96 protein-coding genes and 2 pseudogenes (1 of these 98 only partly in view) are annotated in these 115343 nt (G+C 41.3%); 41 read left to right on the forward strand and 57 right to left on the reverse strand.

Features of this window, described 5'->3' with window-relative positions; translation table 11 throughout:
- From A7985_RS09130 to A7985_RS26230, 3 genes and pseudogenes are all read left to right on the forward strand, one after another.
- Nucleotides 1-1048 carry the 3' portion of a phage head morphogenesis protein gene (locus tag A7985_RS09130; RefSeq protein ID WP_065790167.1) on the forward strand. It extends 95 nt beyond the left edge of the window, so 1048 of the gene's 1143 nt are visible here — the last part of the coding sequence; its start codon lies off the left edge, out of view; its stop codon occupies nucleotides 1046-1048.
- Nucleotides 1049-1437: 389 nt separating this feature from the next.
- Nucleotides 1438-1791 (forward strand): hypothetical protein, encoded by a 354-nt coding sequence (locus A7985_RS09140; protein ID WP_065790169.1) that lies wholly within the window; start codon nucleotides 1438-1440, stop codon nucleotides 1789-1791.
- A 73-nt stretch (nucleotides 1792-1864) separates the two neighbouring features.
- Nucleotides 1865-2035 (forward strand): annotated as a pseudogene (locus A7985_RS26230) (transposase); the annotation flags it as partial.
- 62 nt (nucleotides 2036-2097) lie between these two features.
- Here the strand turns inward: A7985_RS26230 and A7985_RS09145 are convergent.
- Nucleotides 2098-2301 carry a hypothetical protein gene (locus A7985_RS09145; RefSeq protein ID WP_065790170.1) on the reverse strand — a complete coding sequence of 68 codons (204 nt, stop codon included), beginning with the start codon at nucleotides 2299-2301 and terminating at the stop codon, nucleotides 2098-2100.
- A 1004-nt stretch (nucleotides 2302-3305) separates the two neighbouring features.
- Here A7985_RS09145 and A7985_RS09150 point away from each other — a divergent pair.
- The gene (locus A7985_RS09150) at nucleotides 3306-4574 is read left to right on the forward strand and encodes a hypothetical protein (protein WP_065790171.1); all 1269 of its coding nucleotides are present in this window, start codon (nucleotides 3306-3308) and stop codon (nucleotides 4572-4574) included.
- A gap of 476 nt (nucleotides 4575-5050) precedes the next feature.
- Here the strand turns inward: A7985_RS09150 and A7985_RS09155 are convergent, their stop codons facing one another.
- The 3 genes from A7985_RS09155 to A7985_RS09165 all read right to left on the reverse strand — a co-directional run bounded on the left by A7985_RS09155 (nucleotide 5051) and on the right by A7985_RS09165 (nucleotide 11841).
- Nucleotides 5051-7129 carry a hypothetical protein gene (locus A7985_RS09155; protein WP_065790172.1) on the reverse strand — a complete coding sequence of 693 codons (2079 nt, stop codon included), beginning with the start codon at nucleotides 7127-7129 and terminating at the stop codon, nucleotides 5051-5053.
- A gap of 327 nt (nucleotides 7130-7456) precedes the next feature.
- Nucleotides 7457-8641, reverse strand: coding sequence for an aromatic ring-hydroxylating oxygenase subunit alpha (locus A7985_RS09160; RefSeq protein ID WP_065790173.1), 1185 nt, complete (start codon nucleotides 8639-8641; stop codon nucleotides 7457-7459).
- Nucleotides 8642-8718: 77 nt separating this feature from the next.
- On the reverse strand, nucleotides 8719-11841 hold the full coding sequence (locus A7985_RS09165) for a hypothetical protein (protein ID WP_218061289.1): 3123 nt from the start codon (nucleotides 11839-11841) through the stop codon (nucleotides 8719-8721).
- Nucleotides 11842-12863: 1022 nt separating this feature from the next.
- Between A7985_RS09165 and A7985_RS09170 the strand changes: the two genes are divergently transcribed.
- A complete protein-coding gene (locus A7985_RS09170; protein WP_065790174.1) occupies nucleotides 12864-13289 on the forward strand; it encodes a hypothetical protein in 426 nt (141 codons plus the stop codon).
- Nucleotides 13290-13343: 54 nt separating this feature from the next.
- On the opposite strand, the gene asd is transcribed toward A7985_RS09170, so the two are convergent.
- From asd to A7985_RS09235, 13 genes are all read right to left on the reverse strand, one after another.
- The gene (gene asd / locus A7985_RS09175) at nucleotides 13344-14453 is read right to left on the reverse strand and encodes an aspartate-semialdehyde dehydrogenase (RefSeq protein ID WP_065790175.1); all 1110 of its coding nucleotides are present in this window, start codon (nucleotides 14451-14453) and stop codon (nucleotides 13344-13346) included.
- Between the two features lie 877 nt (nucleotides 14454-15330).
- Nucleotides 15331-18045, reverse strand: a complete 2715-nt coding sequence (locus A7985_RS09180) for a TonB-dependent receptor plug domain-containing protein (RefSeq protein ID WP_065790176.1) — start codon at nucleotides 18043-18045, stop codon at nucleotides 15331-15333.
- Nucleotides 18046-18126: 81 nt separating this feature from the next.
- Entirely contained in the window at nucleotides 18127-19743 is a 1617-nt protein-coding gene (locus tag A7985_RS09185) for a hypothetical protein (RefSeq protein WP_065790177.1), read from the reverse strand.
- A gap of 196 nt (nucleotides 19744-19939) precedes the next feature.
- Nucleotides 19940-21244: a tetratricopeptide repeat protein gene (locus A7985_RS09190; protein ID WP_065790178.1), complete on the reverse strand. Its 1305-nt coding sequence runs from the start codon at nucleotides 21242-21244 to the stop codon at nucleotides 19940-19942.
- 21 nt (nucleotides 21245-21265) lie between these two features.
- A complete protein-coding gene (locus tag A7985_RS09195; RefSeq protein ID WP_065790179.1) occupies nucleotides 21266-21871 on the reverse strand; it encodes an energy transducer TonB in 606 nt (201 codons plus the stop codon).
- A 9-nt stretch (nucleotides 21872-21880) separates the two neighbouring features.
- The gene (locus tag A7985_RS09200) at nucleotides 21881-22291 is read right to left on the reverse strand and encodes an ExbD/TolR family protein (RefSeq protein ID WP_039610430.1); all 411 of its coding nucleotides are present in this window, start codon (nucleotides 22289-22291) and stop codon (nucleotides 21881-21883) included.
- A gap of 16 nt (nucleotides 22292-22307) precedes the next feature.
- Complete coding sequence (locus A7985_RS09205; protein ID WP_065790180.1) at nucleotides 22308-22835, reverse strand: MotA/TolQ/ExbB proton channel family protein; 528 nt, start codon at nucleotides 22833-22835, stop codon at nucleotides 22308-22310.
- Nucleotides 22836-22838: 3 nt separating this feature from the next.
- Nucleotides 22839-24206 carry a MotA/TolQ/ExbB proton channel family protein gene (locus A7985_RS09210; protein ID WP_065790181.1) on the reverse strand — a complete coding sequence of 456 codons (1368 nt, stop codon included), beginning with the start codon at nucleotides 24204-24206 and terminating at the stop codon, nucleotides 22839-22841.
- 12 nt (nucleotides 24207-24218) lie between these two features.
- Nucleotides 24219-24971 (reverse strand): DUF3450 domain-containing protein, encoded by a 753-nt coding sequence (locus A7985_RS09215; RefSeq protein ID WP_065790182.1) that lies wholly within the window; start codon nucleotides 24969-24971, stop codon nucleotides 24219-24221.
- A gap of 186 nt (nucleotides 24972-25157) precedes the next feature.
- Complete coding sequence (locus A7985_RS09220; RefSeq protein WP_065790183.1) at nucleotides 25158-27047, reverse strand: methyl-accepting chemotaxis protein; 1890 nt, start codon at nucleotides 27045-27047, stop codon at nucleotides 25158-25160.
- A gap of 173 nt (nucleotides 27048-27220) precedes the next feature.
- On the reverse strand, nucleotides 27221-27985 hold the full coding sequence (locus tag A7985_RS09225) for a basic secretory protein-like protein (RefSeq protein WP_065790184.1): 765 nt from the start codon (nucleotides 27983-27985) through the stop codon (nucleotides 27221-27223).
- Between the two features lies 1 nt (nucleotide 27986).
- On the reverse strand, nucleotides 27987-30341 hold the full coding sequence (locus A7985_RS09230) for a GH92 family glycosyl hydrolase (RefSeq protein ID WP_065790185.1): 2355 nt from the start codon (nucleotides 30339-30341) through the stop codon (nucleotides 27987-27989).
- 160 nt (nucleotides 30342-30501) lie between these two features.
- On the reverse strand, nucleotides 30502-31773 hold the full coding sequence (locus tag A7985_RS09235) for a sugar MFS transporter (protein WP_065790186.1): 1272 nt from the start codon (nucleotides 31771-31773) through the stop codon (nucleotides 30502-30504).
- A gap of 227 nt (nucleotides 31774-32000) precedes the next feature.
- Between A7985_RS09235 and A7985_RS09240 the strand changes: the two genes are divergently transcribed.
- Nucleotides 32001-33191 (forward strand): AGE family epimerase/isomerase, encoded by a 1191-nt coding sequence (locus A7985_RS09240; protein WP_065790187.1) that lies wholly within the window; start codon nucleotides 32001-32003, stop codon nucleotides 33189-33191.
- Entirely contained in the window at nucleotides 33191-34141 is a 951-nt protein-coding gene (locus A7985_RS09245; protein WP_065790188.1) for a carbohydrate kinase family protein, read from the forward strand. The genes A7985_RS09240 and A7985_RS09245 overlap by 1 nt, the downstream gene beginning before the upstream one ends.
- Before the next feature lie 52 nt (nucleotides 34142-34193).
- On the opposite strand, the gene A7985_RS09250 is transcribed toward A7985_RS09245, so the two are convergent.
- A complete protein-coding gene (locus A7985_RS09250) occupies nucleotides 34194-34448 on the reverse strand; it encodes a hypothetical protein (RefSeq protein ID WP_065790189.1) in 255 nt (84 codons plus the stop codon).
- Between the two features lie 79 nt (nucleotides 34449-34527).
- Between A7985_RS09250 and A7985_RS09255 the strand changes: the two are divergent.
- Nucleotides 34528-35618: pseudogene (locus A7985_RS09255) on the forward strand (MBL fold metallo-hydrolase).
- Nucleotides 35619-35676: 58 nt separating this feature from the next.
- On the opposite strand, the gene rnd reads toward A7985_RS09255, so the two are convergent.
- From rnd to A7985_RS09270, 3 genes are all read right to left on the reverse strand, one after another.
- A complete protein-coding gene (gene rnd / locus A7985_RS09260) occupies nucleotides 35677-36810 on the reverse strand; it encodes a ribonuclease D (RefSeq protein WP_065790190.1) in 1134 nt (377 codons plus the stop codon).
- A 49-nt stretch (nucleotides 36811-36859) separates the two neighbouring features.
- Nucleotides 36860-38509, reverse strand: a complete 1650-nt coding sequence (fadD, locus tag A7985_RS09265) for a long-chain-fatty-acid--CoA ligase FadD (protein WP_065790191.1) — start codon at nucleotides 38507-38509, stop codon at nucleotides 36860-36862.
- A 118-nt stretch (nucleotides 38510-38627) separates the two neighbouring features.
- On the reverse strand, nucleotides 38628-39503 hold the full coding sequence (locus tag A7985_RS09270) for an alpha/beta fold hydrolase (protein ID WP_081310489.1): 876 nt from the start codon (nucleotides 39501-39503) through the stop codon (nucleotides 38628-38630).
- Nucleotides 39504-39689: 186 nt separating this feature from the next.
- Here A7985_RS09270 and A7985_RS09275 point away from each other — a divergent pair, with 186 nt between their 5' ends.
- Complete coding sequence (locus tag A7985_RS09275; RefSeq protein WP_065790192.1) at nucleotides 39690-40979, forward strand: alkaline phosphatase; 1290 nt, start codon at nucleotides 39690-39692, stop codon at nucleotides 40977-40979.
- Nucleotides 40980-41541: 562 nt separating this feature from the next.
- A complete protein-coding gene (locus tag A7985_RS09280) occupies nucleotides 41542-42540 on the forward strand; it encodes a hypothetical protein (protein ID WP_065790193.1) in 999 nt (332 codons plus the stop codon).
- A 389-nt stretch (nucleotides 42541-42929) separates the two neighbouring features.
- Here A7985_RS09280 and A7985_RS09285 read toward each other — a convergent pair whose 3' ends face one another.
- The 5 genes from A7985_RS09285 to A7985_RS09305 all read right to left on the reverse strand — a co-directional run bounded on the left by A7985_RS09285 (nucleotide 42930) and on the right by A7985_RS09305 (nucleotide 48408).
- On the reverse strand, nucleotides 42930-45008 hold the full coding sequence (locus tag A7985_RS09285; RefSeq protein ID WP_256096677.1) for an EAL domain-containing protein: 2079 nt from the start codon (nucleotides 45006-45008) through the stop codon (nucleotides 42930-42932).
- A gap of 86 nt (nucleotides 45009-45094) precedes the next feature.
- Nucleotides 45095-45382, reverse strand: a complete 288-nt coding sequence (locus tag A7985_RS09290; RefSeq protein WP_065790194.1) for a hypothetical protein — start codon at nucleotides 45380-45382, stop codon at nucleotides 45095-45097.
- Between the two features lie 40 nt (nucleotides 45383-45422).
- Nucleotides 45423-46109, reverse strand: coding sequence for a tRNA (adenosine(37)-N6)-threonylcarbamoyltransferase complex dimerization subunit type 1 TsaB (gene tsaB, locus A7985_RS09295; protein ID WP_065790195.1), 687 nt, complete (start codon nucleotides 46107-46109; stop codon nucleotides 45423-45425).
- Entirely contained in the window at nucleotides 46099-48021 is a 1923-nt protein-coding gene (locus A7985_RS09300; protein WP_065790196.1) for an ATP-dependent DNA helicase, read from the reverse strand. Before A7985_RS09300 ends, tsaB begins: the two co-directional genes overlap by 11 nt.
- A gap of 159 nt (nucleotides 48022-48180) precedes the next feature.
- Nucleotides 48181-48408, reverse strand: coding sequence for a hypothetical protein (locus A7985_RS09305; RefSeq protein ID WP_065790197.1), 228 nt, complete (start codon nucleotides 48406-48408; stop codon nucleotides 48181-48183).
- A 347-nt stretch (nucleotides 48409-48755) separates the two neighbouring features.
- On the opposite strand from A7985_RS09305, the gene hisG reads away from it, so the two are divergent.
- The 11 genes from hisG to A7985_RS09360 all read left to right on the forward strand — a co-directional run bounded on the left by hisG (nucleotide 48756) and on the right by A7985_RS09360 (nucleotide 58031).
- Nucleotides 48756-49655 carry an ATP phosphoribosyltransferase gene (gene hisG, locus A7985_RS09310; protein WP_065790198.1) on the forward strand — a complete coding sequence of 300 codons (900 nt, stop codon included), beginning with the start codon at nucleotides 48756-48758 and terminating at the stop codon, nucleotides 49653-49655.
- Nucleotides 49656-49658: 3 nt separating this feature from the next.
- On the forward strand, nucleotides 49659-50954 hold the full coding sequence (gene hisD / locus A7985_RS09315) for a histidinol dehydrogenase (protein WP_065790199.1): 1296 nt from the start codon (nucleotides 49659-49661) through the stop codon (nucleotides 50952-50954).
- Entirely contained in the window at nucleotides 50954-52003 is a 1050-nt protein-coding gene (gene hisC, locus A7985_RS09320; protein ID WP_065790200.1) for a histidinol-phosphate transaminase, read from the forward strand. The genes hisD and hisC overlap by 1 nt, the downstream gene beginning before the upstream one ends.
- A 13-nt stretch (nucleotides 52004-52016) precedes the next feature.
- Nucleotides 52017-53078, forward strand: a complete 1062-nt coding sequence (gene hisB / locus A7985_RS09325; protein ID WP_065790201.1) for a bifunctional histidinol-phosphatase/imidazoleglycerol-phosphate dehydratase HisB — start codon at nucleotides 52017-52019, stop codon at nucleotides 53076-53078.
- A complete protein-coding gene (gene hisH / locus A7985_RS09330) occupies nucleotides 53075-53665 on the forward strand; it encodes an imidazole glycerol phosphate synthase subunit HisH (protein WP_065790202.1) in 591 nt (196 codons plus the stop codon). Before hisB ends, hisH begins: the two co-directional genes overlap by 4 nt.
- 11 nt (nucleotides 53666-53676) lie before the next feature.
- On the forward strand, nucleotides 53677-54411 hold the full coding sequence (locus A7985_RS09335) for a 1-(5-phosphoribosyl)-5-[(5-phosphoribosylamino)methylideneamino] imidazole-4-carboxamide isomerase (RefSeq protein ID WP_065790482.1): 735 nt from the start codon (nucleotides 53677-53679) through the stop codon (nucleotides 54409-54411).
- A complete protein-coding gene (gene hisF, locus A7985_RS09340) occupies nucleotides 54393-55172 on the forward strand; it encodes an imidazole glycerol phosphate synthase subunit HisF (RefSeq protein ID WP_065790203.1) in 780 nt (259 codons plus the stop codon). The genes A7985_RS09335 and hisF overlap by 19 nt, the downstream gene beginning before the upstream one ends.
- On the forward strand, nucleotides 55163-55774 hold the full coding sequence (gene hisIE / locus A7985_RS09345) for a bifunctional phosphoribosyl-AMP cyclohydrolase/phosphoribosyl-ATP diphosphatase HisIE (RefSeq protein WP_065790204.1): 612 nt from the start codon (nucleotides 55163-55165) through the stop codon (nucleotides 55772-55774). Before hisF ends, hisIE begins: the two co-directional genes overlap by 10 nt.
- Nucleotides 55775-55832: 58 nt before the next feature.
- Entirely contained in the window at nucleotides 55833-56330 is a 498-nt protein-coding gene (locus tag A7985_RS09350) for a hypothetical protein (RefSeq protein WP_065790205.1), read from the forward strand.
- 1 nt (nucleotide 56331) lies between these two features.
- Entirely contained in the window at nucleotides 56332-57096 is a 765-nt protein-coding gene (locus A7985_RS09355; protein WP_065790206.1) for a glycosyltransferase family 25 protein, read from the forward strand.
- A gap of 383 nt (nucleotides 57097-57479) precedes the next feature.
- Nucleotides 57480-58031 carry a YkvA family protein gene (locus tag A7985_RS09360; protein WP_063371028.1) on the forward strand — a complete coding sequence of 184 codons (552 nt, stop codon included), beginning with the start codon at nucleotides 57480-57482 and terminating at the stop codon, nucleotides 58029-58031.
- A 73-nt stretch (nucleotides 58032-58104) separates the two neighbouring features.
- Here A7985_RS09360 and A7985_RS09365 read toward each other — a convergent pair whose 3' ends face one another.
- Entirely contained in the window at nucleotides 58105-59886 is a 1782-nt protein-coding gene (locus A7985_RS09365) for a M61 family metallopeptidase (protein ID WP_065790207.1), read from the reverse strand.
- Nucleotides 59887-60062: 176 nt separating this feature from the next.
- Here A7985_RS09365 and A7985_RS09370 point away from each other — a divergent pair, with 176 nt between their 5' ends.
- The 8 genes from A7985_RS09370 to ilvN all read left to right on the forward strand — a co-directional run bounded on the left by A7985_RS09370 (nucleotide 60063) and on the right by ilvN (nucleotide 69910).
- Nucleotides 60063-61595 (forward strand): GGDEF domain-containing protein, encoded by a 1533-nt coding sequence (locus tag A7985_RS09370; RefSeq protein WP_065790208.1) that lies wholly within the window; start codon nucleotides 60063-60065, stop codon nucleotides 61593-61595.
- A 15-nt stretch (nucleotides 61596-61610) separates the two neighbouring features.
- On the forward strand, nucleotides 61611-62954 hold the full coding sequence (ppnN, locus tag A7985_RS09375; RefSeq protein WP_065790209.1) for a nucleotide 5'-monophosphate nucleosidase PpnN: 1344 nt from the start codon (nucleotides 61611-61613) through the stop codon (nucleotides 62952-62954).
- Nucleotides 62955-63081: 127 nt separating this feature from the next.
- Nucleotides 63082-63852: a flap endonuclease Xni gene (gene xni / locus A7985_RS09380; RefSeq protein ID WP_065790210.1), complete on the forward strand. Its 771-nt coding sequence runs from the start codon at nucleotides 63082-63084 to the stop codon at nucleotides 63850-63852.
- A 75-nt stretch (nucleotides 63853-63927) separates the two neighbouring features.
- Nucleotides 63928-64326, forward strand: coding sequence for a DUF3192 domain-containing protein (locus tag A7985_RS09385; protein WP_065790211.1), 399 nt, complete (start codon nucleotides 63928-63930; stop codon nucleotides 64324-64326).
- A complete protein-coding gene (locus tag A7985_RS09390) occupies nucleotides 64313-66001 on the forward strand; it encodes a hypothetical protein (protein WP_065790212.1) in 1689 nt (562 codons plus the stop codon). The genes A7985_RS09385 and A7985_RS09390 overlap by 14 nt, the downstream gene beginning before the upstream one ends.
- Nucleotides 66002-66202: 201 nt before the next feature.
- A complete protein-coding gene (locus A7985_RS09395; RefSeq protein ID WP_065790213.1) occupies nucleotides 66203-67210 on the forward strand; it encodes an isocitrate dehydrogenase in 1008 nt (335 codons plus the stop codon).
- Nucleotides 67211-67691: 481 nt separating this feature from the next.
- Complete coding sequence (locus A7985_RS09400; RefSeq protein WP_065790214.1) at nucleotides 67692-69413, forward strand: acetolactate synthase 3 large subunit; 1722 nt, start codon at nucleotides 67692-67694, stop codon at nucleotides 69411-69413.
- Nucleotides 69413-69910: an acetolactate synthase small subunit gene (gene ilvN / locus A7985_RS09405; protein WP_065790215.1), complete on the forward strand. Its 498-nt coding sequence runs from the start codon at nucleotides 69413-69415 to the stop codon at nucleotides 69908-69910. Before A7985_RS09400 ends, ilvN begins: the two co-directional genes overlap by 1 nt.
- A 77-nt stretch (nucleotides 69911-69987) precedes the next feature.
- On the opposite strand, the gene hupB is transcribed toward ilvN, so the two are convergent.
- The 14 genes from hupB to A7985_RS09475 form a co-directional block, all read right to left on the reverse strand.
- Nucleotides 69988-70263 carry a nucleoid-associated protein HU-beta gene (gene hupB, locus A7985_RS09410; protein ID WP_065790216.1) on the reverse strand — a complete coding sequence of 92 codons (276 nt, stop codon included), beginning with the start codon at nucleotides 70261-70263 and terminating at the stop codon, nucleotides 69988-69990.
- 138 nt (nucleotides 70264-70401) lie between these two features.
- Nucleotides 70402-70929 (reverse strand): DUF2878 domain-containing protein, encoded by a 528-nt coding sequence (locus A7985_RS09415; protein ID WP_065790217.1) that lies wholly within the window; start codon nucleotides 70927-70929, stop codon nucleotides 70402-70404.
- The gene (locus tag A7985_RS09420) at nucleotides 70904-72166 is read right to left on the reverse strand and encodes an SAM-dependent methyltransferase (protein WP_065790218.1); all 1263 of its coding nucleotides are present in this window, start codon (nucleotides 72164-72166) and stop codon (nucleotides 70904-70906) included. The genes A7985_RS09415 and A7985_RS09420 overlap by 26 nt, the downstream gene beginning before the upstream one ends.
- Before the next feature lies 1 nt (nucleotide 72167).
- Nucleotides 72168-72893, reverse strand: coding sequence for a DUF1365 domain-containing protein (locus A7985_RS09425; RefSeq protein ID WP_081310490.1), 726 nt, complete (start codon nucleotides 72891-72893; stop codon nucleotides 72168-72170).
- The gene (locus tag A7985_RS09430) at nucleotides 72890-74143 is read right to left on the reverse strand and encodes an NAD(P)/FAD-dependent oxidoreductase (protein ID WP_065790220.1); all 1254 of its coding nucleotides are present in this window, start codon (nucleotides 74141-74143) and stop codon (nucleotides 72890-72892) included. The genes A7985_RS09425 and A7985_RS09430 overlap by 4 nt, the downstream gene beginning before the upstream one ends.
- Nucleotides 74140-74862: an SDR family NAD(P)-dependent oxidoreductase gene (locus A7985_RS09435; protein WP_065790221.1), complete on the reverse strand. Its 723-nt coding sequence runs from the start codon at nucleotides 74860-74862 to the stop codon at nucleotides 74140-74142. Before A7985_RS09435 ends, A7985_RS09430 begins: the two co-directional genes overlap by 4 nt.
- On the reverse strand, nucleotides 74859-75284 hold the full coding sequence (locus A7985_RS09440; protein ID WP_065790222.1) for a nuclear transport factor 2 family protein: 426 nt from the start codon (nucleotides 75282-75284) through the stop codon (nucleotides 74859-74861). The genes A7985_RS09435 and A7985_RS09440 overlap by 4 nt, the downstream gene beginning before the upstream one ends.
- A 3-nt stretch (nucleotides 75285-75287) precedes the next feature.
- Complete coding sequence (phrB, locus tag A7985_RS09445) at nucleotides 75288-76670, reverse strand: deoxyribodipyrimidine photo-lyase (RefSeq protein WP_065790223.1); 1383 nt, start codon at nucleotides 76668-76670, stop codon at nucleotides 75288-75290.
- Complete coding sequence (locus A7985_RS09450) at nucleotides 76667-77638, reverse strand: YbgA family protein (protein WP_065790224.1); 972 nt, start codon at nucleotides 77636-77638, stop codon at nucleotides 76667-76669. Before A7985_RS09450 ends, phrB begins: the two co-directional genes overlap by 4 nt.
- Nucleotides 77638-78288, reverse strand: a complete 651-nt coding sequence (locus A7985_RS09455) for a ChrR family anti-sigma-E factor (protein ID WP_065790225.1) — start codon at nucleotides 78286-78288, stop codon at nucleotides 77638-77640. The genes A7985_RS09450 and A7985_RS09455 overlap by 1 nt, the downstream gene beginning before the upstream one ends.
- Nucleotides 78281-78904, reverse strand: coding sequence for a sigma-70 family RNA polymerase sigma factor (locus A7985_RS09460; RefSeq protein ID WP_065790483.1), 624 nt, complete (start codon nucleotides 78902-78904; stop codon nucleotides 78281-78283). The genes A7985_RS09455 and A7985_RS09460 overlap by 8 nt, the downstream gene beginning before the upstream one ends.
- 59 nt (nucleotides 78905-78963) lie before the next feature.
- Entirely contained in the window at nucleotides 78964-79539 is a 576-nt protein-coding gene (locus A7985_RS09465; protein ID WP_065790226.1) for an LON peptidase substrate-binding domain-containing protein, read from the reverse strand.
- A 118-nt stretch (nucleotides 79540-79657) separates the two neighbouring features.
- Nucleotides 79658-79963: an MGMT family protein gene (locus tag A7985_RS09470; RefSeq protein WP_081310491.1), complete on the reverse strand. Its 306-nt coding sequence runs from the start codon at nucleotides 79961-79963 to the stop codon at nucleotides 79658-79660.
- The gene (locus tag A7985_RS09475; RefSeq protein WP_065790228.1) at nucleotides 79947-80846 is read right to left on the reverse strand and encodes a LysR family transcriptional regulator; all 900 of its coding nucleotides are present in this window, start codon (nucleotides 80844-80846) and stop codon (nucleotides 79947-79949) included. The genes A7985_RS09470 and A7985_RS09475 overlap by 17 nt, the downstream gene beginning before the upstream one ends.
- A gap of 107 nt (nucleotides 80847-80953) precedes the next feature.
- Between A7985_RS09475 and A7985_RS09480 the strand changes: the two genes are divergently transcribed.
- Both A7985_RS09480 and A7985_RS09485 read left to right on the forward strand, forming a co-directional pair.
- Nucleotides 80954-82033, forward strand: coding sequence for an efflux RND transporter periplasmic adaptor subunit (locus A7985_RS09480; RefSeq protein ID WP_065790229.1), 1080 nt, complete (start codon nucleotides 80954-80956; stop codon nucleotides 82031-82033).
- A 1-nt stretch (nucleotide 82034) separates the two neighbouring features.
- Complete coding sequence (locus A7985_RS09485; protein ID WP_065790230.1) at nucleotides 82035-85100, forward strand: efflux RND transporter permease subunit; 3066 nt, start codon at nucleotides 82035-82037, stop codon at nucleotides 85098-85100.
- 20 nt (nucleotides 85101-85120) lie between these two features.
- Here the strand turns inward: A7985_RS09485 and rluF are convergent, their stop codons facing one another.
- The 11 genes from rluF to A7985_RS09540 all read right to left on the reverse strand — a co-directional run bounded on the left by rluF (nucleotide 85121) and on the right by A7985_RS09540 (nucleotide 101624).
- Nucleotides 85121-86014, reverse strand: coding sequence for a 23S rRNA pseudouridine(2604) synthase RluF (gene rluF / locus A7985_RS09490; RefSeq protein ID WP_065790231.1), 894 nt, complete (start codon nucleotides 86012-86014; stop codon nucleotides 85121-85123).
- Between the two features lie 105 nt (nucleotides 86015-86119).
- Nucleotides 86120-87223, reverse strand: a complete 1104-nt coding sequence (locus A7985_RS09495) for an ABC transporter substrate-binding protein (RefSeq protein WP_065790232.1) — start codon at nucleotides 87221-87223, stop codon at nucleotides 86120-86122.
- Nucleotides 87220-88323 carry a DUF418 domain-containing protein gene (locus tag A7985_RS09500; RefSeq protein ID WP_065790233.1) on the reverse strand — a complete coding sequence of 368 codons (1104 nt, stop codon included), beginning with the start codon at nucleotides 88321-88323 and terminating at the stop codon, nucleotides 87220-87222. The genes A7985_RS09495 and A7985_RS09500 overlap by 4 nt, the downstream gene beginning before the upstream one ends.
- Nucleotides 88323-89540, reverse strand: a complete 1218-nt coding sequence (locus A7985_RS09505) for an EAL and HDOD domain-containing protein (RefSeq protein ID WP_065790234.1) — start codon at nucleotides 89538-89540, stop codon at nucleotides 88323-88325. Before A7985_RS09505 ends, A7985_RS09500 begins: the two co-directional genes overlap by 1 nt.
- Nucleotides 89541-89692: 152 nt before the next feature.
- Nucleotides 89693-91222, reverse strand: coding sequence for a glycogen synthase (locus A7985_RS09510; RefSeq protein ID WP_065790235.1), 1530 nt, complete (start codon nucleotides 91220-91222; stop codon nucleotides 89693-89695).
- A gap of 9 nt (nucleotides 91223-91231) precedes the next feature.
- Nucleotides 91232-92530, reverse strand: coding sequence for a glucose-1-phosphate adenylyltransferase (gene glgC / locus A7985_RS09515; RefSeq protein WP_065790236.1), 1299 nt, complete (start codon nucleotides 92528-92530; stop codon nucleotides 91232-91234).
- 30 nt (nucleotides 92531-92560) lie between these two features.
- A complete protein-coding gene (locus A7985_RS09520) occupies nucleotides 92561-95044 on the reverse strand; it encodes a glycogen/starch/alpha-glucan phosphorylase (protein ID WP_065790237.1) in 2484 nt (827 codons plus the stop codon).
- Nucleotides 95025-97088: a glycogen debranching protein GlgX gene (gene glgX / locus A7985_RS09525; RefSeq protein WP_065790238.1), complete on the reverse strand. Its 2064-nt coding sequence runs from the start codon at nucleotides 97086-97088 to the stop codon at nucleotides 95025-95027. Before glgX ends, A7985_RS09520 begins: the two co-directional genes overlap by 20 nt.
- A gap of 1 nt (nucleotide 97089) precedes the next feature.
- On the reverse strand, nucleotides 97090-99327 hold the full coding sequence (gene glgB / locus A7985_RS09530; protein WP_065790239.1) for a 1,4-alpha-glucan branching protein GlgB: 2238 nt from the start codon (nucleotides 99325-99327) through the stop codon (nucleotides 97090-97092).
- A complete protein-coding gene (gene malQ, locus A7985_RS09535) occupies nucleotides 99327-101315 on the reverse strand; it encodes a 4-alpha-glucanotransferase (RefSeq protein WP_065790240.1) in 1989 nt (662 codons plus the stop codon). Before malQ ends, glgB begins: the two co-directional genes overlap by 1 nt.
- A 6-nt stretch (nucleotides 101316-101321) precedes the next feature.
- The gene (locus tag A7985_RS09540; protein ID WP_065790241.1) at nucleotides 101322-101624 is read right to left on the reverse strand and encodes an isoamylase early set domain-containing protein; all 303 of its coding nucleotides are present in this window, start codon (nucleotides 101622-101624) and stop codon (nucleotides 101322-101324) included.
- 446 nt (nucleotides 101625-102070) lie between these two features.
- Between A7985_RS09540 and A7985_RS09545 the strand changes: the two genes are divergently transcribed.
- Nucleotides 102071-103984: a putative bifunctional diguanylate cyclase/phosphodiesterase gene (locus A7985_RS09545; protein ID WP_065790242.1), complete on the forward strand. Its 1914-nt coding sequence runs from the start codon at nucleotides 102071-102073 to the stop codon at nucleotides 103982-103984.
- Nucleotides 103985-103997: 13 nt separating this feature from the next.
- Here the strand turns inward: A7985_RS09545 and A7985_RS09550 are convergent, their stop codons facing one another.
- Nucleotides 103998-104468, reverse strand: coding sequence for an Lrp/AsnC family transcriptional regulator (locus A7985_RS09550; RefSeq protein ID WP_441843877.1), 471 nt, complete (start codon nucleotides 104466-104468; stop codon nucleotides 103998-104000).
- Nucleotides 104469-104581: 113 nt separating this feature from the next.
- On the opposite strand from A7985_RS09550, the gene A7985_RS09555 reads away from it, so the two are divergent.
- The 6 genes from A7985_RS09555 to A7985_RS09580 all read left to right on the forward strand — a co-directional run bounded on the left by A7985_RS09555 (nucleotide 104582) and on the right by A7985_RS09580 (nucleotide 110801).
- Entirely contained in the window at nucleotides 104582-105787 is a 1206-nt protein-coding gene (locus A7985_RS09555; protein ID WP_065790243.1) for an aspartate aminotransferase family protein, read from the forward strand.
- Between the two features lie 37 nt (nucleotides 105788-105824).
- Nucleotides 105825-106862, forward strand: a complete 1038-nt coding sequence (gene astA / locus A7985_RS09560) for an arginine N-succinyltransferase (protein ID WP_065790244.1) — start codon at nucleotides 105825-105827, stop codon at nucleotides 106860-106862.
- A gap of 70 nt (nucleotides 106863-106932) precedes the next feature.
- Nucleotides 106933-107736, forward strand: coding sequence for a DUF1338 domain-containing protein (locus tag A7985_RS09565; protein ID WP_065790245.1), 804 nt, complete (start codon nucleotides 106933-106935; stop codon nucleotides 107734-107736).
- 166 nt (nucleotides 107737-107902) lie between these two features.
- Nucleotides 107903-108673 carry a helix-turn-helix domain-containing protein gene (locus tag A7985_RS09570; RefSeq protein WP_065790246.1) on the forward strand — a complete coding sequence of 257 codons (771 nt, stop codon included), beginning with the start codon at nucleotides 107903-107905 and terminating at the stop codon, nucleotides 108671-108673.
- 44 nt (nucleotides 108674-108717) lie between these two features.
- Entirely contained in the window at nucleotides 108718-109500 is a 783-nt protein-coding gene (locus tag A7985_RS09575; RefSeq protein ID WP_065790485.1) for a polyphosphate kinase 2 family protein, read from the forward strand.
- Between the two features lie 2 nt (nucleotides 109501-109502).
- Complete coding sequence (locus A7985_RS09580) at nucleotides 109503-110801, forward strand: DUF2252 family protein (RefSeq protein WP_065790247.1); 1299 nt, start codon at nucleotides 109503-109505, stop codon at nucleotides 110799-110801.
- Here A7985_RS09580 and A7985_RS09585 read toward each other — a convergent pair.
- Entirely contained in the window at nucleotides 110787-111728 is a 942-nt protein-coding gene (locus tag A7985_RS09585) for a ribonuclease Z (RefSeq protein WP_176716719.1), read from the reverse strand. The genes A7985_RS09580 and A7985_RS09585 overlap by 15 nt on opposite strands.
- 77 nt (nucleotides 111729-111805) lie before the next feature.
- On the opposite strand from A7985_RS09585, the gene A7985_RS09590 reads away from it, so the two are divergent.
- The 3 genes from A7985_RS09590 to A7985_RS09600 are packed head-to-tail and all read left to right on the forward strand — an operon-like array spanning nucleotide 111806 to nucleotide 112962.
- Complete coding sequence (locus A7985_RS09590) at nucleotides 111806-112342, forward strand: isochorismatase family protein (protein ID WP_065790249.1); 537 nt, start codon at nucleotides 111806-111808, stop codon at nucleotides 112340-112342.
- 46 nt (nucleotides 112343-112388) lie between these two features.
- Complete coding sequence (locus A7985_RS09595; protein WP_065790250.1) at nucleotides 112389-112652, forward strand: DUF3081 domain-containing protein; 264 nt, start codon at nucleotides 112389-112391, stop codon at nucleotides 112650-112652.
- Complete coding sequence (locus tag A7985_RS09600) at nucleotides 112645-112962, forward strand: hypothetical protein (RefSeq protein ID WP_256096683.1); 318 nt, start codon at nucleotides 112645-112647, stop codon at nucleotides 112960-112962. Before A7985_RS09595 ends, A7985_RS09600 begins: the two co-directional genes overlap by 8 nt.
- A 189-nt stretch (nucleotides 112963-113151) precedes the next feature.
- Here the strand turns inward: A7985_RS09600 and A7985_RS09605 are convergent, their stop codons facing one another.
- The 3 genes from A7985_RS09605 to A7985_RS09615 all read right to left on the reverse strand — a co-directional run bounded on the left by A7985_RS09605 (nucleotide 113152) and on the right by A7985_RS09615 (nucleotide 115273).
- The gene (locus A7985_RS09605) at nucleotides 113152-113847 is read right to left on the reverse strand and encodes a sel1 repeat family protein (RefSeq protein ID WP_065790251.1); all 696 of its coding nucleotides are present in this window, start codon (nucleotides 113845-113847) and stop codon (nucleotides 113152-113154) included.
- Between the two features lie 377 nt (nucleotides 113848-114224).
- A complete protein-coding gene (locus A7985_RS09610; protein ID WP_065790252.1) occupies nucleotides 114225-114533 on the reverse strand; it encodes a hypothetical protein in 309 nt (102 codons plus the stop codon).
- Nucleotides 114534-115075: 542 nt separating this feature from the next.
- On the reverse strand, nucleotides 115076-115273 hold the full coding sequence (locus A7985_RS09615) for a hypothetical protein (RefSeq protein ID WP_065790253.1): 198 nt from the start codon (nucleotides 115271-115273) through the stop codon (nucleotides 115076-115078).
- Between the last annotated feature and the right edge of the window lie 70 nt (nucleotides 115274-115343).

Consider the following 115343-nt stretch of genomic DNA (forward strand, 5'->3'; position numbering starts at 1 on the left):
TAAAGATTTACTAGGCCACATTCATGCCCGTGCATTTACCGTTGCCGGTGCTACCAAAACGGAATTGTTAAACGATTTATATAAAGCCGTACTTGCTGCAATTGAAAATGGCGAGACGATCACAGACTTTAGAGCGCACTTTGATAAAGCGGTTTCAAAACATGGTTGGTCTTACAATGGAAGACGCGGTTGGCGTACGCAGGTTATTTATCAAAACAATAAAAACACGGCACGGGCAGCTGGCCGATGGCAACAGCAAGAACGAGTAAAACATCGCAGGCCATATCTTTTATATTTAACTGCAGGAGATTCGCGAGTAAGACCGCAACATAGTGCTTGGAATTATATACTTTTACCAATTGAACATAATTTCTGGCACACGCATTATCCGCCGAACGGCTGGAACTGCAGGTGTAAAGTCGTGAGCTTGAGTGATGCCGATATTAAACGCATGGGGTTAACTGTTACACCAGATTCAGCGCTTAAGAATTATCAAAAACCATTTACCGAAGTTGACCCAACAACAGGTGAAGAACTGGAGCGATTACCTGGTATTGATATCGGTTGGGATTACAATCCAGGTCTTGCATGGTTGGGCTCTGACAAAGCAACGGGCCAGATGTTAGCGAAACTCGATCACCAAATTAGAGAAGTTGCCACGCCGATTTTTAATAACGCCATTAATGAAGGGCAAAGTTATTTTAAATCTCAAGTTGCGACGATTGCAGCTAAGCAGTCACTTGGTAAACCAGAGTCTGGAACAAAATTGACGCTAGGGCACTTGCATCCAAATTTATTTAAAGCCGTTTTGGATATCGCGCCCGAAATTAAAAGCACTTTGGTGGTCATTGATGAAGCCATGATAAAAACGGCGATTCAGTTAATCGGGTTTGAGCAAACCACACAGTTAATGAAGCTAGTTCAAACAGAAGCCGATTCCACATTTAACCAAAGTGTTTTGCAGTTTGTGGTAAATGGAATTTTGCTTACCGTTGAGGTTGGCCCAGACATGAATCGAGTTGTCGCTGTTAAACAAATTGATGTTTAAAGCGTATTTAAAGTCTATTTAAAGGGCGTTTAAACGTTTTTAAAAATGGCGATTATTAGTCTAATTCTAAACGTATTGTGAGCAGGAATGAGCGCAGAATGATATGGAATGAGCGGGTTTTGTCTAAAAACAAATGTATTTTTGGTTTTTGTGATTTTGGCTCGAAAATTTATGACGTCCAGTATATATGGGGCTTTCAGAGGAATCGAAAGTTGGATTTCAGAGTTTGGTTAATTCTAGAAATGAACGACCCCTTACACTTACACAGATATATTTGAAGGTATTTTAAGTATGGCCCCCAAAAAATGGTGGCCATTTGGTGGCGTCGAAATGCCTTTCTTTAATCGATATTATATTCATGATAACTTTAAGAAAACGGTAACTTACAAATGATAACCATTAAGAAAACACTTGGTTTTTTTATACTTTTAATCTTATCAGGGTGTATAGATCCGAAACCTCAGCTTCTTATAAATGGGTATCATTTATCCTCTACTAATGCTAGTAATACATATGTAACGAAAGGTTATGAAGTTATTATACATTCTGATGTTCTTCATGTTGAAGTAGTTGAGCATTTCATAATAGGTAAAAGGCAATTACCAGAACATCCCGACCATAATGAACTAGATGTTGCTGAAGGGTATTTTATTATTGACACAAAAAATGGCGAAGTCAGCTTAGGTGTAGACAAAAGTACGATATTGAAAAGCACTAATGGGAAATACAAAATTGATTGGTAAAGCTGTTTAGAGCGATAAATATGGTCGTATTTGTATTTATGAAGACTCCTATCTTAAATTTTTATGCGGAGAGGATGAAGCAACGCTGGCAGCGTGTTTAGCGTATGTGGATTTAAACCCAGTAAGAACAAAAGTGGCGGAGACGCCCGAAGAGTCATGCCACACCAGCATTAAAAAACGTATTGAAACAGTAAAAGCGGGTACACAACCTAAGTCACTTATGCGTTTTGCAGGTAACCAAAAGCCGACCTTTTCACCATTGTAAAACATGCAAGGTTGAGTATTTTCAATTCCAGTTGAAGCAATTTAAATATAGCCGAAGAATTTATTACCTTTAGCGTCGGAAAACTGTGCTTTAACAAGTAAGTCAGAGTTAGGATCAAACGCATCAGATTCAGAAGCAGGACTTATAACAGTTTCATCGACTGTGTCATCTTTCCAATTTGGAAATTGCCAAATGGTATGTTCGAGTAGATCTTGAGCTGTTATTTCCCAAATAAATTTACTCACGGCTCTCCTTATACTGCTAACGCCTATCATAAGCGGTGGATAATACTTGGCTAAAATTGGCGACGAAGGAGCGCAAGCCTGCTGTTTTGCGTCCTTTGGTTAGGAATTTGCTATGTGATGACTAATGCTGATTAGTCTGGAACTGAACTAATTTTGACTACGCTAGCGCAACTAACAACCCAAGCTCTGGAAAGAAAGCATTTAAGTATGCTGATGCATGGAGCAAGCAAGTGAATAAGCTTCCTTATGTTGCGTTAGAGTCAGGAGTGCAGGCTGCCGCGAAATGGAACATGTATTTAAAAACCAAAAAATATAGAAAACTAGCTGAAAAAGAACGATCTAGAATTGACAGCATGTAACACGCGCATTTTCCCGGACTGTCAGAAGCTACATAATTCAGCTAACCGACATGACAGTCCAATCTCAAACAAATTTAGATTATGTTAAATAAATCAAATTTCAACGTTGTTTGGAATTCCCGAGTATCTAACTCAACTTAACTTTCCCTTTATATATCAAGAATCACATCTTACCCACCCAAACACTTCAACCGTTTGTGCAGTAACAAACACAACCGTTTTTCCGCTCGTATCTAGCAAACCGTTTGCAACAGGTATATTACATGAGCATGAGTGGGGCGGAGGGTTATCTAAAAACAGGTTTGGGCTCGAAAATTAGTAGGCCGAGCATTTATAGGGCTTACAGAGGAATCTAAAGTTGAATTTCGTGGTTTTGTTAAATCCAACAATGAACAATTCCTTACGATAGCTGAGTAGCAATCCAAATTTTGGTTTTAAAGGCCAATACATTGGTAAAATGTGTGGTAAAAATTACCCCAAAACTAACCTTGAATTTGTGTCGAGCACATCTTACGCTACTGAATATTCAATCGGCTTTACTTATCATTCGTTACCTTATAAAACCGCTTTTGTAAACCTGATTGAGGGAGTAATTATTTGGAAACTACCTTACGCTCATAGATTTATGTCAACAAGGAGACGTACATGAAATTTAAACTATATGCAGCGATAGTCGCAGTATTTCCTGCAATCTGTCATTCAAATAGTCCAACAGAGCCCACTTTAAATGCTCTGAATGAGTATTATTCATCAGCATCAAGAATAGACCAACGAGTAGCCAAAGCACTGGTGTATTTTCAAGGTGGGCTAGATGAGTGCTCTTTAGAAGTGCCTCAAGTAGACGGTAGTACACTTTTGGATGTCTGCCCATTAGCAAATGCTTACGGCGTAGACAATGTTATTAGACTGGGTGAGGGGCAGTATCAAATAAATTTGAGTACTGAGTTAGAAAATAATCAGTACATTGCTCAAGTAACAGGTACAAATACGCTGCGGGAAGATGGTTTGTTCAATGCTGACCTAAGGCCAGGAAGCAGAACGCGGCGTTCATTAATTGTTGAGTGTAAAACAGCAGATACGTCAGTGCCGGTCGACTGTGACGGTAATGTGGAAGTGTATGGACAATTGAGCGCCCACGAATATCAAAGTGAGTTAAACAGAAAACTACAGGCCGCACATGATCTATTATCTAGTATATTAAACAGCGTTTCTGTGATTGAAGGGCCGCCGGGCCGAGATGGTGTCGATGGGTTAAATGCCCAAGCAATCAGCGTTAAAGACAATGGTGACGGGACTATCACCCTTGAGAATGTAGAACAAGGAAGCATAACAATTAACCTCCCTAAAGGTCTGGATGGTCTCAATGGCAGAGATGGAACAGACGGCACCAATGGCGTGTCACTATCACATTCTTGGAGCGGTACAACATTGTCAATTACCAGCGCATCAGGGACATCTTCTGCTGATTTGAAAGGAGAAGCAGCGAGTTTACCTCCCGGTGGCAAACCGGGCCAAGTTTTGAGTATAGGTCAACAAGGTCAATATACTTGGGTAGATCAACCCAAAACAATGGGAGCGACAGCCATTGTAAGGTTTAAAGGTGGTATTAGCGATTGCCCAGTGAATACCGATTGCCCAATAATAGGCGAGTACAACGTCGCTAGAGTGCATCATTATAAAAACTATTTCTACCGCATTTACTTTAAAACCCCAATGAGCAATGATAATTATGCGTTTAATTCAAGAGGTGGTGCATGGTGGGGATCAAATCAAAGTGGTAGTGAACTAGTCGAAGAAAAAAACCATACAACTCGTACAAAGCAATACATAGAAATTGTTGGGACAGACTACGTGAATGCATATGAATATGCTTATCGAGGTCAAGTATTTATCTATGACTTAAAAAACGAATAGTTCTGAGCCGGTATTTTATTATTTAAAGCATAACCAAGACGCTCAGCAGGCACACTGTCTTTGTTCTTAAAACCACATTAAGTCCGATACTGATTAGTATCGGATATAGTAAACACCTAATAAGAGACTTTATTTCAAAAGGTTAGTCCTTTCCATCTTAATAGTATCGGAAATTACCAATTTAACATAACGTAAATTATGGGATATATTGTACTCGATTATTGAGGACTCAATGGAATGTCTCTCTATTATAAAAATACGCCAATTTGTAGTACTTGCTTGTTAGTCTCGCATCTCGCTTTGCAACTCGTACAAAATAGTCTCAACATCCCATAGTTATTAGCATGTCAATTATTCAGGCTTAAAACTTGCGCTAAGTTATCCCAATTTAATTTCACGTTCTTTATGACTACATTAAAGCTACACATAAGAGTTAAAGTGAATGGCACTTAAAGTACCAATCACCTCCAATTCAATTAGTTAATTCGATAAATTTCCAAATCATCAAAATGGAGCTCACTGTCGACTTGCCATTTTGTTGAATACAAATAGACTTGTAAAACATGTCCAGCAGTATTTGGCGCTGTAAACTCCATCGTTAACGGCGACCAATCTCTGTTTGTTGTCGTCATTTGCGCAAGTGACTTTTTGCTTGTTGCGTCATAAATCATAACTCGGCCGCCAGCATCACCAGAAAATACACGTACCATGGTTTCTAGTCGATACGTCGCACTCGGTTCATAATCAAAAACCTTTTGTGCAACTTGCCAACCATATGTCGGTTTATTTTTAACCGTTAACCCTTGCGACCCACTAAAAGCACTATTGGGGCTTAAAAATACGGTATCAGGCGTTGACTGCCAATGCCGCCAACCTTCAGGTAATGCATTTGCTAATGCAACATCAAATGGTTGCTCATACACTTGATAACCTTTTATAAGCTGTGCAATTGCCCCCATGTAATATCGCTGCCCAACACCCTGTATTGCATCATACATTTGATTTAACTTAGCTTCAGAATCATGATAAATACTGGGCTTGAACTCTGCCAACTGCATCCACCATCTAAGAGAAGTAAGCGACTCTGAGGCATAGCACTTATTTACATGCATACTAAAGTTATCGCAGTGCGAAATCATAAAATCTGCGGTATTTGCAAAGTTAGTCATTTCCGCTTTGTTAAAACCCAGCCCTGCTTTATAACTACTCACCGTTGCGGCAACATCGAGATTACCGTGGCTGGTATCTTCTGTACCGGTCCAATTTAAACCATCACTAATTGTGTCTCTGTCAGTCAGGATGCTCCAGTAGCTCCATTCATATTTATTTGCTGGCACGCCAGAATTAGCTTGAAAGCGCCCTAGTGTTAAACTACTTTTAAACGCTTCAATTAGTGCTTGCGCCATATATTTATGATGCGGATCGCCGCTTTCTATCTGAGCAAGCTCTGCGTAGGTGCGCTGCAGAGCAAGATATTGATTATGAGGTAAAGATTGACCCGGCTTTCGGCTAGAGGAATCGTCTGGAAATAAATAAACAAGGTGACCACCTAGCGTACTGTACAGATCTTTCTCCCATTTAGGGAATGTATGATTGACCAAAAAGTCATAGTAGTTGTCTGCTACGTGACTAAAACGTGAATCTAACCGCCCTGTCTTCGCCAGTTTTATAAATTTGGCCATGGGCGCTGTGATCATGCCATCGTGTACTAGATATTCTCGCCATGACTTAACACGAATGTTGTCAAAGTGAACAGTACAATTTTTGCGATAGTCTGAGGCGTAGAGTCGCACTTGCACGTCGTTCCTTGGGTCTGAAGGTGTAATAAAGTCTGCAATGTGATACTGGTAAGTCTGCGAGTCAATATAAGTGTTCATAAGCACTTTTCTTTCAGTAAAGTCATAGACTTGCACTAGGCCTCGTACACCAGCGTCACAGTTTTCAATCTTCGCATGAAAATTAATTTGATATTTGCTGTTGGGGTCAAAGTGCGAGTTGGATTTATGTGGGTTTCTTAAAGGCGTTTGCAGAACGTGCCAACGATTTGTGTCTGGTGCAGTTTTAACTGTAAAAGCAGCTAAACTCTTTCCATCTTCAAATTTATCAATAGTATTTCGATACGCAGTTTCAGGAGTTGACTGCCATCGCGACCAATTTGCTGGCAAAGTGCTGTCTTGTTTATCAATGGCTTCAGCGCCATAGTTTTGAATAGCGTCTATGGAGTACACCCACTCACCCCACCCGTCATATCCATCTGTGCCCATGCCCGTATCATCCCTTGCAAGGGCCAGCGCTTTATCAGCCCGTGATATGAACACGTCCAAATACTTGGTATCTTTTGTTCCCAAGTACATTTCAAGCAAAGCATCCAAATAATAAGCTTCAGCCCAAGCCAAATTACTTGAGCGGCTGAAACTATCTGGGTACTGTGCCTGATATTGCGCGCTGATTAAATCAAATTTTTCGGTCCATTCACTCTGAGTGTGCTCGGCGCTTACACCACATGCTGCCAGTAGCAAAATCGAGAGTGAGACCTTTTTAACTATCTTCTTCATAAAGCATCCTTTTTAAGATAAGTTCATTCGAAGCGATTATATTGCCCTAAAGTTTTTACTTTAAAAGTCGCATGCCAATGGCACTTTCTCGCTTTAATTTTGAATATATCGACTTTTCATTATGAAGGGTGGCAATGACTATCACGTATAACGAAGATAGGTTACAAAGGTTACTGCAAGGCTAAGAGTTCATATCCGATGTGCTTAAGGACAGTGCCCAATAGCTCTATACTGCTGGGCATCATTAAGCTTAAGTTCTCAACTATAAAAGTGTGATAAAGCCATAAGCTTGCCTAAGTTACATCGTGCACTTTCACCAAGCTTAAGTTACTTCTCATCTCCACTTTCACTTAAAAATAATTTTGCTTTAGGTGCTTCGTAAAAACCACTGGTAGGCGTGTTGAACAAACGGCTTCCTAAAAACTGATGAAAGTCGGCAACGACTTTTTCCATTGTTACTAGCTTTCCACCTCGGGCAAGGGTTGACCCCATGCCTTTTTGTACACGCTCACAAATCTCTTTATCCTCAGCAAAAAATGCATCAACAAATGCTTTTTCTGCTTTATCTTCTGCGCTAACTTTCACATTTGAAATGCCGGCCGAACGGACAATACACTGCTCGCTACCTTGAGGTAACACTTGAACCCAAGAGAGGCTCTCTGAGGTCAGTATCCCCACAAACGAGGGTGGAATAGATATAAGTACATAGTTATCAAATACCTTTGGATAACTTCCTCTAAACCACTTAGCAAGTTTACTTGCGGTATCTTTCATCTCGCCACCTGTTAAAGTCCATTCTGAATAACCAGCAATATCAAAAGCCTGCCGAGTGGGTGTTACAGTTTCTAGGGTCGTTTTATGCACTTTAAACAAATGATAACTTTCCATGGCGTTTTCCATGGCGAGCTTCCAATTCGCATTCCATAGTTCCGCTTTGTCTGAACGGTAGCCATGTTTAAATTCAGGTAAACCGAAGTGATACAAGTAGTCGTCAATGCCTGCAAGGCGCTTACTGAGTGAATCGATAGGCTCACCAAGATGCACGAATAACATGCCATGCCAGCTTTCAAGGGAGAATTGCAATAAACAATGCGCCTTTTTATCTATATTGACGTTACCCGTAAAAGGTGCGCCTTTAAAATCACCATCGTCTGAGTAAGTCCACGCATGATATGGACAAACGATATTTTTTTCTACGTTACCAAACCCTTCATCAAGTAAGATCGTCCCTCGATGTCGACACAGATTTGATAGCGCCCTCACAGTCCCATCTTGGCCTCGGATAATTACGATAGGCTCATCTGCCAATGTAAAAGCAAAATAATCTCCTGCTTGATTTAGCTCTTGTTCACTCACAATAAAGACCCATTCGTTTTTAAATATTTTCTCCATTTCTAGGACGTATGTGTCTTGGTGTTTATAAACAGCAAAAGGCAGTGAGTAGGCCTCCTCAATAGGTGCCTGAGCTATTTGCGCATAATCTGCCAAAAGTTGCGATGAATAATTGCTCATATCTTTACCTGTTAGTTGGCTCAAATGTTCGAAAATACTTTGTCTTTTGTGCGAGTAATAACGACTTCAGAAGACGTTTAAATTTCATCGCCATTTAACATTCCATCCAAATCGAAATCCAATGCGGCTTGCCAGCCCTTACCTGGAATAGTGCAAGTAAAAGTTAAGCTATTCCCTTCCTCTGCACCGATATCTAATAACTGTGCAATCGTCAGGCGACTTTCAAACGCTCGATCACTTCTATAGTTGTTTTGTGCATGGTCAAAAAGGAAACCCCGCGGTTCGTTATCTACAACACCCAATACTATCAGATCACATTCAGTCACCTGCCCACCCAAAAGTTTCGATACAAAAGGGGTACTCGCTCGTTGCTCAAAGAGTGAAACTCTTGATTTAACTGCTTCTAATGTATTTTGAGTAACGGTAATTTGTTGGCCAACAATTGGCGCTAGATCATTATCAAACTCCATCATGTAATCAACTAACCCCTGCCGAGTCTTTTCGTCGGGAATACCTATTGCACCGACATTAAAGTGACAGCCATACCGTTCATCCGCCCCTTCAGGACAACCTTTCTCACCATTGTCAAAAACCCCACCTTTAAGGAAGTTTAGCAGTTGATCCGTCGCACCATCGTGCAAAAAGCCAAAGCCCCGAATTTGGTCTCCTTGGTGTTCTTTAGTATGAGAAGGTAAAAAGCCTTGGCGGTCCGGTAAGCCAAACATACCAACACGTGTATATAAGTTTCTTAATTGCGGAACCTTCAAAATTTGGATTTCTCCTCCATGCGCTATTTCACCACGGCTACCATAGAACCCTTTCGAAGGATCTACACCATGACAGCCCTCGCAATTTACTCCGTCGACGTTATCACCATTTAATGGCGTATCTTGTGCTGCACCATCAGCGCGTCGCTCGCCATGAAAGAACTGTTCGCCTATATGCGCGGAAGATGATAAGGAGTTGTCCAAATTTCTGATTGGGTTGGGCGGTAGAGCAACTTTAAGCATAAAATCAGCAAACTTATCCATGTCTTGTTCAAGCTGTTGAACTTCTGCCGTTTTATTATTTGCATCTACTGTTTCAGGAAGTGAGATATCAAGACCCATCAATCCTTCAAAAGCAACAATGAAATTTTTAAAAGAAGTACGCTCGTCTAAAGTTTGCTTAACATCATTGCCGAAGTAGCCCACAGAGCGATCACCACGCCAATGCATATGACCATGATGCTGCATCCCCCTCAGCGTTTGCGTGCCCATTGGCCCCTTCATAGCCGCGAAACTACGTTCATCACCATTGCCATTGATGATCTCTAGGAGTTGACAGCTTTCATCCTCAGGACCCACTAACAAACACCCTAACTCCGATAAATTTTGAGTAGGAAATGGCTGTGGGTTCTTTTCATTTTTGGCGTCGGGGTTTCCTAAATTCCAACTTAGATGATCCGTATCACCAAAGATATGGCAACTAGCACAAGAAGACTCTCCATTGGAAGAGGAACGATTTGCATCATAAAGCATATGCCTTCCTGCCATGTAGTCTTTAGGCTCGAGCGTAGGCATAGTAAGCCGTTGAAGCTCGGCACCAGTTGTTGTGTTGATGTGGACGAGACTGTTATCAAATCGTGTGAAGACATATAAGGATTCTTGTTCTTCATGCAGCAAAAGCCCAACAGGCCCACCCGCCACAGACAAGTATTGCGCGCTGGCTGTTTTCGGATCGAACTCTTCTCCTTTGTTGTCCCAGTATCGATCATTGCTCAATGTGCTTGTTGAGAATATCGCGACTTTATTGGACCCGATGACTGCACTGTATATAAGCTTGCCATCTGCGCTCACCGCAAGTTGTAAAGGTGTGGACAAACTATACTGTTTGATTGAAGCGTTACCTTTCAAGTCGTCGTAATCTAGGTGCCTATTTAGATGCCTAGGGCGTACATTGCCCGTTGACGGGTTGATAACCGTAATACGGCTTTTGGCAATATTTCCTTGTACGGTTGAGCCTGCAAAATTTCCAGCCCCTTCGAATCGAGTTGCATTGTTTGCGTCAGTATTGGACACGAACAATTCGCCAGTTTTTGGGCTGACGGCAATGTTAAACAGGGTCGTGCCAACATGATTAAAACTAGAAGTCTTCTTATGTGTGTCTGAGCTAATTGCGAAAACATCATGATCTGGCAAACGAAAACGAATGCCGTTAGAGAAGTTGCGCCCTTTCGTATCTTGCCACTGCCCAGAGCTACGATCATATTGCACAATCATGCTCGTCCAAGGTTGATACTCTCCCTCAGAGTTTACGCCAGGCGCCGTTCTCCCTCCCGGTAGGTAACCATCGTTCAGCCCATTTGGAGAGCTAACTTCATCTAATACTTTACAAGGCACGGCCCCGTACTCATCGTCCTCAAACCCAGGGCACATAACCGCCTCATGAACAGCTGTCGTTTGATTACCTGAGTTCAGTACCGCAGCGTACACGGTTTCTTCATCTAACGAGACAGCAAGCCCTCTTAATGTATCCCCAAACATTGATGCAATTTCTACGGGCTTTCCACCTATATTTTTGCCCAAATTCTCTGTGTCGAATATCCATATATCCGCGCGCCCTACCCCTGAGGTATGTAATTTAGGGTCTCCAGCTCCTTTAACATTTTCCAAAGCTGGGGCAAACCTTTGCTGGCCTCGATGCGCGGTTGTGATAAATGCCTTATTCTTAGCAAAAACAATATCTCTTGGCTCATCCCCAACCAATAACGTACGAACAACCCGCGCTGGTGAACGCGACAAATCGACGATACTCACTGAATCAGATAAGTGATTAACAACCCATGCTTGGTTATTTTTTATCGCGACAGAGACTGGCTCTAATCCGACATGTACGCTTTGCAAAAAGGAAACTTCACCGCCATTTCCAATAGAATATATCTCAAGGGTATTGTTGGACGTATTCGTTAGAAGTAATCGCTTGCCATCTACTGTTTTCGCTAACGGCCTTACTGGCGCAGACTCAAAGCCGATATAGTCAGATTTAGCGTCAGGAGGGGCGACTTTCACTGGTATTGCCGGTGCTACTGGCGTTTCTGGCACAGTAGGTGTTACTGGGGTCTTAGACTCAGGGTTGGCTGCTTCACCACTACCGCCACACCCGGTCAAAAGCATCAGATATAGAATACTAATGAGTTTCTTGTTCTTAATTCTATCCACTTTAACTTCCATACATTTTCACATTGACAATTTACAGATTAGATCAGCGCACAATAAATTGTCAATATGGAAATATATTGGATGGAGCGCTTTTCGGAGCGCGATGATTTAAGAGTGTTTTGTATAAGATATGCTGAAATTTACTATGACCACATTGCCAAAGAGCAATGATAAAAGGTGATGAGTGCCTTCTAGCAAATTGGGGGACAGAATATCACACAATAAATTGTCTAATTGACAATTTATTTTATAGATCATGTTTAGTGTCACAGATTATTCAGCGTGACTGTGTCATTGATAAGTTATTTAGCTGCGCTCAATGTTACTCACTTAGAATATCTAGGCAGTTTAACAACCAGTTGTTGTCGCTTTAGGCCATTTCATATGCAAACATGACGGTGTTATTAAGCATGAAAACTTACTTAAAACTATATTGGTGCTTTGCAATCTTGATAGATCAGTGATCCTCAATTAGCTGACTAATATGACTAAAATCTCATTATTTATTAATTTGAATTAATGGGTGGTTATTTATAATAAGCACACTCTTAAGATAACTTTTAATATAAGTACTAAAATACGCTTTAAAATTTTACAACAACTTTATAGCTATCAGTTAAAATGAAATCGAATTAAAACTGTATACTTTTTATTACAAAAAGCATTTCGTACCTGTTTTAGTTCTAAACATTGGCCGGAAATATAGCGTATTTAAACGCTGCTAAGCTGTGCCTCAAAGGATCTATATTAGAAATATTTCCTATATCAGGTAAGGTAATGAAAGCGTGATACCCATGTTTTCTCCTTTTAGCTCACGCCTTATAACTTGGGTAAAACGACAACATAACGGCATGTTGAGTCATATATAGTTCCTTTACCCCCGCTCATATATAAATATGTACAAACGTAAAAAAGTAAATAAATTGTAACATAAAGTGGGTATTTTTTTGCTCATTTGATTGTTATACATAGAGTCAGTTATGTGGAAGTTCGTTTATTCAATAAAAAATAAGGAGTTAGTTATGAAGAATACACTTTTAGCAAGTACGCTCTTAGTTGGCATGATGAGCTTCGGTGCGTTAGCGTCCGAGCAAACTACACAATCTACAGATGGAGTACTCAAGTACTCTTACAATTTTGTCTATTTAAAATGTGAATCCACGTCTTGCAATGGACTTATCACACGCTGGTATCCCATGAAAGTTTACTATAAGTCTATCCCTGGTATCCCACCTTACTCGGAAGCAAGACTTTACTGGAATCAGAATGTGCCAGCAGATATTCCCGCAGGAAAAAGAATTGCTCACACGATAGGAGCTGAATGTCCAGATGGTTCTAAAATGACTGCTAAGTGGTTCTTAGATAGCAAATTCAAACCAGTCTCTGCTTTAGCGACTGATTGTAGTGGTATTGAACATACTTACAGCGTGCATGAGTTTCATTTTTAACCACACACGCCAGCTCTAAAAAAGCGCCTAGTTTTCGCAACTAGGCGTATTCTATCAACCAGTGATAATACGGAGCATTCTGCGTAAAGGCTCTGCAGCTCCCCATAACAGCTGATCACCAACGGTGAACGCACTGATATATTTATCACCCATCGAAAGCTTTCTGATCCTGCCGATAGGGATATGTAAAGAACCTGTCACGTTAACTGGTGATAACTCCTGCTCTGTAATGGATCTTTCATTAGGGATGACTTTAACCCATTCATTGTGATCATCAAGTATCTTCTCAATATCGCTGATCTCTACGTTTTCACGAAGTTTTATCGTCAAAGCTTGAGAGTGACAGCGCATTGCTCCGACCCTTACACAAAGTCCATCCACTGGTATTGGCTGCTTTACAGAGCCTAGGATTTTGTTTGCCTCGACCTCAGCTTTCCACTCTTCTTTACTTTGGCCAGATTCCATTGGAACATCAATCCATGGGACCAAGCTCCCAGCAAGCGGCACACCAAATTGATCTTTGGGCAATGAATCGGACTTGAGTTTGTCAGCAACTAACTTGTCAATTTCAAGGATAGCTGAAGACGGGCTCTCCAATTGAGATTTAACACTCTCATGAATGTCGCCCATTTGTGAAATCAGCTCTCTCATGTTGCGCGCTCCAGCACCTGAAGCAGCTTGATATGTCATTGGGCTTATCCATTCGATTAAGTCTTTTTCAAACAAACCGCCCAAGGCCAACAACATCAAAGAAACGGTGCAGTTTCCACCCACAAAAGTTTTAACGCCTTGCTCTAGCCCTTGCTGAATCACATCGTTATTGACTGGATCTAAAACAATAATACTATCAGCGGACATCCGAAGCGCTGAAGCGGCATCAATCCAATATCCTTCCCATCCAGCATCACGCAATGGCTGATACACTTCCTTTGTATAATCTCCCCCTTGACAGGACACGATGATGTCCATTTTTTGTAAAGAAGGAATGTCAAAGGCATTATTGAGTGGTTTAGCCTCGCCACCGTACGTAGGGCCAGGTTGCCCAGCCTGTGACGTCGTGAAGAAGTGCGCACTAAGATGAGAGAAATCACCTTCAGCTACCATACGCTCCATTAGAACAGAGCCAACCATGCCGCGCCAGCCAATAAATCCAACATTATTCATTACATTACCCTTATTTTGTTTAAATTTCTCATTGCGTGAGGGGTACGTCTAGACGTCTAAAGTAGCAAAATAATTCCACCAGCTCTAGTACTTTCTTTTGCGAATTTTAAATCTATGAGTTACGTGTGGATCTATGTATTGAGAAGAACGCGACAGAGTCCGTTTTGACCATTGTTTTAACTTGATGATAGGCGCGTAAAACGCCCAAATTCTGGGTTCCGGCGATGAACTGAGTATTTTGAATGAAACGTTGAAGTCTGAAGATGAAGGACTTATCAGGCAAAAGTTAATCTTGTGCTCGTAAAGGCGTTTAATTCTTATAAAAACACAATGGCATTACTTTGACACGATCATACTGTCTCTTTTTATGGAGATATAACTTTGCGCTGAAGCTGTTATTTCAAAGAGCAATTAAAAAACCCCGCAATTAGCGGGGTTTGGATACAACATGTAAAGGTTGCGTCCGAGCTCAATGCTGCGCATCAAACTAGAACTCTGTGCAGAAGAGATGTTTAAATAGTGTTAACACCTATTCTAAAATCGGTAAGGATATGCGATAACCCTTTTGTGTTAGCTATTATGAGTCACTTTAATACTATTTTCAAGTAAAATTCTTTCATAAAATTGATCTAGGTTATAAAAAAAATCTAAATTTAATATATGTTTACGCTTACGTAAATGTCATATTTTTCACGTGAAAGTCTTTCTATTTATTAGATTTTATTTTTACCTTTTTTAATGACGAGAAAAAACCCTATATATTTATAGAATTTTTAAATGAGTATATTAAACACAATTGTGAATAATTAATTAATAATACCAATTAAATAAAAAAGCCGCTATAAAGCGGCCTTTTGTTAGCTGATATATTCAACAATTAGAATTCTATTGCAAAGTCTAGGCTAACCTGTTGCGCAGTCTCTTTTTGACGAATCAGCACATCGTTTTGCTCAACTTCAAAATCTTGATCTAGCAGATTTTTCACTTTGAATGTAACTGTTGTGCTAAACGTTGGGTAGTAGCTGTATACCAAATCCAGTGAGTTGATAGGTTGCTCGTAAGCATCATCAAACCCATTAACACCCGCAGCTAGGATACGATCACCAAAGACATTGTAGATAACAGACGCTTGGTGGTTCCCATCATGAGAATCGTAGTTTAACTGCAAGTTAGCAACGTATTCAGAATGACCTGTCATGCGGCGCTTAAGGTTTGTTAAATCACCACGTGCACTCTCCAAAATCTCAACCTCTGAATCACTCAAAGTTAAGTTACCAGATGTGAAAAACGCACCGCCTAGGAAATCTGACGATAGCTCAACAAGCCATTCGGCTTCTATACCGTATACGTATGCAGAGTCAGCGTTTTCAAATTCCAGAGTGAATCGGCCATCACGTTCATTAAGCTGCGCTTCAATCGGCTTATCGATGTCCTTATAGAAAGCACCAACCGAGAAGTTATCACCGCTTTCAAAGTAGAACTCAACACGTACATCAAAATTATCTAGGTTACTAGAAACAAGCGTTGGGTTACCCAGTGTTCTGTAGTCTGTTAACGGATCTTGATACTGAACAGGTGTCAATTCACGAAGGTCAGGTCTTACGATAGTTTGACCCCAACCAGCACGCACCTGATAAGTTGGTTGACTGTAAGTCATCGACAATGAACCAAATGTATCATCTTGCATCACAGTTGCTTTTTGAATTTCTTCAGCGCTGAGCGATTCTTGTAGTAGCGCAGGATCAAACACTGAACGAGAGTAAGCAAGCGCGACTTGTCTGAAATCTTCGTATCTCACACCACCTGATACGCGCCAATCATTCGCAAATACGTAATCAAAGCTACCGTAGTATGCATCGATTTTCTGTGCTGCGATATAGTCATCTGCATTCGGCTCTTGGAACTGAATTTCGACCTCAGTGCTATCTACGCGAGAGTCGTCTCTGAAATAGCTACCAATACCTAATGCTTCATCTCGATTCGTAGCAAGCGTTAGCTCTTCTGTAGGACCAAAGCGATATTTGAAGAAGTCAGTACGGTACTCACGTGTTTTATCAACAAAGTAACCACCCCCTTTCAATTCAACTTCAGATGAATCAAAGTAGAACGCTTTTGACAAATTCCAACCGAAGTTTTCGACTTGGTCTTCCATATCAACAAAGCGATATAGGAATGGATCACCACCAAGTGCACCACTTGTGTAAGTGTCTGTATACACACCATCCGTATAGCGGTCACGCGCCGTGATCTCTAATTCACTCGGGATATTTGTAGTTGCCGTTGAGTCAGTGTAGTGCCAGTCAAAACCCACACCTTTAATGAAATCATACTCTATATTGTGAGTACCACGGAGCTGTATCACTTCAAGCTCACGCTCTTCAAACGAGGTGAAGTTTTTACGTATAATTTCTCCACTTGCAATACTCAAAGACTTAGAAGGTTCTTGGTAAAGCGAAATAGACGCTTCATCCTCTGTGTCTTTCAGCTTCATATAGCTTGCATTTAAATCATGGCCATCTAGTTTATAGCCAAGATTAAATGAAGTATTGAGCTTCACGTTTTTCTTTGTCGACTCTTTGTCATTTCTTGATGAGTAACATTCGAGGTCAGATTTAGCACAGTCTTCCGCCTTAGCTTCTGTTGAAGCTAGTACCGCAGTGTAGCCTTTACTATGAGTCCATTCGTGATCATACGCGGCTGAGAATAAAAAGCCTAACGAGCCACCGAACCCAAATACGTCGTCAAAACGATCACCATATACCAGCTTACCGCCAACATCCGGATCTAAGCTCTTCTCGACCATACCAAAGTCGCGATGCAAGGATTTAGTCAACGTCTTGTTGATCGCAATGGCTTCAGCTTGAGAAACGTCAGTCCCACGCTCTTTAGATTCAACATCACGAATATTCAGCACAGAAATATCAGAAATACCATTCACGTAGCGATTAAGAGCATCGGTCATTGCTCTAGGCATTGCCCTTAGACCGTCATCTTCACCTACCCAGTCATCATCACTGCCATTGTAAACAAAACCTGTATCGTTGGTATTTTTATGTGCAACACCTACTTCGATCTTAATTACACGGTCGTTTGGAATACTTTTTGTTCTGATATTAACATCACCGCCGCCAAATGCCGCTGGCATGTCAGGAGAGTATGCCTTTTGCACAGCCAGTGATTCGATAATACTTGAAGGAAAGATATCCAGAGGTATAACGTTACGCGTAAGATCAGGGCTAGGCACCTGAGCACCATTTAAGCGCACGCTTGAATATCGCTCACCTAGGCCTCGAACATAAATAAACTTATCATTTACCAAGCTTAAGCCTGTTACACGACGCAATGCAGAAGCAGCATCGCTATCACCAGTTCTAGAAATTTGCTCTGAACCCATGATATCAGCAACAAAAGCTTGATTCTTACGCTCTTCGATAACCGCGCTTGCACTTCCTTTTAAACGGCTACCAACAGCAACGACTTCTTCAATTTCTTGAGCAGTCTCCTCTGCCATTACACTTGCAGACAAAGGGCTCAAAAGAGAAAGCAAAGAAATAGTTATCAAATTTGTTTTGAACACTTTGATTGGTTTCATTTGTAATTCCTCTAAACCAAATATTTATTCACAAAGGGCGCTTTAAAGCGCCCTTTAACTGTTTTTTAGATATGGCTTAGATTATTGAGTACGCTTTACTGACTCAGCTACGAATTTAGCCCACTCAGTGTCAGTTTCGTCTTCACCTAGTGCACCGATGTAAGTTACGTCAGTGAAGAAAGAGTTGTCTTCGCTTAGCTTAGAAGACTCTACAGCTACGTTGTTACCATCTTTGTCTTTCATCGCGCCAAGCGTTGTTGTTAGATTCCCACTTAGTACATTTTCAAAGTTTGCGAATCCGACTAATTGGTTGCCGTCGTTTGTGAACCAATTTGCAATGTCAAAGCCTGCTAAGTCACCTTGAAGTGGTGTATTGATGTCTTCGAAGTTTTTAGCACATGCAAAGATTGAATTGTGGAATTTGATCTCACCAGCTTTAGCATTTGCGTGAACACCCGCAGCACTTGAACCGTCTTTCTTATTGAAAAGGTCAAAACATGCAGCACCGTCTTCTGTACCTTTACTTACGAATAGCATGTTGTGAAGTTGCGCTTTGCCCCACTCTTTCATTTCCATGCCAGCACCATGACCACGAGGGCCTTTGATACCGTTACTTACAACTGTCGCGTTAGCAATTGTTGGGTTTGAACCTGAAGTGGCGCGGTCAGAACCATCTGCTGTTGTAGGGTCTTCTTTACCACCATCAGTTTCGAAGCCGTGGTTACCTTGAGTCAATGTTTGAACTAGGATGAACTGGCCATTACCTTTCCAACCCGTGTCCCAGTCGATGCCGTCATCACCAGTTTCAGTAACAACAACGTGCTTGATGTTAACTTGACCGCCGAATAACTCGATACCATCATCGTAGCCACGGTGAATGTGGATATACTCAATTTTAGTACCAGAACCAACCGCGTTTAGTGTGATAGAGTTAAGCTCATCACCTTCAACACCATTACCTGCATACTTAACAACTACGTGTTTTAATGTACCACTGTCATCAGTGTCGTCATTGCCACCGTAGTATGAAACAACACCTTCAGCAGCGATGTTACACATGCCCGTTTCAGCTTCAGTTTTAGAACATTCAACTGTTGTCGCCATACCGTTGATCTGGATACCACCCCAGTCCTGCATCGCAGGTGTAGTAGCGTCGTCTTCGTCAATTTCGAAGATTGAAGTAAATGTGATTGGCTTGTCTACTTCACCTACCGCGTGGATGTTAGCACCACGAGCAACGCGAACAAAGCTGTCAGCTTTTGTAAATGCGATTGTCGCACCAGCTTCAATCGTTAGCGTAGGACCATCCAAGTCAATTGAACCACCCTTTGAAGTATCAACATCAGAACCTACGAACAAAGCGCCTTCGAAAATGTGTGCACCGTTATCTGGCAAAGCTTTAATTAGGAAAGAAGCATTGATGTCTTTTCTGTCACTTGCAAAAGCTTGGTTGTACTTACAGTTTTTACCGTCTTGCTGACCAGAGAATACAGTACCGTCTAATGTGTAAGTAGCACACTCTAGTTGTACTTCTTTGTCAGGTTCAACTGGCGTAGTACCTGGGTTTGTTACATTATCTACAGAGTTATCAACTCGGTTATCATTTGTAGTTGGGTTAACGTTGATGTCACCACCACAGCCAGCAAGTACAAGAGCAGAAGAAATTAAGCTTACTTTAAATAAACCAGAAAGGTTCATGTTGGTCTCCAAGAAATATAATTGTTATAACCGTATTTATTTATTGGAGCTAGGTTAGAATTATCGTGTTACAGATGGGTTACAGATTTTATAATTTAAAATGACAAATCGAATTTTAATTAAAAAGTTAATATTAAATAAAATAATAAAAGCCGCCCGAAGGCAGCTTTGGTGTTGCGAATATAAAATATATTATTTATAGCGTAGCTTGCTTCAAACTGAGTTCATGTAACTTCTCTTTCTGCACGTATTTAATCCATTGACGTGCAAGCTTTGCTGATTTTTTATGCTTTTCAGCTTGCTCAAATGCTAAAATAGATGCGTCAAAATTCTTTAAGTTATATTGTGCCATGCCAAGTGCTACATATGCATTGGACTCAAAGCTCAAACTACCTTTATCAAGCGCCGTCCTGGCGGCATCAGCCGCATCATCATAGTTTTCCATATTGATGTAGACTTCAGCAAGTCGCTGTTGAAAGTTCCCATGCTCAACAAGTTTGTCGGCTGCTTCGAAAAATTCAATTGACTTCTTGTCGTCCTTAGCTTGGACATAAGCTTCCGCTATAAAGGATAAATTTTTAGCGGAGCTCTCTATAACATTAGAATCAATACCTGATTTTAATGTTTGTGCTGCTTTAAAGGGCAAACCATTATAAAGATATACTTGAGATAACTGCAATACCTCAGTTTTAGTTTTAATAAAACCACGTTGCTTTGCTGTCTCTAGTATCGCTAGCTGCTTCGACTCTTCGCCAACTTCACCGTACATACCGCCAAGTTGAATCCAATACTGAGGTTTATCAAATAACTTAACCATTTTTTCAATGGTTTTTATTACATCCTCAGGTTGGTTTAATGAATAATATAATGCTCTTTGTAAAACTAACCAATTTTCTTTTGGCACTTCGTTTTTAGATTCGGCCAAGTCAATTGCGCTATTAATATTTTCCAAAGCTTCTTTATAATTTTTGTTTTGGTATAAAGCTTGCGCTTTTAACGTATAAAAATTACTTTTTATTGGCTGAGTATTTAAATTTTTCCAATCGTCTAAATATTCAACTGTTTTGGCATAATTACCATTTGCCATAGCTAACTGCGCAAGGCTGAAAGTAGTCGATAGTTTTAACGACTCTGGAATTGCTTCTTCAGCAACCACTTTTTCAAAAGAAGCGATGGCATTTACCAAGTCATTCTCGTTATAGTATATGAATCCATAGAAGTTGTGCATCATCGCCACTTCATATGAGTTCATACTAGAAGCACGCTCCTTAATTGAATCTAAAACCTCTAGACCTTCCTTAACATTACCTTCGTCCGCCAGCTTTTGAGCTCTTGCTAGTTGGCTGTATACTTTTTCACGTAGTGCAGGCACACGCTTTGTTTTGGTCTGTGCGTAAACCGTCGAAATGGATACGTCAGGCAAAACAGAAGTCATTGTGATAGCTGCATTGACCGCAACAGCACTAATACTGAGCACGAGTAAATTTTTAATCACTTTCATAATTCAAACTCCTAAATTTCATTAACCGTTGATTTGGAATGAAATCTTATTTTGAACGCCTGCAACTTCTACGGCTTCACCATTCACTACACGAGGTTTGTATTTAAACTTAAGGGCCGCTTCTAATGCCGCTCGGTCGAATATATTCTCAGGTTCAGCCTGTAGTACTTTAGGATCACGTACCGTACCTTGCTTGGTCACCACAAACTCCACAAGCACATACCCTTCAATACCTCTGGACAGTGCGCGACGCGGATAAACAGGTGCAACCTTTACAATTGGTAAATACTCTCCATCGCTAGATTCCAAGGCCAAACCGCCCGCTAGGTCCACATCGGCATCAACATTGGCAGAGAAATCAAAGTTTGAAGCACCCGCATCTAAATTATTAGCCTGCATTTGAGGCGCATCCATAGGAGGTGGCGGCTCTTTCGGCGTTGGCGGCTTCTCTGGTTTTCTTTCCTTTTTTTGGACTGTTTCTTCTTTTTTCAATCTCACAAAATCAAGCACCTTGCCTTTTACGGGCTCAGTGGCGGTACCTTCACCGCCAGTTATCAGTGCTTGCATTCCGAGAAATAGAAAGAAAGTAACAACACCAGCAATCAATAACGCAACAATATAACGCATCGTTTTACCTTAAGATTCTTGGGCGGCGATTGATACATCAAAGGCACCTGCTGCTCGTGACGCATCCATTACCTTAATTAATATCTCAGTAGTCGCTTTTTTGTCAGCTTGAATAACAACGCTACCTTGAGGGTTCTCTGCTTTTAAACGTTCGATATTTGCTTGAACAGCGCGAATGTCGATTTGACGTTTATTAATCCAAATCTCTCCCTTGTCTGAGATAGCCACTAAAATATTAGCTCTTTGCTTTTTAACAGCGGTCGCAGCTTCTGGGCGGTTAACATCAATACCAGCTTCTTTCACAAACGAAGCGGTTACAATAAAGAAGATGAGCATGATGAATACAACGTCCAACATTGGCGTCATATTGATTTCTTCAGTTTCTTCTTCTTGAAAAACTTTTGCTAATGGAGCTCTCATTTTTACCTCTAATTCTCTAGTGATCTAACAGCAGCTTATCTTCTAATAGCTCAACTTCACGTTTCGCTTTTCTTTGCAAGTAGGTCGAAGCAAATACACCGGATAGTGCAGCTACCATGCCTGCCATTGTTGGAATTGTTGCTTTAGATACGCCAGCAGCCATCGAACGCGCGCTGCCAGAGCCTGTTATTGCCATTACGTTAAATACTTCAATCATGCCTGTTACAGTACCTAGCAGACCAAGTAGAGGACATAGCGCAACCATAACGTTGATAAAAGGTAAGTTGTTATTCAACTCAATACCGGCTTTTGAAATCATTGCTTGGCGGATTTGCTCAGCATTCCAGCTATTTCTTTCACTGCGACCTTGCCAACCTGCAACAACTTGCTTTTTATAACTACGATATTTCCCAAAGAAATACATAAAGCGCTCCAAGATGAGAAGCCACATAGCAAATGTAACCGCTCCGATGACCAGGAGAACCTGGCCACCCGTATCGAGGAACTCTTGTAGAGCAGTTATCGCATCTACTAGAAGTACCATTGATTACGCTCCCTTCTCGCTACGTTCAGCGATAATACCAGCGCTCTGCTCTTGTAGAATGAGTAGCAGATTGCGAGAGCGAGTATTTAGAATTGTGTACAAGAATACGGTTGGAATTGCTACAACAAGGCCAAGTACTGTTGTTACAAGTGCTGTTGAAATACCACCCGCCATCAATTTAGGGTCACCGGTACCGAATAAAGTGATAGCTTGGAAGGTATTAATCATACCCGTTACTGTACCTAGAAGACCTAGTAGTGGTGCGACAACAGAAATAATCTTAATGAGTGTCAGGTTACGCGTGATTTTTGGCATCTCTCTCAAGATTGCTTCACTTAACTTCAGCTCTAACGTGTCATAAGCAACATCAGGGTACTGGTCTTTCACTTTCATTACGCGACCAAGTGGGTTGTCTTCTTTAGCCACTTTATCTTTAAGTTGACGTTTAATTTTTGCACCCATTAGCATCAAAGAAACAAAACGCTCAAGTGCTATCAGTAGCGCTAACGCACCAACTGCTAAAATAACGTAACCAACGACACCGCCTTGTTCGACTTGCTCTTTGGTATTTGGCGCTTGTACAAGCAAGCCCAGAATTGAGCCACCCGTTGGGTCTAAAGCGAAATCAACTTTACCTGAGGTTGCACCCTGCAAATCTCCGGCGCTTTGCTGGAAACGTGCAACTGGCTGACGCGTCAATTCAGCGATTGTATTTGTCTCTGGACTATAGGTAAGGTATTTACCATCTGCGATGAGGTTAAATGCACCAACACGCATGACTTCTTTGCTTACTTTAGAGCCGCCATCAACGATGACTTCTGACGTATAGCGAGATACCTTGCCTTGCTCCGTCATTTCACGTTGCAATTCAAACCAGACTTTTTCGATATCCTCAATGGAAGCTAACTTAGAGGTAGATCCCATTTTTTTGGCCATCTCGTCCATTACATCGCTACGATTCGAAAATTCTGCAGACACAACTGATGTTCTGAATTTCGAGCTTGCATCACCTGATGCCTGCTGGAGCACACCAAACAACTCTTTTAGTGACCCCATTCTTTTTGACAGCGTATCGCTTAAGTTACCCAGTTTAATTTCGTTCTCTTCAAACTGCGTTTCCATACGCTCAGAGCGGCTTAATTGATTATTGCGTTCAGATTTCAGCTCATTAAGCATTCTGATTTGTTGGTTTTCTTGCGACTTAAATTGCGCTTCACGTTGTTTATTTTCTTGAGATTGGGCTACCTGACCTGCTTCTAAGGTCTTAAGAAGAGAGTCCAAGTCCATTGCTTTCTCAGCAAAAGCCGAACCAGATAGAGCAAATGCAGAAACGAACAGTGCTTTACGGCTAAACGATTTTAAAAAGCTCATTAGTAATACCTCTTATTGAGCAGCTTGGATTGGAAGAGTTAACATATCCGGTGCTAGCTGTTTGCGAGCAATGCGCACACCTTTGTTGATTTGACTGATGTTTGTATTTGGCAGTGCATCAAACTGTTTGGTGTCTTTATTCCAGCTACCCGCTTTTGCCGAGTCTTTTGTAACGTACAACAGCTCTAAGCGACCAATACGAAGCATGTCTACTTCACGCTCTTGACCGTCAACATCTATTAACGTCGTATACGCTTCAATTGTACGTCCGTACTCAACTTCTACTTGATAAGCTTCAAGCACACGTCTGAATTTCTCACTCGATGTGATATCAGCTCTGTCCATCATTGTTTTAAGTGTTGCGATGCGGTTTGCACGCTCATCTTTTAAGAAAGGTACATCTAGCGCAACAAATTGCTCTAGTCCCGTGATCATGCGGAGCATTAACGGCGTGATCTGGCGTTCAATAACAGAGACCTGGTCCATAGAAGCGTTAATTGCTGCCATTTCTTCAAGTTGGTTGTTAATTTGCTTATCTAATTGGTTGTTATAAACAACAAGGCCTTCAATTTCCTTGTTCAGCGTTCTGAATTGCTGCAGACGAGACTGCATATTATCTGAGATCGCATCGATCTTATTTTGAGAAGTTAGCGCTGATTTGTTGATTTCAGAGCTAGAGTCTATTACTTGATTGAGATCGTTTGCCTGCGCACTGCTTGCTACTGCAAACGCGCCCGCTAAAAGCAATTGGTTAACGCACTTCATCTCACACACCCTTAATAATATTTGCTTGTTCCAATTTTGAAGTGTGTGCAGTTTAAATATGAAAAATGACAACCGTGTTGCGCGTTCAATACAGTAATGTTACAGCTGTAATAATATTTTAAAGGTGGGTTTATTCAATATATTTAAATATTAAAAAAGGCTGCGATAATGCAGCCCTTTGTTTATTTATACTTTAAACTTATTCATCATGTGTTCTAGTTCATCAAATTGCAATTTTAAGGATTTGCACTCGTCCAGTGTTTGCCTCAAGCTTGTGCTACCCTGAACACAGAGATCGCTGATCCCGTGAATATCACTATCCAATGATTGAATAACCGTATTTTGTTCTTGAGTCGCGTTAGCTACCGCATCGTTCATACCATCAATAGACTCAATGGCGTGTGACACTTCTTGCATTTTAGTGCCCGCCGATTGTGCTTTTTCAGCACTTGCACTTGAGTCCTCTATGCTTAATTTCATTACCGATACCGCAGATGCAGATCCCTGTTGTAATTCAGCAATTGTATTTTCAATCTCTTGCGTTGACTCTTGGGTACGCTGTGCCAGTTGCCTTACCTCGTCAGCAACAACAGCAAAGCCTCGCCCAGCTTCACCCGCCCTCGCAGCCTCTATCGCCGCGTTAAGTGCCAGCAAGTTTGTTTGTTCACTGACCCCTTTGATGACCTCAAGGACTTGGCCAATACTTGCTGTTAATCTATCTAAGCCATCAATGGTTGATTGCGCTTCCTGCATTTTGGAGCTTAGCGCACCAATCTCTTCGATATTCGAATTCAGCGCTGTCTGGCTTTCATCAGACAGAGTATTGGCTCCTGTTGCGAGTTCTGATGCATGTTTTGCATTATTAGAGATTTCGATGGCGCTAGAAGACAGCTCATTGATCGCTGTTGCTACATTATCCGTTCGTTTTGTTTGCTCGGTATAGATGTCTAACGCATCTTGCGTTTGGCTCTGTAACCCTTCCATAACTTGTTCAAGCGCGAATGTCGTATCCTTCACTTTGGCAATACTTTGATGGATCTTTTCCACGAACAAATTAAAGTAATTTGATAGTTCGCCAAACTCATCATTGTTTTCAACCACGAGTCTACGTGTCAGATCCCCCTCGCCTTGTGCAATGTCTTTAATTGCCTCATTCAAGTGATTCATTGGTCTCATTAGGTATTTGAGTAATAGCTGCATCATCACAACAATCACGACCACACCCAACAACATATAGATAAGTGCCATATTTCTAAATGAAGAAATAGATGAATAGGCAATTTCTTTGTCGATGACAACACCTAAGTACCAATCTACATTTTTAATTCCATGCATTTTGACAAATGATACAAGCTTTTCAGTCCCATCAATTTCAAGCTCTATAAAATCTTCTTGAAGCGCGAGTTTTTGGCCAAACAAGCTTTGCATATTTTTGTCATTAAGTTGGGTATTAGGATGACTTAAGATACGACCATCACCGTCCAATAAAAAACCATAACCAAAGCCCAAAAAATCGATTTCGTTTATAATTTCAGTGATGGTGGCCATGTCAATATCTCCACCGGTCGCCCCATCTAATTGGCCATTATGATAAATCGGTACTACCGCAGTAATGGTCAATTCATTTGTTGTCGCATCTGTATAAGGAGATGTAAAAGCCGTATCGCGCTTTTGCATGGCTAACTGATACCAAGGGCGAGTCGTTGCATCAAAATCGCTAGGTAAATTAATTGTCGGGTCGTTCAGTACAAAGCGTCCGTTAGGCGTTCCTATAAATGTATTTTTAAAATGGCCTGCGTTGGCTGCTGTTTGAAGCCTTCTGCGAACTTCTTCCTCACTATCAGACCTTTGATGTCCCTCTGCAACAGACTGAACAATGTCTAATCTGTCATTTAACCAGTTTGCAATATTTTGCGAAACGGACTCTGAGATTTCTTGTAAAACGAGTGTAAGTTGATCCTGCGTCTGCGAACGCATCAAGACAAAATTATTTACGGTGAACAGGCTCAAAACGATGACCAGAACTACCGAAGCTGCGAGAGTGATTTTTGTGGTAAATTTGAATGCGCTAAACATGCAGATCCTGTTTTTCTTATGTACTACTGACTAGTTTGTATCAAATATTAAAAGCTTTGTCCCACCTTATCGGCAGTTTTTATGTAAATATTATAAATTTATTGAATTATTTTTAATGGGTACGAAAAAAGGCAAGTAAAACTTGCCTTTAGTATAGTCAAAAAGAACTAAAATTAGAGTGATTTTTGATAGTTAGACCAAGCGATGTCTAGGTTTATGTTCTTCTCTTTAGAGAAACTCCCCCAACTCCACTTTTTCTTATCATGAGGATCTAATTGGGCATTTAGTTCAACCAACAAATCAGGGTGATGATTAGACTCTAACCAGTGCAGAAAAAAAGCCGTCGTTTTATATCCACTGTCATAGTTACCACCTTGTTTACGACTGGAAAAGTCAACATAGCCACCTTTCATCCTGACCACATCGGCTATTCCCTCAATCACAGGACCGATCTCTTTATAGTTGTGGTCGTCTAGCTGGTACGCATGCGCAATCTCATGGTATAGAATGCCGATAAGTTCGTCATAAACCGCTTGAGGCGAATGAGTTAGCTTATATTTGTTTAGATATTGTGCACTGATATGGATTTTAGCGCCTGAGAAGTCCCCTTCTTTATAGGCCACACCATCCATATCTTCTAACACAATTTCCAGTAACGGTAGCTTAGGCGCTTTGTGTTCCTCTTTATAGAGAATACGCGCGACATTATACGAAATCTGTTTGATCAAATTCACATCAATGTGCTGCCAAACGGCCACTTGATCTTGGCTAAAGTAACGTATTTGTACATTAGGTAAGTCGAATGCCAACCAATTAATATCCCCGTTAAACTGAATCGGTTTAATCTCGGTTCTGATCTCTTCCGTTGCGGCCGTTGCACTGTGAGCCATTAAGCTCACAGTTGCAGCAAATGCCAAAATTACAGCTTTTGCTTTCATCTTATTTGTACTCAGATAGTGAAGGTGGACGCGCAGTATGTGTGCTACCCCAGGCTTTGTTTGGTGTATCACCCATCACGTACTTCAATTCGCCACCCGCCATAATATCTGCATGAGTTAGGTAATTTCGCTCTAACGGCTTACCATTCAAACTCACTGACTGAATGTACTTATGGGTTTTGCTCAAACCTTTTGCTGTCGTCGTAAACGTTTTTCCATTAGCCAGTTTTAACGTTACCTTTGGTGTTTGAGGTGCACCGATCGCGTATGACAAGTCACCAGGAGACACTGGGTAGAAACCCATGGCAGAGAAAATATACCAAGCTGACATTTGTCCTACATCGTCGTTGCCCGCAAGTCCATCTGGCTTATCTGAGCTTAGTGTATCCATGATTTGACGAATACGCTCTTGAGTTCGCCAAGGTTTACCAGCGTAGTTATACAAGTATGCAATGTGATGACTTGGCTCATTGCCGTGAGCATAGTTACCTATCAAACCTGCAATGTCTTCATGTTCTTTAATCATGTCTTTTGATAACGGGGTATCGAACAAATCATCTAAACGCTTTTCAAATGCATCGTCGCCTCCCATCAGCTCAATCAATCCAGCAACATCTTGCGGCACATAAAAGCTATATTGCATTGAATTACCTTCAGTAAAAGGACCCATATACTTTGCTTCATATGCGTTAAAGTCCTTGTTCCAATTACCTTTGCTATCTCTGCCACGCATAAAACGAGTTTGCGGATCAAAGACATTTTTATAGCTCATAGCACGAGCGTAGTATTCTTGGGCAAGTTTTGTTTTACCCATAGATTCAAACATGCGCGCAATTGCATAGTCGTTGTAAGCATACTCTAACGTGATAGACACTGACTCCGGCAACACATCCATCGGTACGTAACCATACTTTTTATATTCTGGAATGGCATCGTAAACTGGATTGTTTGCAGTACTTTGAATCGCCTCAACTGCTAAATCAATATCGTAATCCCTGATCCCTTTTAGGTAGGCATCTGCGATGACAGATACCGCATGATATCCAATCATTGTCCATGTTTCATGGGCATGGAAAGACCAAATAGGCAGCATTTTTTCGTAACTTTGTTGATAGTGAACAAGCATCGACTGGATCATGCCTGACACGCGATCAGGGTCGATATAAGTCAACAGAGGGTGCAATGCACGATAAGTATCCCACAGTGAAAATAACGTATAGTGCTCAAAACCTTTGCCGTCATGAATTTCACCATCCACACCGCGATATTGGCCATTTACATCTTGATAAATACTCGGCGCCTGTAGCGCGTGATAAAGCGCAGTGTAAAACTGGCGTTTCTCTGAGCGCGTACCCTCAACGTCTACTTTATCTAAGTATTTAGCCCAATCTTGTTTCGCTTGCGTTCTGACCTTTTCAAAGTCCCAATGAGGAATTTCCGTTTTGAGGTTTTCAAGCGCATTGGAACGGCTAACTGCTGAAAGGCCGACTTTCATATAGACAGGCTTTTTATCTACGCCCTTAAAAGACGCGACAAACTTAACGGCTTTACCCGCCGTCATTTTGACCGCTTTGTTTTCGATAGTTGAATGTTTTTGTTTACTATCAAGACAATTCATACATCTGTAGCGCATGTTGTCCTGATTGATAAACTGGTAGTCATCGATTGGCTGTGAAAATTGAATTGCGAAATACATTTGTCTATTTCGCGCCCAACCATTTGTCGCCCGATATGCGACTAATGTTCTGTCATCAACCTTGCGGATATCGCTCCATATTACTTTGTTTTCGAAATTGTAAATAGAGCTAGTCAGGTCAAATAAAATGTGTCCATGATCTGCGCTATTGAACGTGTACTTGTGCATTCCAACACGTGTCGTTGTCGTCAATTCGGCTGTTATGTCATAATCTTGCAGTTCAACGCCGTAGTATCCAGGTTCTGCCCACTCTTTATCGTGTGAAAATCTTGAACGATACCCTGAATCTGGGTTTTCTGCCGTGCCAGCTTCCAATTTAATGTCGCCAGTGATAGGCATCACCAATAAATCACCCAGATCAGAATGACCAGTCCCAGAAAAGTGGGTGTGCGAAAAGCCGACGATTGTTTCGTCGTCGTAATGATATCCTGCACAGCGCTTATATATTTCAGGCTGTGGTGATACACCTCGCATAGGGTTATCTGTGTCTGGACTTAATTGAACCATACCAAATGGAACTACAGCACCCGGAAATGTGTGCCCATCTCCACCTGTACCGATGAACGTATCTACCCATTGAGTGTTTGATTCGCGTGCTTCACTTACCGCTGAAAGCCCGGTAAGTGACACCATAGCTGCGGCCCAAATTGAGCGATGCATGTGCCTCTCCTTTATTGTAAATTATGTTTGGATCGTTCCAAGTGGTTTTAATATACAACGTCTATGAATACGTATTCAATAGCATTGAGATAGAAATTTATAAATTTAAGACAAAAAAGGCAAGCGAACGCTTGCCTCTTAAATAGAATATGGGGTTGATTTAGGCTACTTTATCTTGCCAATGCTTCGATAACTTCACTACATTCAGACCATACCAAGCAATGAATACATAACATATCAAAGGTACAATAAAGCTGATTTGAATATTCATGCTGTCTGCTACCATGCCCTGTAGCAATGGTATTATCGCACCGCCTACAATCGCTAAGCACAACCAACCTGAGCCTTTACTTGTTAACGAGCCTAAGCCCTCAATCGCGATTGTAAAAATCGTGGGGAACATAATTGAGTTAAACAAACCAATGGCTAATACAGAGATCATCGCAATATTGCCGTCCGTAGACATCGTCATAACGAGTAACAGCATTACACTAATAGCATTAAATACCAGTGCTTTAGAAGGTGCAATCACTTTCAAAGCCTGCGAACCAATAAAGCGACCAACCATTGCTCCACCCCAATAGTAGCCAAGCAATTTGGCTGCCGTTGGCGCATCGATACCACCAATATGCTCTTCAGCGAAATAATTAACAATAAAGCTACCAATGGATACTTCTGCACCGACGTAACTGAAAATAGCCACCACGCCCATCATTAGGTGAGGCGCTTCTTTTAAATTGTGACCTTTAGCCTTACAGTCTTGCTCTTCTGTATGCTCCGCAATTGTCGGCAGCTTTAAAAACGCGAATACAACCGCAATTATCACGAGTACAGCAGCAATCACCAAATAGGGAACCTTCACTGAATCAGCACTCGCCGCTTCAACTGCCATAGCACCACCTGCACCAAACAGCAGCATACCTCCAGCGATCGGCCCTAAAGTCGTTCCTAAAGAATTAAGTGCTTGCGCTAGGTTTAACCGGCTTGACGCTGTTTTAGGTGTGCCGAGTGCTGCAACATAAGGGTTTGCAGACACTTGTAAGATAACAATGCCAGATGCCATAACAAACAGCGCTGTTAAAAAAATCCAATACTGATGAACAATTACCGCTGGATAAAATAATAGACAGCCAAAAGCAGCAACCAGAAGCCCAATAATAATGCCTTTTTGGTAGCCCAATCGTTTAACGAGGTTGCCCGCTGGAAGTGATACAACGAAGTACGCAATGAAAAAACAAAACTGAATTAACATTGCTTCGGTGTAGTTAAGGTCAAAGACGCTTTTTAATCTTGGGATTAAAACATCATTAAAAACAGTAATAAAGCCCCATAAAAAAAACAGGGTTGTCATTGCTGCTAGCGGGAAAAAATAGTTTTTTTCGTTGTTCTGCGCGCCAGCAACAAAAGTTTGATTCGTGTTGATTTCACTCACTCAGGTTACTCCATGTTAAGGGATGTAATGATTCTACACATTGTTACAAGAAAATCACAAATGTTTTATTGGATCGTTCCATTATTTTTTTTAAGATGCTAGAGTAACTAGATAAATGAGAAAATACAGGTTAGTAAACTTTTTGAAATGCGCAATTGGCGTAGGCCAATAAAGCGCACCTTGAAAAGTCAAAAACCGTTTTGCGATTAGAAAGTGGAGCTTGATTAATGTCGCTTGATTTCAGAAACAAAGAATTTTTGCAGCAGCATATTGATAAGACAATGGCATTTTATCACCCGAGATGCGTCGATAACACAGGCGGTTTCTATCAATTTTTTAAGGATAACGGCGACGTATACGACAACTCTACCCGCCATCTAGTTTCAAGTACGCGTTTTGTTTTTAACTACGCGATGGCTTATCTCAATACATCTCAAGAGGAATACCTTGAACTTGTTAACCATGGTATTGATTACTTAGAACGAGTTCATAAACAACCCAATGGCGGTTATGCTTGGTTAGTTGAAAATGGTAAACCAAGTGATTTAACGAACCATTGTTATGGTCTGGCTTTTGTACTGCTAGCTAATGCAATGGCTTATAAAGCAGGCGTAAAGTCGACACTTTCCACTATCGAGCAAGTTTGGCAACTATTAGAACAAAAGTACTTTCAGGCCGAATACGCGCTCTATTTAGACGAATATGATGCATCGCTTGAAAATGCGGATAAGTACCGTGGTCAAAATGCGAATATGCATATGTGTGAAGCACTGTTAATGTGCTTTGAAGCAACGAAAGATAATAAGTTTTTAGACCGTGCTTACACGCTTGCGCATACAATGACGGTAAAGCAAGCTGACTTAGCTCAAGGTCTCGTATGGGAACATTACGATAGTAACTGGCAAATAGACTGGGACTACAATAAAGAAAACCCTAAGCATTTATTTAGACCCTGGGGATTTCAGCCGGGCCATCAAACTGAATGGACGAAACTGCTGCTTATCCTGCATAGGCACAAGCCTGAAGCTTGGATGATAGAAAAAGCAAAGTTCCTATTCGATGAAGCGTTAAAGTCTGCATGGGATGAACAACATGGTGGGATCTGTTATGGGTTTGCACCCGATAGATCCATTTGTGACGGCGATAAATATTTTTGGGTTCAAGCTGAAAGCTTTGCCGCTGCAGCGCTATTAGCGCTAGCCACAAATGAAGAAAAGTATTGGCAATGGTATGACAAAATATGGCGATATAGCTGGGAACATATGATCGACCATCAATATGGTGCTTGGTACCGTATTCTTACCCAAGACAATCGCTCTTACAGTGACGAAAAAAGTCCGGCAGGAAAGACAGATTACCATACAATGGGCGCTTGTTACGAAGTCCTCAGAGCCTATCAATTACAAGAGAGTAAATAATGAGTGTTATCTGTTTTGGCGAAGCGTTAATCGACTTTCTGTCTAATGGAAAAGAACCCGAAGCGTTTACAAAATACGCAGGGGGGGCACCAGCTAATGTATCAGTCGCTGTGGCAAAGCAAGGCGAAAAAAGTACCTTTTGCGGCATGCTTGGTGATGATATGTTTGGTCACTTCATTAATGAGGAATTGCAGAACCACAAAGTAGACACACAATATGTGAGGTTCACAAAAGAAGCACAAACAGCACTTGCTTTTGTATCTTTAGATAATGATGGCGAGCGTAGTTTCAGCTTTTATCGCCCTCCAGCTGCCGATTTGCTATTTAGAGCAGAGCATTTCGAGCCCGGTATGTTTACATCTAACAAAATACTGCATGTGTGCTCAAATAGCCTAACCGAAAGAAACATTTATCTCACCACGATAACGGCTATGCAACATGCGAAAGACAACAGGCTGTTAAAAAGTTTTGATATGAACTTGCGAGAAAACCTGTGGCCGTCGATGAATCATTGCTTGGAACGTATTTGGCATGTGCTATCTCAATCTGATGTCGTAAAACTGTCTTTGGAAGAGCTAGCATTTTTAAATGAACATGCCCACCCTGACCAAGATCAGCAAAAAACCATAGAAGCAATATTGAAAACTAATGTGCGACTTTTACTGATTACTGACGGGCCTAATGACATTAGATATTTTACGGGCACTTTTTCAGGTTATATTTCACCTCCAAAAGTGCAAGCTGTAGACACCACAGCTGGTGGCGATGCTTTTGTAGGCGGTTTATTGGCGGAGTTTTCAAGAAGACTGTCGCAAGTAACTTTTAAAGAGCTTTATAAAAGCGAAAGAGAAATTATTAATATTATCAATTTCTCAGCAAAATGTGGCGCCTATGCAGTAACCCGATACGGTGCCTTTTCATCATTACCGACTAAGCATGATATCGATTGAAAGTAACTTGAACTAAGTGTGAGACAGGCTCAAGGAAGAGCCTATTTACCTTCTATAAATACGACAAAAACTTATCGTAAAACCAGTAAACTACTGGCCCACAAATACACCAGCCGATCATAAAAGGCTTAAAAAAGCCAAGCCTTTGCGCATCAAGCTCCTCAACAACAGACATGTTTTCGGACGACTTTAATGGGAAAACTTTTCGATACATTTTAAATATTGTCAAGCCAACTAAAAACGGTACTATGATAAGTGCAAAAAACAATAATACTGCATACCAAGTCTCGTCAGAAACACGATCCATAATCTCTCGCTGTCGCTTTTGAAAGGCTCAGAATAGAATTTGGTTGCATGAATTACAACAAGAACAATGAAGTTTATATATGAAGCAATACCTCCCACTGATCTTAATCCCTCTTTTGGCTAGCTGTGCATCCCCTAATAAAGTAGAAAGGCTGACACCTGTTACTGAAATCAAGTATAAACAAACTGAAGGCTACACCCATCAATTTGCCAATACCTACAAAAGACCAAAAAGCTACCCACACACTTGCGAGCAGACTGCTACCCAGACAATGAAGACATTCAATGTAACAGTGAGATGGAGCAATGCCAATATATTGGTAGCAATCCCGCTTTAACAATAGATGAGGCTCGCAACTACAGTATACGGTGGCTTGGGCACGCAAGTTTTGTTATCACGACACCCACTGATGAAACAATTCTTGTTGATCCCGTTACAAGGCAATTCGATTGGCCAATAGATTGGGCTTTTACGAACCTAGCTGGCGGATTTTACCGACAACTCCCTCCCAAAGTGACTAATGACGAGCTGGCCTCAACAAAGGCTGTTGTTTATTCACATATTCACTACGATCACTTCAACAAGGCCGATATTGCTGACATTGGTAATAATATAAAGTACCTGACGCCACTTAACTTTGCAGACTACTTTCCAACGGGGGGCTACGATATCGTTGAAATGCCGTGGTATTCCAGCTACGACATAGGCCAAACCACAGTACATTTTGTGCCGGCACATCACTTCAGTAATCGTATAGTCGTTCCATTTATTACGAACGATGACGACGAAACCCTGTGGGGTGGCTGGCTCTTAGAGAACAATGGTAAAACGGTATTTTTTGCTGGGGATACGGGCTATTCTGGGCATTTTAAGGATATTCATAACGCTTTTGGTGACATCGATGTTTGCCTAATTCCAATTGCGTCTTATCACCATGAAGAACATGGAAAATGGTACCGAAATGTACATTTAACACCGGAAGATGCACTTGTAGCCGCTGAAGATATGAATTGTGGTGTGGTTATCCCTTGGGGTTATGGAAATTCGAGCTGGAAGATGGGCGACCATACTTCTCACTCTGCGCTGTTTAGACTGTTGCATATGAAAGAACAACTAAATAGCAAAGTACCTTTATACATTCTCAATGAAGGCGAGCGAGCAAAGTTTTAAAAAGTCACAGTGACAAGCTAGCGCAGTATTTTACTGCGCTAGTACAAACCACTGTCGGCTATTCGACTTCCCATGCTTTTAAGGTATCTCCTAGCAATTGCTTGCGCCAACCCTGAAACAAATCGGGTTTGATCATTTTTTTGCGTTGCTCTGTTGAGAGCTTCCAGTTCCAGCTGATAACTTGATTTATCTGTTTTTTCGATGCAACTACATCAACTGGGATCCCTTGCTTTTGAGCTTCAATGGCGATGAGCCCCTTAATATCCTTAGCTGCTTTTTTGTAGCCAGCAAAGTCAATTAAACGCTTCACTTTTTTGGGTAGTGCTTCTTCAGCAATTGACTTACCGGCGTCTATACACGCTAGAATTTCTTTACCAGAGCGATTCACTTCCATCGCTTCGACTTCTGGTACATTGCGCATACTTGCAAGAGAGGATGGACGTCGTTTGGCAATTTCAACCATATTCAGCTCTTTTAAAATAAAGTTTACCGATATGTTTTTCTTTTCAGCCTTTTTTAAACGCCAAGCTGCAAGCTCCCTTAGAACCGCTAGGTCTCGGCCTCTGAGTTGCCAAACATTTTTGATATTTAAATAGACGTATTCGTCAGGTGTGCGAAACGCACGTTTTTGTGAAATTAGCTGACTTTCAGATATCACAATATCCTTAAATCCTTTTTGCTGAATTTTTTCCACAATACGCTCATAACAAGGCAATAAGTAGAAAACATCTGCCGCCGCATATTCCAACTGTTTACTAGATAAAGGCCTTTTTAACCAATCGGTGCGTGACATGCTTTTATCAATCTCAATGTCCAACAGGTTTTTCACCATATTGGCAAATCCGACGCAATTCCCCTCACCTAACAATTGCAGTGCAAATTGTGTATCAAAAAGCGGCGATGGGCATATACCTGCGAAATTTTGAAATACTTCAATATCTTCTGATGGAGAGTGAATGACCTTTATAACATCAGGTGCAGTAAATAACTCCCAAAGCGCTGAAAAATCAAGTTCAATTAAAGGATCTATCAGTGCTAAATGCTCGCCATCATATACCTGAAAAAGAGCACTTTCAGGATACAGTGTTCTGCGTCGCATAAATTCGGTATCAATGGCTAACACCTTGCTGCCTGATACTAGGTTGATAAATTCATTTAATTCAACTTGATTCTGAATAAACCGATACTGCACATTTACTCCTTCGCTATAGCGAAAAAAAACCGGCTTCCGCCGGTTTCTCTTATTTTAACGCCCTACGTAGTATTTTTCCTACATTCGTCTTTGGTAATTCATCTCTGAATTCCACCATTTTCGGAACTTTGTAGTTTGTTAGATTTTCACGACAATGCGCTATTATATCTTTTTCTGACAAAGATTGGTCTTTTCTGACAACAAAAACTTTTACTTGTTCGCCACTTACTTCATGAGGCACACCAATTGCTGCGACTTCCAGTACACCATCATGGCTTGCAACGACTTCTTCAATCTCATTAGGGAAAACATTGAAACCAGATACCAAGATCATATCTTTTTTACGATCCACGATGTAAAAGAAACCTTCATCGTCGTAAGTTGCAATATCGCCTGTTGCAAACCAACCATCTTGTAAGCACTCAGCAGTTGCGTCTGGACGATTATAGTATCCCGCCATGACCTGAGGGCCTTTAACTAGCAGTTCTCCTGGCTCACCTTTTGGCGCTTCGTCACCATTCTCTAATACCACTTTTAGCTCAGTGCTTGGGGCAGGCAAACCAATCGAACCATTGTAACCATCTAAATCAAGTGGGCTGATAGTCACTAACGGCGCACACTCGGTTAACCCGTAACCTTCGAGTAAGCGAGATTTAGTCACCGCTTGCCAGCGCTCTGCAACAGGTCGTTGAACGGCCATGCCTCCCCCGAGAGAAACTTTAAGGTTTGAAAAGTCCAAGTCTGCAAAGCCATCCGTGTTGAGCAAGCCATTAAATAGCGTGTTTACACCCGTGATCACAGTAAATGGATACTTTGCTAAGTCTTTAACAAAGCCTGCCATATCTCTTGGGTTAGTAATTAGGATATTGTGACCACCATACTTCATAAACGTTAGACAGTTAGCGGTCAATGCAAAAATATGATAAAGCGGTAAAGCGGTAATAACGACTTCTTTGCCTTTATCTAGCACTTTATCTAAGCACCCTGACACCTGCTCTAAGTTTGCAACCATGTTACCATGTGTCAGCATGGCGCCTTTAGATACACCCGTTGTACCACCAGTGTATTGTAAAAAAGCAAGGTCATCTTTCGTGACTTGTGGCTTTTTATACCCATTTAGGTCAGCGGCAATCACTTGAGAAAATGGAATCGCATTAGGCAGTGTATACGCTGGTACCATCTTCTTTATTTTCTTCACAACAAAATTGACTAAGTGCTTTTTAACGCCACCGAGTAAGTCACCAATTTGCGTCAACACGATGTGCTTTACATCAGTAGCAGGTAATGCTTTTTCTAATGTGCTGGCAAAGTTTGCCAAAATAAAAATTGCTTTTGCTTCTGAATCATTAAGTTGATGCTCCAATTCTCGTACTGTGTACAAAGGGTTCACATTGACCACGGTGCAACCCGCACGCAATACACCCAGTATGGTTATTGGAGTTTGTAACAAATTAGGCATCATAACCGCGACTTTATCGCCTTTGCCTAATTTAAGTGTATTTTGTATGTAGCTTGCTACAGCTTTTGTTGCGTTATCAATTTCTTGATATGTAAGCGTTTTGCCCATATTTGAATAAGCTGGTAGTTGGGCATAATTTGTGAAACATTCGTCTATTAATTCTAGCAGCGAGTTGTAGTGTTCTGGGTCAATCGTTGCCGGCATACCTTCTGGATAGCGCTTTAGCCAGATTTTTTCCACTCTTAGCTCCTGTATTCTCGTTCTTTTTTTATACGTACCTTAAAGCAAATAAGGCTCTTAAACAATTGAGTAAATACTCTAAACCTTGGATATTCCCATATTTCTAGCAAAGTTACAATCAACAACAACTCTGCTTTTTAATGTGAGAAACAATCTCTAGTAGTATTTGTTTGGGGTTTTGCATGTGACAATGATGCCCACCAGCAACGTTGCTTACCTTAACCCTATCAAAACACGAAAGAAATTTTTTCATGTTATCACGCATTTGTGCATATCCATGTTCAGGTAAGATAAGCATAGTGTCTACTGAAATTTTATCTAATAAACTCTGCGCTTGTTCCTGATTAAATCGCATAGTAGACGGTAATTTCAGTCTCGGATCTGAAGTCAAGGCAAACTCTTCACCATTACTTTTTATACAGCGTGACATTAAAGTTTCAGCTAGCTCCTCACTGAAGTCTGATACACTCGCACGTGCTTTAATAATACTTTGCCGGTCTGAAAACCACCTAGTATTTTGCTCAGACAACCTCTCTCGTTCATTAAACGCCTTCAACAAGTTTTGCTTTGCACTTTTTGAACTTTGATAAACAAGGCCAATCCCATCAATCAAACTCAAAGACTGTACCTTATCAGGGTATAGGCTGGTTAACAAATTTGCGATAAGGCCCCCCATCGAGTGGCCTACAAAATGCGCTTTGTCTAGGTTAGCCACTTTCATAAAACGCAGCACATCATAGACATATTCCACGAAATAATATGAGGCATCTTGGGACTTCCAAGCTGACTGGCCATGGCCAGGCAGATCTAACAAGTACCATGTAAATTTGTCTTTATCCTCATTAGTGAGTTCGTTGGCAAGTGGCTTAAAACTATTGCTATTGTCTAGCCATCCGTGAAGGCAAATTACGGCTTCATTCCCACTGCCAACCTGTTGCCAAGCAAAGCCACCTTCTAAAAAGTCTTTCATCTCATTTTTTTTATTAATCAACATTTAAAGATATTCATCACAACCACATTTCGATATGATCATACGCGATAAAATCAGAGCGTTTAAGCCAATTATTAATATTTGTTATCACATTTCAATATACTTATCTGACGTGTGCGCTTATCTGCTTGATACATACATGTATTAAACAACGCTTACAATCAAACACGGGAAATCGAAGGACAAACTATGTCACGCAAATTATCGGCTGTTGCAGCGGCAATCTCCTTATTAAGCAGTAGCCAACTCATCGCGGCACCAAAAAACATCATCTACATGATTGGAGATGGAATGGGGCCTGCGTATACCACTGCATATAGATATTACAAAGACGACAAAACAACCAAAACAGTAGAACCAACGGTTTTTGACTCGATACTTGTCGGTATGGCACACACCTACCCTGATGACAACACGGTTGTAACGGATAGTGCAGCGGGTGCCACAGCGCTTAGCACAGCAACCAAAAGTTATAACGGTGCCATTGCAGTAGATACAAAAAAGAAGCCACTGAAAACCATGCTTCAAATGGCCAAAGAACAAGGTAAAACAACGGCGCTAGTTGCTACTTCGCAAATTAACCACGCAACACCTGCGAGCTTTGCCGCTCACAATGAATCTCGTCGAAACTACGATGAGATTGCGAATGACTATATTGATGTAAAAGTAAATGGGAAATTACCTGTAGATTTAATGCTTGGTGGCGGTACCAAGTACTTTATTCGTGAAGACAGAAATTTGGTTTCTGAGTTTAAACAGTCAGGTTATCAATATATTGATAACCTGACTGCACTCAATAAAATTGACGCAATACCTGCGATTGGTTTATTTGCCGAGAAAGGCATGCCTTATGCTATCGATCAGCACCCGCAAAGACTGGCAAAAATGACGGAAAAGGCCCTCTCTTTACTTGATAGAGATAACAACAAAAAAGGCTTTTTCATTATGATTGAAGGCAGCCAAATTGACTGGTGTGGTCACGCGAATGACATTGCATGCGCAATGAAGGAAATGGATGACTTTGCAAAATCTATCTCTATAGCTAAAGCGTACGTTAATAAAAACCCAGATACGTTATTAGTTATAACAGCTGATCACTCCACTGGGGGTTTAACACTTGGCGCAGATGGTGATTACCGTTGGGAGAGAGATGTTGTGACAGGTGTAAAAGCCTCTGTCAAGTCGATTGTCAAAACGCTAAAAGACAGTAAAAACCCAAAACACGACTGGGAAAAACTAACTGGCTTAGACTTTACACCAGAAGTTAAGAAAGCGCTTACTGACGCCCAAAACGATGAGAAAGCGCTATTCTCTGTCATAAACAATTTTATCAACGAAGCGAGCTTTACTGGCTGGACAACAGGTGGGCACACTGCCATAGATGTTCAAGTCTTTGCACATGGTCAAGGCAGAGAGCTATTCATCGGTTCACAAAACAACACACAAATTGCCGAAAAAATCATTTCTTTTATAGAGTAATTTCATAAGGGCCATAATGTTTGGCCCTTCGTCCATCACTTTTATTTAAAAACCCTGCTACACCGCAACCCACGTAGAGTTATGATCCCCACGATTAAATTAGCGATTGTTATGACCTAAGTAGTATGGATGCAAAATTGATTGCTTTACAGAATACGTATATCTAAGCAATTTTGCTGGCCCGTAAAAGGTACATAGGCCTCAATACTCGAACATACCTTCAGCCGCACTTCCCTCTTTGAACACACTCGACTGTTGATTTCACATTTACTATGACCAATTAATTTATTCATAATTTCAGCATAAACACATCATGTAGTAAAAAAGCATTATTGTATATTGAATACTATTTAAACTCATTTCAGTATATGTATAAATTCATATCAGGTTACAAATTGAGCTGAATTTAAATAATTTATTTATATTTTAATGCCGAAAAAATGGGTAGCTTATTCATTGAGCAGAAAAATTAACTGCTTAAAAGCTCGCAAGGAAATTTGTGATATTGCGAGTTCGGAAAATTCTGCATGAGCAGAAGTACAAAAGGTTTAAAGGATATAAAATGAAAACAATATTAAAAACACTTGCAGTTGCATGCGCATTATCTACTTCAGCTGGCGTTATGGCCAATAACCTAGATTCAGAACAACAACGCTACGTGTATGACATCCAAGAGATTGGTGCAGATCAACAAGCAAACTTTGCGACACCACAGGCGTTCATTACTACTGAATTAGTTCGTGGTTGGATCCTTGATGGAGCAAAAAGTGCAATTAAAGGAGGCGTCAAAGACTTCTTAAAAGGCATGTTGTTTGGAAGTGAGCCTACTGGCCCTCAGATTGTTCGATTACACGAAGAAGATTTACAAAGAATTGAACAACTGGTTTCTGGTGTTGTTATCACAGATGCCGTTTATTCACTTAAAAGTGACCTAGCTGCATTTGGAACAACTTTTGATTATTACCAAGACTCGCTTAATGGAACCAACTTTGATTCAGCAATTCTTGCATCACTACTGCAGTATGTAAACTCTTTACAGCATCACAGAGCTTATGACGCAAATTACAATTCGAACGCTTATGCGCTTACCACTTCGTATTCTACAATGGCGACATTAAACTTGGCCGTACTTACAGAACGTCACGTAAAAGGTTTTCTCAGTGCCAGCTACGTAAAATACCAAGCAGGTTTAATGGCAGATAAACTGAGTCAATTAGGAAACCTTGTGAACACTCGCGCGGCAAGGTTGGGTGGGGTAAGAATGATTGGTAGTCGTTGTTGGGATATTCGTGACTTTTCAGAACTTAAAAGCACGGAACTTCACACAGACCAAATCGCCGACTACAGTGACGCAGAAAACATGCCAATGGCGCCTCTAGATTGCATATATATTGCTAGCTTTCCAGGAAAGTCGAGCCGCTTTTTCAATGCATCACAAATGGGAGACATTCATGCGGAAGAGGCCGCTTATGAATGGTTAATGCAAACGCGTGCTGAATACCGCACAGAAATCAAAGGTGCAGATTTCGACGAAGTCGTATCAAAACTAAGAAGTTTATAATTCTAACAGCAAATTAATTGCCAAGCTGGCTCACTCGTAGCCAGCTTTTATTATGTAGAAAATATACTAAGTTACTTCAGTATAAAAGCTGACTTAAAATACACCGTTGTTTATTATCAACCTTGATCTTTTTACCGACCCATATGTCATCTCGTCCGTTAAAACTTTTTATAAGCTGGCACCTACTTTATATCAAGCATACTCAACATGGTTGTGTAACATCTTTACTGACATACAGATAGGAAGTTGTAATTCAGCATTAACGCGTACTCATGCGTCACAAGTGAACAATGAAGCGCTACTTAATCTGTTTACTGAGAAATGGATCGTTGTTTGGGCTTTGAGGATAAGTTTTTTGTGTTTTGCTAATTTTGCTCTACTTAGATTGGCTATTCAGTGCTTGTTTCTCGATCAGCAGCCGTTTTTTGCTCTGTTTTAAGATCTTCACTGGCACCTTTAGTCATGTAAAGATAAATAGCCTCTTCTACTGGCATCGCCTTGAAATACAAAAAACCCTGCACACAATCAATGTGAGACTGTTTAACAACTTGCTCTTCATCTGTGGTTTCGACACCTTCCGCTACCAATTTAAAACCAAGCTTTGAAATCATTTCAGAGAGGTTGGTGTACAAAGAGATGGATTTACTGTTAAGTTGCTCTGGTAGCAAACTTCTATCTAGTTTTATAGTCGAAATGTTTAACTTGGATAAAACAGACAAGCACGAATAACCTGTTCCAAAGTCATCCATAGCGCAATCAATTTTATTTTTCTTTAATGAATCGACAACAGAGACGGTCTGATTAAAATCCTCAATATAGCTAGACTCAAGTAATTCAACTTCGACTTGCCCAGGGAACTTCGAAAAAGCTTTGATTATGCGGCGATGCCCGCTTGTTAGCAGATTTTTGGGAGAAATATTAAAACTGACTTTTGGATGTAGTCCTAGTTTTGAAAACTGCTCCAAGTCAATTTCAAGCTGATCGATAACATAGTTATCAATAATATGAAGCAAATTATGCTGCTCTAATGTTTCTAAAAACCAAGGGCCTGAAATAGAGCCATCTTTATTCGTCAGTCTAAGTAGTGCCTCGAACCCGACCACTTGTTTATTATAAGGATTAATCTTAGGTTGATAAAATAAAGTCAATGCACCTTGATTCAACGCTTCTGTTACTTCCTTTAAGCTGTGTGCATTTATTTGTTCTTTTCTTTGCGTGGCACTATATGACCCCTCAGCCCCCTCCTCAATTAATCGACCGGCAGTGTATCGCTTCATAAGCACGTCAAGCGCTTTACCTGATAAATTATTATCTCGATTAGCTTTAAGAAAAGGAAAATATATTAGCGCATTAGATAGTACTAAAAATAATTGTAAAAATATCCCTCTTACACTTTCAGTTAAGAGCCAACCATTAATGAATATAGGTGTAAACCAGGGGATTTCATCCACATACTGAATGGTTACAAAACCAGAATAAAACGCAAAATATGCGATGCTTGCATTTATTAATGGACAAAGTAAAAACGGTAATAATATATACGGGTTAAAGACAATAGGTAGCGCATAAATCATTACTTCACTGATGTTAAACAACGCTAATGGGGAAGAAATAGCGGCAATTCGCCTTTCATGCTGTCCTTTTTTTAGAAAAAGAGCAGCGACAATTAGCCCCCAAATACACCCTGTTCCTCCTAAAATCACAAAGCCCGTAAAAAAGTTATAACTAATTAAATCAGGTAGAACATAATAGCTAGTTAATTCGCTTGAAACTAATATATGGTATGTATTATCCCCATGAACACCAATAAACCAAAGTAAGTGTGCAATAAGAAGCTGCATTGAGAGCTTTTCAAAAACATTCCAATGGGGGTTTAATGACCTTAAGGCCTCAACTGCAGACTCTGCAAGCAAATCGATATATGGAAACAGAAGTAAAACGAAACTGGTTACAATCAGGTATGGCAATATCAAATTAAGATGTTTTCTCAAAAACAAACTGATTGAACTAACACCAACTAAGCGAAAAATTTTTAACCTTTCAAGGTATGAAAGAAAGTAACAACATACCACAGGCATCAGCAGCGAATATAGCGCACCCATACGATGATTAATCGCTAGTTCATTACCTGAAATAGTGATGTAGCCTGTTGTTGCCGTAAAACATGTAAAAACTAAAATCGGGCTGGCAATGGTGTGTACTTTTAAGTTCTTTGAAAGGTAATAACTAAACGACATCAAGGTTAAAACAGGAAAAATACCCCACACTAGTGTGTTAAAGTCTTCCAAAAATTGATGCTCTACCCCTTTCATGGAAATATTTAACCATTGATTTATGAGGGTGATTACTGAAGCGACAATAAAAAAAGGAATTAAAGCAATATACCCTTCCCGCAGCGAAAGTATTACGGTATTTGAAGATATTTTAAACGCATATTGATTAAATTTACTTAGCAATGCTTTTGTCACAACTAGGTTTTTCTTTTTACATTACCCCAATAAATTCAGAATACAATCGCTTCTTGGATTTTTTTACTGAAAATTATTCACGCACTTTATGCGTATACGTCTACGCCTATTAGGGATTGAACTTCTGACCGTCTGACTTGATTTTGAACTGACGAATATGCTTGAAGTGCTTTGTTTGAATTGAAGTCCGGCTGGTCGTAGATCACGTCTCTTTTATCCTGCTGAAACCGTTCAGCTAACTGGAGTCCTTCTGGACTAAACTTGATCTCACTGGTGGGTTTAGACTCAGCAGGGCGCGATTCAATCGGATTCTTAACGCGTTTTGAATCTAACTGATATGTATGCTGATTTTGAACTAATTGATTAATTCTCATTAGTCGCGCCCAATTTTGTGCCTAATTTAAGGATAGAGGGTTATTCTCTACCTGGCAACTTTTTCCAAGTTACTGTATCTCTGACATAGTGAGGCTGTGCGTCTTGTGCACCCACTGTTTCACCACTTTCGAATGCTTTATCACCCAAGGCCAGCATATACTCTGCACTTGGAAGTGTAATGTCTTCAATTACTTTCAATGACAGCTTGTGAGCTGTATCTGCATAACTTTGCCAACCGGTACCCACTGCCGACATCCCGCTAAAGTCCCCTTCAATAAGGTCTGGCTTGACAACAATTTCGTCTCTTTTGGCGCTCGCATTACCATTATCATCTTTAATAAAATGACCTAAGTACACTTCACCCATTCTGGCGTCAATTGCACTTATTACTTCATCACACTCACTTGAACACATGGCCTGCTGGGCCATCGCTTGCAAGGTTGAAACCCCAGATAATTTTAAGTTTGCTGAGTATGCAAGACCCTGTGCTACAGCAACACCGATCCGAACGCCTGTGAAACTACCTGGGCCACGGCCATATACAATGCCATCCAATTCTTTTAACGTGCAATTGGCTTGTGCCAATAAAGACTCTACAAGAGGAAGGATCTTCTGGCTATGTTGTTGTGGGCACTCTTCAAAATGAGTAAAAGTTTTGCCTCTAAAATGAAGCGCAAGGCTCAAAGCTTCAGTTGAAGCATCTATGGCTAGCAAATTATGTTTCATGTTTATCGATATTCTCTAAAAAGTTTAAGGCCTTGTCTAAATCTCGTGTGCGAGTCATGTTAGGAAGGCTCTTAATAAACGTTTCGCCGTATTTTCTCGTAACTAGACGATTATCGCAAATAATCAATACACCTTTATCACTTTGGTCACGAATTAGTCGTCCTACACCTTGTTTCAACGCGATTACGGCTTGCGGTAGCTGAATGTCTTCGAAAGGTTCTTTACCGCTAATCTCCGCGTCCTTCATTTTAGCCTGCAGTAAAGGATCATCCGGAGAAGCAAACGGTAATTTATCAATAACAACACAGCTTAGCGCATCCCCTCTTACATCTACTCCTTCCCAAAATGAAGCCGTGCCGAGCAAAACAGCATTACCATGCCTTACAAATTGTTCGAGGATTATACGCTTTGAAGACTGCCCTTGCATAAATACAGGATATTCTGTTGCGGTGCTAATTCCCTCGTAAACGAGGTGCATCACCCGGTAACTGGTGAAAAGTAAGAACGTTCTCCCCTGCGCTGCTTTAATGACCGACTTTGCAATTTTTACTAAAGAATGAGGCATTAACTCATCTTTTGTCTCTGGCAAATACCTTGGTAAACACAACAAAGCCTGTTTCTGATAGTCAAATGGGCTGTCAACAATTTTGTGAAAGTCAGGCTTGAGTCCTAAACTCGCATTGAAATGAGTTAGGCTGTTATCCACCGACAATGTAGCCGATGTAAACACGAACCCGGCTTCCGTCTTTGTTACGAGTTCTTGAAAACGTCTTGAAACATCCAGAGGTGTAATATGCACCGTGACGAATCGTCTTGTCGTTTCGAACCAATAACTGTAACCAGTTTGTGTGACTTCAAATGCCCTTTCTAACTGGCCTTTGAACGCTAAAACTCGCTCGAATGGGTGTTCAATCTTTTCGCTTCTATCCAGACAAAGCTTCAAAACTTTATATAAAAAGTCCAAATTACTGATAACCCGGTGAAGCGCTTCACAAATCACTTTGTCTTGTAAGGCCTCTCGCCAATCGCCACGCGCACCGTCTGCGCCAAACACGAGTCTCATATCAGCGATACTCGTAGTCAGCTTATTTAGTGTTTTGCCCAGCTGTAACATATCTGGAATGTCACTGAGATAAATCACCCGAATATCATTAACCAGATCTTGCAATTGCTTGGTACTAATTGTTTCGCCAAAATAGTCACTCGCGATTTCATTAACCTGATGCGCTTCGTCGAATACGTATGTATCCGCTGTTGGCATAAGTTCCGCAAACCCCGAATCTTTGACCGCCATATCAGCAAAAAATAAGTGGTGATTTATCACAACTAAGTCAGCTTCCATTGCTTTGAGCCGAGCCTTCCTTATGTAACACTCTGAAAAGTCTGGGCACTCTTTACCTAAGCAATTATCTGCTGTTGAGCTCACATAAGGAAGTACCTTTGCATCTTCTTCTATACCCACACAATCTGCCAAGTCGCCGCTTTGCGTTTCAGTCGCAAATTTTGCAACCATCGCAAGTTGATGCATTACATCAGGGTCGTCGGTTGGCACGTGAGCCACATGCTGATTTAGGCGGTATGTACATAAATAATTTGCGCGACCTTTGAGTAAAGCCGTCTTTTTGCCCTTTTGGAGTGCTTTAACCAAGCTAGGTAAGTCACGATGGTATAGCTGCTCTTGTAGCGCTTTAGACCCTGTAGAAATCACGACTTTATTATTATTAGTCAAAGCTGGCACTAGGTATGCGAAAGTTTTACCTGTACCCGTACCGGCCTCTACTACACATTGACCACCATTTTTGACAATGCCGTCAATTGCGACTGCCATTTCGATTTGCGGCAGTCTAGGCTTGTAACCCTTAAAGTGTTGAGCAAGGGGCCCGGAGGATGAGAAATACTGTTCTATTGACAAGGATAACGCTAGCTCGGCTTGATAAGTTGCGCAATTTTAATTTTAAATCCACCAATGAGCAAGCAACACCATGGAACTAGTTGCATTGTCACCCTAATAACAATGTTATTAGTCTATTGGCGCACTGACGCTACAGTCTTGTATCCTTGTACATTAACTTTAAGCCCATGTGTCCAGATGCTCCTGTTCATCTGACTCTTTTTTATCCTCCTCGTCATTAGCAGGTAAATCTCGTTTGTCTTTCAACTCACTGTCGATTTGATTAGCTGCGGATTTCCCTTTGATCTTTTCCGCTTTATTGTCCAACACGCCTACAATCTTAAACGGGCCATTGTGTGCAACTTTTAATCTAACGATAGGTGCCATATATGGTTTAAAAACATCCATATAGATTCTCCCCCTCTATAGAAGTGATTGACCTATATACTTATTATCGGCTGATATATTTTATTCTTTAATTAACACAAAAAAGTGCTTGCGCTTTTTACCGGTTTCATGATTATCTATAAAAAGTTAATCGAATTACATAAAAATTTTACATCACAGGTAACACTATGCTTTTAAATCTGACAGCTGTACATCATCACCATCATACATCGGGATAGCCTGTCAGGTATTTCGCTGGTGGGTTATTCCTAAAAGGAACCTCCGGCGAACCAAGTAACAAGTTCAAATTTATTTTCGCCCTGAGGTTCCCTCGGGGTTTTTAGTTTTTAATATTAGGAAAATAAATTATGAATACTTCAACGCGCTTACGTATCGCAATCCAAAAATCAGGACGCTTATCAAAAGATTGCCAGTCGCTTTTAAAACAACTTGGCATCAAACTCAATTTACGTGAACAACGTTTAATCGCACACTCAACCAACATGCCAATTGATGTCCTTCGCGTAAGAGACGACGATATTCCAGGCCTTGTAATGGACGGCGTATGTGATCTTGGCATTGTTGGTGAAAACGTTTTAGTTGAGACACAAGCTGAGCGCGAACGAGTGGGCCAGCCAAATGCCGTTAGAAAGTTATCTAAACTGGATTTTGGGTACTGCAGACTAGCACTTGCATGGCCACAAGAGCTTGGGCAACAATCCAAAGACTGGTTCAATGGCAAACGTATCGCCACAACTTACCCTGAGATCCTCAAGCAATACCTAGCTTCTGAAAATATTGATGCAAGTGTTGTGATGCTTACGGGCTCAGTTGAAGTTGCACCTCGTGCAGGGTTGGCAGATGCCATCTGCGACTTAGTTTCAACGGGAGCCACTTTAGAAGCTAACGGTTTAATGCAAGGTGAGACGATATTGGAGTCCAACGCCTGTCTTATCCAAAATGCAAACTTAAATGACGATGCCAAGTTGTCACTCATTAACAAGTTACTTCCTAGGCTCAAAGGCGTTAAACAAGCAAAAGAAAGTAAATACATCATGCTACACGCACCCAAAGCGAAGCTGGACGAAGTCTGTGAGCTATTACCTGGCACCGGTCAGCCAACGTTATTAGCCCTTGCCGGTAGTGAAGATTATGTCGCTCTTCACATGGTCAGTAGTGAAACATTATTTTGGGAAACAATGGAAGAGCTTAAAAGCCTTGGTGCAAATTCCATCCTTGTCATGCCAATTGAAAAAATGATGGAGTAACCCATGCTGGTTTGGAATGAGTTGGACAGCCAAGCACAAACAGCAGCCCTGACACGCCCTGCTATTAGTGCAGGTGTGGAAGTTCAAGCTGCTGTAGAACGCATTATTGCTAAGGTAGAAACAAGCGGAGACGCGGCACTATTAGAGCTTGCGAGTCAGTTCGATGGCAGAGTTTCTCCTCGCCTACGCGTACCAAGTATTGAGGTTGAACAAAGCGAGCAAACGCTTAGCAGTGAGTTGAAAAACGCGATAGATCAAGCGTATGACAACATAAAGAAGTTTCATGCGTTGCAGCTGCCTCAAACAAAACAACTAGAAACTCAGCCCGGTGTATCATGTGAATTGCGTTTCCAAGCAATTGACGCTATTGGGATCTATGTTCCAGGAGGAAGCGCGCCACTTCCTTCTTCGGTGTTAATGCAAGGTGTCTGCGCGCAATTGAGTGGTGCAAGTACTGTAGTGCTCGCAACTCCAGTAAAAGGGAGTGAAACCATTCACCCTGCAATTTTGTACGCTGCTAAAAAGTGTGGCATTACGACCGTTATCGAAAGCGGTGGTGCAGGAATCATTGCGGCGATGGCTATGGGCACAGAGTCAGTACCAAAAGTAAGCAAAGTATTTGGTCCCGGAAATGCGTATGTCACCATGGCAAAGCAACTTTTATCTCAATCCGTACCAGGCTTTGCCATAGATATGCCAGCAGGCCCTTCCGAAGTGCTTGTCATCGCAGATAAAACGGCTAATCCAGCATTTGCAGCCGCTGACCTATTGTCACAAGCCGAGCACGGTGCAGATTCACAGGTTTTGTTACTGAGTGATGACGTGTCATTTATTAATGAAGTAAATGCCGAAATCGACCGCCAACTCGCTTCGCTTAGTCGCGCAGATATCGCTAAACAGGCAATGCAGAACAGTTCTTTGATACTAGTTAACTCTATTGAACAAGCATTTGAGCTATCAGCTGAATATGGTCCTGAGCACCTCATCTTGCAATGTAAAGATGCATACGCCGAGCTTGGCAAAGTTAAAAATGCGGGCTCTGTGTTTGTTGGCGACTATACACCAGAATCTGCGGGGGATTATGCATCGGGCACTAATCACGTACTACCTACTTATGGTTACAGCAAGACCTATTCAAGTCTAAACCTGATGGACTTTTTTAGAACCTACACAGTTCAAACGATAACAAAGCAGGGTTTAACTGAACTAAGTAACGCGATTTTGCCTCTGGCGCAAGCAGAGGGTTTAGATGCACACGCAAACGCCGTAGCGATTAGATTAAATACTGGAAAAAACTGATGTCAGAATCATTGTTACCAAAGAATATCGCAGAGCTAAAAGCATACAGCTCTGCAAAAAGCGAAAAGCTGACTGGCACAACATGGCTTAATGCAAATGAAAGCCCTTACGCTAAAGAGTTTCAGCTCCGTTTGGACAATCTCAATAGGTACCCAGAGCCACAGCCTGAAAATGTAATTAATGCATATTGTAATTACGCAAAGTTGAACGCTGAGCAAGTATTAATGACAAGGGGTGCCGATGAAGGGATCGAGCTTTTAATGCGCACCTACTGTGAGTCGGGCAAAGATAGTATCGCACTTTTTGCACCTACCTATGGCATGTATAAGGTGTCTGCCGATACACAAAACATCGCAATTAACGAACTCAGTCAGTCACTGCTACTTGAAGCAAATGTGTCTGAGATTTGTGATTGTGTTGGTGATGCCAAATTAGTGTTTGTTTGTAACCCAAATAACCCCACAGGCAGTTTAACCCCTGTTAGCAAAATAGCCGCTTTGGCTAAATCTCTTGCTGGCAAAGCGATAGTTGTCGTAGACGAAGCATATATTGAATTTTGCCCTGAACAGAGTGCAGTGTCACTTTTACAAGACTTTGATAATGTCGCGGTGCTAAGAACGCTCTCTAAAGCGTTTGCATTAGCAGGGTTGCGTACTGGTTTTTTATTAGCCAATGCAAACCTTTTAGCAGCGGTCAGAAAGGTCATCGCGCCCTACCCTGTATCTACAGCAGTAGCAATGATTGCTGAGCAAGCACTGAGTTCAGACGCGGTAACTCAAATGCGTCGTCAAGTGTCAATCTTAAATGGTAATAAAGCCAGACTAGAAACACTGCTAAACGAGTCACCAAAGGTCTCTCAAGTCCTCAGCGGCGAGGGAAACTTTGTCACTTTGCAACTACGAAATAAAGATGACATCGATGCAGCTATGCAACAAGGAACCATTATGCGTCCATTCACCTTATATGGTGATGATAATTGGCTACGCATCTCCATAGGTAATGAACAAGAATTAGAGCAAGTCAGACTCTGGCTTGAGCAACCAGAGTAAGTAAGGAAGTATCATGAGCACGCCGTATCTATTTATAGACCGAGATGGCACCTTGATTGAGGAGCCAGTGACAGACAAGCAAGTAGACAGTTTAGAAAAATTGGCATTACTGCCTGATGTTATTCCAGCCATGCTTGCATTACAAAATGCCGGCTACAAATTAGTCATGGTTTCGAACCAAGATGGCCTAGGCACAGCAAGTTTCCCGGAGGAGGATTTCGCAGCCCCCCACAATATGATGATGGGTATATTTACCTCCCAAGGTATCAAGTTTGATGAAGTGCTTATATGCCCTCACTTTGATGAAGATCAGTGTGACTGTCGCAAGCCAAAAACAGGTTTATTAACAAATATCATGCGCTCTGGAAAAGTCGACTTGTCACGTTCTTTTGTCATAGGCGACCGCCAGACTGATATTGAGCTCGCTAAAAACCTTTGCATTGAAGGTATTTTGTATGAGAACAATTGGCCACAGATTGTCACTAAGCTGACAACACAAAATCGCGAAGCACAGATAATCAGAAACACAAAAGAGACCCAAATATCAGTTGCTGCGAACTTAGATCAAAGCGCTAACGGCGAAATAAGCACAGGCCTTGGCTTTTTTGACCACATGCTTGATCAGATCAGAACACATGCGAACATTGGCCTTGAAGTCAAAGCCAGCGGCGACTTGCACATAGACGAACACCACCTAGTTGAAGATGTAGGTATCGCGCTTGGACAAGTCATAAAACGAGCACTAGGTACGAAATCACAAATAGCTCGCTATGGCTTCGCACTTCCCATGGATGAATGTAAAGCAGAGTGCCAGCTCGACTTGTCAGGTCGTGCTTCATTTGTACTAAATGCAGACTTTAGCCGAAATATGGTCGGTGATTTAGATGTACAAATGGTTGAACACTTTTTTAAATCGCTCGCAGATAATGCCCAAATCAGCCTAATTTTAAGCGTATCCGAGGGAAACTGTCACCACCAAGTTGAAGGGTTGTTTAAAGCATTCTCACGGGCACTCAGAATGGCAATAGCAAAAGATGCTACACAACAAACAGCGAGTTCTAAGGGGTGCTTATGATCGCAATTATTAATACTGGCTGTGCAAATATCAACTCCGTGAGGTTCGCATTTGAACGCTTAGGTGTAACGCCAGAAATCGTTTCTAACCCCGAACAGTTAAACGGATTTGACCGTGTAATTTTACCAGGTGTGGGTCACGCAAATGTCGCCATGAAACGCCTAATTGAAAAAGGCTGGAAAGAAGCGATTGCCCAATATGAAAGGCCTCTTTTGGGCATATGTCTCGGCATGCAGCTGCTATGTGATTACAGTGACGAGGGCCAAATTGATGGACTTGGCATGATAAGCGGACAAATTACACAGTTGCAAACTGGCAAACTGACGAGCCCTCACATGGGCTGGAATACTATCCAGCCTATTGGCGAGCACCCCCTACTTAAAAACATTGATGAAAACGATCAGGTGTATTTTGTTCACAGTTTCGCACATACAGTTAATGAGTCGACGCTCGCTCAATGCGAACATGGCCAAGCATTTTCTGCGATCGTTGCAAAAGACAACTACGCAGGTATGCAGTTTCACCCAGAAAAAAGCGCCAAAGTCGGTGCGAAACTCTTAAATAACTTTATGCAATGGCAAGTTTAAAAGGACAAGAAATGATTATTCCCGCTTTAGATGTTTTAGATAGCCAGATCGTCCGCCTATATCAAGGTAAATACGATACGGCTCAATTTTACCCTTTTGACTTGCAAACAAGACTGCATGAGTATCAAGACTCGGGTGCAATAAAGTTGCACTTGGTTGATCTGGAAGGCGCAAGGGACCCAAACAAAAAGCAATGGCTTCAAATACAAGGCGCAACAAGCCAGTTGAACACGCCTTACCAAGTAGGCGGCGGCATCCGCTCATACGAAGATATAAAACAATGGCTAAAAGCAGGTGCCGGACAGGTTGTCATAGGCTCACTAGCCGTTGACCAAAAAGAACAACTAGCACAGTGGATAGAAGAGTTTGGTCCTGAGCGATTTGTTATTGCGCTGGATGTCAATAAAACTGAAAACGGCTGGTCGGTAGCGACCCATGGCTGGTTAAGTGACTCCGCTGTCTCATTGTTTGAGCTCATTGATTTTTATATTCAAATTGGTGTCTATGACTTTTTATGTACCGACATTAGCAAAGACGGCACAATGACTGGCCCCTCTTTTGAACTCTATGAGCAAATTGTTCAACACAATCCTGCTGCAAAAGTACAAGCATCCGGTGGTGTTAGTTCATTAGAAGACATAAAGCGCTTGGTCAAAATTGGCGTCAGCGGCATTATTTTAGGTAAATCATTACTAGACGGTGCGTTTACTGTTGAGGAGGCAATCGCATGTTATCGAAGCGAATAATCCCGTGCCTAGACGTAAAAGGCGGTCAAGTTGTAAAAGGCGTCAAGTTCAAACAGCATGAAGTTGTTGGTGACATAATCGAGCTATCTAAACTCTACAGTGAGCAAGGTGCCGATGAATTAGTGTTTTACGAAATTAGTGCAAGTGTCGAAAAAAGGTTGCTTGATTTAAATTGGGTGAGGGATATTGCGAGAAATATTGATATTCCCTTTTGTGTTGCAGGTGGTATTAAGTCTGTTGAAGATGCAGCAAAAGTGTTGGAACAAGGTGCTGATAAAATCTCAATCAATAGCCCTGCTATCGCGCGTCCAGAGCTTATAAAAGAATTACACGACGAGTTTGGAAAACAATGCGTGGTAGTAGGCATTGATAGCTTTTATGATGCAAAAAGTGGGGAATACTTAGTCTACCAACTCACAGGTGATCCAAACGCATCCAGCCAAACACGCTACAAAACGCAAGAGTGGGTTACTAAAGTGCAAGAGTTGGGAGCGGGTGAAATTGTATTGAATTGCATGAACCAAGATGGCGTGCGTAAAGGCTATGATTTACAGCAGCTACAAGAGATGAGAGCGCTTTGTGATATTCCACTTATTGCATCGGGCGGCGCAGGAAAAATAGAGGATTTCGCTGATGTATTCAATCAAGCGAATGTAGATGGCGCGCTCGCAGCAAGTGTCTTTCACAAGCAAGTAATCCAGATCCCTAAGTTAAAACAATATTTAGTAAACAATAAGGTAGCGACAAGACTATGCAGCTAACTCCATCAAACATTGACGCTGTCGATTTCGATAAAGCAGAACTTATTCCCGCAATCGTGCAAGATTACGCCACGGGTGTGATATTGATGCAAGGTTTTATGAATAAAGAGGCATTGCAAACGACCTTCGAAAAAGGGCTCGTAACATTCTACTCGCGGTCTAAATCTAGGTTGTGGACAAAAGGTGAATCATCTAACAATGTCTTGAGTTTAATTGAAGCACATACGGATTGCGACTTTGACAGTATCCTTTTACTTGTTACCCCACAAGGTCCAACTTGTCATTTAGGTACACAAAGCTGCTTTGCGGATGCCAAGCCCGAGCTTGCATTTTTGGGCACGCTCGAAAAGGTCATATCAGAACGTAAAAACGCGGACCCTAGCGAAAGTTATACGGCTTCACTGTTTGCCAAAGATTTGAGTCGCAGCTGCCAGAAAGTCGGTGAAGAAGGCGTTGAAGTTGCGCTGGCCGCTATGAAGCATGACAAAGAGGAATTGCTTAACGAATCAGCGGATTTAATTTACCACTTGTTAGTACTTTTACAACGTAGTGAGATCAGTTTATCGCAAGTTGTCGATACATTGGCCAAAAGGCACCAATAACCTACCTCACAAGAAATGACCATGGTATGCTAAGGGAAAATTCGAAAAGGAAGCTGCCATGGTTTTTCGCCATCTTGTATACTCTCTTGGCTTTATTGCACTTACTGCCTGCAATTCGCTACCGAGTGACGTTCAGAAAAAAGTAGAAAATATGACCGACTGTGAAAAAGTCAATGCGCTCATTTCTGGCGCTGACGACGGTTTTACTATTTTGAAAGGCAGTGAGATCAACGGTAAGTTAATGAAGAGCTGGCAACCTAAAGCTCATTTGCTAAAAAACAGCTGTCAAATCAATTTATATACCAGTGGCAACACGGCTTACGAATGCAATAAAGCGTTTGCAGGAAAAACCGAGGCCTTGGTTAGGTTTGAACAGGTTAATGAACAACTAAAAACATGTTTAAGCGCTGATTGGACTGAGAAGCAGCATTATGGTGATGATACCAGCCGCTCTACTTTCACAAGTGAACATTCAGAAACAAAAGTCGCGGTTAATTTTGGTAGCACACTAGATAAAAGCAAACCTTGGGCTGTTAGCTTGGAAATTGTAAAGTAGTATGAGCACACAACCTCCTATATTTTTAATAAACCTAGATCAAAGCGAAGATCGTCTTGAAAAAAGCGCTAAGCGGTTAGCGGAACAAAACATTACTTTTGAGAGAATTTCAGGCGTATATGGTAAGTCACTCCCCGACTCTGAAATTAACAAACATTATAACGCCCAACTGAATCGTGAACGCTTCTATAGAGAGCTTGGTAAAGGCGAGATAGGTTGTTACTACAGCCACCGAAAAGCGTGGCAGACTATCGTTGACCGAAAGCTTGATTACGCAATTGTCCTCGAAGATGATTTTAGAATCGTCGGTGACTTAAATCATGTTTTTACGACTCTGCAATCACTTAAGTTTGATTGGCAATTGATAAAATTGGCAGCATATGAAAATCGTGAGCGCCCAATTGCATTTAGCCACCCTTTAAACACTGAATTTAATTTAGTTGTACATAAGAAAGCAATGACTGGCTGCTGTGCTCAAGCGATCACTTTAGAGGGTGCCAAGGCTTTACTTAAAGCAACAGATCAATTTGGCCGACCTGTTGACACCGATATTCAACACATTTGGGAAACGAAGGTCCCTGTTTACTCAATGATGCCGTACTATATTGAACAAGATTTGGAGTTTGAAAGCGATATCGCAGCGGCTACTGGCAAATCAAAAATTAAAAAACGTTTTTGGCAGAGGAAAAAACTGCAACTTTGCGAGAAGATACAAAACAAAAAGCACACAAAACAAGTTATCACCGATCTTAAAAAAGCACTCTAACCTGAGTGCTTTTTCTTTTCGCATTCTCGCCTGTAAAGCACACTGAGCGCGTTGTCACTGAACTCGCACATAGCGCCAATTTCGCCTGTTAGCGGGTTAACGTTTGTTAACGCCACATTATATCGAGTTTATAGTTATCGCTAATAAACCTATAGTAATCAAAATGTTCTGCAATAAGTTGTTTAAATACACAAGTATACTAATATTTTTATGTGCCTGAGTGTAATTCAACCAATTTTTGACTTTTTTTCAATTATTGTAACTTTATGCTTAATTTAGTGTAGTTTTAATGGCATAGTGACGTCACTAAAGTAGGTATTTCAAACCTTTATTTTAGCGACCTACTGGATATAAAAAGAAACAAGTGCATAAGGGAGAACATAATGTCCATCCAAGTAAACTTTGAATTAACCGATATCGATTTAGAACACTTCCGTTCCATGATGCAGTCTGCTATCGAGCGTAGCACCCATCTGAGCGACGAAGAAATCATTAATAAAGCGCGTGAATTGGTTGATCAAATGGAAGGAACAAACGTTCCTGAATTCGTGCGTACACGTATGATGTCTCTATCAGCACTTATCGATGCCGTTCAAGACGAAGAGTGGCAAATGCCAGAAGATGAGAAGAAAGAGATTATGTTGTCTTTGGCTTATTTTGGCGAACCAGAAGACATCGTTCCGGATAATGTACCTGTGCTTGGTTATATTGATGATGCGATTATGATTGAGTTAGTTTTACAGGACTTGTCTCTTGATTTGAAAGCGTATAGAGAGTTTTGTGGATTCAGAGCAACCGAAGAAGCAAGACGTGGTGAGCACGCTAAAGTCAATAGAGAAAGTTGGTTAGCCAGTACTCGTGCACAAATTCGCTCTTCAATGCGTCGTAACAGATCAGGGGCAAAGAGCTCACGATTCTTTTCGCGTATTATGTAATGTGAAAAATCGCTTTATACAAGCTATCACTTGTATAAAAACCAAAAAGGGCGCTTTTAGCGCCCTTTTTGCTCTATTTGTTAGCGTTTGGATGTGCGACACCCGTCCAAGCTTGATATAACTTGGCTTGTCTAGTAGAGGGGGATTTTACCGCTCTTATGACTTTGCTTCGATTATGTCCTTTACCAAGCTTTAACTCAACTGACATAAGCTTATGTCGACGAATCAAGTCTACCGTCACAACCTCTCCAGGTTCAAACATTGAAAGTGTTGTTGCCATATCTTTTCGAACCTGATGCTTATCAAGGGCGACTATTTTATCTCCAGCTGTCAAACCTGCTGTCCAAGCGTTACCTTCTCTGGCGACATGTGTGAGTTCAAGCAACTGCCCTGCACTTTTTGAAGCACCATCAAACTTTGCTACTTCCTGAGTCCCTTGAGGATATACGTACTCAAGCCCAACTTTATCGAACAAGTCATCAAAGTTTATAATTGCCGGTCCGTCTACATATTTAGACCACCACTTCGAGTAATCACGACCACTAATTTCTTTGAGAATACGCTTAACATCATTTGTATCAAACGATGCGGGTAATTTATGTTGTTTATAGAGCTCGGAATGGACATCGCGATAGCTAACTTCACCATCACTTTTATCGATCAAATCAATATCTAAAGCCATTGAGACCAGTGCACCTTCTGAATAGATATTAGTGCTATAGTTCTTGCCATGATCGCCGCCTTGATTAATCCATTTGTCAAAACTAGTATGGGCCACCGACTGCACTTCTCGCCCTGGAGTTTGCATATGTCTATTTACTGTTCTAGTTAAGCCCTGATAAAACTCTTGATTTGTTGTTATCCCAGCACTCAGTAGCAGGTAGTCCTCTAAATAGCTCGTTGACCCCTCAACTAACCATAATAATTCTGAGTAATTAATAGCGACATAATCATATGGAACAAGCCCTGCGGGGCGGTAATTTTTCACGTTCCAAGTGTGAATAAATTCATGAGCTGCTGTTGAAATAAAACCTAGGTAGTCGCTCCTAGAACCAAAACGGTCTCGGTGCCTTTGAATGATCGTTGAGTTTAGATGCTCTGTTGCGCCTCTTGCACCACTTGTTGCATGCACCATAAATACGTAGCGGTTGTAAGGGTAATCATGCCAAATTAGACTCCCTGTTTTCACGAGTTTTTTCAGATCCGTCAGCATTAAGTCAACGTCATAATTGCCCTCCCCCCAAATAACTAATTCGTAGTCACGACCATCGACCGAAAACTGATGAAGGTCGTTGATTCCAGTCTCGATCGGCGAGTCCAGTAAAATATCATAGTTATCTGCTTTAAAACTGTGTTTGGAGTCAGCAAAGCTCATTCCTGACACTGAACGCCACTTTTTTGGGACATCTAAATCAACGGTCACAGGTTCTTGTCTGAATGACTCGCTAAACATGAAAAAGCCGGAGGCGTCTATAAAGGCATGCGTGTCGTCAATATGCCTTGAACGCATCGCTAATTCGTTCGCATAGACCTGATAAGAAACCGAGATTTTTGTTGGTTCATCTAAGTGAACGCGCCAAGTATTTTTATCTACTTTATGCCATTCCAGCGCGTTTCCTTGACTATCTTGTGCATTAAAAAAGCGGATCCCATTGGCCATATTTAAGATTTCGTAACGCCCTGTCCGCCAATCAGGCAATTGAATGTCTAGGTGCGACTGAGCCGATTTTGGAAAAGTTATGTCCACATTGCCAAGGTGATGCTCGGGTTCTGAAATTGATAAACGATATTGAACATCAGCCAATGAAAAGTGGCTGGCTAAGGCCAACGCCAAAAGGGAAAATTTTGTTTTCATATTAATTAAAAATTCATGAGTTTTCCTAAAATTAGCAAAACTGAACGTACAAACGCCATTAAAAACGTTGAACCAACACAATAAAAAGCCAGACTGTAAAATAATTTCTTCCACATTTTTCAGTTATTTGTTGTAAACTTGCAAGTGATATAGTTAAAAAAAGATGTTGGACTTTTGTGACTGATAAAACTGTGCTACTTGAAAAAAAACTGTCTCAAGCTATTTCAGCGAGAAAAGCCTTAGAAGAAGCGAAGAAAACCCAAGTTACGATGCTGTGTGACTTTGCTAGCAAGTTGTCTTTTGGCTGCAGAGGGCAGGATGTTGCTTTGGACAATCAGCTTGCCAAATTCAGAAGTGCCCTTTCAAAAGGCACGGAGCTAGAGCAACTTACACCTGTTATTGAAAATGCAATCGCCCAGTTAAAGCAACAAGAAACGATTTATGAATCTAATGAGCGAGCGCTTAAAGGTCACATTCAAGGTGCAGGTAAACAACTGCAAAAGCTCAAGGGCCTGCCTGATGATACCAGAAGAAAGTTGCGTTACTTGCTCGACCATGAGTTGGGTAACATAAAAGCCAATGTAGATTATGTGCCTCTGTTGGATAAATTGTTGCAGTTTTACATGCAGACATTGCAAGCCAAAGCAGGGCCTGAGTTTTCGTCATCCACAAACAACCCTGAATTAGCAGTTGAATTGTTAGCTTTGACCAACGAGCTTGTGTTCGAAGAAGACGTCTCTGAACAGATAAAACAAATAAAACACAATTTGTCTTCAGATGACTCTGTAGATTCATTATTAGCTAATGCCGTAAGCATCATTAGAATATTTGCAAAGTCAATTGCCCGCGAGAGACAGTCGGCGCAAGGCTTTTTAGTTTCCTTAAACCAAACGCTAGAAGAACTCCATAAATCGATTGTTGAGACTACCAATCAGTCTAAGTCTGTCAATCAGGAAGTGTCAGCGTTAAACAAGCGTATTGAAGAAAAGATTACCAAACTGAATGTTCAGACGCAGCAAGCCACTTCCATTTCAGAGCTGAAGTTACTGGTGGACAACGAACTAAAAGAGCTCAGCAAAGATTTAATTGAGCGTGAAAATATTGAGCGCAAAGATAAAGAAACACTACTAAACAGCTTCGATAAGATTAACGATCGAATCAATGTTTTGGAGTCAAAGGTCACAAATTATAAAAAGCGCCTCAATGAGCAAAAGTTTAAGAGCCTCTTAGATGGCCTGACTAAATTGCCTAATCGCGCTGCATTTGATGATAGGTACAACCAAGAATTTCATTTATTTGAAGTACATAATGGCGATGTAACCTTAGTTGTTATCGATGTTGACCACTTTAAATCAATTAACGATAAGTACGGACATAGTGCTGGCGATAAAACATTGCAGGTTATCGCAAGAGCATTGAAAAAATCTATTCGTAAAGCTGACTTTATTGCGCGCTACGGTGGTGAAGAATTTGTGCTACTTATGCCTGGTATGCCACTAAGTGAGGCCAAGGCACCACTGGAAAAAATAAGAGCGACAGTCAAAGCAATACCATTTAGATTCAAAGAAAAAGAAGTACAAATTACAATTTCTTTAGGGGCAACCCAGCTTAAGTCAGGAGACACAACATTAACCGCATTTGATCGTGCCGATAATGCCCTCTACGACGCTAAAAACTCTGGTAGAGACAGGCTCTGCTTAAGAGAATAAAAAGGAGAAGTGCCTATGCATGTACAGCTAAACCCGACAGGTGTTCTTAATCTATTATCGCAACTTGAAGTTGATTTGTTGCAGCAATCATCGACTTTCGAACGATATAAACTTTTTAGAAACTGCGTTTTAGCAGTGCTGAACGTAGGCAGCCACACAGACTCGAGCTACGAGATCTACAAAAAATTTGAAGACTTTGATGTCAAACTGGTGGCAAGAGAACGGGGCATAAAAATTGAGCTCACGAATCCACCTGAATCCGCATTTGTCGACGGTACTATTATCAGCGGTATCCATGAGCATATATTCTCAGTCATAAGAGATATCTTATTTATCTGCCAAAAACACCAAGAAGAGCTAGTTGAAACAAAAAACATTACACACATGGTTTTTGATATGCTCCGCAATGCAGGTGCTTTAGAAGTAAATACTGACCCTAATATGGTCGTATGTTGGGGAGGACACTCAATTAATGAACCAGAATATAAATACACTAAAGAAGTTGGCTACCAGCTTGGGCTGAGAGGTTTAAATATTTGTACTGGCTGTGGACCGGGTGCGATGAAAGGACCAATGAAAGGCGCCACCATAGGGCATGCCAAACAGCGTATTACAAATAATCGTTACTTGGGTTTGACAGAACCAAGTATTATCGCAGCTGAGCCCCCCAACCCGATTGTCAATGAACTGGTCATATTGCCCGATATTGAAAAGCGTCTAGAGGCGTTTGTTAGAACTGCCCATGCCATAATTATATTCCCTGGCGGTGCTGGTACTTCTGAAGAGTTGTTATATTTGCTCGGCATACTTCTGCACCCAGACAATGAGAAGCAAGTTTTGCCTGTCATTTTAACTGGCCCCGCGTCCAGTGCAGCTTACTTTGATGAGATAGCTAAATTCGTCGAAAAAACATTAGGTAAAGAGGCATTAAGCAAATTCGACATTATTGTTGATAACCCAGAGCTTGTGGCGAAGACAATTAAAAATGCCATGCCCGCAGTCAGAGAATATCGAAAGTCAGAGGGTGATGCCTACTACTTTAATTGGACGCTAAAGATTGAGCCTCCATTCCAAATGCCGTTTGAACCAACGCATGCAAATATGGCATCTTTAGATTTACACCTTGAGCAGCCTAAAGAAACGCTTGCCGCGAATCTACGCAGAGCGTTTTCAGGTATCGTGGCAGGTAACGTAAAAGACAATGGCGTCAAAGCGATTAAGGAGCATGGCCCGTATATTCTCGATGGAGACAAGTCCTTGATGAAGGACATGGATAAACTATTACGTGCGTTTGTTTCTCAAGGGCGAATGAAATTACCAGGTAGTAAATACGAGCCTTGTTATAAAATAGAGTCGTAATCAACTTAGGTATTACCTTGATTTAATTTCAAAAACTCAAACTTGCATACCAGAGGGGCGGTGAACTCTCGTTTTCCCTCTGGTATAATACTCCTATCTCAAACCGATTTATTTTTTCAATTGTCATATGGCTCATTTACTTTTAATAGATGCACTTAATCTGATCCGACGTATTTATGCTGTTGATTGTGAACAGCCGGGATTAACTGATGAGCAAATTATTAAAAGTTGTCTTCATCGGGTAAAAAATGCGACACGTAAGTTACTGAAAACCACTCAAGCTACCCATGCTATTGCAGTGTTTGACGGAGAGAGAAGCTGGCGATATCACTTATATGCCGATTATAAAGCCAACCGAAAGCCCATGCCTGAGGCACTCAAGATAAATCTAGAAATCGTTTCACAAGGGTTTAATGAAAATGGCGTGAAAGCTTATTTCCCGCAACAAGATGAAGCGGACGATATCATTGCCACACTGGCTTTTAAATCTGCACAACACAATGTTCACGCAACGATTGTATCAACAGACAAAGGGTTTCTCCCAATGTTAGATAACAATATTCAAGTTTATGATTACTTTAAGCAACAGTATATAAACGATGATGAGGTTGAGTCTAAATTCACGATTACGAAGGATAAATTGCATGACTTCTGGGGGCTAATGGGTGATAAAACCAATGATATCCCTGGTGTAAAAGGCATCGGAAAAAAAACGGCTTTGGAGATTTTGTCACAATATGGAACGGTGGAAAATGCCGTCCAAAGCCCAACGTTAAAAGACAGCGTGAGAAAAAAATTGGAGGCAGATATGGATAATTTTGTACTCAGCAAAGTATTAGTCGCTCTTCGAACAGACATTGAAATGGGGTTTAAGCTAAGTCAACTAAGGTTAACCTAGTTGCATTAAACGCAAATCAGTTGTTATGGCCACACGCATAAGTTAGGCTATTTTGGCTGTTCTCAGGTGATGTAAATGATTAAAAAAGTTCTACAATATATTTTTCTAGGCTTGGCTGTTTATGCTGGTATCGTCTTTCTTGTCATTAACTTTTACAAGGACGATCCACGAGCAATGGTTTGGAAAGATAGAGAAGCCTTCAATAAACGCTTTATTAGTAAGTTAAAACCGAATGCAGAAATGGAACTGGACACCGTACTAGACAATTTAGGAAGTCCGGACCTAACCTATGTTAAGTCCGATGATCAAGATGTATACCAAATTGTCTTTTATCGTACACAATTAATGAAGCCTGACGGTATCACTACGCAAGATGAATGCACAGGGATGTTGTTTAAAAATGGCCAGCTCGTATTGTGGGGAGCCGGCGCCATCGTAGCGTACGAGAAAGCACTTAATAATGTCACAAACTAATCAAGAAATATCAAAACAACTGTTCGAACTGATTCAAAAAACGGAGATAGTGCTGAGGCTTTATTATAATAAAAATAAATGGCCCAGTATTTTTCCTACGCTCGCAGAGTTGGCACAACGCTACAGAGAAATATACAAAATCGCACCTAACGCACTACACAGTTATCTTTCATTTTATTTTGAGGAGTATTCCCCAACCACAAACTTGGTTGTAAAGAAGTGTATTTTAGTTTGTATCATTTCAGAGGGCCATGGTTACTCTTCGAAGATACAACAAGAGTTACTCGTCGCATGTATTGCGAGTTTTATTTGTATCAAGAATGAAAATGACAAACTTCAAAAAGGCCTTACATTAAGTGCTCAAGGAAAGAAACTGTGGAAAATTCGATATCAACTTGCAGTCAAAGTCCTAGAGCATGGTGGTTCAATCAATAAACAAGCTGCACGAATTCTTGCGAGGCTTCAACCTTACTGTGAAACATTACGCAGTAAAAACGCCATTCCACTCTATGATAATACAACCTTAGTTGTCGCAATTGCGCAAATAATCGCGTTCGCTATTGCAAAAAAAGGCTGCAAAACTAACGCCTTAAGCCTTGCTATTAAACGCCTTTATTTAACGAACACAGACGATTTTGTGCGCTCCTCTTTGTATAAAATGGTTGAACAATTTAGTCAACTACCCGTTGGCTCGTCCACTAACTATGAAGGGGAAACGGCGGTCTTGTTGCTGAAAAATGATCAGCAAGTTTTATGCACAATAAAAGACAACAAACTGACGCGGTTAATAAAAACGAAAAAGCCTTACCCTTATGAGTTTAAGCAAATAGCGACGTCTGATAAACAACTCTTATTTAAAGTATGGAGCCATATCGAGCTACCTTCAATTCAGGCAAAAGAGTCTAACTTTGAAGATACATTTGCTGTAATTGAAAAGCTAAATACAGGAAGTTTTGGTAGCTTTAGAGCGATCGAAAAAACCATCGCGCCATTCCCATATATTGAGGAGGCGCTCACACAAGCTGCAAAGCTTTACAATAGAGAAGCTCAGAAAGGCGCCAATATTCGACATAGCCTAACGATGGTAGGATTGAATACTGCCACATTGCTGTGCCAGCGCGTTTTAATAGAGCAAGTAATTTCTCAACTTCGCCACCCCTTCGCCCAGGATATATGGCACAAGTATCAACAAATCTCTTTGATTCTGGCGACGCTAATTAAACGAGCCTATGGCGAAGAATATGAAAGTATACTCTCCCCTATCAGTGCAGTTGTCGCGTTTATGCTTAATCACCATGATATTGATATCAAGAGGTTTACATACACAGAGAAAGAGGAAGACGAAACTAAGCCCTATTCTTTATCTCGATTGTTTGGCTTTTCGCACTTTGATGAACAGAAGTTACTCGAATACTTTGACGCTCATTTTGGCGAGAGTGCTGCACACCTTGCGTTTCGAAATTCAGAGAAAGAAAAACACAACGCTTTAAGTGACGACGCAAAAACATTTGTCGCCGTCAAGGTGCTAGCGATGCAGTGGAGCAGTGCAAACTTCGAACCGACTGCATGGCAAAAAACGGTTTTAGAAGAGCAAGCGCAAAAATTTGGCTGGTCAGGTTTATCTCAGGTCCACGAAGCCATTTTGGCTCTTTCGATACACAGCATGGTTGAATAATATTTATTCTATAAATATAGGATATAACAAACATAACCTTAAGTTATGGCCTTTTATCATTCCTTACTGGAATAAGAATGAATAAATTGCTATAAAACGCGCTTAATTTTTCAAGCGATAACACACTTTTTATTTCATTGACTACAATAGAGTGGTCCCTCTATTAAGTGTGTGCAATTTATTTTGATAAAGGAAAACTAAATGGCTAAGCAAACAGTTACTGTTATTCGAGGCGATGGTATTGGTCCAAGCATTATTGATTCAGCAATTGAGATCTTAAATGCAGCAGGTTGTGACTTTGAATACGAATATGTAGATGCAGGTCTTGCAGCCCTAGAAAAAACAGGTGAGCTACTTCCACCAGCAACTCTTGAAGCTATTGAGCGTAACAAGCTTACATTAAAAGGTCCTTTAACAACGCCTGTTGGTGAAGGTTTTACTTCTATCAACGTAACACTAAGAAAGCAGTTTGGTTTGTACGCAAACGTACGCCCAGTAAAATCTTTCGAAGGTACACAAGCGCGTTACGACGACATCGATATCATCACGGTTCGTGAAAATACACAAGGCATGTACTCAGGTCTAGGTCAGGTTACTTCTGAAGACGGTACAGAAGCTGAGGCAATGTCGAAAATCACGCGTGAAGGCGCTGAAAAAATCGTAACATTCGCATACGAACTCGCACAACGTGAAGGTCGTAAAAAAGTTACAGCAGTACACAAAGCTAACATTCTAAAGTCGACTTCAGGCCTATTCTTAAAGGTCGCACGTGAAGTTGGCGAGCGTTTCCCTGACATCGAGTCAGCAGAAATGATCGTAGATGCGACATGTATGAAACTCGTTATGAACCCTGATGAGTTTGACGTTGTTGTAACGACTAACCTATTTGGAGACATCATTTCTGACCTATGTGCTGGTCTAGTAGGTGGTCTAGGTATGGCACCAGGTGCAAATATTGGTGAGAATGCAGCAATCTTCGAAGCCGTACACGGCAGCGCACCAGACATTGCAGGTAAAAACCTTGCAAACCCAACGTCAGTTATTTTGGCTTCAATCCAAATGCTTGAATATTTAGATATGGGTGAAACAGCTGAGCGCATTCGCAGTGCAGTCGCAGACGTAATCAAATCAGGTGATCGTACAACACGTGACCTTGGTGGCAACCACGGCACGACTGACTTCACACAAGCTGTGATCGAACGCCTTTAATTAGCGCTTTTGCGAATAGCGCCCTGCGCTATTCGCTTTTCTTATCTCCTGCTTTCGACTCTCCCCCTATTTCTTACAAAAAGTTACGCTTACTTTTGCTCTGTTACTCATAGCCTAACGCCCAGAAATTACTCCTTTTTATTGTATAAATCTCACTAAAACACTTGGTTTTATTATGCATTCAGCTGAGTTTTTAAAAATTGAAATACTACATTTCAAATTTATCAACGCAAATAGTGGATATATTATGCATATTACCTCCTGGTATCCTTGACAGAAAACCAAATTGGCCTTTAAATGAACTGGTGTTTAGATTATTTAAGTAGATAGAGAAATGACGTTTACAAAACTCGTACAGCTAGTCCTCGTGGTGGTCTTGGTAGAAAGTCCATAGGGGCCTGTGTGAGTGAACGCTTTCATCGACCCCGCCATTTGCGGGGTTTTTTTATGCCGAAATTTAAATTGACTGAGGAATGAGGTAATGAATGAGCAATATAATGGCTCCGAGTTAGTTGTAAAGGCGCTAAAAGATTTAGATGTACAGTTCATTTTCGGTTACCCCGGCGGGTCCGTGCTAGATCTGTATGACGCCCTATTCGAGCAAACTGATATTGAACATGTTTTGGTTCGCCATGAACAAGCTGCAACCCATATGGCCGATGGCTATTCTCGAGCTACCGGAAAAACAGGTGTGGTGCTTGCCACGTCGGGACCGGGCGCAACAAACTGTATTACAGGGATCGCAACAGCATATATGGACTCTATTCCAATGGTTGTATTGTCTGGGCAAGTTCCCTCAAATTTAATTGGCGATGATGCATTCCAAGAAACAGATATTGTTGGCTGTTCAAGGCCTATAGTAAAGCACAGCTTCAATTGTCGAAATGCCGAAGACATCCCCTCTATTTTGTCAAAAGCCTTTTATTTAGCGAGCTCTGGTCGACCTGGGCCAGTAGTCGTTGAATTACCCAAAGATGTGTTAAACCCACAAATTAAATTTAAATACAATATGCCAGCTGAGCTGGAAATGCGCACCTATAACCCAAATACCAAAGGGCATGGTAAACAAATTAAAAAAGCCGTCGAAGCAATTCTCAGCGCGAAAAAGCTTGTCATCTATTCAGGGGGCGGGATTATTCTTTCTAACACGTCAGACAAGCTGACTGAGTTAGTTGAAAAGCTTAATGCTCCTATCACCAACACATTAATGGGATTAGGAGGGATTAGCGGAAGTCACCCTAACTTTATCGGTATGCTTGGCATGCATGGTTCACTCGAAGCAAATAAAGCGATGGCAAATGCTGACGTAATTTTAGCCCTTGGCGCCAGATTCGATGACCGAGTAACAAATAATGTCAGCAAGTTTTGCCCTAATGCCAAAATTGTTCATGTAGATGTTGATCCAACCTCCATCTCAAAAACAATTCAAGCTCATATTCCCGTGGTTGGGTGCTTGGACACCGTTATCGAACAAATTCTAGAGGGCGTAAGTCAAAGCAATGTTTCAATCGATAGAAGTGCACAAGAGGCATGGTGGAATGAAATTACGGGGTGGCGGGCAAAAAATTGTTTAAGCTATGACACTGAAAAAGATAAATTAAAGCCACAAACTGTTATTGAAAAGCTATATGAAATAACCAATGGGAATGCTTATGTAACATCTGACGTGGGTCAGCATCAGATGTTCGCGGCGCAGTACTACCCGTTTAAAAAGCCACGTCAATGGATCAACTCAGGTGGCTTAGGAACAATGGGTTTCGGTCTTCCAGCGGCAATGGGGGTGAAGGTCGCATTTCCATCAGATGACGTCGTATGTGTTACAGGTGACGGTTCCATTCAAATGAACATTCAAGAGCTGTCTACTTGTTTACAATATGGCTTAAATGTAAAAGTAGTTTCGCTTAATAACCGGTCGCTAGGTATGGTGCGCCAATGGCAAGACATGCTTTATGGTGGTAGGCACTCTAGTTCATATATGGAATCATTGCCTGACTTCGTTGCTTTAGCTGAAAGCTATGGCCATGTCGGTATACGCGTAGACCATCCAGATGAATTAGATGACGCAATGCAAAAAGCATTTTCAATTACCGATAGACTTGTGTTCCTTGATATTCGAGTAGACGAAAGTGAACATGTGTATCCTATGCAAATTAAGCACGGGGCCATTGACGAAATGTGGTTAAAGAAAGGAGTTAAAGCATAATGAAACGTATTTTGGCTATCTTACTAGAAAATGAACCTGGCTCACTGTCTCGAATTGTAGGTTTGTTTTCACAACGTGCATACAACATTGACAGCTTAACCGTTGGTACGACAGACGATAAAACCCTTTCTCGTATAACCATTACAACTCACGGAGACGACCGAGTTGTTGAGCAAATCACAAAGCAGGTTAACAAACTCGTTGATGTTTTAAAGGTTTTTGATCTAACCGAAGTAAGCCATATCGAGCGAGAGCTACTGATGGTGAAAGTCTACGCTCGTAATGAAGCAACCAGAGCCGCCATAACGCGGGTTAGTGATGTGTTTGGCGCAACGATTATCGATATGGGTAAGCAAAGCTATACCCTTCAACTAACAAGTAGCAGTGACAAGATTGAAAATTTCTTAAAAATGCTCTGCCATGAGAGTGATCTTATCGAAGTAGTACGTTCGGGCTCTGTCGGTATCGGACGGGGTGATAAGGCGTTAAGAAGCTAAAAACAAAAAAGAGAGTATCAAACTCTCTTTTCACGATTCGTAGTCGCCACATGAGCGTGGCGCTGCGTCATATCCTATTAAAGATTTACTTGATCTTTTAGACCTTTACCAGCTTTAAATGTTGGGATATTTGCTGCAGGGATTTGGATCTCATCACCTGTTTGAGGGTTACGACCAGTACGCGCAGCACGCTCTTTTACAGAGAAAGTACCAAAACCAACTAGTGCTACTGAATCACCATCTTTTAGAGCTTCAGTTACAGCACTAGTTAAAGCATCTAATGCACGGCCAGCTGCCGTTTTAGAGATATCAGCGTCGTTCGCTATCTTTTCAACTAGTTGAGCTTTGTTCATTATAAAATTCCTATATTTTTATTTTCTGCCGGAGCGAATTCTATGTTTATCCATTTTTGCTCGCAGTGCAAGCGCAAATTTACCTATACACCAATTATTTCGCACTGTTTGTCCTTATATTGCGCGTATTTAGCTATATTAGGTACTCACAGAACTACTTGTACCCTTTTCTCTCATAAGTTTTGGGTGCTTATCGATATACCTAAGGGCTTCAAACCCACAATACCAGAGTCCACCATAAACCAACCAAAAGGCCCACACTGGTTCAATGGTGTTCAAAAGGCCAGCTTGCTGACCCGCATAGTAACTAGCAGGCGCGCCCAACCAAACAAGTAGAAGTCGAAGTTTTATTGGCAACGTAAACAATTTACTCAAGGACTCCCTGAAACTAAAAAGCAATGCGCACCATAGCAACACAAGCCAAATGGGAATCGGATCTTTTATGTACTGGATAACATTAATACTCGTAGCTATCAGCTCTACCAGTATACCAATGCCCAGGCCGCATATCACAAATGGCACGTCTCTCTTCTTGTTAGGGCTCACCACTGCCATGATGCCTATCACAAGCAGCAGTACAGGTATCGACTGGTGTTTAAGAAAAAAAACTGCAAACCAAGCAGATTGAAACAACACAAAGTTAATAATTACAGAATACTGTCTCATCACTGTTCAAATGCCTTGGTTTTCTAGCCACTAAATGCACCGCACTGGTTGCTCTTTGTTTGAACCCACCTTCGCAATAGCACAAATAAAATTCCCATAGCCTATAAAAGCGCTGGTCAAATTTTTGGTTATTAATCGCGGGCCATGCATTGTTAAATCGCACACGCCAGTCATACAAGGTCTTTGCGTAGTGTAAACCTATGTCTTTAATTGAATGCACGACCATATCTGTGTTGTTACATATTTGCTTACTCATTTCTGTCACCGAGGGAAGGCACCCGCCGGGAAAGATGTACTGCTGTATAAAATCTGAATTTTTTAAATAGTGTTGATAACGCTGACAAGCGATGGTTATAGCTTGTATCAACATCACCCCATTAGGTTTTAGAAGGGCACTACATTTTTCGAAAAAACCACTGAGATACTCGTGTCCGACTGCCTCAATCATTTCGATCGAGACAAGTTTATCAAAGCGGCCTGTTAACTCCCTGTAGTCATCCTTTAGTAATGTAATTTGGTTTTGTAGGCCCAATGCATAGATTTTTTCTTGTACATATGCATGTTGTTCTTCGGAAATCGTCGTAGTCGTTACCTTACAACCATAATTTTGCGCCGCATAAATAGCAAATGCTCCCCAACCAGTACCTATTTCTATTACGTGATCGGATGCTTGCAAGTCTACTTGCTCGCAAATTTGTTTTAATTTGTGGCTTTGCGCTTCTTCTAAAGAGGATTCATGGGTTGGGTACACAGCGCTAGAATAAAGCATTTCCTCGCTTAAAAACGCGCTGTACAAATCGTTACCTAGGTCATAATGCGCGACAATATTCTTCTTTGAGCCAGACTTAGTGTTTCTGTTTCTAAAATGCGTAAGTTTGTTCATCAGTCCAGATAGCAATGCAAACTTCTTCTCGAATTTGTCTAACACATCTTGATTGACAACAAATATTTCTATCAACTTGGTTAGGTCTGAGCACTCCCAATAACCGAGTATGTAGGACTCCCCAGCGCCCACACTCCCCCCAAGCGCAAACTTAGAATACATCTGCTGCGACAGTACATTAATAGTTACCGATTTGTCGCGGCTTTGCACGCCAAAATGATGTTCTTGTGAGCCGTCAATAAGTTTAATGTGCCCCCAAGTGATTTGGTTAAGCGCTGCCATAACCAACTTTTTACATGCCTTACTGGTCCAGCTATCACTAACATCACTGTAGGGTTGTGTCGTTTTTTCCATCTTACAAACTTCCGGGATGACTAATAAAAGGAACTTTTTTTATAAACAACTTTAAAGCCTGCCAATAAATACCTTTAAGAATGGTAAAGGTCATTGCTGGAAAGCGTTTTAACAGTGAGGAAACAGTACGCCGCTCAAGTGGCACGCGTTGTAACCTCAAAGTCGCATCAAAAAGAAGTTCGCGTTGATTTTTATTTTCGATATGGACAAAAGCATGTTGCGCAGGCGCTTTGATATGCCAATGATATTCCATATCTAAATTCATAAAAGGTGATACGTGGAAGGTCTTCTTAAAGTTCACTTTCTTCCCCAGTGGAACAAGATAATAATGGCGTTCGTTCCAAGGCGTGTTACTAACCTCAGCAATCATGTGTGTGTAAGTGCCACCTTTACTAGAGAAAAAATAAAAATTGACCGGACTGAAGTAATACCCAAGACATCGGCATTGTCCCATTAAAAATACGTCGCTGTCAGTCGCATCAACGCCAAGCTCCCTGCTTTTATCTATCGCCCGCTGCTTTAAATTACAACTTTCACCTTCTAAGTAATCCTCTTGACGAAACTTTAGGACTTTACGCCCTGTTGTGCCAAACATAGGATGAATACCATCTAAATATTCGAGCTCATCTAGATCTATACACATCATATACATCGGATACTTAAAATGATGAGACGACACAGAATAACGCCTGTGTCTCACATCACCGACATAAATGGCGCTTCTCAAAACTCAACCCCTAGCTTTTTCGCGACATCTACAGCACTTCGAACACCATCTTCATGAAAGCCATTAAACCAATACGCGCCACAAAAATACGTTTTGTTAACTCCATCTACTTCATCTTTGCGTTTTTGTGCAGCAATACTTTGCGTATTGAATACTGGGTGATGGTATTCAAACTTTTGAATTACTTTGTCAGGCGCAATGTGATCATCATTGTTTAAGGTGACACAAAACTGTTGGTTAGACTCAATTTTTTGCAAGATATTCATTTGGTAGGTTACAGTCGCTGGTCTTGATTGTTTTTCATCAAGTAAATAGTTCCAGCTCGCCCAAGCTGCCGTTCTTTTCGGTAATAGGCTTATATCCGTGTGCAGCACCACACTATTTGGCGTGTATTCAATCGCGCCTAACACTTCTTTTTCCAGTTCCGAAGCATCAGTTAATAGCGCTAATGCTTGGTCTGAATGGCAGGCAAATACGACCTCGTCAAAGTGTTCGACAGAACCATTTTCGAAAAAAACTTCAACTCCGTCACTGTCACGTGCAACACTTTTTATATCAGCACTTAATCTGATTTTATCTCTATATGATTGTGTTAAAGGGGCAATGTACTGCTTGGAACCACCAGGAATCACGTACCACTGTGGCCTACCTGCGACGTCAAGTAACCCATGATTGTAAAAAAAACGGATAAAAAATTGGATTTCGAAATCTAACATCCCTTTTAAACTGGTAGACCAAATTGCGGCCCCCATGGGCAATATATAATGGCTCTTAAAAAAATCGTCAAAGCCGTGAGCATCTAAAAACTCACCAAGATTTTTATGTTCAGAGTAATCACGGCTGTGATAGAGCGCCTTTGCCGCGCTATTAAACTTGACGATATTGTATAAAAAGCGCCAGAATTTAAACGATAATATATTTCGTTTTTGCGCAAACAAAGACGCAAACGTATGCCCGTTATACTCAAAATCTCGCTCAACAGTTTTTACACTAAAACTCATTTGAGTTGGATTACGCCCGACTTTTATTTCATCGAGTAACTTTTCAAAAAGCGGGTAAGTTCTATCATTAAAAACGATAAACCCCGTGTCTACAGCGACCTCGCCTTCAGGGGTCTCAACGTCAATTGTGGCAGTATGGCCACCAAGCCGACTTTCCTTCTCAAAAAGAGTAATATCATGCTTTTTATTCAGTAGATAAGCAGCTGTCATTCCTGAGATGCCAGAGCCAATTATTGCTATTTTTTTCAACGTTTTATCCTTTTTGCCAATGGCATCCATAAACTGAAAGGGAGTAATGCGAACAACTTGAGTAATAAAGTAAAGCGCTTTGGAAAGTGTATTTCTTTTTTCCGGCTTTCGACTCCCTGAAAAATGGCTTCGCATGCATTTTCTACCGTAACCAAAAATGGCATAGGAAAGTCGTTTTTATCAGTCAATGGTGTCTCTACAAATCCAGGGTGAACCAAAGTTACATCAATATCTTCTAATTCGATTTGCATTACGCGCGTTAAATAGCTTAATGCCGCCTTGGATGCTCCGTAAGCTTGCGCTCTGGGCAGCGGCAAAAAGCTCGCGCTAGAACTGACAATAACCAATTGGCCACCAGGCTTTAACTTTGGCAGTAAAGCTTCAATACAATACCCGGTTGCAATCACATTGGCGTGGATAACTCGTTCAAATAATTCAGCATCAAACCGCCGTGCATCGTCTATGTATTCGCACACGCCGGCATTCAGTATCACAATATCTAGTTGTTCAATGTCAACAAACGCGCTCGCTACTTGCGCCTTCTCAGTCATATCAAACTTTAGCGTTTGAACATTGTTGCCGCTCAGTTTGCTTAACTTCTCTTCGTTACGTCCACACGCCACCACGTTATGCGACTTTGAGTAACGATCTACAAGGCCTTCACCGATCCCTGACGTTGCCCCTGTGATAAGCACTTTCTTTAACCCATCCCTAGTCATGATGTGGCTCTCTTTTCTATGGTTTTAATCACGTTGCCTAACAGAGGGATATTGCGATAGAGTAGCGCACCAACATCGAAGTAATCTCTGTGATTTACAACTTTGGAACCTTTGAAGGTCAGTTTACTGTGACCAGCAACCGTAATCGTTTTTTTACCGTTCAACCTGCTATGGGAAAACTTCATATCCCAATAAAGAAACCCCGTATTATCTATAACAAAGTGCTCTTTAATATCAAAAGAAATGGTGTTTACATTGGCGTACATATTTTCGAAGTACTTTGTCAAAGCTTCTAAGCCTTCTACTTCATGCAGCGGATCTGTAAAAACAACATCCTCATCATATATACTTTTTAGCAGGTTTAGATTTTTATCCGATAACTTGTTATATATATCAACAAAGTTTATAAGGTGCTGTTCCATACTTTATACCTTAAATGCAGCAAGCGCTCTTTCCCTTGCAGCCTTGTGCTCCACAATTGGTGCCGAATAATTAGTTTCACCAAACGCACTTAAATAATCATGTGGGAAGTGAATATATTTTGCAGGCACTGACTCTAATTCATGTACATACTTACGAATAAAAGTGCCATCGGGATCAAACTTCTCGCTTTGAGTAATCGGATTAAATATTCGAAAGTAAGGTTGCGCATCACACCCTGTACTTGCCGCCCACTGCCAACCACCGTTGTTTGACGCCAAATCTCCATCAATCAGCTTACTCATGAAGTATGCTTCTCCCCAACGCCAATCAATCAACAAATGCTTAGTTAAAAAGCTGGCAACGATCATTCTAAGTCGATTATGCATCCACCCAGTTTGGTTTAATTGTCGCATAGCGGCATCCACAATGGGGTACCCTGTTTTCCCTTCACACCAAGCCTTAAACTGACTTTCCTGATTTAGCCAATTAACAGCATTATACTTTTCATTAAAGTTAAACCCTTTGCAAAGCTTTGGGAAAACAAACATCAAATGTCTATAAAACTCTCGCCATATTAATTCATTTACATAAGCAAATTCTGCTGATTTAGTCCTGATTAACACATCAGGTGTCTCTGACTGTATACGGCCTATTAACTCAGAAACAGATACTATCCCTAAGGCTAAATAAGGGCTTAATCCGGACGTGCCTTTAATACTGGGAATGTCACGTTGTACGTCATATTTATGGACCTTTTCATAAATAAACTGTGTCACAACTTGCTCAATAACATGGTCCTCAATCGGCCACTTATCAGATTCACCATTTGACGCAAGTATTTCGGGTTTTACCCAATCAATTGCCGAGCCAATTGCTTCTAACCTGCACCCAACAGGAAAAATTCTCCCGCAATTTACAGAGAGCCAAGCTTTTTTGAAAGGCGTAAACACTTTAAACATCTCTCCCCCTTTGGTAACAATACTGCCAGGAGGAGATAACACGTCTCCATCGTATAAACAAAGATCAATGCCCAGCTCGCTACAGGCTTTGTCCCTGTGGAGCTCGTTTATTTCATACTCTCTATTGGCGTAGATAGCGGCTATAGCATTTTGCTCTACAAAGTGCTTAAGTTTATTTGGTAAACCTTTAAAATCTTCGCCTTCGAGTACAGTCAGCTTAATCCCCCGTTTTGCCAACTCTTCGCCTAAGTACGCTACACGGCGTTTGAGCATATCCAGCTGTATCTCGCTTGTATTGTGCTTTTGCCACTGTTTTTCACACATAAAAAACAGCGCCTCTTTGGCGCCGTTATTAATTGCATGAATAAGCGCTTCGTTACCATGAAGCCTTAAGTCACGCCTAAACCAAAATATCGTCTTGTTCAAATTGAGAACCTTAATTTTAAATCGCTCGGATAAGGGTCAAAATATACTTGCTGTTGCAGGTAAGCTTTAGGGTGCACGCGAAGGTGGTGCTTCAGCAATGTTAGAGGCACATTGAGTGGTACCAAGCCTTTTCGATACTCGTCGATAGCCTCAACCATCTCAGCTTTTTCAACTTGCGAGATGTCGTTTTTAAAATACCCCTGTAAATGTGCAAGCGTATTAGCTTGTCCCTTCCTGCTTGCAGGCTTCTTGAGTGCTTCCATCAACCCAGAGATATACTCTAGCGCTAAAACATCACATTCTTTAGGATCACCTTCAGCGAGCAACCGACCTAGCGTCCTGTATGCACTATAGTTATGACTCATGAGCAAATATTTGTGTTTGGCATGAAAATCCGTGAGTACTTTTTTATTGACTGGCTGCGCTATTAATTCCTGCCAAGACTTGTACACATACACCCTCATTACAAAATTTTCTCGCAAATGCACATCATTGAGACGCCCGTTTTCCTCGCACGGCAGCAATGGGTTGTGTTTCATTATTTGCTCTGCGAACGCGCCGATGCCTTCTGCCGACGCCCCAGTTCCGGTGTCGTTATATACCTTGACGCGCTCCATACCGCAACTTGGGCTTTTTGCGCAAAAAACAAATCCAGACAACGTTATAGCCTGATTTTTAGCTATTCTTTCGCCGTATTCTGTCAGCTTTGGACCTACGTCTCCAGTGCCATCCGGCCTACATACTTTTATCACATCACCGTACCTAACTTGGCGGATCGTGTTACGCGGAATAGGCATTCCGATCGCCACCTCAGGGCAAAACTTCACGTATTCCACATGGTTAATGAATTCATCCATACAAAAGTTAGAACGCTTGTGACCTTTGTCAAAACGCACGCGATCGCCACCTAGACATGCACTTAGTCCAATTTGAATCGCGGTTTCAAAATGTTTTTCTGTGTTTGTCATTAGTAAATCAACTTTCCAATAGGGTTGAGTAATTTGCTTAAGCCTTTATTGAAATGTAACGCATTATCTACCAACGTAAAGCATAAGCAGCCATCTTTCGTCTTCGGAGTATGATTGTGACGACCATCTAGCATAATAAAGTCGCCAGGTACATATTGCCCACTTTCGTCTTCAAATGTTCCATCTAGAATCAACGTCAGCTCGAACCCAGTATGCGTATGTTCCGGGATTTCGCCTCCTGGTTTAATGTGAAGCAAGCTGCTTCTCAAAGGTCCCTCATCTAACTCAAATCGTGCTCTAGACACTTTGCCAGCATTCATAAAGCTGCCTAGTTTAAGCGCTGCAATTGCTCTAGGGAGTCGGACACGCTTGTCTTGATATTCAAAAACCTCAGGTTCATGTGCGACCACTTCGTCAAACATCGTTAGCTGGACAATGTCGTCCATCATAGACTCGAATTCATGGCTGTCGCTATCGTCTACAGATGCGTTGAATGTTTCGTTTGCCTGCTTCGCTTCAAGTAAATCAAATTCTTTGCTGCACGCATCACACAACTCAATGTGTGCGGCAATTGCAACACTGAGGCCCACTGGCAATTCTCCCATAATGTGTTTCTGCATCAGCTGCTTCGACGGGTGGTATTTAATCATGATGCTCTCCCAACTCCACTTTCAGCTTCTTCAAAGCTAAACGTAAACGTGATTTAACGGTACCCACTGGAATGCCCAAGTGCTGGGCGAGTTGCTCTTGTGTCATATCCTCGAAATAGACACCAACAACAACATCCCTCTGTGGTGCTGGTAAGCATTGAATTTTTTCTTTAAGTTGATTTGACTGTAAATGATCCTTAAAGCTTTTCTCACAAACTTGCTCGTCATGAAATAGCGGCCAAATCTCCTCACTTAAATTATCTTCTCTGTTGCTTTTAATTTTTCGCAGCGCATCGAAAGACGCGTTACGCATTATCGTGTACACCCATGTTGTTGCAGCCCCTTTATCGTGGTGATACAACTTAGCTTTACGCCAAACTGACGTCATGGTGTCCTGAACTAGCTCCATCGCCATTGCTTCTGAGCCAAACTGTTTTATTCCAAACCTTTTTATTTTTGGCGCAAAATAAGAAAACAAAAACGCATACGCTTTTTTGTCAGCATGTGATGCGACTCTAATTAATGCTTGAGTTAACTGCTCTGAAGGGGTTTCTTGCATCCCTACGCTTTTACCTTTTTGAATACGGCAATCTTTAGACTGCTCCAAACTAACCATAATTTTAACGCTCTCAGTCAGTAACATAATAGACTATACGGGGAAGTATCACATTGAGATCACTCTTGAGCTTCAAAAATTTCTGCCAATACATTTGCTACTCCGACATAGCTCCGACAACTCTGTATTTTTGTTTTTTGTTTTATTGTTAGCGGCAGCAACTCTAACCATCTAGCCGCTACCCAAATAGGATTTGCGTAGTTTTTCTTTTTGTACAAATCGTTTAGCTCTGCGTTTACCACGAATAGATCTCGCAATAGGTCTGCAAGTCTTTCGTGGTACGTAAGTTCTTCTGCCTCTCCCAGCGTCCAAAGTGGTTCTTGGATTATGTGGCAATCTCCGTGACGTAGTTTCATCTCGTCACTGGTCGCATTACTAATCAATACTCTGTGCTTTGCGTACACATCGATCAACAATTGACCGCTCTCGTCTTGCGAAAAGTCAACGATTTCCACATATATGCCTTGCTCCGAAACTTCACACTCTCTGCTTTTGTCGGTAAAACACATCACAAACCCATGCTCTTCCTTCATGGCCACTTTTACCATGTGTAAGTATCTGGGTTCAAAAATCCTTAGCCGAGTGTAACCTTGAGGCAGCAAAAAAACAGGTAAGGGAAAAAGTGCTCGTTTCATATTGATTTAGTAAAGTTTGAGATTAGTTGTATGTACGCCCCCTAAATCAAAACCGATCAATTTAATAGAACAATAACAGGGTGAGGCCCTATCTATAGGCATTAAAAGTCATGACGCCCTATTGCCATTGGAATTTCTTCAACGAAACTTTACCTGCTGCGATCTTAACCCCCTCAGATGCCAAACGTGTTTGTTGCTCTAAAAACTTTTCCGACCCTTCTGGAAATGAAATTTTGCCCTGCCCATTTATAACCCGATACCAAGGAAGCGAACTGTCTTTAGGTAAGTTTTTAAGCAAGTAACCAACCGCTCTAGCATGCCTGGGCGCACCAGATAGCTTTGCTATTTGCCCATATGTTGCAACATTTCCCCGAGGAATAGCGCCAATGAGCGTATACACCCTTTGCTTAAATTCTTCTTCCATTGTACTGCTCCCCCAACTGATTGAAGCCATCCCACAAATAGTTTGCGACTGAGCCATAATGCGGTAATTTTCGTCTAAATGCATGTATATCAATATTAAATTGGTCTTGTCTATCTAAAACACGAATTTGTTCAAGTCCTCCTTCATGCAACTCTTTTTCGCAATGATTGAGGGTCATCATTGCAAAGCCCAACCCTTGCATAACAAACATTTTGATAGTCGAGATGTCATCCAACTTCATAACACTCATACTCTTTGAGTACTCTAAGCGGTCACTGTCAAATTCAAACCCACTCTCTTTCATAGCAAGACATGGGTACTGATTTAACTCTTCAAATGTTAGCTCTTTTGGCATTAGACCAGCTTTTGCGACAAGTCCTAAAGTCACCTCGCCAATAGCAATAGACTCTAAATCTCCTGTGGCATGAAACAAGTTAAACCATGGCCCAATACCGATATCAGAGAGTCCTTGATTGACCCTTTCAAGTGCAACGAAGCGCTTTCCACTCGTAATTTCAAATGCCGTTGACGGGTATTGTTGAAAAGCACTTTTTATCAGCTCATTGCAACCATAGTCGTAACTCATCGCTTCGTAACAAATATTAAATTTTGGTTCATTGCCCTGCGCTAAATCCGATGCCATTGCCTTGAGATTTTCATGGTGTTCTATGAGTTTGACAGCTTCTTTATAAAATCGCTTGCCCTCTTCGGTGAGTTTTATGCGATAGTCTTCGCGAGTTACGAGTGCAAACCCAAGCTCATTGCTGAGTCTTTTTATTGCTTGTGTAACAGCTGGTTGAGTTTTGAATAGACGTTTTGCAGCATCATTCAAACTGGCCGATTGCGCAACAACGTGCAGCACTTCTAAGTCTGACAACTTCATAAATTTTATTTATCGTTTTTCTAATATTTTATAATTTTTATTTTAGTACTAATTTATATATCCTGCACTACATTAAATTAGGAGTCATACATTTAGGAGTAACCTCAGTGTTTAAACGCGCACTCGTATTATCTGCGGCACTTTTACTAAGCGCCTGCCAAGATGAAGTCAACACCCAGTCGGACAAAGAATTAATTAGGCCTGTAAAACTTCACACTGTTAACGATCCTGCCGCTGCGACCTTGCGCCACTTTCCAGCCGAGGTCGTCGCAAACCAAGGGTCGTACCTTGCGTTTAGAGTCAATGGTGAGTTGATAGACTTTCCTATTCTCGCAGGCCAAGAGGTTAAAAAAGGACAGCTGCTCGCTAAGCTAGACCCTGAAGATTTCGAATTGCAGTTTCAACAACGAAAAGCACAATATGAACTGACAGCCTTGCAATTAAATCGCATTGAGTCGCTCTTTGAAAAGTCGACAGCATCAAAATCTGAGTATGACCAAGCTCTCGCTAACAAACAAGTTGCCGAATCTGCTTATCGGATTGCACAAACAAACTTAGAAAACAGTGAATTACGTGCACCATTTGACGGTACCGTCGCAAAGGTGTTTGTGAAAAACTTTGAGAACATCGTAGCAAAACAGAATATTCTTCGTCTTGAAACTCGAGACCGTATGGACGTAGTGATTCAAGTACCAGAAAAACTAGTGGCAAGAGTGAATAAAGATTTAGACTATCACCCTAGCGTTGTTTTTGACGGCTACCCCGATAAATCATATACATTAACGATTAAAGAGTGGGATACGCAAGCTGACCCAGTGACTTTGACTTACAAAGTTGTATTTTCATTACCTATACCCGAAGATTTTAACTTGCTTGCCGGCATGACGGGACATGTTTATATAGACCCAAGTAAAGTGACCAACTTAACGAAAAAAACACTAATGGTTCCGACGGAAGCTGTCTTCTCCGCGCCTAATGAGCAGCTTGCAGGCAACCATTACGTTTGGGTCTTCGATACAGAAACCAATAAAGTTTCAATGCGCCACATTCAAATTGGCCAAATGAGACAATCAGGCATTGAAGTACAAAGCGGCCTGCAAGCAGGAGAAATTGTTGTATCAGCCGGCGTGCATCACTTAAAAGAAGGATTACAAGTAAGACCGTGGACTAAAGAGCGAGGCTTATAATATGAGCTTAGCGCAATGGTCAATTGAGAACAAAGTCATCAGTGCTATGTTCGCTGTTCTTTTACTCGCAGCTGGCACAGTTTCATATTTTGGACTTGGGCAACTAGAAGATCCTGAGTTTACGTTGAAAAAAGCGATGGTGATTACCACTTACCCCGGTGCATCACCACAGCAAGTTGAAGAGGAAGTGACATACCCTATTGAAAATGCGATTCAAAGCCTACCCTATGTGGATTATGTAACATCCATATCATCTCCAGGTAAGTCGCAAATCTCAGTAGAAATGAAAAGCACCTATAGAAAGGAAGATCTAAAACAAATCTGGGACGAGTTAAGAAGAAAAATTAATGACTTAACACCACAACTACCACCGGGCGTAAATTCGCCAAGTATTATTGACGATTTTGCTGATGTTTACGGCATGTTATATGGCGTCACAGGAGAAGGCTACACCTATGACGAGCTAAAAGACTATGTTGACTTTCTGCGTCGTGAGCTCGTTTTAGTAGACGGTGTCAGCAAGGTCACCGTTGCGGGTGAGCAACAGCCACAGGTAGTTGTTGAGATTTCTACGCAAAAGCTATCTCAATTAGGCATATCTCCAAACCACATATTTTCACTTTTACAAACTCAAAATACAGTTTCTAATGCTGGTAAAATTCGCGTCGGAAATGAGTCTATTCGACTTCACCCTACAGGCGAGTTTACGGATGTATCTGAACTGGAAGGATTGCTAATATCTCAACCCGGTGCCAGAGAGTTGATATACCTTGGTGACGTAGCAACAGTCTCAAGAGAGTACCAAGAAGTGCCAAACCATATCACTCGATTTAATCAAGATCGTGCGTTGTTACTAGGTATCTCTTTTACATCAGGTGTGAATGTGGTTGACGTTGGTCACGCTATTCAAAACAGATTGAGTGAGCTTGAATATCAAAGACCCTACGGCATAGAAGTAAATGCAGTCTACAATCAACCAGCCGAAGTTAAAAAGTCTGTGGATGGTTTTATCATCAGTTTACTCGAAGCTGTCGCCATTGTAATAATTGTATTGCTAATATTTATGGGTGTTAAAAGCGGAATATTGATTGGGGGCATCCTGTTGCTTACAGTTTTGGGAACATTTATTTTCATGAAACTGTTCGCCATCGATCTCCAGCGGATCTCACTTGGTGCACTCATCATCGCGTTAGGCATGTTAGTTGATAACGCAATCGTTATCACCGAAGGGATTTTGATTAATCTTAAGCGCGGGCAAACCAAGATCAAGGCGGCTGTTAATATTGTTGAACAAACCAAATGGCCACTCCTTGGCGCGACTGTAATTGGTATCACCGCTTTTGCACCGATCGGTTTGAGTTCGGATGCCAGTGGTGAGTTTGCGGGTTCTCTTTTCTGGGTACTGTTTATTTCTTTGCTACTGAGCTGGGTAACCGCAATTACATTGACGCCATTTTTTGCAAATATGCTGTTCAAAGAAGAAATTCAGTCGTCGCAACAAGCGGAACAAGCAGACCCTTATCAAGGCGCTATTTTTACAGCCTATAAAACGATGCTTAAATTCTGCTTAAAGAACAGATGGACTACAGTGGTGTCTATGGTTTTGCTGCTAGTAGTATCCGTTATGGGCTTCAAATCTGTTAAGCAGTCATTTTTTCCGGCATCTAATACACCTATGTTTTACGTAGACTATTGGCATTACCAAGGTTCTGATATCAGAAGTACGTCTGACAATGTTGAAAAGCTTGAGCGTTTTTTAAAGCAGCACGACATGGTGAAGGAAGTGACAACGACCATTGGTCAGGGTGCGCCTAGATTCATGCTCACCTATGGGCCAGAAAAGCAGTATGATGCGTATGGCCAAATGATTATTCGAGTTGAGAACCGCGAAGATGTGATAACCATGATATCCAAAGTAAGGGAGTTTGCGGCGCAGAATGAGCTCGATGGTCAACTTAAAATAAAGAGAATGGAAATTGGCCCATCAACTGATGCGAAAATTGAAGCGCGGTTTTCAGGCCCTGACCCAGTTGTCCTAAGGCAGCTAGCTCATGAAGCCAAAACCATTCTAGCCAAAGACGCCGGCGCTCATAGTATTCGCGATGATTGGAGAGAAAGAAGTAAAGTACTCCAGCCAGTCTTTAATGAACAAAAAGCGCGCCGTCTCGGGATCAGCAAAACGGACCTGGACCAATTATTATTGACCAGTGTATCGGGCAAAACTGTCGGTTTGTATCGAGATGGCACTAAAATGCTTCCCATCGTAGCGCGTTCTCCAGAAGCTGAACGATATAGTGTTGAGAACTTGCAAGATTTACAGGTATTCAGCCCAGTTCTAAATGTCTATGTGCCTGCAAGCCAAATCGTTGATAGCTTTGAGGTGGTCTGGGAGGACAGCCTAATAATGCGTCGCGATAGAAAACGCACTATAACAGTGATGGCAGACCATGATGTCATTGGTAATGAAACACCTGCAAAATTATTCGCACGCGTTAAAGCTGATATTGAAGCAATCAAACTTCCTCAGGGTTATATGATGGAATGGGGTGGCGAGTATGAGTCTTCAACAGATGCACAAACGGCGATTTTTGGGTCGTTGCCCATAGGGTACCTCAGCATGTTTATGATCACCGTATTACTGTTCAACTCTGTACGTAAGCCTTTAGTGATCTGGAGTACAGTGCCATTGGCAATCATTGGCGTCACCGCAGGACTCGTAGTGTTCCAAGCACCATTTAGTTTCATGGCACTACTTGGGCTACTAAGTCTCTCAGGTATGCTCATCAAAAATGGCATAGTATTAATGGACCAAATTAACTTAGAGGTAGAGAGTGGTAAGGACCCTTACCAAGCTGTTTTCGACTCTGGTGTAAGTCGTGTACGCCCTGTCTCTATGGCCGCGATAACAACCATCTTGGGCATGATCCCGCTGCTTTTTGATGTATTCTTCAAATCAATGGCAGTCACAATTATGTTTGGACTGGGCTTCGCGACAATCTTAACGTTGATAGTTATTCCAGTTGTTTACTGTTTAGCTTTTAAGATACAAGCGCCCAAACATGTTTAAGGAAATATAAAAATGGCCGCTTAGCGGCCATTTTTTTTGTTCATTGACAAAGTCCCTTTTAGCCTTTGTGGCGATTTGCCCGGCTTTTTAGGCTGCTTAGACTTAGCAGAGTTGGTTTTATGAGGCCTTGCTTCATCGCGCTTTTTTGAGCCGTTGCTTTTTGGTTGCGCACGTTTTTTGTTATCTACCGAAGCCTCTTCGGTTTTTGAAGATCCTTCAATAGAGGCATTGATCTCTGCCATTTCATTTTCACTTAAGTGTCGCCACTGTCCAGCACGTAGGCCATTCAAGTTAACGTTCATAATGCGAACACGTTTAAGCGTATCAACTTCATAACCAAAGTACTCACACATTCTTCTAATCTGCCTGTTAAGGCCTTGAGTAAGTACAATCGTAAATTTCTTGGGCCCGTTTTTCTTTACAAAACACTTTTTAGTAACAGTGCCAAGTATGGGAACACCTGAACGCATACCATTGATAAACTGCTCATCAATAGGTTTGTCTACGGTAACAACATATTCTTTTTCATGATTATTGCCTGCGCGAAGGATCTTATTAACGATATCACCTTCATTTGTCAGAAATATGAGGCCTTCTGAAGGCCTATCAAGCCTGCCAATAGGGAAAATACGCTCTGGGTAATTAATCGCACTGACGATATTGCTTTTGATTTTGCGCTCAGTTGTGCAGGTCACACCCACGGGTTTATTATAAGCAATATATACGCGTTTTGGTTTGGCTTTCAGTGGCTTATTATCAATGAGCACGTCATCACTGTCGGTCACTTTCAGGCCCATTTCCGCTACCTGTCCGTTAACTGAAACCCTTCCTTCACTAATGAAGGTATCAGCTTCCCTTCGGCTGCAAAAACCCGTTTCACTGATGTATTTATTTAATCGCTTAGGTGTATCCACGCCAATCTCAATATCATAAAAAGCGTAATTGTATATCTAATTAAACTTAAAATGAATCTAATAAATGGGCACGGTTACTTTTTAAAACTAATATATGGACTCATTCTAATCTACTGGCATAGCTTCTTGGCTATTTTGTCTCAGGTACTTTGGAGAAAAGTCATAGCTCTTAGAACTTTTATCTAGAATACTGAAGCGCTTATAGTCAATTCTTGACCAATCAGGGTTATTCGAAATCCAAATGTACTCATCGATATTGTCTCTAGTAATAGAGGATAATTCAAAAGTGATTTGACTATTATTTTTCCAGTACGAATTTCCGTGATGAAAGTCAAAAATAGATACAAGCGCCCAACCGCCCATCATGAAGTGCCCGCCAACAGACGCGCTGAGTTGCCCCTTCTGGATTAATGACAAGCCGTCTGATAACCAGTCAAAGCCTCCAATTGCAACCTGCCCTTCATCCTTTTTTAACTGTCGAATCGCTGTCTGAGCACCCATCGCCATTAAATCAGAGGCACTCCAAATCAGCTGTGTATCTGGGTATCGTTTAAATAGTCGCTTTGTTTTTGTATATGCTTGTTCTTTTGACCAGCTTGCATGGACTGTTTGCTGCAGCTTAATATTCGCACTTTTAAAATAAGCCGCTGCACCTTGATTGCGTTTATCTGACTCACTACCATAGTGACCATTAATTGCTAACCCATTGACTGTGCCTTTATGACCACTAGACATCACACTTTCGTGTAGCGCCTTAGCTAAATCATATCCTGCCTGATAATTATCAAAATACACTTCGCCCAACCAATGTTCAAAACGCTGTTTTGGAATACCTATCTCATCTTTCTCCATGCCTGTGATAGTCTGTTCTAGGGTTATAAACTTAATCCCGTAATTATTTAGCATGGTTAAAGTTTGCTCTGCACCACCAGGGTACAGCATTAAAATCACATAGTCGGGACTTGCTCTGTAGTCCAAATATTTCTTTAACTCTGCGAGCTGAATATGACGATTGCCATCACCATAAATCACATCAATATTGACACCCAACTGCTTGCAAGCTTCCTCTGTAATTTGTTGCACCTTTCCCCAAAACGGTTCTCCCGCTAAAGAAGGGTTTACAAACAACACGGAGAAGCTCGACTTTGCATTACTTACAAATGAGAAAAGAAGAAAGGCAAACAATAGCGATATTCTTATAAAGGTCATTTAACTACTCTCTTATGAAACCAACCTTGTAGATTGGTAAATAGCTTTTCTGCGGGCCCCATTATTTTCCAATGAGCAAGAGACCAAACTAAACTTAATTGTAGAACAGTAAGCCCTCCAAATATGGCTAAAAAGTGAATTTGACGCAAATCTAGTTGCAAATTTTGCAAGATGATATGAAATATCGCAACGCCGATGACGGATTGCAAAAGGTATAAGGACAGTGAGTATTGGCCAGAAGCGACCAACAGTCCGCTATAGCGCTCAACAATAGTTGAAAAGTGAATAGCAAGGCTAATTAAGGCCAAACAAAAAGGAATCGCAAATAACCAATTTAAAACCTCAAATACAATCCGATGTTCTTGAAAAAGATACCAGCGTGTAAGAGCTGACCCTATTAGGGCCAGAGGGATTAACACCACTACCGACAAAGAACTCGATAAGGCGTTACCTTGGAACCAATGTGCCCGGTATACAAGCACGCCAATAAGCATTAAACCAAAAGTATACCAAAGAGTTAAAAAAGGCAGTAACATCAACATATCAAGGTAGTTTGCAGCGTTTTGCTTTAAAAATGAAAGTAGCCCCAACCATGGGTTTTCACTTCCAAAGCTAGAGACCCCCTCTTGAACACTAGGTTCAGGAAATGCCATAGCTAAATAGACGAGTAATAAAATCGGCAAAGTGACAGCGCATAAAGACAGCTTTAAAAGCGTTTTTGAGTCTGTCTTTATTACATAAATTAATAGCAGGCCAGACAAAGCATAATTAAAAAGGATGTCCCCTGGCCATATCAAAAAGCCATGCACTAAGCCGATAACGCCTAGAGCATATAGTCTCGCCAGTGCTTTACGAGCAAAAGTCAAAGGCCCGTATTTGTCGAGATAAAGGCACATTGAGAACCCAAAAAGTATACTAAATAAAGTCCGAAACCTGCCTTGTGCTACAACATCAATAAACGCAGTTAAAAGTGAGTCAATTACACTTTCACTATTTGCAGCATACCCATTATTGAAATCTGCCATGTAAGCTAAGTTTGTAAGCGGTAAGCCCAGCAACGCGAAGCCCCGCAGGGCATCCACCAGCGCGATTCTACCCATTAATAAACATGTTCACGGTACATATCAGCCCAGTTTACTGCCTGAGCATGAAACTCAGGTAAACTCTCATCTGACATGTTGAGCATCGTACACGCCTCTTGCATTGCCCACCAGCTGCCACTTTCATAAGCTCTGACAATATTGAGAATGTAAAACAACGTGTTTGGCTCCCCTAACAAGGCGTCGTGTAGAACTTCGGGAAATGGAAGCCGCTGAACAACAACTTCCATAGGCTTATCCAATATCGCATCAAGGAGCGAAAATAAACCAGTTAGAAAACTCATACTAGCTAAAGAAGGCGCGATTTGTTTACTTATCAACTCACAAAACCTTGAACGGACAATACTTAATCGTGTCAGTTCAGTTGGTTTTTGCTCCGCAACATGCGCTGTCATTATCAAATTTACAAATTTAATAATCCGTTCATGCCCCAGATATACAAGTGCTTGCTTTAACGATTCAATACGGTTTTTTATCGGAAAGACGCCTGAATTTATCAACCTCAATAGCTTGTAAGCTAGTGCGGTATCTTGCGCAAAGAGCTCAGCAATGCGCGGAATGTTCATATTGGGTTTGAGCGCTTCGGAGTATATGAGCATCACCACAGCGTAATTAATTTCAATATCATTTTGCGAAATCATAGTAGGCTTGGCAAAAAAGTAGCCTTGGAAAAAGTTAAACCCCATTTCCTTAGCTAACAAAAACTCTTCTTCTGTTTCTACTTTCTCAGCCAACAGCTGTAAATTTTTACGCTTTTTTAGCTCTTCCACTAAGGGGGCGATTTCTTTTAGAGGGCTTTGGATCAAATCAAATTTAACGAGTCTAGCCAGTTTTAAAAAAGGCTCCCACTCTTTAGAGTAATTAAAATCATCTAAAGCCAAGCGAAAGTTCTTATGGAATAACTGTCTAACTTTTTCATAGTTTTCAGTCGTTGGAGGAATCGTCTCTAACAACTCAAGAATAACGTCATCCGTTGGTAGGAATTGCGCCAGTTCTTGGTTTAATGACTCTTCACCGATGTTTATAAGTGCCTTTTTTCCTGATGTTAAATACCTTGTCCCTAAATTGAGTTGATTATCCATAATCAACCTTGCTGTAGCAGCATTTTCAGCGATATTGGGAAAGCTGTTTTTCATTCCATCACGAAACAACAGCTCATAAGCTACCACATGCTTTTTGCGATTAAAAATGGCTTGTCGAGCCACAAACACTTTCAAATCATCGCTCCTAGCTTTACTGTTCAATAACAGTACTTTTGTTCTATACTTTTTAGTTATATTTTGTAATTTTAACCCGAATTTCTGATAAATAAAATCAAACTAAAACATTAAAGTACTAGTTTTGTATTGCTAGGATGAGCTAGCCCTAACTACTCATATAAATTTTCCTTGTATAGTATAGCGCTTTGTTCCCAAGTGAACCTTTTTTCTGCAGCATTTTCTGAAATTTTCCGATAGCTGTCAGCATTGCTATCATACAACTCCAATGCTTGCCTAAATCGCTCAACTAAATTCTCTGATTGCTCTGCGATACTGTCACCAGAAAAGACAAAGCCGGATACATTGTCTTCAACTGTATCTGCTAATCCCCCTACATTATTTACCAAACAAGGCTGCCCAGAACGCATGGCCAACATTTGACTAATACCACAAGGCTCAAACGAGCTGGGCATCAAAAATAAGTCCCCTAGTTGATACAGCATGTCACCAACGTTCTCCCCATACCCTTTTAGGTACAAGACGTTAGCATTGCGAGCCATAACTTGAGAAAACAAATACTCTAGCTCTGAATCACCAGACCCAAGGAGTATCATTTTTCCTTTAAAATCATCCAGAGTACTTGCTAACTTATCGAGCACGAGCCCACTCCCCAATGGCTGCTTTAAGAGCAATGCTTTTTGATCAGTCAACCTGCCAACACTTGTAACTAGTGGCCCCTCACTAGGTGAATTAATCCACTTCAGAACTCTTTGATGCGCTATGTAGTGAGCGCTTTGTAACGCTGCTTGTTTTGCCATCCAGCTAAATAAATTGGACTCCGCGCTATCAAGCATCCTTTCCCATGTGGCCGTAGGGTATTGAACATCATACTGGCATCCATTTAAAATGCCGACGAGCTTACCTTTTTTAGCTGCCAGTTGCATATCATGCTCAAGCCCTTCACCACCAAAAAAACCAGCTTGATGATCACTGCCTTGTTGCACTTCAAAGCAGTAATTAGGCGAAACCAGATGCACTTTGTCAGCCAAGTTGATTGCCGCCCTCATCGGGTTAAAACAATGAGGATAATGATGGTCGCAAATTTTCTGACCATCATAGCTCAGCGTGGGATACCATGCCTCTAAGCTGGAGTCATCACCGTTGAAAGGCCTAATGCCTTGCAGCGCTAGATTATGAACAGTAAAAACTGTCTTAAGCTTTTTCAGCTTTTCAAATCTAGGGCTAAAATGCTTTAACACTGCAACACAAGCAGCATGCCAATCATGTAAATGAAGTACATCGATATCTTCTATCAACGCATGTTCAATGACTTCACATACAGCGGCGCTGAAAAACGCAAATTTGTTCGCATCTGTATAAAAAGGTCGACCGCCGTCATTACAATAGATGTCACCACCATGTTCAGAAAACAAAGAGTGTGAGATCACATATTGGCTGACACCACAGCTCTCTTCCACACACCATAACACTGCAGTTTCAAGATGCTGTTTGAACGGCACAGCAATGTCTGCAACAAACTGGCGACGCATTTTTGCTTGACCATAATCCGGCACGATTACCGAAGTCTTGATATTCTTATTCGCCAAAGCGTAAGGGATGTCACGGATCACATCCGCAACGCCTCCCACTTTGCACTTAGGCAGCCGATCATTCTCTGCTGCCACCATAACTACATGCATATATTACCCTTAGGCACTTTCTAAACTCGATTCTTTAGGTTTTTGACTTTCTTGTAACGCAGTCAGCATATCTCTCGTGACCAATACAATACCTTTATTAGACACTCTAAATCCGTTACTGCGATCTTCCTCAGGATCATAGCCTATTCGCATACCTGTAGGTATCTCACAACTGCGATCAATTATTGCATTTTTGATTCGACAATGGCGGTTAATTTTAACGCCAGGTAAAACCACTGCACCTTCGATTTCACAGTACGAATGCACATGAACATTGGAAAACAACAACGACTTTCTAACCACTGAACCAGAAATAATACATCCACCCGAAACTGTCGAGTCCACCGCCATGCCTCTTCTGTTTTCATCATCGAAGATAAATTTAGCTGGCGGTAATTGTTCCTGATAAGTCCAAATAGGCCATGAAGGGTCGTAAAGATCCAATTGCGGCTCTACCGATACTAACTCCATATTCGCTTCCCAAAATGAGTCTATCGTACCAACGTCGCGCCAATAGGGTTGGCCTGGGTGACTTGGATCTCTAAATGGAAACGCGAATACATTATGCTCCTCTATGATTGAAGGGATAATGTCATGGCCAAAATCTCGACCGGAACCTTCTCGTTGTGCATCTCTTTTTAACTGCTCAAATAAAAACTCGGTGTTAAATACATAATTGCCCATAGAAGCAAGGCAAATTCCAGGTTTGCCGGGAATAGATGAAGGCTCAGCCGGCTTTTCGTCAAACCTTCGTACACGCTTGTCTTGATCTACAGTCATCACTCCAAATGTATTTGCAGCCTCTTCACACTCCACTTCAATACAACAGACAGTCATGTCCGCACCAGTTTCCACGTGCTTCGCAATCAAAGCACCATAGTCCATTCTATACACGTGGTCACCAGATAAAATCATTACATATTTTGGTAATTCATGGCGAATAATGTCCATGTTTTGAAAAACGGCATCGGCCGTACCACAATACCACTCGTCTCCATAACGTTGAGATGCAGGTAAAATCTCAACAGACTCCCCAAGCTCTTTCTTAAAGTGTCCCCATGCACGGTTTACGTGGCGTATTAATGAATGCGATTTATACTGAGTCGCAATTCCTACTCGTCTAATACCCGAGTTAATACAATTAGATAAAGGAAAATCTATAATTCTGTGCTTACCACCAAAGTAGACCGCTGGCTTTGCTCGCCAGTCGGTTAATTCGTGCAACCGACTGCCACGCCCACCCGCAAGGATCAATGCATACGTGTCTCTTGTCAGGTTACTGATATAACGGTTTGCATAACTCGGCATTTCTTATCTCCATATTAATGTTCAAGGCGGTTACTGCATGGGTTTCAATCGCCAAATATCTTCACTGTATTGCGAAATAGTGCGGTCACTAGAGAATGTGCCACTTGCAGCAGTATTTAAAATACTCATGCGATTCCACAATGTTTTGTTCGTGTAACTTTGCGCAGCGCGCTGCTGTGCGTCAAAATAACTCTCAAAGTCTTGCGCAACCAACCATGGATCATGGGGGCTTTGGATTGACCCGATAATGTCATCAAAAATGTTGGGTTCAAATAGATTAAAGTGACCACTAGATAACAGTTTCATCGTGTTTTTTAGAGGCGCAAAAGAATCGATAATTTGAGTCGGGTTATAATTTTTTCTGACCTGATTCGCTTGTTCAGCAGTTACACCAAACAAGAAGAAGTTGTCATCACCGACTTGCTCTCGAATTTCGATATTGGCGCCATCAAGTGTGCCAATTGTGACCGCGCCATTCATCATAAATTTCATATTTCCAGTGCCGCTCGCTTCTTTTCCGGCAGTCGAAATTTGCTGTGAGAGATCTGTTGCAGCACAAATTGTCTCCATTGCGGTTACGTTGTAATTCGGGAGAAATGCAACTCTCAAATAAGGTTCGGCAGCTTTGTCTTTGTTGACCACATTAGCAACATTGTTTATTAACTTTATAATCAGTTTGGCCATGTGATAACCAGGAGCCGCTTTGCCCCCAAACAACACACATCTTGGAACTATATTCTCCACTTCACCACGTCTAATTTGATCGTACAGCGCAATGACATGAAGTATATTTAATAACTGACGCTTGTATTCATGGATCCGTTTAACCTGAACATCAAACAGCATGTCAGTATCAAACTTTACGCCACAGCGAGTCTCAACTAACTGTGCAAGTTTTTGCTTGTTTTTAGCCTTAACATCTTGCCACTCTCGATGAAATGAAGCTTTATCATAGTAGCGTCTTATTCCTTGTATTTCAGAAAAGTCCGCTTGCCACCCTTCACCTATCTTATCTGAAATCAATTGCGCTAACCGCGGATTACAGTGTGCAAGCCAACGTCTCGGTGTAACTCCGTTTGTCTTGTTATTGAACTTTGTTGGCCACAAGTTATAAAAGCTATTAAACAGACCCGATTTAAGCAACTCTGTATGCAATGCAGCCACCCCATTAACCGAAAAGCTACCAACAATCGCTAAATAAGCCATTCTAATTTGAGGTTCTGGACCCTCTTCGATCAGAGACAGTTCACGCTGTTTCGCCACATCTCCTGGCCATCTAAGTGCAACTTCCGCTAAAAATCGTGCATTAATTTCATAAATGATCTCTAGTACTCGCGGAAGAAGTCGACTAAACAGAGAAACAGACCACTTTTCAAGCGCTTCTGGCAGCAGTGTGTGATTAGTATAAGCCATAGTTGTCGTGGTTATTTTCCATGCGTTTTCCCACTCCAATTCATACTCATCAAGTAACAGGCGCATGAGCTCCGCAACAGCGACACTCGGATGAGTATCATTAAGCTGGAAAACGTGATATTCAGAAAAGTCGCTAAAATCCGTCCCATGTTGTTCAGTCCACTGATGCAAGATATCTTGCAAGCTGGCACTTGATAAGAAGTACTGCTGGCGAAGCCTCAACTCCTTACCATTTTCACTGGCATCGTTTGGGTAAAGCACCATCGTGATTTGCTCAGCTAAGTTCTTTTTCGCTACCGCTTCGGAATAACTGCCCTCATTAAACTCCTTTAAGTTAAATTCATCTGTGGCTTCAGACTTCCATAACCTTAGGGTGTTTACAACACCGTTTCGATAACCCGGAATTGGTACATCAAAAGGCACTGCTAAAACATCTTGGGTGTTCGTCCAATGATGATGTACTCGACCTAACTTATCTGTATGTGTTTCTACATTGCCAAAAAACTTGACTACTTTCGCTTGCTCAGGAGCACTCAGCTCCCAAGGGTGCCCTTCCCGAAGCCACTTATCAGGGTGCTCAATTTGCGCCCCATGCTCTATGGATTGGTTGAACATGCCATACTCATAGCGGATGCCATACCCGATCACTGGTAATGCCAGTGACGCGCAACTATCGAGAAAACAGGCTGCTAGTCTACCTAGGCCTCCATTGCCAAGGCCAGCGTCATGCTCAGCTGACTCAAGCTCTTCCAAAGTTGTGCCATACTCACTCAATGCAGTGCCAATTTGATCTTCGAGATCTAAATTCAGAATCGCATTGCCCAAGGCGCGCCCCATCAAAAACTCTAGTGACAAATACGCTGCTTTCTTGGTTTTTTCTTTGTCTAAATATTGCTTGGTAGCTCGGCACCTAGCTACTAATCTATCCCTTATTGTTAGCGCTAAAGCTTGAAACAAGTAATGCTTTGATTCGCCCACTTTGTCGCGTCCAAGTGTATAGTAAAAATGTCGATTTAAATCATCAGCTAAATCGCTTTCATTGAGCTTCGGCGCATCTTGCCAGTGTTTAACGACACACACATTAGACTTTTTCTGAGCCATTGGTGGTTTCCTCATTCTGCGACAAGAGTATCCATGCACTCTGTCCGGTTAGGCCAAAAGGGTTGGGTAAATGCCCTTTTTCAAAATCACTTTCAGAAGAATAAACAGCTTCCCAGCGATTAGAAAATGGGGGATCTGGTAATTGAATTTCAGTTTCGTTGACATCGGCGTGAAGCACTACCAACACCGAGCTGGACTCCGCATGGTCAGCAAGCAAGTAAACAAGTGTCTTATTGGCTTCGTCATGCCAATCCATTTCACTCATTATTTGCCCAAGTTTGTTGTACCAAAGAACAGCGAACCTCTCGTCATCTGCATGCACAAAAAATGGATGTTTGAACGCACTCAATTGATTGCGAATTTTCATCAAAGCGGAGATTGGGGCAAGTAAGTCGTGCGTCGTATTTAAATTACGCCAGTCTAGCCAACTAGTCTCATTGTCCTGACAATACGCGTTATTATTGCCTCCCTGAGAATGATTCAGCTCCGTACCTGCACAAATCATAGGGACACCTTTGGACATGAATAAAGTGACCAAAGCGTTAATTTGTAGTTTTCTTCGCTTATGGGTTACCTTAGGGTCTTCTGAAGGGCCCTCGACACCACAGTTGAACGAGTAGTTTTCACTATGACCATCGCAATTACCTTCGCCGTTCGCTTCATTGTGCTTGTGTTCATAACTTACCCAGTCTGCGAGACTAAATCCGTCATGACTTGTCAAAAAATTAATGGAATTGAGTGGCCCTCGAAGATTGTGCTCAAACAATTCATTAGAGCCGTGTATCCTTTTGGCTAGCTCAGGTAATGTACCAGCATCTCCTCTCCAAAAGCGCCTTACAACATCTCTATATTTATCGTTCCACTCGCGCCATGGAGGAGGAAAAGCACCAAGCTGATAGCCTCCGGGTCCGACATCCCAAGGTTCGGCGATCAGTTTTACTTGCCCCAATATTGGGTCTTGCGCTACTGCTTGGAAAAAAGCATGTTGACCGTTAAAGCCCTCATTGCTACGACCTAATATCGTCGCTAAGTCAAACCTGAACCCATCGACCCCCATATATTTTACCCAGTACCTTAAGCTATCTATTACCAGCCTTAAGGTAATAGGATCATCGATGTTTATCGTATTTCCACAGCCAGTATCGTTAATATAGACTGACTCAGGCGCTTGCAACATTCGATAATAGCCTCGATTGTGCAGTCCTCTCATAGATAGCATAGGCCCATCAATACCGCTTTCGGCAGTGTGGTTATATACGACGTCAATAATCACTTCGATATTATGGCCGTGAAGCGTCTCTACCATCTGTTGAAATTCAGCGACATTACCGTCGACGCAATAGGATTTGTGAGGTACAAAAAAGCTCAGAGTGTTGTAACCCCAATAGTTTTGAAGGCCTTTAGTTGTCAGGAACTGTTCACTAATAAATGCTTGAACTGGGAGCAATTCAATGGCTGTTACACCCAACTGTCGTAAATGCTCTATAAAACTAGGTTCGCACAGGCCTAAAAATTTACCTCTCTTTTTAGGATCAGCAGCATCAAGAGTTTGGGTGGTCCCTTTCACATGACATTCATAAATAAACGTATCTTGCCATGGCGTATTTGGTCGCTTTCCCCTGTATAGTTTTGGACTAAAGACCCGACTTTTAGGCATATCAATGGCATTGTCATTCGCATTGAACTCACCTACAGGTAGATGGCAATAGTGTCTCTCACTCCATGTAAAGTCACCTTCAAAATCCTTGCAGTAAGGATCGAGTAAAAGTTTATTTTTATTAAAAAACACACCTTCACCGAGGTTATACTCACCATGGGCACGATACCCGTAAAGCACACCTTCAGCAGCCCCCTCTAGATGCAAAGTCCATAACCCGCCTTCTCGCCTATTCATTGCTATCTGGGTAATTTCAACCGCTGGTTGCCCTTCGAATAAGCATAAAGTCACGCCCGATGCGCTAGGTGCATAGACCGCAAAATTTACACCTTCAACGTTAATCGAGTTACCCAATGGATAAGTAGAGCCTAGTTTAGTCTTAAACATGTTACGCCGAGATATACTTTAGATATACGGTACACAAAGGTGGAACAGTTATTTCTATGCTCTGTTCAAACCCATGGCTTGCAGCTGGTTTAGACTCTATGAGTTGCTGTTTATGAGCAACTGCTTTGACTCCACTCCCGAAAAACGCTTCATCATCAGAGTTAAAAACCACTTGATAAACGCCGCTTTTCGGAACACCCAATCTAAAATGATGAAAGACTTGAGGCGTAAAATGACTTACAACAATTGTCAGATCGGAGTAATGTTTGCCAAAACGCGCAAAACTTAATATTGATTGTCCTGCATTATCACAATCTATCCATCGAAAACCTGCCGGAGAGGAGTCTACCTCGAATAAAGCGGGTGTTTTTTTGTATAGTTGATTGAGCGTTTTTACTGTTTTAAAGATGCCCTGATGCGCTTCACTTTGCAATAAAGACCAATCTAAACTTTCATTGTGATCCCATTCACTTCTGGGAGCGAGCTCACTGCCCATGAACAATAACTTTTTGCCTGGGTGAGCGTACATAAAACCATAGTATGCCCTTAAGTTCGCAAATTGCTGCCAATCATCGCCGGGCATTTTACTGAGCAGTGAGCCTTTTCCATGAACAACTTCATCGTGACTCAGTGGCAGTATGTAATTCTCAGAAAATGCATATGCCATCGAAAACGTCATTTCATGGTGATGATATTTCCTATGAATTGGATCTCGCTGCATATAGCCAAGACTGTCATTCATCCACCCCATATTCCATTTGAAGCCAAACCCAAGACCACCATGCTCAACACTTTGAGTGACACCCGGCCAAGCGGTCGACTCTTCTGCCACCATCATTACGTGAGGACTATTTTTGTAGCAGGTGATATTGCTCGACTGTAGGCAATCAATCGCACCTATATTTTCGCGACCACCGTATTGGTTGGCAACCCACTCACCTTCACTTCGCGAATAATCTAAGTAGAGCATTGAAGCCACGGCATCGACTCTAAGCCCATCAAGTTTGTATTCACTTAGCCAGTAGTTTGCATTTGATAGTAAGTAGCTTTTAATTTCAGGCCTATCGTAATTAAACACACAGGTATTCCAATCTGGATGAAACCCTTGTCGCTTGTCTGCATGTTCATATAAATGAGTACCATCAAACTTTTGTAGCCCATGTGGATCCGTTGGAAAATGACCTGGCACCCAATCAAGAAGCAGTCCAATGCCCTGCTCTTCACATTTTTGACTAAAGTATTGAAAATCCTCCACTGACCCAAAACGACTAGTCGGTGAAAACAAACCAACGGGCTGATACCCCCATGAGCCATCAAAAGGAAATTCACTGATAGGCATTAATTGAATATGCGAAAAGCCAAGATCCTTTACATAACTCACTAAGTCATCTGCTAATTCACGGTAAGTCAAGTATCGATTACCTTCGTCGAGTCGTCGCTTCCATGACCCTAAGTGCACTTCATAAATAGATATTGGCGCATCCACACTATTTCGAGCTAAACGCGCACTAATTTGGTCAGCGCTAAGTTCTGCGACCTCTTTACTTCCTTGTAAAATACCGGCTGTGCCCGGTGCTTGTTGCATTTTTCGCGCGTAAGGGTCCGCTTTTTCAATCACACTGCCATCAAGTGTCGTAATTGCAAACTTATAACATTGGTCTGGCATTAAGCCTGGTACAAATAAATCCCAAACCCCACTGGCCGGGTGTAACCTCATAAAATGCTGGTTTGGTTGCCAATAGTTGAAGTCCCCAATAACAGAAACACTTTTAGCATTTGGTGCCCAAACGCTAAACTGCACCCCTTTCACACCTTGGTTCTCTATAAACCGTGCACCAAAGTGCTTGTAGCCATGCTCCAATGTTCCTTCGTTAAACAAGTACATTGCATGCTCATCAAGTGCACTTGCAAACCGGTAAACATCATCGAAAATGACTTCTGAGCTCTCAAATTGGACCTTTAAGCGGTAATCACTTTTATTGAATGGTTCCTCGAATCGTGCAATAAACAAGTTAGAACTCGCATACTGCGTCATTTTAGTTTTTAAACCATCATGAAGGACATCAACGGATACTGCGCTTGGAATATACACACGTACGATTGTCACGCTTTGTTCTTCAAAGCACGTATCATGCGGCCCTAAAAAACTAAATGGGTCACTAAACTCCCCTGATGACAGCGCGCTGACTTGCTCTGAATAATCTTCAATACTTCCTAGCTTTTTGTTTACAGAATTCATTATTTTTTCCTGATCGCATTAAGCAGCTCAATGAAATCACGCTGCTGTGCAAAAATCTCTGCCAATTCATGGTTAAGTTTACGGCGCCAGTTGGGATATTCAGTATCCGTTCCAGGTATATTTACCGGTATTTGCTGTAGGTCTAAGTCATCGAGTTGAATTGCAACAAGTTGACTGGGAGAGGCTGCTAAGACTTTCATCACCGCTTGATAAATATCCCCCCCTGAGCTCTCGATCTCACCAAATTCAATACCATGTTGACACAACCAATCCAGCAATCGCTGTTTTTCCAAACCTCTTTCGCGCATGAGTTGCTCACTCTGTTCCGGTTGAATGATCCTATACGCTACTTTGATGTCTATATCTTTACCAAGCCACCAGCCATGAAATGGCGGGACGTCGTGATTCGCAACCATAGTCAGGGCTCTTGCCCTAAGCTGATTGGCAAGCTTAAATCCACCATCATGATTCTTTTCAAAGTAAAACAGTGTATTTCCAAAAATTGCGGACTCGTCTAATGCACTAGTGACCTCGGGTGGGACAACACCTAAGTCTTCTCCAATGACAACACAGCCATTCAAGTGCGATTCAATTTTTAAAATCGCCAATAATTGCTCAAACGGATAATAGACATAACAACCAAGCTCTTTTCCGAGCTCCGAAAAGCACCACCATAGTCTTCGTAGCGCCATGACATGATCGATTCTCAAAGCCCCGACAGAGCGCATATTTGCTCTAACTAACGACTTGAAATATCTAAATTGGTTCTCTTTAAGTTTTAGTGGGTTTGGCGCTGGTAATCCCCAGTTTTGTCCGTTCTCAGCCCAGGGATCAGGAGGTGCCCCTACGTTCGCACCTTCGGTAAAACAAGGTTGATAAGTTTGGTACTCTAGGCCTTCATGTGTGCAACCAACAGCAAGATCATTAACCAGCCCAATTTGCATCCCCATGTCCTTTGCAAAGCGCTGGCAAGCTTCAAGTTGCGAGCATGCTAACCACTGCAAAAACCACTCAAACGAACTGAGAGGTATATCGCCAAGCTCACTTTTCTGGGTAGCTACAAAGCTTTGAAATCTGTCATTATTTGTTAACTCCAAGCTCCATATCTCATACAACTTATCATAAAGCTGATATTTCGTATGACTGACGGTAGCATAGTCAAGATATTCATCATTCAGTTCAATACCCTGCTCTAAACTTGACTCTGTTACAAAGCGCTTCCAGCAAACTGTGCCTACTATGTCCTCAAGATCATCTAACGCAATATACAAAGGGTTTATCAAACAGCGATGTGAAGGGCTATATGGGCTAGCTTTTTCTGGCTGATCAGGGAACAACATGTGCAATGGATTTAATAGGACAAAATCCCCACCTAAGTCCGCAAAATATCGGATGAGCGTTTTAAGATCGGAGAAATCTCCAAAGCCATAATTGCGATTGCTTTTCAATGTATAAAGCTGAAGTGACACACCCAGTGACTTTGTGGCACCTGACTTGGAGTATGGGTTATAACACTGCTTTGGAGTCGACCACAATTCAGAACAAAATGTCCCAAATTCGCAAGATACCTCCATTTTAAAATACCCTATCGGTAATGCACCAAGCGTCACCTCTAGTGCGATATAACGCTCATTACTATATTGGTAATTTCCTACTTCAGTGCAATGAGCTAAATTAATTTTCAGGTTAATATCACACTCAGGAACTTTAAAGTTGACCACACCATGTCTATATGACTCAGGTACTTTAATTACAAACTTGCCGTCGTGTGCATTAGCCAGAGTTACCTCGTCAAGCATTTGCATCCAAGGTGCCACGTCCAATTCGAAATTTAGCGAGTTTATATGACTTTCGTTATTTGTATCGATGCCGCAACATGCCAGTGCTCTTTTACGCGTAACGTCATCAAAAACAACATATTCACCATCATATTTTGTATAGTCATACCCAATGCCGTGTAGGTAGTACAGCTGCTGTAAACCTTCCATTGGCTACTAAGCCAATCTTTGAGTATCAACAATACTATTTTCACTACCAAACCCATTGGCAGCATATCCATCAGCGTTATGGTCGTTATCCCACTGTTTGCCATCAATCAGATAGCGAAAATGAAATTTTTTTTCGGTAGGGAGTCTGTGCTTCACTCTAAAGCGTTTATCTTTTTTATTGAACTTCATCGATATAGGTTGCCAGTCATTAAACTCAGCGACTAGCTCAACCTTGTTCGCATCAGGGTGAGAAAATTCAAACGTAATTTCTGCTTCGTTTTTTGTTTTAAAAAAACGTTTTGTTAACATCTTGGGCTCCAAAAACCTAACCTGGTTGGTGTTCCTTGCCACAAAAGGATGTCGTATAATTAATGCCTATACGCACACATTTTGTGAGAATAATTTAGTTCATCAAATAAACTTGTACGCCTCACAACAGTGCAATACCACTCGAATTTGCACCAGAAAAGTACATTTTTGGATAGTCAACTTGATACCTAACTAGTTGCAGCAAATATCAAGCCAACGACATAAAAAAGTAGATAAGAATTATTATCATGTAAAGTGAATTAATTTGATAATTGATCTTACTCAGTGAATTTTAAATTATTTTGTTTAAATAAAGTTGAATTTATTTTGATAATTGCACTTGTTAGCAAAAGCGTGTAAAAGGTTGTAATCTCTGTGACTAATATGATGTATACTACAGAGTTAAGAAGGATCCGTTTATCGGTTAATTTTGGATTGTCTCAATCATGCAAAATGTATTTAAAAATTTAGCGTACAGCTTAGTCAGTATCATAGTGATTGGGATCGCTGCAAACTTAACGTTTGCAAAACACGTTGTGAATGCGCAATCAGGCTTATTGACACTGGAGACGCAAACGGCAAACCAGTCAGAAGTTCACGGCACTTCCCCCTGGTTTCAATTTGTTCTTTATGACCAAGATTTTGTAGAGCTCGATACCCAATACTATGTTGTCGTTGGTAAAGAAAACGCGAGCTATATACTTGCCACTACCAGCGAAGTTTTCACACTTGTGTGGTCTTCGCCAGCGTTACTTATGCTTTGCTTGCTCGTTGTGCTTTTTATTTTCTCTCGACTTAAGAGCCAATCTCACGAATCAGCGCAATTAGACGCCCTACTTGCAATCAATAAAGATTTAACAAACCTGTTGAAAGGTCTGGATATCCAGCATAAGGAGCTGCACTCTGGCGGCCCCATGGCACAAATTTGTCATTCCGTTCAAGCGCTGAGTGATAACTTACAACGCATCAAAGTACAATCAGACAGCCATGTATACCAAGATAAGCTCACAAAGCTTATCGACCGCCATGCTTATATTGAACATATCAGTGAGCAACTAACAGAAGCTGATAAAAGTAAAACCAAATGTGGACTGCTTTTTATCGATTTAGATGGATTCAAACAAGTAAATGACTCTTTCGGGCACAGTTTCGGAGATGAGATCCTAATACAAGTCTCTGGTAGATTAGAGCAGGTAGTTCGACAGTTTCAACTTAATGATGCGCACCCGGTACATGGATTAGATCAAAACCTGTCACGCCTTGGGGGTGATGAATTTTCAATCTTTATCCCTAACTTGAGAGATACCAGCTTCTGTACAGAGGTTGCACAAACTATATTGAGTGAAGTAGAACGCGACTTTGTCTTGGGAAATAAGCTGGTCAAAATCAGTGCAAGTATTGGTATTGCCGTATTCCCCGACAGTGCTTCAACGCCAAATGCGTTGTTGCAAATGTCTGATGTTGCCATGTATCGAGCCAAAACCGATGGTAGAGGTATATTTAGAGTGTACTCTCCAGAAATGGGCAATAAGATCCGTCGTTATCATTATTTACTTGAAGAGTTGCGCCTCGCAATTGCCTCGCAAAATTTTCAGCTTTCCTTTCAACCTATCGTGCATGTTGAAGATTGCTCTATTGATTATTTTGAAGCGCTCACACGTTGGCACCACCCAATCGAAGGGCTTATTCCGCCGTCAGAATTCATACCGATTGCGGAAGAATCCAATTTAATCCTTGAACTGGGTGATTGGATTTTATTGGAGTCTTGTCGACAAATGTCCGCATGGCACAACGCGGGTATGAAAAAGGTCAAAATCTCGGTTAATGTTTCGGGGATCCAACTGAAGCATCGACCTATCTACGATTGGGTATTAGCGGCATTAGATAAATCAGGACTGCCAGCAACTTCTCTGATGATAGAGATCACTGAGTCAACGCTTATCACTGCAAGTGACGAAATCATCGCGCAGTTAGAACGGTGTAGAAGCGCAGGTGTAACTATAGCCATTGATGACTTTGGTACTGGGTTTAGCTCATTAAGTACCCTAGCTGATTTGCCAATTGATGTAATAAAAATTGATAAGTTATTTATTTCACAGGCAAAAGATAATCCCAAGTACTACAAGATTTTAAACTCCATCAGCGAACTTGGTGCGCAACTCGGGCTGAAAATTGTCGCAGAGGGCGTTGAACAATTAGATCAATTCGAACTTGTGAAAGACATGGGGATATGCTGCGTTCAAGGGTATCTTGTCAGCCGACCAGAGACATCAAGAAATGTCGGAGACAAAGTGCTCAAAGGCAACGTCAATCACATTGCCTCTACTGGCACGAGTGTTTGGCTGCCAAAAGCCAACTAGTTTCAGCGCGTGATTAGCGCTGAAACTTTGTCTCTAAAATCACAGATGAGTTAGTGCGCTCCACGCCGTCCAAATTACCAATTTCATCAAGCAATTGACTTAACTGCTCCAAATTTTGTGCTTCCACAATCGCTATCATGTCATATTCGCCGCTGATCGCGTATAGAGCTGAAATATGTGTCAGCTGTTTAAGCGCATTATTCGTTTTAGCAGTTAACTTCTGTTTTACCTTTATAGACACGTGCGCTGACACAAGGTTACCTAAATAGTCCTGACCAAAGTCGATCTTATAACCTTGTATCACCCCATTTTGCTCTAACTTTTGTAACCTTGACTGCACGGTCGTACGGGACATATCCAGCAACCTAGCAAGCTCTGAAATACTCGCCCTAGCATTACTACGCAGTACAGAAATCAATCTTTCATCTTGTTTGCTTATCATTTTGATAAATTCTTTCGTCAATATGACGAACATTCTACTCATTTTATCCAAAATTACACTGCAAATTTTCATCACATCACGCAATAATGACTGAATAAGAATATACACAGACATAATGTGTAGTTTAAGTTGAAGTAATTATTGAGGACGAAGTCATGCAAGTGAATCGCGAACTATTTGATGAAGTAATGGTACCTAACTATAACCCTTCGGCAGTTATCCCTGTTAAAGGTAAAGGTGCACGTGTTTGGGATCAAAAAGGTGACGAGTATATCGACTTCGCTGGCGGTATCGCTGTGAACTGCCTAGGCCATAGCCACCCGGCATTAGTTAACGCACTAAAAGAACAAGGTGAAAAGATTTGGCACCTGTCTAACGTTATGACCAATGAGCCTGCACTACGTTTGGCTAAAAAGCTAACTGATGCCACATTTGCAGATAAAGTTTACTTTGCAAACTCTGGTGCAGAAGCCAATGAAGCAGCGCTAAAATTAGCACGTCGTTTCGCGATTGATAACTTTAACGAAGACAAGACACAAATTATCGCTTTCAATAAAGGTTTCCACGGACGTACATTCTTTACCGTAACCGTAGGCGGCCAAGCTGCATACTCTGACGGATTCGGTCCTAAGCCACAAGATATTATTCATATCGATTACAACGATTTAGAGGCATTCTCTAAAGTGATTTCTGATAAAACGTGTGCCGTTATGATGGAACCTCTGCAAGGTGAAGGCGGTATTATTTCTCCTGACGTTGAGTTTGTTCAAGGCGTAAGAGAGCTTTGTGACAAGCACAATGCACTACTTATTTTTGATGAAGTTCAAACGGGTGTTGGTCGTACAGGTGATTTATACGCTTACCAAGGTTTAAATGTCACACCTGATATTTTAACTACGGCGAAAGCACTTGGTGGTGGATTCCCTATTGGTGCAATGATCACAACCACTGACATCGCAAAGCATCTAAAGATCGGAACACACGGTTCAACATATGGTGGTAACGCACTGGCATGTGCAGTAGCAGAAGCGGCATTCGACACAGTAAACACACCTGAAGTTTTAAATGGTGTGAAAGAGAAAGAACAGATGTTCCGTGACGGGCTTAATGCGATTAATGAAAAGTACAACGTATTTAGTGAAGTACGAGGAAAAGGCCTATTACTTGGCGGCGTACTAAAAGGTGACTACGAAGGTAAAGCGCGCGACTTTTTAGTTGCAAGTGCAAAGCATGGCCTAATGACCCTAGTTGCAGGTACAAATGTTGTTCGCTTTACACCTTCTTTGGTTATCACTGAAGAAGAAATCAAAGCTGGTTTAGCTCGTTTTGAGCTTGCTGTAGCAGACGTTGTAAACGCTTAATAATTTTGGGCGGGATTCCGCCCTTTTAGATACTCCTATGCAAGTACTTAGACCTATCAGCAGCGAAGACTTCGCTGCTTTAAAAACCATCGCAATAGAGTCAGGACATGGATTTACTTCGTTGCCTGTTGACGATGAACTTTTAAAGAACAAAATACAGCGCTCACAAGAGAGCTTCGAAAAGGTACTCGATGCACCTATGGATGAGGGCTACTTGTTTGTTCTTGAAGACTCACAAACGGGTGACATTATAGGCACCACCGCCATTGAAGCGGCCGTTGGAATGCAGATCCCGTTGTACCACTACCATCAAGGTAAAACAGTCCATCATTCAAGCACATTGAATGTCTACAATACCGTTGACATACTGTCGATTTGTAATGATTACACTGGAAGCTCAGAAATCTGCACACTATTTTTGAGAGAACAGTTTCGTCGCGGTTTGGCTGGTAGATTTTTGTCACGAGTTCGTTTCTTGTTTATGGCTGAACATAAACAAAGATTCAGCGACAAAGTCATTGCTGAAATGCGCGGTGTGAGCGATGAAAATGGACATAGCCCTTTTTGGCAATGGCTTGAGGAGCACTTTTTTAGTATCGAGTTCCCTCAAGCTGACCACTTGGTTGGCCTTGGTGACAAAGTATTTATTTCTGAACTGATGCCTAAATACCCCATTTATGCCAATCTATTGAGTCCAGAAGCACAGGCAGTGATTGGTCATGTACATGAAAAAACCAAGCCAGCACTGAGGCTATTGCAAAAAGAAGGGTTTGAACATAGGGGTTACGTCGATCTATTCGATGCTGGGCCAACCATTGAGGCCAGATTAGAAAACATCCGTACGGTAAGAGAAACTCAAATTGGGACTCTAGTGATTGCTCAGCAGATTGCTCAGCAGGTGCCTAGTACAGAAGCTACGTGGGCTTTATCAAACGGGCAGCTAACAGGATTTCGAGCGACTTTCACAACTGAAGCGATGTGGGATGAAGCAACGAAAACATTTACGGTTAACCATGAAACAGCGCAAGCACTTAAATTAAGTGCTGGCGACAAAATCAGTGGATTCGTTTTATAACAATCAAATACGTCGTGCTTTGTCGTAACATTAACACGCGGCCAAGCCGCTATTTTAAGGAATTGTCATTATGCACAACAATGTAGATAGCTTATTCGAAAACTTATGGAGCAACTATTTAGAGGTCACTCCATCAGCGGTAAAAGTTCATGAGCTATTAGGTTCAACGCAGCAAGATGATGTCATCAACGATCACATCGCTTTACGTACTTTTAACCACGAGAAAGTAGGGTTAGAAAAGCTTGCTGCACACTTCAAGGCTGTTGGTTACAAAGAGTGTGGCGAGTACCACTTTGAAGCTAAGAAGCTATATGCTAAACACTATGAGCACAGTGATCCTAGCAAGCCAAAAGTATTTATTTCTGAACTCTTACTAGAGAAATGCTCTGAAGAACTTCAGTCCATCGTCGCAACTATGATCGACAGCATTGATGAAAGCGCAGTAACGGCTGAAAACTTCCTTTACTCTGGTACTCACTGGCAAGTAAGCAACGAAACGTATAAAAAATTGCTAGAAGAAAGTGAGTATGCTGCATGGATGTCTGCATGGGGTTACCGTGCAAACCACTTTACTGTGAGCATCAACTACTTAGCAAACTTTGAAACTATTGAAGCTGTTAACTCTGCACTTAAAGATGCAGGGTTTGCGCTGAATACGTCTGGTGGTGAAGTTAAAGGCTCTCCTGAAGTTTTATTAGAGCAATCTTCAACACTTGCAGATCACCAACCAGTTAAGTTCTCTGATGGTGAATTTGAAATCCCAAGTTGCTTCTATGAGTTTGCACTTCGTTACAACAAACCAGACGGAGAGCTGTACACCGGATTTGTTGCCGCATCAGCAGATAAAATCTTCGAAAGTACTAACGCCAGATAATACTTCTCGCGTTAATATTAATTGAAGTAAAACTAACTTAAACACGCAAAGCAGCCTTTGGCTGCTTTTTTCTTGCCCCAAATTTGTAGACCATGTAGATTGAGAGAATAAGGACGAATGTTAATTTAACTCAAGCTGATTAATCTCCAAGGATATAGAGGCATACGTGTATACAGCAATCACTCCACCACCCGCGCTCGCCCCTTACATTATTAACTTTTGGTATACCGATGGCCCAATATCCGCCCAAGCGCAAGCAATTCACAGCGATGGATGCATTTCTATATTATTAGTACTGTCTGGTGAGTCAGTAATTAAAGACGTCTCAATGCGCGCAGGCGCATACTTGTTAGGCCCCCAAACAACGTCCCGATTGTGGCACTTTAATACCCACGCACTGCACATGGTTGGCGCACGGCTCACCCCATTAGGAGCAAAGCGCCTGTCAAATATACCTCTGAAATATATAAAAAATGAATGCATTGAATTGCAAGAAGTTTTAAATACCGGCTTCTTAAAAGCAAAAGTAATGACACCTAAGTTGACGCCTCTGCAGAGAATACATGCACTATGCAGTTGGTTAGAACATCACTTTAATAAGACCAATTATCAGCTTCCCCTTGCTTTTTCTACAACATTAATACAGATAGATAACCAACCTAGGTCAATAAAGCTCGCACACATGTATGACAAACTAGGCCTAAACAGCAGACGTGTTGAAAGAGCATTTATAGAGTCAATTGGCATGAGTCCTAAAGAATATGCAACCTTGGTGGAAGTATTTAACTCAAGAAATGCCATCAAGCATAGTCCGAACAAGCCACTGACAGACATTGCTCATGACCTAGAGTATGTAGATCAGTCTCATTTCATTCGTCAGTTTAAAAAAGTGATGCAAATCACACCAAAACAATACAGGACGAGGTTAGCAAGGTGAGTAACCAGACAAATCTAGACCGCGCAAAAAGCACTCCAACATTAATCGCTGGGTATGAAAAACACCCTGCGATTGATACCAAAAAAGCATACAAACAAGCGTTAAAGTACTGGCAAAACGAATTACTTCATGTGCAACAAGCGTATTACCACCAAGGACAACGCGCAGTAATCGTTTTTGAAGGCTGGGACGCAGCAGGAAAAGGCGGTGCAATTCGCCGTATAACCGAGCGGTTAGACCCTCGCGGTTATCAGGTATTCCCTATTAGTGCACCAACCGAAGATGAGCAAGGCAAACACTACCTTTATCGGTTTTTTAATAAACTGCCTAAGGCAGGTACATTGACCATATTCGACCGCTCTTACTACGGCAGGGTGCTAGTTGAACGAGTCGAAGGGTTTGCCAGCGATTCGGCTTGGCAGCGCGCTTATCGAGAAATTAATGAATTTGAGCAACTTTTGACTGACGATAACATTAAAGTCATAAAACTGTTTTTACATATCAGTAGTGACGAACAACTCAAGCGATTTTCAGAGCGTCTGAATAATCCCTACAAGCGTTGGAAGTTAACTCAAGAAGACATTAGAAATAGAAACAAGCGCAGTGAGTACGAAGTGGCAATCAATGAAATGCTGAAAAAAACGCATACAAATCGGGCTCCATGGTCCGTTATATTGGCCGACCATAAATGGTACACACGCGTTGAGGTAATAAAGAGCCTCACTCAAGCTTTACGTGAGGGAATGGTCATTGAGCCGCCTCCAGTAGACCCGAAAGTTGTGGAATTGGCAGAGCAGCAACTTGGCATTAAACAAAAGAGGATGTAAGCATGAATCGCGAGCAGTTATTAAGCACTTATTTTAACCACCACGATGGCTGTGAGCCGTCGCTGTCGTTAGGAAAGCATGAGAAAATGGCATCAAGCCCTTTCCACTTTTTCCGAGGGACTGCTCCACTTATGTATCAAGACATCTTTGACGGTCTTATCGGGTTGCCAGACAGCGCATACGAAATCCCGGTAACCACCATCATGGGGGATTGCCATACCAGTAATTTCGGCTTTTTAAGTGAAGAAGGCTCCCACGGAGAAACGCTTGTCTTCTCACCCAATGATTTCGATGATGCCTGCGTCGGTCACGCAATTTGGGATCTATTTCGCTATTTAGTGAGTCTCAACCTCGCCCAGCAAGCTGGTCAGCAACTTCAAGAAAGTACTGACGACTTAACCTTGCGACAAAAGCCTTTGGTATCTACCCAAGATGTTCAGGCTGCACAGAATAGCTTTCTTCAGCAATATATACTGACATGCGAAGCTTCTTTACGAGGTGAAAATAACAGTCAAAGTGCAATAACTCAGTTCAAACAAGACCACATATTACACAAGCGTTGGCAAAAAGGGCTACAACGATTGGTGGGCGGGTCCGCCTTTAACTTAAAAAGCAGCCTTGCTAAGAATGTTGAGTTAGCGACTTACCCACTGTGCTTCAAATCAGATCCACAAAAATTTGAACCTATCCATAACGACATCAAAACGAACTTGATCACGCAATTTAGACCCTATGTTGATGATGATATCATTGACTGCGTAGAAAGGTTAGATGCAGGTACTGGTAGCAACAACCTGAAACGCTATTATTTATTGGTGGGTCCAAGGACACAAGCGCCGATAGAGCTTTACCATATTGTTGAAGTTAAACAACAAACACTTGCTGCGCCTCTCCACTATTTTACAGATATGAGCCCTGTAAACAGACTAAATCAAGCTCATTTAACTGTAAATTGCCAGCGAAAAATGCAGCGTAGGCCCGACCTCATTATTGATGATGCACTTTGGCAAGGGATCCACTGGCTGGTTAGGTCTCGCCACCACGCCCGCGTAGGCATTGACCCGGAACATATTGTGCTGGGCAAGCGGGCTGCTCAAAAACAGGGCTTCAGCCAATATGCACAAAGCTGTGCTGAGGTGCTTAGTTATGCCCATATGCGTGGCGATAGGCGCTCTATGTCGTTCCAACAAGCTTGTATAGAGACATTACCACCACTTTGCGACACACTCATTGATTTAGCGAATAACTATGCCCAACAAGTAAAGTCTGATTGGGCAATATTTAAGTCACTCAGAAAGTAGTTTTTTGGGAACGTCTACGATGGTGCCATCATCGGCTAACAAAAGCGTTCCACTATAGTTAGACTGGGCCTCGGATTCTAAGTTAGTTAGGAGCCCAGGTCCGTGATACCGCACGCTAAAATGCGTTAAAACTAGCATAGGTAGCGCAACTGACTCCGCAAATTGTGCAATACGTTTTGCATCGCTATGCCCAGTGTGGTGGCCCACCTTTTTTAGATCACTATGTGTGAACGTTGCCTCGTGTGCCACTAAATCCACATCTAATACATACGGTTTTAGTAAACTGGGCTTTTCATTGTCACCACAAACAATAATTTTTCGCGGCTGCCAACTTGGAAATGCATATTTTTCAGAGTGAAGCACTTGTCCGTCAAACTCAACATCACGCCCTTTTTGCAACAGATTGAAATGCGCTCCTGTGGGGATGCCATCTTCCTTAAGCAACTTTATGCGCAATTTGTTGGGGATTAGTTTTTCTGTAATTTTAAACCCATAACTTGGCACACGGTGTTTTAACTCCAAAACTTCCACTTTACAATAGTCAAACTCTAATGCGCTTTGCACATGCTCAATTGATATCGTTTTTAAGTCAAAAGGTAGCGCGACATCGGTAAGTGAAAATGTGGCGTTTAAATAAGCAATTACTTTTTCTGGGGCAATAATATAAACGGGTTCCTGCCTGCCAGACATCGCCATCGATGCGATAAGCCCAGGCAAACCGTAGCAATGATCTCCATGAATATGGCTAATGCAAATGACACCTAGCTGATAGAGTGTTAGCTTAGACCTTAATATTTGATGTTGTGTCCCCTCACCACAGTCCACCAATAACCATTGCTTACTCTTCTCAAATTTTACTGCCGTTGCAGACATGTTACGGTAAGTTGTAGGGCTTCCGGACGAAGTCCCTAAAAATTCTAATTGCATAAATAAACTAGACAACGTGTGTGTTATAAATCACAGTGAGTTTAATGTAACTTTTGTCATAACTAAAGGATTACTAAATGGACGAGCACCCTCTTAACTATCAAATTCTGGTTGTTGATATACAACAAAACTTTCAACCACATATAGAAGAGTACGAAAGTGTTATAAAAGCCACACACAAGCTCCTCACCGCAGCTCACATACTCAACATTCCGACAATTATGTTTGAACAATACCCAAAAGGGCTAGGCCATACCGATGAACGCCTCTCTTCCTTTGCGTCTAAGGTTATTGAAAAAACAACTTTCAGTGCATGTAAAGCAAACGAATTAAATGAAGTTGAAAATTTCTCGAATACAAGTATCAAAGTGATAGTCGGGTTAGAAACACATATATGTGTTTATCAAACTGCACAAGATTTGCTTAAGCAAGGAAACACGGTCTACATTTTGGCTGATGGTGTCTGCTCAAGAAAGTTGCAGCATAAAAATTGGGCGTTAGACCAACTGCGCAGCGATGGCGCAAAGGTCATATGCCTAGAAACATTTTTGTTTGAAGCCCTCAGAGACGCGAAACATCCTCAGTTTAAACAAGTGTCTAAATTGATCCAATAAACCACAATGTGAGTATGAATCAATAGTTTTAAAAAATGGCGACGTCATGAAAAATGAATTGAGCACGAATTTAGTGCTGAAAGTGTATGAATATATAATACAACATGGGCAAGATTATGATCTTGGTAAACAGCTCGACGGAGTAACCGCCTTTTCGGATCCTGATGGGTACACTATCTATCTCAAAGGCAGTGGTGTGTTACTTCGATTTGGCTTTCATAATACCTACCACTTTGAATATGACAAAGAGTCTCAAAAGGATGACTTTATGCGTAAGTTGCAACAAATCGCTGAGAAAGCCGATGCGTAATATGCGCAAAACGAGAAGGCGACAAAAGCGCGATAATAATACATGTGAAGATTACATTTATAAAGTGATAGCAGAGCTGCAAAACTCCCCAAACAAGATAACAACCCTAAACGAAAACTGTGAGTTTTATCAACAGCAACGGTTTTTGAAAAAAGGATTCCAACGTGCAATCGAGCATATGCAATGGGTGCTTGCAGTCGACGATGATATAGCGCGTATCTGTAATCAAATCATGGCCGACGATTACATAGGGATACGACTTAGAAAATACCCTTTATTATTTAAAGGTATAATACAAAATACTGATTGATGAAATTGAGATGAAAGATCCAAAAACAAACACTGTGATTATTTCTAAAAAACCGGAAGGGCTTCCGCCTAAAAAGCCCTAAAGTAAACGATGATTTCTATTGTATATCATGTGGATGCGTTAAATTTCTATGCAAATAGAGGTCAGCACCTACCCTAAATTATACTGCTAATAGGATCGTCTTCTCCCCTATTGCTTGTTTTTGACTAGATCCCAAAACTCCGTGGTTTTTAGTATAGCAAGCGCGTCCTCTCCACCCCATTCGATTGCCAGCTCTGTAAGCCTTTTTACTTCTTCAAGGTTGCCTTTTTCTACAAAATGGAAGCGAGCAAGCTGTATAACTCCTTCAACATGTTTTAAGTCTTCAGCGTGACTCAACTCGCCAGCTACCACCTCAAACTCTTCTTCAGACAGGTCTAGCTCATTTCTTTGTGGCATATATTGATTCACTAGATTGATACCGTGGTAAACATGCGCTGTTTTATAACCGAGCAAAGCTGAACTATAAAGCCATTTATTAGCAAGAGTTACATTTTTTTCAAGGTAGCTTCCCTGAGTCAAAACCATGCCTAAATTGAACTGAGCAAATTTATTATTGGCTTTTGCCGCATCAGCTAGAAAATGGATCGCCTCCTCCATGTGTGGAAACAATGTTTTAGGGTAAACATTGAACACAACATAAGCCATATTTTTTGACGGAACATGACCTAATACAGCACCTTTACGAAAAAGTTGATAGGCCTTTTCCGGTGAGAAATCTTTGCCTCCTTTTGTTTTATAATACTGATCTGCAATTGCATAAAGCTCTTCCGAAGACTCTTTCGCCAGTGCCTGTGCATTCACCAATAACGTCATTGTAAGACTTAATAAAACTATATACTTCATCACATATTACTCATCATTTTTCTGCTTTTTAACTATGCTCATGGTTTACCCATTGGGAACCAAAAAGCGCTAACAAATGCATTGGCACCAGGGAAAGTGTTATATTTATATTTCCGTCATGATTTGAGCGCCTAACTTTTCACCATTATTGAAATGATAGGAGAAGCTCTGTTTTTACTAAAGTTAAAATAGGTACACTTTAAAGTGATGCTATTAAGGCATATTCACTCTAAAGTCTATTCACGGACCTCGACCAGAACAATACCCTCTCCAGCCGTGCGGGGAATATTAAAAATTTTCTGTTTATTATATTTAATTTTTAGCGTCAAAAAGAAACACGATTTATTACCCGCACTTCTTTTAAATATCAATTATTCTTAATCACTTTTATTTTCACCTGGAACTGGATCAACACTTATAATAAAATAAAAATACCATAAACACGCTAAAGCAAATATAAACATTAATTCAAAAACGCCACCAAATGTAGCAATCGCAATACAGTACGGCGTTTTTTTGAATAAACCTTTATCATGTTCAGTAAAGTTCTTTGAGTTTAATATTCCCTTGTAGGAAAAGTAATAATAAACTGCAAATAGCGGTGCACCTAAAAAGTACCCACCTTTAGTGCATAAAACCAGTGTAATACTCAAAGGTAACTTTAATATAAGGTGTTTATGATTCATAACTCTCACTTTATTGTAACATAACCCGAGATTGTACCTGTTGCCCCTAATAAATTATCGTCGTAGACCATTCAAGCCAACATTTCTGATCCAAACAACAAGTTATGTAGAAGAAACCATTAGAAACACTCTTTCGAATTACAAGCATCAATTATAAAAACTTGGGTTAACGGGTTTGTATTCTTAAGTCTCAACCTACAAGTTATAAAAGCCTTAAGAAATACAAGGCTTTAATGTAATTTCCCTCTCAATACATTTTGCTAGTAATGCCGCTCAGGTGAAGTTATCTTAACTGGTAATATTGCATAGGCCATGTATATTTTACTATTTAATTGTATATCGAAATTCAGGTTAATTCATTTGTTTTGCTTAATGGAGTTAGATTTCGTACACTTACGCTCAAAATAGTCTAGATGGTTACCGCTGATTAAAAATATCAAAAAAGCTGAAATTATAGATATAAACCCTTTTACTAGCAACGCTTTTACTACCTGCCATTCACTACACAGCTTTGCAAAGTAGTGTAATAAAAAAATCGCTCCTTATATTACCAAAGAAGCTGAAAACAAAACTAAAACGACTCCAAATGGGTTATCCATTTTTCCCCTAACAAACAACACCATCACAATCACTTGACAACCCGCCAAGTCTACCACATAAAACGGCTGTAGATGCTCTAGCTCGAGACAACGAGTACCCACTACCAAACAGCTAGCATCGGGCTGCGTACCTTCGAGCATAAATGGTCCTGCTCCTGTACCAACAAATGAAGAAGACCTCCCCAAACCTGAGATACGATTAATAACAGAT

The organism is Pseudoalteromonas luteoviolacea, from assembly GCF_001696455.1.
Lineage (GTDB): Bacteria > Pseudomonadota > Gammaproteobacteria > Enterobacterales > Alteromonadaceae > Pseudoalteromonas > Pseudoalteromonas luteoviolacea_C.

Coding starts and splice junctions, on each gene's coding strand:
- A7985_RS09140 (WP_065790169.1), top strand. CDS start 1,438: ATGATAACCATTAAGAAAACACTTGGTTTTTTTATACTTTTAATCTTA.
- A7985_RS09150 (WP_065790171.1), top strand. CDS start 3,306: ATGAAATTTAAACTATATGCAGCGATAGTCGCAGTATTTCCTGCAATC.
- A7985_RS09155 (WP_065790172.1), bottom strand. CDS start 7,129: ATGAAGAAGATAGTTAAAAAGGTCTCACTCTCGATTTTGCTACTGGCA.
- A7985_RS09160 (WP_065790173.1), bottom strand. CDS start 8,641: ATGAGCAATTATTCATCGCAACTTTTGGCAGATTATGCGCAAATAGCT.
- A7985_RS09170 (WP_065790174.1), top strand. CDS start 12,864: ATGAAGAATACACTTTTAGCAAGTACGCTCTTAGTTGGCATGATGAGC.
- asd (WP_065790175.1), bottom strand. CDS start 14,453: ATGAATAATGTTGGATTTATTGGCTGGCGCGGCATGGTTGGCTCTGTT.
- A7985_RS09180 (WP_065790176.1), bottom strand. CDS start 18,045: ATGAAACCAATCAAAGTGTTCAAAACAAATTTGATAACTATTTCTTTG.
- A7985_RS09185 (WP_065790177.1), bottom strand. CDS start 19,743: ATGAACCTTTCTGGTTTATTTAAAGTAAGCTTAATTTCTTCTGCTCTT.
- A7985_RS09190 (WP_065790178.1), bottom strand. CDS start 21,244: ATGAAAGTGATTAAAAATTTACTCGTGCTCAGTATTAGTGCTGTTGCG.
- A7985_RS09195 (WP_065790179.1), bottom strand. CDS start 21,871: ATGCGTTATATTGTTGCGTTATTGATTGCTGGTGTTGTTACTTTCTTT.
- A7985_RS09200 (WP_039610430.1), bottom strand. CDS start 22,291: ATGAGAGCTCCATTAGCAAAAGTTTTTCAAGAAGAAGAAACTGAAGAA.
- A7985_RS09205 (WP_065790180.1), bottom strand. CDS start 22,835: ATGGTACTTCTAGTAGATGCGATAACTGCTCTACAAGAGTTCCTCGAT.
- A7985_RS09210 (WP_065790181.1), bottom strand. CDS start 24,206: ATGAGCTTTTTAAAATCGTTTAGCCGTAAAGCACTGTTCGTTTCTGCA.
- A7985_RS09215 (WP_065790182.1), bottom strand. CDS start 24,971: ATGAAGTGCGTTAACCAATTGCTTTTAGCGGGCGCGTTTGCAGTAGCA.
- A7985_RS09220 (WP_065790183.1), bottom strand. CDS start 27,047: ATGTTTAGCGCATTCAAATTTACCACAAAAATCACTCTCGCAGCTTCG.
- A7985_RS09225 (WP_065790184.1), bottom strand. CDS start 27,985: ATGAAAGCAAAAGCTGTAATTTTGGCATTTGCTGCAACTGTGAGCTTA.
- A7985_RS09230 (WP_065790185.1), bottom strand. CDS start 30,341: ATGCATCGCTCAATTTGGGCCGCAGCTATGGTGTCACTTACCGGGCTT.
- A7985_RS09240 (WP_065790187.1), top strand. CDS start 32,001: ATGTCGCTTGATTTCAGAAACAAAGAATTTTTGCAGCAGCATATTGAT.
- A7985_RS09245 (WP_065790188.1), top strand. CDS start 33,191: ATGAGTGTTATCTGTTTTGGCGAAGCGTTAATCGACTTTCTGTCTAAT.
- A7985_RS09250 (WP_065790189.1), bottom strand. CDS start 34,448: ATGGATCGTGTTTCTGACGAGACTTGGTATGCAGTATTATTGTTTTTT.
- A7985_RS09270 (WP_081310489.1), bottom strand. CDS start 39,503: ATGTTGATTAATAAAAAAAATGAGATGAAAGACTTTTTAGAAGGTGGC.
- A7985_RS09275 (WP_065790192.1), top strand. CDS start 39,690: ATGTCACGCAAATTATCGGCTGTTGCAGCGGCAATCTCCTTATTAAGC.
- A7985_RS09280 (WP_065790193.1), top strand. CDS start 41,542: ATGAAAACAATATTAAAAACACTTGCAGTTGCATGCGCATTATCTACT.
- A7985_RS09290 (WP_065790194.1), bottom strand. CDS start 45,382: ATGAGAATTAATCAATTAGTTCAAAATCAGCATACATATCAGTTAGAT.
- tsaB (WP_065790195.1), bottom strand. CDS start 46,109: ATGAAACATAATTTGCTAGCCATAGATGCTTCAACTGAAGCTTTGAGC.
- A7985_RS09305 (WP_065790197.1), bottom strand. CDS start 48,408: ATGGATGTTTTTAAACCATATATGGCACCTATCGTTAGATTAAAAGTT.
- hisG (WP_065790198.1), top strand. CDS start 48,756: ATGAATACTTCAACGCGCTTACGTATCGCAATCCAAAAATCAGGACGC.
- hisD (WP_065790199.1), top strand. CDS start 49,659: ATGCTGGTTTGGAATGAGTTGGACAGCCAAGCACAAACAGCAGCCCTG.
- hisC (WP_065790200.1), top strand. CDS start 50,954: ATGTCAGAATCATTGTTACCAAAGAATATCGCAGAGCTAAAAGCATAC.
- hisB (WP_065790201.1), top strand. CDS start 52,017: ATGAGCACGCCGTATCTATTTATAGACCGAGATGGCACCTTGATTGAG.
- hisH (WP_065790202.1), top strand. CDS start 53,075: ATGATCGCAATTATTAATACTGGCTGTGCAAATATCAACTCCGTGAGG.
- A7985_RS09335 (WP_065790482.1), top strand. CDS start 53,677: ATGATTATTCCCGCTTTAGATGTTTTAGATAGCCAGATCGTCCGCCTA.
- hisF (WP_065790203.1), top strand. CDS start 54,393: ATGTTATCGAAGCGAATAATCCCGTGCCTAGACGTAAAAGGCGGTCAA.
- hisIE (WP_065790204.1), top strand. CDS start 55,163: ATGCAGCTAACTCCATCAAACATTGACGCTGTCGATTTCGATAAAGCA.
- A7985_RS09350 (WP_065790205.1), top strand. CDS start 55,833: ATGGTTTTTCGCCATCTTGTATACTCTCTTGGCTTTATTGCACTTACT.
- A7985_RS09355 (WP_065790206.1), top strand. CDS start 56,332: ATGAGCACACAACCTCCTATATTTTTAATAAACCTAGATCAAAGCGAA.
- A7985_RS09360 (WP_063371028.1), top strand. CDS start 57,480: ATGTCCATCCAAGTAAACTTTGAATTAACCGATATCGATTTAGAACAC.
- A7985_RS09365 (WP_065790207.1), bottom strand. CDS start 59,886: ATGAAAACAAAATTTTCCCTTTTGGCGTTGGCCTTAGCCAGCCACTTT.
- ppnN (WP_065790209.1), top strand. CDS start 61,611: ATGCATGTACAGCTAAACCCGACAGGTGTTCTTAATCTATTATCGCAA.
- xni (WP_065790210.1), top strand. CDS start 63,082: ATGGCTCATTTACTTTTAATAGATGCACTTAATCTGATCCGACGTATT.
- A7985_RS09385 (WP_065790211.1), top strand. CDS start 63,928: ATGATTAAAAAAGTTCTACAATATATTTTTCTAGGCTTGGCTGTTTAT.
- A7985_RS09390 (WP_065790212.1), top strand. CDS start 64,313: ATGTCACAAACTAATCAAGAAATATCAAAACAACTGTTCGAACTGATT.
- A7985_RS09395 (WP_065790213.1), top strand. CDS start 66,203: ATGGCTAAGCAAACAGTTACTGTTATTCGAGGCGATGGTATTGGTCCA.
- A7985_RS09400 (WP_065790214.1), top strand. CDS start 67,692: ATGAATGAGCAATATAATGGCTCCGAGTTAGTTGTAAAGGCGCTAAAA.
- ilvN (WP_065790215.1), top strand. CDS start 69,413: ATGAAACGTATTTTGGCTATCTTACTAGAAAATGAACCTGGCTCACTG.
- hupB (WP_065790216.1), bottom strand. CDS start 70,263: ATGAACAAAGCTCAACTAGTTGAAAAGATAGCGAACGACGCTGATATC.
- A7985_RS09415 (WP_065790217.1), bottom strand. CDS start 70,929: ATGAGACAGTATTCTGTAATTATTAACTTTGTGTTGTTTCAATCTGCT.
- A7985_RS09420 (WP_065790218.1), bottom strand. CDS start 72,166: ATGGAAAAAACGACACAACCCTACAGTGATGTTAGTGATAGCTGGACC.
- A7985_RS09435 (WP_065790221.1), bottom strand. CDS start 74,862: ATGACTAGGGATGGGTTAAAGAAAGTGCTTATCACAGGGGCAACGTCA.
- A7985_RS09440 (WP_065790222.1), bottom strand. CDS start 75,284: ATGGAACAGCACCTTATAAACTTTGTTGATATATATAACAAGTTATCG.
- A7985_RS09450 (WP_065790224.1), bottom strand. CDS start 77,638: ATGACAAACACAGAAAAACATTTTGAAACCGCGATTCAAATTGGACTA.
- A7985_RS09455 (WP_065790225.1), bottom strand. CDS start 78,288: ATGATTAAATACCACCCGTCGAAGCAGCTGATGCAGAAACACATTATG.
- A7985_RS09460 (WP_065790483.1), bottom strand. CDS start 78,904: ATGGTTAGTTTGGAGCAGTCTAAAGATTGCCGTATTCAAAAAGGTAAA.
- A7985_RS09465 (WP_065790226.1), bottom strand. CDS start 79,539: ATGAAACGAGCACTTTTTCCCTTACCTGTTTTTTTGCTGCCTCAAGGT.
- A7985_RS09470 (WP_081310491.1), bottom strand. CDS start 79,963: ATGGAAGAAGAATTTAAGCAAAGGGTGTATACGCTCATTGGCGCTATT.
- A7985_RS09475 (WP_065790228.1), bottom strand. CDS start 80,846: ATGAAGTTGTCAGACTTAGAAGTGCTGCACGTTGTTGCGCAATCGGCC.
- A7985_RS09485 (WP_065790230.1), top strand. CDS start 82,035: ATGAGCTTAGCGCAATGGTCAATTGAGAACAAAGTCATCAGTGCTATG.
- A7985_RS09495 (WP_065790232.1), bottom strand. CDS start 87,223: ATGACCTTTATAAGAATATCGCTATTGTTTGCCTTTCTTCTTTTCTCA.
- A7985_RS09500 (WP_065790233.1), bottom strand. CDS start 88,323: ATGGGTAGAATCGCGCTGGTGGATGCCCTGCGGGGCTTCGCGTTGCTG.
- A7985_RS09510 (WP_065790235.1), bottom strand. CDS start 91,222: ATGCATGTAGTTATGGTGGCAGCAGAGAATGATCGGCTGCCTAAGTGC.
- glgC (WP_065790236.1), bottom strand. CDS start 92,530: ATGCCGAGTTATGCAAACCGTTATATCAGTAACCTGACAAGAGACACG.
- A7985_RS09520 (WP_065790237.1), bottom strand. CDS start 95,044: ATGGCTCAGAAAAAGTCTAATGTGTGTGTCGTTAAACACTGGCAAGAT.
- glgX (WP_065790238.1), bottom strand. CDS start 97,088: ATGTTTAAGACTAAACTAGGCTCTACTTATCCATTGGGTAACTCGATT.
- glgB (WP_065790239.1), bottom strand. CDS start 99,327: ATGAATTCTGTAAACAAAAAGCTAGGAAGTATTGAAGATTATTCAGAG.
- malQ (WP_065790240.1), bottom strand. CDS start 101,315: ATGGAAGGTTTACAGCAGCTGTACTACCTACACGGCATTGGGTATGAC.
- A7985_RS09540 (WP_065790241.1), bottom strand. CDS start 101,624: ATGTTAACAAAACGTTTTTTTAAAACAAAAAACGAAGCAGAAATTACG.
- A7985_RS09545 (WP_065790242.1), top strand. CDS start 102,071: ATGCAAAATGTATTTAAAAATTTAGCGTACAGCTTAGTCAGTATCATA.
- A7985_RS09550 (WP_441843877.1), bottom strand. CDS start 104,468: ATGAGTAGAATGTTCGTCATATTGACGAAAGAATTTATCAAAATGATA.
- A7985_RS09555 (WP_065790243.1), top strand. CDS start 104,582: ATGCAAGTGAATCGCGAACTATTTGATGAAGTAATGGTACCTAACTAT.
- astA (WP_065790244.1), top strand. CDS start 105,825: ATGCAAGTACTTAGACCTATCAGCAGCGAAGACTTCGCTGCTTTAAAA.
- A7985_RS09565 (WP_065790245.1), top strand. CDS start 106,933: ATGCACAACAATGTAGATAGCTTATTCGAAAACTTATGGAGCAACTAT.
- A7985_RS09580 (WP_065790247.1), top strand. CDS start 109,503: ATGAATCGCGAGCAGTTATTAAGCACTTATTTTAACCACCACGATGGC.
- A7985_RS09585 (WP_176716719.1), bottom strand. CDS start 111,728: ATGCAATTAGAATTTTTAGGGACTTCGTCCGGAAGCCCTACAACTTAC.
- A7985_RS09590 (WP_065790249.1), top strand. CDS start 111,806: ATGGACGAGCACCCTCTTAACTATCAAATTCTGGTTGTTGATATACAA.
- A7985_RS09595 (WP_065790250.1), top strand. CDS start 112,389: ATGAAAAATGAATTGAGCACGAATTTAGTGCTGAAAGTGTATGAATAT.
- A7985_RS09600 (WP_256096683.1), top strand. CDS start 112,645: ATGCGTAATATGCGCAAAACGAGAAGGCGACAAAAGCGCGATAATAAT.
- A7985_RS09605 (WP_065790251.1), bottom strand. CDS start 113,847: ATGAAGTATATAGTTTTATTAAGTCTTACAATGACGTTATTGGTGAAT.
- A7985_RS09610 (WP_065790252.1), bottom strand. CDS start 114,533: ATGAATCATAAACACCTTATATTAAAGTTACCTTTGAGTATTACACTG.
- A7985_RS09615 (WP_065790253.1), bottom strand. CDS start 115,273: ATGCTCGAAGGTACGCAGCCCGATGCTAGCTGTTTGGTAGTGGGTACT.